A 115,343-nucleotide genomic window follows, 5' to 3' on the forward strand; every position below is an offset into this window, starting at 1 on the left:
TTCAATCCCCTTTTTCAGGCCTGTTAAATAGTCCATTTACCGTATTCGCCAGTAATAACAGTATTGTTGCGGGATGCAATACCCGCCTAAAAATATCGGTGTACGGCGCACTTCCTGTAAACGTATCCCATAAAACCGAACTCATTCTTCGTTTATCGTTTACCTTCTTCTGTTCGTTAACTACCATGCGAAATATTCCTTTCTTGAGTGCTGATGATCTTTGGATGATCGTAGTCACCCAGAAAATAAATTTCCCAATGGCATTGTCTCTGTTTAATCGGGTACATTCAGGTTGATAGTACTTTTTGAAATCGGATTCTGATACGCCATTGAACAAAGCTGTTTTTGCGGCCGCTTTGGCGGTTATATAAGCTGCTCCAATGCCGTCCTTGTATAACTTTGATGATGCCGAGTCGCCAATTAGCACCACCCGGTCAGAGTAGGCATAACGTGCATTTTTTATATTAATACCCGGAAAACATTGGCAGGGCGTTATTTTTTCGATATCCAATCTTTTCGGGAAACATCGTTGAACAGCCTTACTGTTTAGAAAGCTGTCAACTATTTCTCCGGTAATCTGCTTACCTAATAAAACCAGGGTTACGTATTGCCCTTTCGGAATGAGTGCCCCAAATTTTATGTTTTTCAGATTGAGAAGAAACACGTGCATCGAATTTCCAAAATACTGATTGATTAGTTCGTTGCCCAGTTTAAATTCGCATATAAAGGTTCTTGTTGTTTCTGGAGGAATAAAAGCCGGAGCAACTTTTTTAAAGAAAGAAAATGATCGTGGATTTAATCCCACCGACCCAACAACCAGGTCGTAATTCGCTGAATTTGTTTTCGTTTGAACATTAATCCCCGACTCATCGCGTTCCAAATCAATTACCTTTTCATAAATTGTATTAACTCCTTTCTTTTGGCATAGCTCCAATAAATAATTGTCGAAACTAACCGAGTCAATGTTATCACTTCCAAGCGGGCCAAAACCTCGGAACATGGAGGCAATACGCTGCTCTTTCAATGGCGTTTTAATTAACGTTGCCCCCTGCTCCATATGCAAGGTATACGATTCAATTCCACGACGGATAACATTGGAAGGAAGCTTGATTCCGTCAGCAGACAAAGCCTGAACCAATGATTCGGAAACGATTCCTCCGCAACGGTTACAACCTGCCGGGCCTGCCACCTGAAAATTCTTTGCTTCGTAAATATCAATTTGGATGTTAATTCCTTTTTGTTCTGCAAAACCGAGCGCGAAGTAGGCGAAAAAACTTCCGGCCGGACCACCGCCAATAACAGCAATTTTAGAGCCATTACCGATATTAAAGTTTTTGTTTTTATTCACTTTCGCCAGGTTTAATTTAATACACAAAACAAGTGCGAGGGAAAAGCTTTCTCAAAGGTATTGGGGAAAAACTTATAATTATTTGAACTGCCAATGGAATCTGAGTCCGGTATATTTACGTGTTATATACCTTTTTAATAACTTAAAGGTTACAATTTATCCGACTATGGCAGTAGCGTTTTGTGATTCGGCTGAATAATTTGGAATTCGTTTTAATCCATATAATGATTTGATAATTAAAAAAATCCATGTTCTTTTGTTGCATAGAATTTATAGGCACAGCACACTTAATATGAGACTTTCGGAAACACAAAAAGACCAAATAATAAATGAATTAAAGATTTCGGCCATCCGTAGTAGCGGTCCCGGCGGACAAAACGTTAACAAGGTAAACACTAAAATAGAACTACGTTTTGACCTGATTGAGTCCACTCTATTTACCGAAACTCAAAAACAAAAGCTTGCCACTAAATTAAATAACCGAATAAATTCTGAAGGAGTAATTGTGCTTTTCGAGAGCAACGAACGCAGTCAATTAAAAAACAAACAGCAAGCCATCGCCAAGCTTATAGAGCTGATAGAAAAGGCCTTAACTCCTGTTAAACGGAGAGTAAAAACAAAGCCTACTATTTCGTCGAAATTAAAACGACTGGAAAAGAAAAAACAACAAGCAACTAAAAAACAACTGCGTCATCGGCCTGATTTGTAATTGGGGAAATTGATAAAATGATAAATTGTAAAACTGTTAAATTGAGCGTAAGTTAAACTATATGAAGAAGCTGTGTACAGCCAATGACAAACACATCTGCAATCAAAAATCGTTAATCATCATTCTTAAATATTTCAGTAGTTTTGTACCAAATTTTACCACAGACTTTACACTATGTTCTTTGTATTCTGATTTGTAGTTTGCCGGTATCAAAGTATTTTTTGTTTCTTTACAACTCAAATCTTAAAGTAAAGCATGCGTAACATTCTGGAGAAAATAGGAAAAATGATCATCAACTTTGTTGACTGGTTTTATTTTCCATTCCTGCAATTTCTTCCGCGCGAAATCTTTCGCTATGCCGCCACCGGTGGAGTTAACACGCTGCTCGACATCAGTTTGTATTTTATCTTCTATCGTTTTGTAATCAAAATGCAGATCGTTGATCTGGGGTTTATTGCAATTAGTCCGCACATTGCCGCTTTTCTTATTGTTTTTCCGATAACCTTTATAAACGGTTTCTTTCTTGCGAAATATGTAACGTTTACTTCGTCGGAATTAAAAGGGCGCATTCAACTATTCAGGTATTTGCTTACCGTTGGCGGATCAATTCTGCTTAACTATATTTTTCTCAAATTCTTTGTTGAATATTGTGGCCTTTACGCCACGCTGTCGAAACTGTTAACTACCATTCTGGTAATTGTTTACAGCTATGTGGCTCAGCGTTATTTTACCTTCAAAACGGGTAAAAAGCTGCTTGCAGCCCGAAATCGTTCGTAAAAATTCACTCTGGTTAACATTTGTTTTGCGGATTGTACTATATTTATTAGCCGTATGGAAGAGTACCGTATTAAATATTATCCAACCATTTTACAGGGCATTCACCTTGTAATTCTTTACATTTTTATTCAAACCGTTGTTGATTTTCCGTTGGCCGTAATCGATTATTACAAAGGCACCGAATACCTTTATAATCCCGTCAAAAAAATTGCACTTGGCGTAGGTTCTGTAGTGTTTATTCTTCTTTACGGAATCCGAAAAGCAAAAGCTCCGGTTTTGGAAATCTTCCCCATTAAACTTTTTAATCCATTGGTGTTTATTCCAGTCGTAACATTTCTTTGGGGTGCGCATAATATTCTTGAAGATGTTAACATATGGGTTGAAAAGCTATTACCTGCCCCACCCTGGTTTTGGGAACTTTTCGATCGTATTTTTGAAGGCGACTATGGTTTTATGGGCGCTTTCCTGAAAGTAGCTGTTATTGCGCCTGTTATTGAAGAACTAATCTTCAGAGGCCTGATAATTAATGGTTTCCGGAAGAATTACAATGGTTTTGTTGCCGTATTTATGTCGGCACTTTTGTTTTCCCTTTTTCATTTAAATCCATGGCAAATGCCGGCTACGTTTCTGCTGGGGCTACTGCTGGGCTGGTTAATGTTGCGTACCAATAATATTTTTGTTGCTATTATCGGTCACTCCATAAATAATGCGATGGTGTTGCTAACCGTTACCTACTGGCAACAAATTCGCGAACATTCCATCTATCTTTTAGAGCGAAATAACCTGTTGCTTCTAAGTGCACTTGTTATGGCCCTTTCTGTAGTGCTGATGTATTTCACAAGTATTCCGTGGTTTGGCAAACGCCGACGATAAGCGCTTGTTCACCGAAAATTTTCAACCCGATAAAGAGGAAACACTATTTTTACGCCCGTAATTAATATTCTAAATATGGACATTCTATTAATCGTTTTAGGAGCAGTTTTTATTGTCAGCGGAGTTTTAGGTTGCGTTTTGCCAATCATTCCGGGGCCTCCATTAAGTTATATTGGTCTTTTGTTGCTGCATTTTACCGAACGTTATCAGTTCTCTTCAAAGTTTCTGATTATATGGGCTATAATTACGGTGGTAGTGTATGCACTCGATTACCTGATTCCTGCATGGGGAACCAAAAAATTCGGCGGAAGTAAACGTGGCGTATGGGGCAGCATTATCGGCCTGGTAATAGGAATGTTCTTCTTCCCTCCTTTTGGCATAATAATCGGCCTGTTTGTTGGTGCTGTAATTGGAGAACTTACCGTAGGGAAAGACTCGGGAGCAGCCTTAAAATCGGGTTTTGGATCGTTTATGGGATTTTTGGCAGGGACATTGCTAAAACTTATCGCATCGGGAATGATGACCTGGTATTTCGTAAAAGAAATGATTGTTTAACAATTAGAATATAAACAAAGCCCCGTTTATAATATTTTCAATTCATTTTAGTTTGATAACCAAGAACATTGTTTAAAATAATACTTTTGTCGCGTGGCAAAAAAGACAACAAATACAACTTCCCGGACCAAAAAGCCGGTGAACAGAAAAAAAGGTAAATCGAAGAAAACAGGTAAAAAATATCCGTTACTCAGGTTTATTTTTAAAGCCGGAGTGGTATTGTTCTTACTCGGATGTTTGTTCTTTATCATGGTTTTCCTGGGCGTATTGGGCCCGGTTCCTTCAAAGACGCAGTTACATCAGATAAACAATCCACTGGCTTCGGAAGTATATTCTGTCGACGGAAAAATACTTGGCCGGTATTACGTCGAGAATCGAAGTTATGTCTCATTCGACGAAATTTCACCGAATGTAATAAATGCCCTTGTTGCCACTGAAGATTCGCGTTTTTACGAGCATCGCGGTATTGACGAAATTGCCCTTGCACGGGTGCTTTTTAAATCGATTATTTTACGTAACGATGCTGCCGGCGGTGGAAGTACCATCAGTCAGCAAATTGCCAAGAACCTCTTTCCCCGCGTTGATTACGGGCCATTATCGATGCCGGTGAATAAACTGCGCGAAGCAATTATTGCTTATCGTTTGGAGCGCATTTATAACAAACAGGAAATTCTGGCTTTATACCTTAACACTGTTCCTTTTGCCGAAAACACTTTTGGAATTGAGGTAGCTGCTGAGCGTTTTTTCTCTAAATCGCCCAAAAGTTTGGATGTGCACGAAGCGGCAGTTTTGGTGGGCATGTTAAAAGCCAACAACTATTACAATCCGCGAACTCATCCCGAGCGTGCCTTAGGCCGCCGAAATGTGGTGATCGACCTGATGGTAAAGAATAATTACCTGAATGCCGCCGATGCTGCCAAATACAAAGAAAAGTCGCTTGGAATGCATTACCGCCTGATTTCATATAATCAGGGACCTGCTCCGTATTTTCTGGAGCGTTTAAAGCCCGAATTATTGGAATGGTGCGAGGACAATGTGAATGAAAACGGCCAGCCATACAACCTTTACACTGATGGTTTGAAGATTACCACTAGTATCGATTATAATCTTCAGCGCTACGCACAGCAGTCGGTTAAAGAGTACATGAAAAACCTGCAAACGGTATTCGACAACCACTGGAAATCGAGAGATATTTTCAGAGAGAAACCGGAAGTATTAAAAAGTGCTATTCAGAACCTGAATACCAGCGGAGACAGCTATGCTGATGAGTTGAAAAAATATTCGGCAAAAACGCATGCCTCGTTATTTACCTGGGATGGTGTTGAAAATATGGAGGTTTCGCGCCTCGATTCTTTAAAACACTACCTGAAAATGCTAAATGCCGGATTTATTGCTATCGATCCACACACTTCGCATTTAAAAGCCTGGGTTGGCGGAATCGATTACCGCTTTTTTAAATACGACCATGTTACTGCTCCGCGACAAACCGGATCAACATTTAAACCGTTTGTTTACCTGGCAGCGTTGGAAGAAGATATTTCGGCAGATACCTATTTTGTAAATCAATACAAGGTTTACGAAGAGTATAAAGACTGGGCACCGCGGAATTCGCACAACGAATATGGCGGCTACTACTCCATGAAAGGAGCTTTGGCAAAATCGTTAAACACCGTTTCGGTTGATGTATTGTTGGAAGCCGGAATTGATGAAACCATTGATATTGCCCGGGATCTTGGCATTTCGGCCGATCTCCCCGATTATCCTTCTCTGGCACTAGGAGTAGCTTCAGTTTCACTAAAAGAAATGGTGGAAGCTTTTGCCGGCATTGTAAACGATGGAAAACCGGTAAAAGCGAATTACCTGTTGCAAATTGCCGATAAGAACGGAAAAGTTCTAGAAACATTTAATTATGATTTGCCTTACGAGCCGGTGGTTTCACCTGAAAATTGCAGGGCGGTAATAAATATGATGGAAGCAGTTGTCGACGGCGGAACCGGACGGGGCATCCGTACCGTTTATAAAATTCCGGGCGATTTTGCCGGGAAAACCGGTACAACACAAAATAACTCGGATGGCTGGTTTATCGGTCTTACACCCGAACTGGTAACCGGTTGCTGGGTAGGCGCCGACGATCCGCGTGTACATTTCCGTACAACAACCTATGGGCAGGGTGCATACATGGCTTTGCCTATTGTTGGAAAGTTCTTTTATAAAACTTACCACGACAAAAAATTTGAACACCTGCAATACAGCACTTTCCCCGATCCTGAACCGGAATTACTGGCTATGTTAAATGAACCGGAATACAAGGAAGTACTGGACATTGAAAAACACGGCTTCGATTTTGCCGGTATTTTTGGGAAGAAAGAAAACGAAAACCTGAAAGACCGGCCTGACGTTAAAGCGGAAGAGAAAGAAAAAGGTCAGCTCTGGAAAAAAATCAAAGGTATATTTAGTAAAAAAGACAAGTAGAGCAATTAAGCAAAACGATCATCGGAACGGTGTTTAGCAGGTAAATCATCGTCTTTCGAGTCCAGCCAACCACTAATCGCATCGGGCCGGTTATCCACTTGCCTGAAAAAAGGTTTGATATCGATCAGTGGTGTTCCGTCCAGCATATCGGCACCTCGAAACCAGATTTTATTTCCTTCAATTTTAAGTAACTCAACGGTTGACAATCCAATTGGCGACGGGCGTTTGGGCGATCGTGTGGCAAAAACACCGTGCTCTTTGTCGTCCATAAAAGGTTTTACTTTTAGTTTATAGCCGTCAACACGATGAAGATGGTAAAGCAAAATCAAATTCGAAAAGCCTTCGAGCCCTTCCAGGGCAGCTGCTAATTGTGGTTCCAACTCAATGATGCCGGTGTACTCTTTTGCACCTACCGACTGAATCGGAATGTTTGCAATTGTTTTATGTGGTGTAGAAATCGTACCTATTATACTCAATTCAACTTTTTCTAATTCTTTCATAATCTGTCTTTTGAACTGATGATCAAAATAGTAAATAAAACAGAAATAGCTGTTGCTATTTTTTTCTTATTCGTGTGCTAAAATATTTTTTAATTTTTACTTAAATTAGCAGCCACAATTCGGGATGTAGCGCAGTCCGGTAGCGTACGTCGTTCGGGACGACGGGGTCGCAGGTTCAAATCCTGTCATCCCGACCAAATGGAACCTTTCCGCGTTTGCGGGAGGGTTTTATTTTTGGAATAAAACAGGATGACAATCGAAGTGAAACTCTAAAAAGAAAACGCTTTGAACGAAGTGAGAGAAAGGTTTTAGGTTGAGTATCCCTCCTTTTAGGATTCAATGTCAAATAAATCCTGTCGTCTCTCGGATAAGCAAGTAGCATAAAATACACCGTAAAAATACCACCCAAAAAGGTACCTATCCAGTGACCTTTGAATTTTTCCTACTTAGAGGTTACCTAGAAACCATAAAAAAAGAGGATTGACACTAAACAACCCTCTTCTATCTTATAATTCTTTTTCAACGTTATTGTCCGCCGCCACCACCGGCTCCACCTCTACGGTTGGCTCTTCTTTCTTCCATCAATTTCTCATACTTTAAAAACTGCTCATCAGTCAGGATTTTCTTAATCTCTTTCTGTTGATTTGTTCTCCATTCGGTCATCTTTTCCCGCATTTTTGTACGGTCTTCTTCCCCACTCATTTCCTGGCGCATCGCTCCCATCTCTTTGTAGGATGCCAGTAGAACCTTTTCCATCTTTTCTGCCTGAGTATCGTTTAATTCCAGATCCGTTTTAAATTGCGCTGTTTGCCTTTTCGCCATTTCTTCGGGGTTAAACTGACGTTGTCCTCCCCTGTCTTGGGCCATTGCCATTGTAGTTCCTATCAGAACTAATACCAATAAAAATTCTAATCTTTTCATAAAACCTGTTTTTAATTGTATAATCAACAGATTAGACTGCATATCAAACGTTTAGTTTAATGGTTGGGAAATATGCTTAAATTTCAAAACTCAAATTTAATCCAAGAATATCACCCGATACCCAATGATTCAGCACTTCTTGTTTTTGCAGCGCATAATAGATTTTTATTTCGATGTGCTCCTTTTCAAAGGCGGTTAATCCAGAATATAACCTAGCCAAATGGGTGCCCTTGCCATTTAGTTTTAAAAACGACTCTTCCTGCACATAAAATTGCAATCCCCACTCGGTAATTGCCGGAAATTTCATGCGTATCGACTGCCTGTATCTAAAGTAGTTACTTAGTGCTTTATAGGTTCGGTATTCAAAACGGTTATAAAAGTCGAACTCAAAATTCTTAAGGTCTTTTCCTAAATTTACAAATACCATAGGCCGATTCTCCTGCAACCATTCACCAATCTGAAGGTTAGCATAACTTATCCTGAAACCGGCACCATATTCAAGCCAGTTTAATACATGATGCTCAATTAATATTTCACCATATTTTAAATCGAGAGTTGTGCGTTTTGGCGAATAATGAATTTTTTCGGCAACTGTTATACTTATTTTATTCCAGGGTTCTATATCAACCTGATTTTTGTTCCAAAGTTCAAATGAGCGCTCTTGTGCAAAACTGTTAATGCCTGCAAGAATAAATAATAATATGTACAATTTTTGCATAGATGTAAAAATAGAAAACAATATATTTTCCTTAACAGAATTTTATAATTAAATATCATTCTCACTTCAAATGTTAAAATTGACAATTCAGGACTTAAATTTCTCAGATCAGGTAATACTATTTTAATAAGAACTACAATACTTGTACATTTGGAACAAAATCGTCGAATAAAACAAGTGATTATGAGCGCGAACTCGAGACAACAAATTATTGAAGCAGCCGGAATAATTTTTGAACGTTATGGTTTTAAAAAAACAACTATGGACGATATTGCTTATGCTGCAGGGAAAGGAAAAAGTTCGCTTTACTATTATTTCAAGAATAAAGAAGAGGTTTTTGAAGCCGTTGTTGCACATGAAGCAAAACAATTGGTAGCCGAAATAAATAGAGCAATAGATACATCACACTCGGCAGTCGATAAGTTAAGAAGCTATGTGAATATTAGGATGAAACGATTTGTAGAACGAGGCAACCTGGCAACCGCTTTAAACGACAATTTCCTGGCAACTTTTGCTTTCATTGAAAAAATACAGAATAACTACAGGGATTTTGAAATAGAAATGATTGCAGGTATTATAAACGAAGGTATTAACCGAAAGGAATTTAAACCGATTGATGCCAATTTTACCAGTGAGGCGATTCTTACTTGTATGATTGGTTTTGAGGTTCCCTTATTAACTAAATCGAAAACCAGCGAGGAATCGATAACAAAGATCAATAATGCAATTGATATGTTCTTTTACGGTATTTGTACCTAAAATTTTTTATAACACAATTCGAATATTTTAGATAATAGTTCAAATTATACAATAATAATAGTAAATAGAAAACAGAATTAAAATGAAACAGAAAACAAATTATTCAGGAAAAACACTCTACAGCCTAATGCTGGTTGGAGTTTTAACTTTGGGCCTTTCACTGGCATCAAAAGCCCAGATGAGTTATGGAATTAAAATTGGCGCTGGTGCTGCCTGCCAGTCTGATTTACTGGAACTGGCCAATAACTGCGATGTGCGTTTTAGCCCAACCATAGGTTTTGTAGGAAAATACCAGATTACCGAAGGTTTTGCCGTAAAGAGTGGTTTGGAGTACCAACAAAAAGGACGCAGCTTTACCGAAGAGAATGTGGATGTAACAAACAAACTTCAGTATTTATCGATGCCTGTAAAAGCTGAATTTTCGGCAGGAGAAAAAGCCGGGTTTAAAAAAGGACAACGTTTGTATTTTGCTATCGGCCCCTACTTAAGCTACATGCTTGATGCTGACGGTGAGTTGGATGGTGTAAAATTTGATATGAAAAGCGATACCAAAGATTTTGATGCAGGTTTGGGCCTGGAACTGGGAATGCAGTTTCCGGTATTCAATCAGAAAGCATTACAAGTAGGTTTAAACTACGATATGGGATTTGTAGAAGTCTATAAATCAGAACCCGACCTGCACAATAAAATGGCATCAATAAGCCTGGGATTACTGTTTTAATCGCAAACGATATACACTAACAATTGGACACAAAAAAGCCGGCTAAGAAATCTCTTAGCCGGCTTTTTACTATACTAATCGTTGATTATTTTCTTTTTGGTGCCTGAACTCCACGCTGTTTAGCCATATCTTCCATCCGTTTCTGGAAACTTGACTGCTTTTTAGCCGGTTTCTTTTTATTGGCTTGTAGCTGCGCTCTAATCTTATCATCATCAACAAACGAACGAATCAGGTAAGTCTGGCCAATGGTAATAAGGTTAGCAAGGAAATAGTAATAGCTTAAACCTGATGGATAGCTGTTCAGCAGGAAGAAGAACATTACCGGCATTATGTACATCATGGATTTCATTCCCGGCATTGCCTGACTTGAAGTAGCCGACTGGCTTAGCTTAGTAGAAATGATTGTTGTGATGGTCATTAATATTGTAAATAAACTAAGGTGGTTACCCATAAAGTTTCCGATCAGTGGAATGGTAAAATCCCAGCTCAGAATCGAATCATAGGTAGATAAGTCATTTGCCCACAAGAAACTTTGTCCTCTTAACTCAATTGATGTTGGGAAGAAAAAGAACATGGCAAACAGAATTGGCATCTGTAATACCATTGGTAAACAACCTCCCATCGGGTTTACTCCGGCCTTTCGATAAAGTGCCATAGTAGCCTGCTGTTTCTCCATGGCTTTTTCCTGCCCCGGAAACTTGGCATTTATTTCATCAACTTCAGGCTTTAATGCACGCATTTTTGCCTGCGACATGTATGACTTGTATGTAAATGGGAATAGTACCACTTTAATCATCAGCGTAAGCAGCAGGATGATGATACCAAAGTTATCGATAGAACGGCGTAACCAGTTAAATACCGGGATAATTACGTAACGGTTTACCGGACGTACAATGGCGTATCCCAAATCGATCTGGCGTTCCATATCAAGCCCGTATTGTTTTAGGGTTTGATAGTGGTTCGGTCCAAAATAAAACTGCATACCAACCTTTTCACTTTGTGTTCCGTTGAAAGGAATGGCAATATCAGCTTTGAAATTTCCCAAATAATTCTGGTTGTCTTCGTAATCGTACTTCTCCTGGCGTACCTGGGCATTCGGGAATGCCTCGTCGCCAATTATTGTAGAGTTAAAGAATAACTGCTTAAAACCGATCCATTTAACACTTGTTGAAAGGTTTTCTTCGTCCGATTTGTTTTTATCCAGGTTGTCGACCTCGTCTTCAAAAAACTTATAGGTCATATAAGTATAACGGTCTTCGCCAAAACGCGAATAGTGTTCCTGACGTGGCACATCAAAAGCCCAGCTAAAATTCAGGTACGATTGATTTCGTGAAATATAGCTGTCCATACCCTGCATATTCACGTCAAAATCAACCATAAACGAGTTGTATGCCAGGGTATAAACGTACTCGATGAATTTCCCGGTAGCAACTTCCAAACGGAAAGTTACCGATTCTGTTCCACCAGGATTTTCTTTGTTAAACTTAGTTCTTCCTTCATCTCCTTTCGGAACTTTAGGACCACTTACCACAACATCTTTTGCACCACCAACCTGATTAAAGTAAAGGTTATCAGTGGTTATACTTCTGTTTTGTGCAAAGAAATTCAGACCAAACAATGTTTTCGGACCATCAAAAAGAACTAATTGTGTTGAATCATATCTTTCGTAGTCTTTCAACTCCACCGAGTAAATACGCCCCCCTTTATTCGATAAGGTGATTTTTACCTGGTTGTTTTCGAGGGTGGTAAACTCCTCGGTACCAACCGATGCGGCTCCGAAAACACCAAGTTCCTCGGTTTTTTGCTGCATTATTTGATTCTGAACTGCAGTATCGGCTTCCATAGCCGCATTTTGCATTTCTTGCTGTTCCTGCATTTTCTGCAGCTCCAGCGCTTGCTGTGCTTCAACTTGTGCTATGGAATCGCGTCGTTGCCTCGCAGCTTCAACTTCTTCTTTCGATGGCTGGTTGATCAATGAAAATACAACCAAAATCACAAAGATTAAAACGATTCCAATAATCGACTTTCTATCCATTTTTTATTTTTCAGGTAATGAGTTCTTAATAAAATCAATAAACAACGGATGGGGATTTAATACCGTACTTCTGTATTCCGGATGGAATTGCACACCCACAAACCATTTGTGTTCTGGTATTTCAACAATTTCTACCAGGTCGGTTTCAGGATTAATTCCTGTTGGTATCATTCCGGCGTCGATGTATTGCTGACGGTATGTTTCGTTAAATTCGTAACGATGTCGGTGTCTTTCGTGAACCGTTAATTTATTGTATGCTTTGCTTACGTTTGAGTTCTCGTCGATAATACGACATTCGTAAGCTCCCAAACGCATTGTTCCACCATAATTGGTAATACCTTTTTGTTGTTCCATAAGGTCGATTACCGGATGTGGCGTTTTTGGATTCATTTCTGATGAGTCTGCATTCTCCAGATTAATTACATTTCGAGCAAACTCAATAACAGCAACCTGCATTCCTAAACAAATACCAAGGAAAGTTACGTTGTTTTCGCGGGCATATTGCGCTGCCAGGATTTTTCCTTTCATTCCACGATGTCCAAATCCCGGAGCAACGATAATTCCGTTCATTGGTTTCAAATGCTCGTCAATGTTCTCTGGATTCAACTCCTCTGAGTGAATCCAGTTAATATTTACTTTACATCTGTTTTCAGCTCCGGCGTGTACCAAAGCTTCAGCAATTGATTTGTAAGCGTCGTGTAATTCAACATATTTTCCAACCAAACCAATTTCAACAGTTTGTGTCGGGTTTTTATGACGTGCAAGGAAATCATTCCAGGCCGAAAGATCAATTTCTTCGTTAATAGTTAATCCCAGTTTATTCAGTACTGTGATATCCAGCTTTTCTTCCAACATTTTTAACGGCACATCGTAAATTGTTGGCACATTAACCGATTGGATTACAGACTCTAATCCAACATTACAGAACAGTGCAACCTTTTGGCGAACCGATAATTCAATATCATGCTCGGTACGAAGAACCAGGATATCAGGTTGAACTCCGGTTTCGAGCAACATTTTAACCGAGTGCTGTGTAGGCTTGGTTTTTAATTCGCCTGTTGCCGACAGGTAAGGAACCAGTGTTAAATGAATTACCATTGCCCGGCTTCCCAATTCCCATTTTAACTGACGAACTGCTTCAATATAAGGTAACGATTCAATGTCGCCTACCGTACCCCCAATCTCTGTGATAACAATATCGTATTTACCTTTTGATCCGAGAATTTTAATTCTCCGTTTAATTTCGTCAGTAATATGAGGAATAATCTGAACTGTTTTTCCCAGGTAATCACCCCGGCGTTCTTTATCGATAACCGATTGGTAAATTCTTCCGGTTGTTACGTTGTTAGCCTGCGATGTTGCAGTATTTAAGAAACGCTCGTAATGTCCCAGATCGAGGTCGGTTTCCGCTCCGTCTTCGGTAACAAAACACTCTCCGTGTTCATACGGATTCAGCGTTCCCGGATCAACGTTAATATACGGATCCAATTTTTGAATGGTAACATTATAACCACGAGATTGTAGCAACTTGGCTAGCGACGAGGCTAAAATACCTTTTCCCAACGACGAAGTAACTCCACCGGTAACAAATATGTATCTAGTTTCAGGCACGGTAAATTTATTTATAATTCGAAGCCACAAAATTAATCAATTAATACGAACCGTAAACTAATGAACCGGCAATTTAACCGATATAGTAAATAGTTAATAACAATGAGCTTTTAAAAACCTTATTTTATTTAACAATAATCAAATCGTTTTCCTTAGCGTATTTAAAATGAACTGATGAGTTACTCGAAATATCAAAAAATATTAATTAGCCAGAAATAGCGATCAACTTGTTTACAAAGGTAAATACATTTGTAAATTAACACGTCAACACATATGTAACAAGGAACTTTTCATTATTGCCCCATGCCTATAAAGGCTATATATAACAACAGTTCCATGAATTACACATTTGTATACAAAGCATAAAAAAGGCCATTGGTCAACACCAACGGCCTTTATGCAAATAGAAAAACCTTATATAGCAAGCGTTTTTCTCTAATCGATAACTATTAACTTTAAAACTCTTTCTTAAGTTGCGCTACCCAGTCTTCAACCCGTTGTTTTGTTTTACGGGCCTGGTTTTCCTGGTCAATCGGCAATCCTATAAATTTGTCGCCTCGTTGTGCACGCGATGCTTCGAAGGTATAACCTTCAACAGAGGTTTCCCCAACGATAGTTGCTCCACACTCTTCAAGTATTTCAGCCAGTAAACCAATTGCATCACAGAAGTTCTCTGTATATCCCTTCTGGTCGCCTAATCCAAAGATTGCAAACTTCTTCTTTTTAAGGTCCATTTCTTCCAGATCAGGCAAAAACTCATCCCAATAGTTGGGTAATTCACCATCGAACCAGGTTGGTGCACTAAGAATAAAATTGTCATATTTATTCAGCACATCTTTGCTCAGCTCTTCAGCATTAACTGCTTCAATTTCTTTCTCGCCAAAAGCAGCAATCACTTTTTCTGCTACCTTTTTCGATTTTTGAGTATTGTAACTGTATATAATTGCGGTTTTACTCATTTTTCCGATTTTTAGTATTCAATTAATTCTTTTGCTGCAGTGTAAATACGCTGTGTATTTGGTAAGATCGCCTGTTCCAGAATACGGTTGAAACCAACCGGCGTAAATGGCGAACCTACACGTTTAATAGGTGCATCAAGGTATTCAAAACCTTTTTCGTTGATGAGAGCGCTTAACTCGCCACCAAAACCACCAAACACTTTATCTTCGTGAACAACCAATACTTTGTTGGTTTTCTTAATCGAATTCAAAATGGTCTCTTCATCCAGCGGAATCAAAGATCGCAGATCGATAACTTCAACATCTGCAATTCCTTCTTCTGCCAGTTTTTTAGCAGCGTCAAGACTTAAGTGCGTTGTATTTCCGTAGGTAAGAATAGTCAGATCACTACCCTCACGGCGAATTCGGGCTTTTCCAAACGGAACCTCAAAATCATCCGGTACTACCGTAGCAGCTTTCGGATCCTGGTAAAGCGCTTTTGGCTCCATAAACATGGTTAATCCTTCTGAACGTATCGATGTACGCAACAATCCGGCTGCATCGTCGGCAAACGACGGATAAACAATACGTACTCCCGGAATGGCAGCCAGCGAACCTTCAATGTTTTGCGAGTGGTACATTCCACCACCGATATAACCGCCTGACGCCAGGCGAATAGTTACATTTGGCGAAAATTTACCGTTCGATCGCCACAGGTCGTGACTGGTATCAACATATTGTTCCATTGCCGGCCAGAAATAGTCAGCAAACTCAGCACCTTCAACTACAACACGGATTTTCTCGTGGTAGCGCGACATACCGTTGGCTGTTCCAAGAATAAAATCCTCAGCAATCGGGCCGTTAAAAACACGCTTCTCGCCAAACTCGGCCTGCATACCTTTCGATACGTTGAAAATACCGCCTTTATCTTTGTTGGCCATATCCTGTCCCCAGATAAACGTATCAGGGTTATTGCGGAATTCAGCCTTTAAAGTCTCGTTAAGCGCCGTAATAAATTTTGTCTTCTCTCCTTCTTCGTTATGCAATCCTTCCGGGTATTTCTCAGAAACATAAGGATCGGAAAATACATGATCGTAAATGGTTGCAGGATCAGGATCAGGAGCAGCCATTGCAGCTTTGTGAGAAGCCTTAATTTCAACTTTTACTTCTTCGTCAATTTTATTCAGTTCTTCTTCTGTGAATCGCTCGTAACGCAATAACAATCTTCTGTATTTTGCCAGCGGATCGTATTCTACCACGTAGTTTCTTTCCGCATCTGAACGATAAAGCAAATGATCATCAGAGTTGGAGTGCGATCCCATACGCACACAGTTGGCCTGCAGTAATACGGGTTTGCTTTCCTCGATGGCATAACGTTTGGCTTCTGCCATGGCGTTCATCGAGTCGAAAACATCTTTACCGTTACAGTGAATAATACGCAGGTTTTTATATCCAATAAAGTTATTGGCCACTTTTCGTTGTGCGGTTTGGTCTTTTTTAGGTACCGAAATACCATAACCGTTATCCTGAACCACAAAAATCACCGGCAATTCTTCTTTATCGGCACCGGTAATCGCTTCGTAAACGTAACCTTCACTTACCGATGATTCGCCCTGGCTACTTATAGAAACCGCTTTCTCACCATAATATTTAATAGCGCGGCCGGTTCCAACAGCATGTAAAGTGTGGTTTCCGGTTGCCGACGACACACTGTGCATATTCCACTCGGGTTTTGCCAGGTGATTAGACATGTGACGACCACCACTTGATGGGTCGGTTGCCTTTGAAATACCGTTTAATATTATCTCTTCTGATGTCATTCCGCCCGCAAGAGCAGTCAACATATCGCGATAATACATATATAAGTGGTCTTTTTTCTTCTCAAAACTTTGTCCGATAGCCAGCTGAATTCCATCGTGCCCGGCATAAGGAGCATGGTACGACCAGCCTATGGCCTGTTTCAGATAATTGGGTGCTTTTTCGTCGAGTGCACGGCCAATTTTCATTAACCGGTACCAATTCTCTAAAGTCTCCTTCGGAGTTTTCTTAATTGTATATTGCTTTGGTACTTTTAAATCCTTCATAATAAATTATATTGCGCGGTTTATATCAAATTGTTCCAGATGATCAGCAATGCGACGTAGGAAAGCGCCTCCCAGGGCACCATCGATAATACGGTGATCGTATGATAACGACAGGTACATTTTATGACGAATTGCAATTACATCGCCGCTTGGAGTTTCCAAAACAGCTGGTTTTTTCTCGATAATTCCTGTTGCCAGAATAGCAACTTGCGGTTGGTTAATAATTGGTGTTCCGATAATATTTCCGAACGAACCGAAATTGGTAATAGTAAATGTTCCACCCTGAATTTCGGCCGGATCGAGTTTATTGTTACGCGCTGCATTAGCCAGTCGGTTCAGTTCTTTTGTTAAACCAACAAGGTTGCGCTGTTCAGCATTTTTAATTACAGGAACAATAAGGTTTCCATCGGGTTTGGCAACGGCGATACCAACGTTTATATCTTTCTTCATAACGATTTTATCACCGCTAACAGAAGAGTTTAACATAGGGAATTCAGCCAGTGCAGCGGCCACTGCCTCTGTAAATATTGGCATGAAAGTGATTTTGTCGCCATATTTTTTCTGGAAAACGTCTTTGTTTTTATTTCTCCAGATTACAAGATCGGTAACATCGGCTTCAACCACTGAAGTTACGTGTGGTGATACTTGTTTCGACATCACCATGTGATCTGCGATCAGTTTGCGAACACGATCCATTTCAACAACAGTGTCGTTGGCTCCAATTGAAACCGGAGGTGCGGCCTTTTTCTCAACTACCGGTGCTGCTGATTTGCTTTCAGTCTTAGCTACCGGCTGAGCTGCAGAATTGTCTCTGCTTTCCAGGTATGCCATGATATCTTTCTTCTGAACGCGGCCTCCAACACCCGATCCTTCAATGCTTTCCAACTCATCAAGCGAAACGTTTTCTTCTTTAGCAATGGTTTTTACCAAAGGAGAATAGAAACGGTTTGAAAGTTTTCTACTGTCATCAACCGAAGCATCGGTTGTTTCTGCTTTCGCAGGTGCATCGCTGGTTGTAGCTTCTTTTTCGTCTTTGCTATCGGTCGCTTCCGGTTCAGTTTCTTCAACTTCACCATCAAGACTAACAACAGCCAGAACTTCGCCAACTGCAACCAGACTATCTTCCGGATAATTAATTTTTGTGATTACGCCATCTACCGGCGACGGGATCTCAGAGTCTACCTTGTCAGTAGCAACTTCGAAGAGCATATCGTCCTCTTCAATAGTGTCTCCCTCTTTTACGAACCATTTAGTAATGGTGCCTTCCTGGATACTTTCGCCCAGTTTAGGCATAACGATATTAAAACTTGCCATAATAAATACTTTAAATCTATGTTTTGCTATTTGCACTTATAACAACATAACTAAAATTGAAATGTTCAGATTGCAATTTTAAATTTGTGCAAAAATAGAGTTAAAAGAATTTTAACGATCAAAATCGGGCAAATTCGTACTAAATAGTATTTATCTCAGATAGATTTTATCGAATGACAAAAGTAATATACAGAAGTATACGAAAACAAATGTATACTACACTTGTAAAGCACCGATTAATTCACTGGCCGACTGCATATTGTGGCGTTTCAAGTAATCTTCAATGCCTTCAACAATCTTAACCGGAATCATCGGATCTTTAAAGATTGCTGTACCAACCTGAATAACTGAAGCTCCTGCCAGCATAAACTCAATCGCATCAGTAGCAGTCATTATTCCACCAATTCCAACAACAGGAATTTTAACGGCGTTGGCAACCTGCCAAACCATGCGTAATGCAATTGGTTTTATTGCCGGACCAGATAATCCCCCGGTTATAGTAGATAAAAGTGGTTCTCTTTTTTCGGCATCTATGGCCATTCCCAAAAAAGTATTTACCAACGACACAGCATCAGCCCCCTGTCCTTCTACAGCCCGGGCAATTTCAGAAATGTCGGTAACATTTGGCGACAACTTTACGATAAGGGTTTTATCGTATACTTTACGTACTTCGCGGGTTACCATCTCTGCTCCCGGACAGCTCACGCCAAAGGCCATTCCGCCTTCCTTTACATTTGGGCACGAGATATTGAGCTCAATGGCATTTATTTTATCCAGCTCATTAACTTTTTCGGTTAAAGCGATGTAATCTTCAACTGTAGACCCGTTTACATTTATAATCAATTGTGTATCATAGTCAACAATTTCAGGATAAATGTTTTCAATAAAGTAATCGATTCCTTTATTTTGTAAACCCACAGCATTTAACATGCCTGAAGGTGTTTCCGCCATTCGCGGGTAGTTATTACCATCGCGGTTTTTAAGCGTTGTACCTTTCAAAAAATAACCTCCAAGCAAGCCTGGTTCAAAGAATTCAGCTGTTTCGCGAGCAAAACCGCAGGTCCCCGATGCCAGTGTTACCGGATTCTTAAATTCTATATCGTGTAATTTTACTTTTAAATCTACCATTTCAAATCATTAATGTTAAACACCGGACCTTCAGTACAAACACAAAGGTTTCCTTTGGTGGTTGGCTCAATACAGCACAAACACACACCAAAACCGCAGGCCATAAGGTTTTCGAGGGATACCTCGCAAAATACATTAGCAGCTTTTGCCTCTTTTGCAATGGCCCGCATCATTCCATCCGGCCCACAGGCATATACTTTACTGTAAGATTTTAAGTTAGTGGTAAATACCGAATGTTGTGTTACAAATCCCTTTTCACCCAGCGAACCGTCTTCTGATGCATAATGTAAATTCGCATACTGTTTATAGCTATCTACATTTATATGGTCTTCTTTTGATCGTGCACCGAGTAAAATGTCAACATTCTCTACGGGCAAACCCGATTCTTTGGCTAAGAAAAGCATTGGCGCAACACCACTACCGCCCCCAATCAGCAGGATCTTATCGTTTGCCGACGGATAAGTAAACGTTTTTCCCAATGGATAAACCAAACTGAGTTTACTTCCCACTTTAATCTCCGTTAGTTTACGCGATCCTCTCCCCAGTATTTTAACGATCATAGAGATTACATTCTTCTCCTTATCCACTTCAAATACAGAGAAAGGCCTGCGAAGAAAGATCTCCTCAGCTTCCTTTATTTCAACATTCACAAATTGTCCTGGTTTTATCTCCGGAAGTTCCGTATCCGATTGAACTTTGATAAGAAAGTTTGTAGCGTTTAGCGCACTATTTTCAATTACGTTGAATTCTTTAACAAACTTTTTTGGCATGTATTATGATTTTGCCGCAAAGATAATAGAATAATCGTTGAATTTCGTGCCAAGAATTCATACAAAAAGAAAAGACCGTTGAATAACGGTCTTCTATGTTATATTTAAATTAGGTAAAAAATAAGGGTCTTTGTTTATTTGTATACAAATGTATTATAATTTTTCTAATTTACAAAACAATATTTTACTTTTTTAGTATAAAGTACATTTTGAAAAAATCATACTTCTATAAACCAGAATTGGCCACTATTTCTAGTGGCCAAGCGACTTCTGGATTTATCAACTAAATTGGGTTTGTAAATTGAATCTATATAATATTAATCATCCTGTCGTATTGTTGTTTACTTTTGTTGTTACAAATATGTAGACTTTAATTTACATATGCAAACTTTTCGAAGTTTATTTTTGTAACTATTTTTACATTATTGCTTATATTGTTGAAATCAAGTAGATTACGTATGTAAATTATTTAAAATATTTTTGTTTACAACTAATAAAACCCAATAAAACAATCATGATTCCTGTGAATCACCAACAATGATGAACGTGTTTCCTGTCGAAGCGCTTCATAAAAATAGTCAGATCACCAGGCGCATAAATCGATTGAACTTTGAATAACTTATTGTTTGTGCCTTTGATCCACGCTAACATTAAACCCGGTTTTCACACGAGGATAATCCTATTTTATCCCTGGGATATTGTTCAGAATTACAACGTTGAAGTGAGTTTACTGAACAGCTATGTCTTAACAAAAGCTCTTTGTGGCCCTGAAAGCGTCGAATCTGATTAATCCGGTGCATGGTATTGGCCTGAAATGCCTGAAGGGAAATCGTTCGGCACAGGCAACAGATCAAGAATTGACCGGGATTCCAGATGTAAAACAGCTGTCTTCTCTTAATCGACTTTCAGAAAAAACAAAAGAGGACCGTATTAATACAGCCCTCTTTGTTCCTCTGGTTTAACCACCGTTTGGGGTCAAATACCTTTTGTAATACGATTACAATTCTCTACAACATATAGTATACAAATGTTTTGTTCTATTGATTCTTGAAATTCTCTGCGTCTTTCATCTAATATAAAGCTGTCTACCATTAGGCACCTTTGCCTTTCATGTGATAATAAATAATGGTTTGCTAAAGTCTTCTTCTTATATATTACAAGTTATTTACTTAGCGTTGCTTATATATATTAAACGTACCGTCACGATATATAATTACCATTTTATCTATTTCGCTATTTGATGCAGACAATGGTCCCTCAATATTCTCCTCCGGGACCACACTCTTCATTATTGGTTTTTCAACCAAAGGCTGCTGTTTAACAGATTCTTCAACTATTGGTAGCTTTTGCTGTGGATTGTTTTTCACTGATACATGATCATTAAACATATCTCCCTCACCGGTAAGTAGCCAGCGAGCGTTTAAATCAGGGAATTCCAATAGTAGCCTCTCAATGAATGAAGCACCTGGTTTATTTCTACCATTAAGAATATGTGAGATATTAGATCGCTGCACATCCAGAACTGCAGCCAACTCACCGGCTGAAATTCCTTTTGCTTCGATAAAATTTTTAATTCGATCTTTCATTTATCTAGGTGTTTGTAAAGATACATTTGTCATGCGTCCAACAGACTTCTTGTATTCTTCGAAAACAAATGTAAATATTCTTTTCGAATTTAACAACTACTTTTTATAAAATGTAAATACCGAATAAACTTTAAAACCTAATAAATAATCGATATATAGCTTCATGTAAATATCTTATATCTCTAGTTAATAGCATTATATAACTCATAAGTATGATGTTTTGACATAAAATGGCCATCCGATAAGATTCTTTGCAAATATTACTTTATATAATACGTATAAAATACTGAAATAAAGTTAAATAAATATATTTACACACTTTGTATTTTTATTCATAATGATTGATTGTATCAATTCCATATTTTGTATAATGCGACTTTATTTATATAAACACCCTCCCCTTCCAAATTACATATATAAAACACAGAGGTTATTTAATTTTAAAAAGTCGAACCTTGATTCATTCTTCAGTATTACTAATGATACAGATGTAACTTTCCTCTAAAAATATGAGCACAACATATGTATACATATTGAATTGAAAAGAATTTTACATTCGTATCAGATTTAAAAAGTCATTTGTGAAATTCACAAGAGTATACTTTAGTTCTGTAACATTACACCCCCGATTCGATTCCCGATGATAGAACAGTAATACCTAAAACTACCCCTTAAATAATTTTTGGTTTTCGTTACTGATAGATTGAAATGACTACTGCCCTTATCAATTATGTAGTTTTGCTAAAAATGCCGTAAATATTTACGCATAATTACACGTAAACAGAAAACTGGCGGATTCTCAGAAGCTTAAAAACGGACTTTTTACAATATAAATCACATAAATTTAATTACTTAGCACAAAATCATAAGTATTAGCAGTGACATTCAAATAGAGAAAATACCCTTGAATTCTGAATTTTTCCGCACAATTACACAAAGAGCTGATTTCCGTTGACGTGTTTCTTCTTAAATTTGTCTATAACGAATTAAAATCAACAGACAGTAAGAAATCGAACCCAACTTCTTCCAGTTCTTTAAGATACGAAGCTCTGACTCCTATTTTTACCGGAGCATAAAATCTAAAGAAATTGACATCGCCCATTAACTCGACACCATACGACGATATGTCCACATTATATTTTGTAGGTATTTCACCGCCATGGTAACTACCTTGCAGATTAGCGTAATCAGCAAATAAGGTAGCACTAATCCTGCGGATATATGTAAGTCCGCCGATGCTTAAATCGGGATTCACAATTGGCAGCGCATAGTTTAGCGACAAAGAACTCATTTGCTCGGTTTCAATCTTTGTCCATCCCCGGGGAAAACGGATGGCATCAGAAAATCCAAAGAGATTTCCCGAACTTTTATCTTGTAATCCTCCATACAAACGAATGCCGTGATTTTTCAAAAGGCCGGGAAGATACATCGTGGCTGCGCCGGCAGTCAAACGCCCCATTTCGGTTGATTGCCATGGCGAGTGGCGAAAGTTCCCTTCTAATGCAAAGCCAAAATTCGGATAAATATCCTGATGGCTTCTTCGTAGAAGCTGGTAATAATATAAGCGGTACGAAAGCGATTGATAATCGCCAGTGCTAAACTCGTCGGGTGTCGACTCCTCTTTTCCGTAGCGAGTAAACTGGTATTCAACTTCAGGTTGAAAAAAGCGCGTAAATGCTCCCCTCGATAAATTTAACGGAATACGCATATTGGCACTAAAATTCGTTTCATTCCATTTATAATCCTGAAGCGTGGTATCTCTTTTTGTCACCTGTCCTTCCTGGTTTTGGTACTCCCGAATCAACCAATATTGCGAAGCGCGTTTACCACCTGTTACTTCAAAATCGAATACCGGAAACCAGCCTTTGTACGTATACCTTCCATAAAAATGGCCTGTTTTTTCGCTGGTATCCCACTTATATCCCAAAGTGGTAAATGCTGTACCCAATTTATTTTGCGACATCAAACTAACGCCGGGTAAAAACTCATAATTGTCGGGATCGACAAAAACAGGTGCCCAACTGTGAAAATTTAGCAGATGTTTCGGTTTGCTGTAAGTCTGCGAAGCGAACAGTTTTGTGGTATCAACACGCGAAAAGTCAACAATACCGGGCTCTTGCTTTTGCATGGAATTGGCTAGTGCCCAGCTTCCTGGTAAAACCTCTTTTAACGGCACTGTATTTTCCGGCTGGAATTCGATAATACGAAAACCATCTCCGGTGTAATCGCTAAGTGCAATTGTTCCATTTGTCTGAATGGCAGGATAAGCAACATCAAAACGAGGTTCGTAAACTTGTTCAATTTCATCAGTGGCTAAATCGTAAATGTAAAGGGCATTTTTACCCGAATAGCTGCTTATAAAATACAAGTTATTTCCGGAAACCTGTAATTGTTTAATCTCACCCAACGCTGTTCCCGGAAGCAAAGTTTGCTCCTTATTTTGCAGATTGACTTTTGCAATTTGTTTTCCTTTTTCGTCCAGCAGCACATAAATTAATTCGTGCTGGTTTAACCAAACCGGAGAAAATAAGTAATTGTTATTCTCAGTCTGGTAGCGGTATTTCATTTTTCCACTCGAGATATCATAAACCGTTAAATAATTTGCACTTGAAAAATCGGTTTCCACAACTGCTACCTCTTTTAAATCGGGTGAAAGTGCCGGAGCAAAAGCCTTAAATTCAGTAGCAACGGAATACATTTTTTTTGTAGCTGCATTTAAGATCCGAATTCGTGAAATTCCACTGTGCGACCAGCGAACATCAGGTACTTTTTCTGTCCATACGATCCATTCTCCCCTAAAATTTACAGACTCTTCAAAAATATATCCAGGTATTGTTAGGCGCTTTTCTCTATTTGTTTTTGTATCGATCTTTACAAATGAAGGAACTACATTCAATCCTGTTTTGTAGGCAATTAGTTCATCATTGTTAAGCCAGTGTTTGTGCAAATAATTCGTATATCTTTTATTTTCTTTCGAAAGTTGAGATGATGGATCGGCTACAAATTTTGTATCATTATTTTTCCATTCGGTTGCCAGACTGTCAAATATCGATTCGTAAAGCCGAACCTTTCCTAAACCGGTTTCAAGCTTTAAAGCTCTATTGAAAGGAGTGATCGAAAAAGGTTTCCTGCCCACTCTTTTTATGGTCTTTTCCCAGATATCACTTCCGTATCGTTCTCTTGAACCAGCTACCAGGTAATAACCCAGCTGATAGTGGTTGGGAACGTAATCTTTGAATGATCCGAGGTAAGCTTTATCGTACGAAAATATTTTGTTGTCGACCACCTGCGCCTGGTGTTCCATCAGAAATGAAGGAAAACGTCCGCGTCCGTAGTTTCCTAAGGCAGTTTCTGTTACCACAGCATCACCTTCAATAAACCACCACGGAAGATAGGCCCCGAACAACAAAGCAGTTCCCTGTTCACCCAAAATAATTTTTATGATTTTGGGTAACTCGGCATTTAATTTATCGATCTGCACCACATGTCGGAATTCGTGCAAAGCCAGCTGTTCCAACCAATCTTGCGAATAAATTGCCTGATGTGGTGTGGTGTAAAACTCGGATCGTTTTGGAGCATAAGCCACCAAACCATTCGACTGCACCGTTTGTGTATGAAGAATTACCGATATTTTTCCCGGCTTGTATTTTAACGAATAGCTTCCGAAATCGTAAACCATCTCCAGTTTTTGAGCCAAAACCTGTGCCTGGTCTTCATAATAATCGGGATATATCAGCTGAAAATTGGTGGTGTTAATTTGCCGCCATTTCAGAGATGCCGGATCCTGCCCCGTATCGAAATACTGAGCTTGTGCAACATATGTTGTAAATACAAGAAGTAATAAGAATAGTTTCTTCATTTTATCAGTGGAAATGAAATGCCAAAATACACAAACGAAATTATATAAAAACAAAAAGCCCGGAAAAATCCGGGCTCCTAAGCTTGAACATGTTTTGTTTTTTATTCTTCTACTTCTACTTCGTTAACTCCTAAAATAGGGATTGGATTGTCGTCTTCTTTTTCACCGTCAATAGATGCATAAAGTGTTGCAAATGCTGCATGAACCCAAATAAGTGAGAAAATTACTCCCACGAAACACACTATTAATCCGGCAATTATGATGAAGAACGATAAAATAGCCATTCCAAAAATGGTCCAACCGTAACCACGTGTCATTTGCCAGCTTTTTTCAACAGCTTTCATGGCATCCAGTTCTTTATCCATTACCAGGTAAGGCACAAAAACCAGTCGGCATGCCACAATAATACCGGGAATTACCAGCATAAATATTCCAACCGTTACCAATGCTGCTACAATTAAATTGGCTAAAACAATATTTAAATATTGTGTTTTAAAGCCTTCGAACATTACTTTCAGGTCGGTCTCTTCGTCTCTCATAGCGGCTAAAAACAGCTTTTTTTCGCCGTATTTAATTACAGGAACAAATAAAAAACCATATGCCAACGCAAATAATGCTATTGGAAAAAGCAATAGACCAATGTTATTAAAATCACCTCCATTCCATTCGCCTTTAAAACCATATCCGGGTCCATTTAGTAGCCCCGTAATTATAACGGCTACCAGAAGTGTCAGGAATGATTTATCAAACATTTTTCTCCATGCGTAACTAAAACTTCCACCCGCCGATGGTCCCAAATTAAAATACTTTAAGCTTTCCATTGTTTTTGTTTTTTAATGTTTTTGTTTTCTGTTTTCTGAGTGGCACCTTTCGGCGCCTGAACATTGTTTTTTGTAATTGTTATTCAAATCTACTGCATATCTCAAAAAAATCCTTCCTACTAAAGTTGGATTTAGTAATTTCACTACTTTCGTAGTTAGCGCCTCACGGGCAAAGTGCGTAAAATTGCAATGCACTACTAAAGTAGTTTCTAATGTGGATTAAAATTTTAGCATACACAATTACATTTATTATTTCGGCCGGAATTTCGGCTTTGGGAATTATGCTTGCCTACCAGCAATACCAGCAGAATAAGAAGCCAATTTTCACGACTTTGCTGTATCAGCAAATATTTCTTTTCTCCTTTCTGTTTTATGGAGTTTGGGGAAATATAAGCCTTCGGATGGTTATTGCCGATTTGAATATTAGTGATGCGTTATGTGCCAAGTTAGCCGTTTTTATACCCATTATTGGAATTCCGTTTATGGTGGTAAGCTGGTTTATGCTTTTAAAGTTTGCCAATAATTGCAACGGACGCCGACTAACAAAAACATTCATTTTTAGCTTCTTTCCTACTTTTGTAGTGTTGGCTTTTGCCCTGGTTTTTCTCATTCAGAAAGAATATATTCAGGTTCCTGAAAATGCAGACCTTTTTGTTGTGCGCATTTTAGTACTGTTGAACCTGGTCGTTTATATGTTTTTTCTGATGCCGTTTTTCATAAAAACTAAAGATGTAGGTTTGCTGAAAGAAACAGGGCTCAACAAAAACCGGGTGCTGATTATTTTTGGAGGCACCTTACTTTATTCCGGCGTGATGTTTTTTTTCAACCGGTTCGGATATATTTCTACCTGTATAGCCTTAGTTGTTTTGTTTGCGAGTAACCTGGTTCTTCCGGCAATTATTCGCTTTCAGAATCAAACAACGCCAGAAAATGGGAATATGGATTTTCAGTCGTTTTGTAACTTTTACGAAATATCGAAACGAGAAGCTGAGATCATTCAGGAGATTTGCAGTGGAAAATCAAACAAAGCAATTGCCGATAAACTCTTTATAACCTTACAAACTGTAAAAGACCATAACCATCGAATCTTCACAAAAACAGGAGTAAAAAGCAGGGTTCAACTAGCAAATCTGGTTCGCGAAAAAACTGGAGAAAATTAACAGGACCTCCCCGATTATTCATCAAAAAACAGATCCTCTTTTAATTTTTCAATGCGTTCAAGTGCATAAATGGCGTTCTTTGCACCTTCGCCCGATTCGGTTAAATAAATCCGGTAGTAATTCATTGCCAGTGTTTTGTTCGAGTTGTATTCTTCGTAAGTCGTTGCAATTTCAAACAATACTTCTGTCTTTCCCGGATTCAACTCGTAAGCTTTCTCCAAGGCTTCAATTGATTCTTTAAACTGTCGTTGCTGACCATACATTTGCCCCAAATGGTGATACATTTCCGACACATAATCAGGCACGGTTGCATCAATTGCAAAAGTCATTAGCTCAATAGCGTCCTCGAAATTATTTAATTTTCGGTTGCATAAACTTTGGTAGTACATCACCAGCGGGTCGTTCGGGCTGAGCAATTTTAGATCGCCAAATATGTCGAGTGCTTTTTCTTCGTGGTCGGCAAAGTAAGAGCTAATACCATAATTCATCAATATTTCAAAAGCCGGTTGTTTTTCCTGCTCCAGATATTTTTCAAACTGCAACATTGCAGGGCCATAACGTTTTGTTTTATAAAAAAACATCGCTTTTTCAAACAGTAACTCTTTATCAGCCGGAAACTGTACCAGGCCTGAATCGATAGTAGCCATTATTTCGTTGGCCTCTTTTTTCCAGTTATAGCAGTGTATCAGATTAATGTAAGTTCCATGATCGCGGGGATTCGCCTCAAGCACTTTTTCGTAAAGATCGCGTGCCTGTTCGCGCTGAAAAACACGGTATGAACAATAAGCCAACTGTTTGTTCCAGTAAACGTTGGACGAGTCTTTTTCATAAATACCGGAGAAAACATTGTAAGCAGTTTTATAGTCTTCAAGGTTAATATGAACGCGTCCGAGTTTTCCGGCCAATGCCAGGTTATTGGGTTCAACCTGAAGCGCTTTATCGTAAAAAGCAATGGCATCGCGGTTATTGCCTAAAATGGAAAAACATTCTGCCGTTTCTTCCAGCATTACAATATTATTGGCATCGTACTGAAGCCCGTTCATAAAAGCCTCCAATGCTTGTTGGTAATTTTGCAGGTTTTTATACACCACACCTTTTTTATAATACAATTCGGCCGAAGGATTTGCAACCAACTCTTTATCGATCTCCTGAAGTGCTTTATCGTAGCTCTTTTCAATTAAAAGTAAATCAATTTTACGCTGCGCCAATGTGGAGGTTGCAACACAAAACATAATAATCAACAGGGTTGAAATTTTTAATCGCATAAAAATTTATTTATTTATTCAATAGTGTTATCGGTTGAAGAGGTGTTTTAATTCATTAAAAGTTTATTGAAGAACAAAATTAATTGGCACGGTATAACTCACATTAACCGGTTCACCACGCTGATATCCGGGTTTCCATTTTGGTAAGGAATTAACTACACGAAGTGCCTCTTTATCAATTGATGGATCAACTCCCCGGGCAATTTTTGCATTTGCAATTGTGCCTTCTTTGGTAACCACAAAACTTACATAAACTTTACCCTGTATACCATTCTCAATAGAAATCTCCGGATATTTGATTGAGTTGGCAATGTATTTACGCAACGCGAGATCGCCACCCGGAAACTCCGGCATTTTCTCCACAATAAAAAATACCTGATCTTCTTCCTCCAGCTGAAGCGGCTCTTTTTCTTTGCTTTTTACAAGAAAAACAGCGCCCGTACTATCTGTATCAAATTCGTAATTATTTTTGTCATTTAGCAGGGCATGTAAAAATTCCAGATCTTCCTGACTGCCCTGCAGTTTCATGCCATCGTCGACCAGGCGAACAGTAATTTTCCGATCATTACTATCCTCAACTTTTGTTACTTGCTGAGTTTCTTTTTGTTCACATGCAAAAATTACAACCAAAGCCAGCAACGAAACAAATCCCAAAATATATTTCAGGTTCGCCAATTTTGAAGAACGGATTTTTGAAATCATGTGAATCCGTTTTTTAATCAGCGACGAATTGAAATTATTTGCAATATCAAACTGCATACCAACTGCCTGACTTAAAAGCAATTGTTTATACTGAGCAGAACTGATCCCTGAATTCAGCACTGCATGGTCGGCCAGGTATTCGTGATTTTCGCGGATGGCACGTTTTAGTAGCCACATAAACGGGTTAAACCACTGAAAAACAGTAAGTATTTCAAGTATCAGCACATCGAATGTATGTCCTTGTTTGATGTGTTCCATTTCGTGAGTTACCATTTTTTCGTAACCCAATTCCTTTCTCCTATTCGGATTGATGAAAATATAGCCTAAAAACGAAAAGGGACTAAACTCCTTGTCAACCATCACAAAACGATAATTATCAACGTGTTGAACCTCATTTTTCGAGATGATCAATAAAATCTGAATGATCCGAAAAATCATTCTTCCGAGAAAAAAAGTTAATCCTAGTAAATAAATAAGAATGATGATTTTGCTTGAACTGATTGATTTTACCATTGCACCGGAAAGATCCTGCCCGTAGATGGTAACTGCTTCTAAAACATTCCGGTAAGGTGTTACAGTAACTTCAGCCAGCATGTTTGACTGTGGTGCGTAAACCTGAAAATGCAGAAACGGCAGAATTACCGAAAACAAAATGGAAAAAAGCAGGAATAGCCTGTTTAAACGGAAGAATGTTTCTTTCCGTAGAAACAAAACGTAAATAAGTGACAGTAGCGACAGGCTTATTCCCGATTCGATAATAAAGTTCACTAAATTATTCATCGGTATCCCGGTTTTCGTTTTCTATATCGCGTTTCACATCCTCCATCAGCTCATCCAGTTCCGATAAACTCATATTATCTTCCTTGGCAAAAAACGAAACCATTTCCTGGAACGAACCACTAAAATAATTTCGCATAAAATTCTTCATAAACGAACGTGTATATTCCTTTCGCGAAATTAAAGGAAAATATTCATGAGTTTTTCCGTAGGCATTGTGGTCCACAAAACCTTTCTTTTCCAAAATGCGGATAATCGTAGAAACCGTATTATATGCGGGTTTAGGAATAGGCATTTCTTCAATAATGTCTTTTACAAATGCTTTATCAAGATTCCAGAGTAACTGCATCACCTGCTCTTCAGCTTTGGTAAGTTCCTTCATTTTGTTCGTTTATTTTTGATTTCTGCTAAACTACAAAAACTGTACCTAAAAATTTAGTTAAAAAACTATTCTTTTAGGTACAGTTTAAAAATAGTGCTTTAATTTAAGGCGAAATTAATTGGAACAGTATACTGAACACGAACAGGTTCGCCACGTTGTTTTCCAGGTTTCCACATGGGTAAAGCTTTTACCACCCGAAGTGCTTCTTTATCCAACGACGGATCAACTCCGCGCGCAACTTTAACATCTCCGACCGAGCCGTCTTTTTCAACAACAAAAGAGATGTATACTTTACCTGCAATTTCATTCTTTTTGGCATCCTCTGGATAGCTTAGCGCATTGGCAATGTATTTTCGTAAAGCTTCGTCGCCACCCGGAAATTCGGGCATGTCTTCTACTACAAAGAATACTTCGTTAGCGCCTTCTCCATAGGAGTTCTTTTTCTCTTTTGCTGCCTGTTTGTCAAGCGCAAAGTTAATGGGTACTGTGTAACTTACCTTTACAGCAACACCTTTTTGTTTACCGGGCTTCCAGGTTTTGTTTAGTGCATTCATAACCCGCAAAGCCTCTTTATCGAGCGAAGGATCAACACCCCTTGCTACTTTTGCCCCTTCTATTTTACCCAATTCACTAACTACAAAAGTAATGTATACTTTACCTTGTATACCATTCTCTTTAGCAGCAACGGGGTATTTTACCAATGATGCAATGTCATTGCGAAGAGCCTCCTCTCCTCCCGGATATTCGGGCATATCATCAACAACTTGAAATACGCCTTTTTCCTTATTGTCCTCCTGGGCAAAGACGCTCATTGTCAGCATCAAACCCAAGATAATTAAAACAAATTTTCTCATAATTCTTTTTATTAGTGGTTAATTTAATATTGCTTACTGCAGCTTAAATGTTATTTGTGCATTGTAGTATACTTTAACAGGTTTACCGCGTTGTTTACCAGGTTTAAAACGAGGCAGGCTGTTTATTACGCGCAGTGCTTCTTTATCCAGCGAGGCATCTACAGGTCGCAGCACTTCTGCATTATTTACTTTTCCGTTTTCGTCTACTACAAATTTTACATATACTTTTCCCTGTATTCCGTTTTCCTGTGCTATTACCGGATAATGTACATGCGAATTGATGTACTGGTACAAGGCTTTGGTACCGCCCGGAAATTCCGGAGACTCTTCCACAATCACAAATATTTCATCAACGGCCTCTTCTTCTTCATCCATACTTTCCACTATTGGTTGCACCTCAATAATGGTTTCGTCATCAGCCTCGGTGTCTTCAATCACCAATTCATCTTCAATTTCAATATCATCATCAACAATATTTAGCACCTCAATTACTTTTGGAGGTGGCGGTGGCGGCGGTGGTTTCACCTCGGGCTCTCGTGTTATGGGAATAATTTCTTCCTCTATCTCAAGCGATTGAATCATTCCCAGAGAATCGGCTTTTTTGGGGGACGTTGTCCATTCAAAAGCCAGTAACATGGTTCCCAGCGCAACTACTAAACCAACTAAAAAGAAGGTGTTTCGTTTTCCTTCCAGATCTGCTCTCTGTGTTTTTTTACATTCCATAATCATCAGATTTTTGTTATTACTCTAAAGTTTACCGTTCATTAATAGTAAAAACAACATCTTTTGTATGGCCATTTTTCAGTTATCCGTTACTTGAACAAACATATAACTAATATTTTAGTTTTCAAACTAAATATTTAGTTATTTAAAATACAAAATTCCATATAGCTGTATTGATGATAGTTATATAACTACTTTTTTAGTTATATAGTCAATGAGAGTTTTTCAACAAAATGTCTTTTACAGGATTTCAAAGTTATCCCGGTCAGAAAGTAATGGGAATTTTTGTCTGAAATTGTGTAATTCGGAGTAGGAAATTTCAAAAGTTTTAAGCGCTTCATTTTCTCCAATAAATTCTCCAATTCCTTTAGGAGAAATACAAGACGAATCGCCGAGATATTTTAAACCGGTACCATCCGTTCCAACACGGTTAACACCAAAACAATAGGCCTGATTTTCAATAGCTCTTGAAATGAGCAGGTTTTTCCAAACATGATGACGTGGCGATGGCCAATTAGCCATAAAAAATACAACATCGTAATCTTCCAGGTTTCGCGTAAATACCGGAAAACGGAGGTCGTAACAAATTTGTGGACAGAATTTCCAGCCTTTGTATTCGACGATTAATTTGTCTTTTCCGGGTGTATAATGCAAATGCTCCTGCCCCATGCTGTACAAATGGCGTTTATCGTACGTTTCAAATTTACCGTCAGGAAATACCCAAAACGCACGGTTATAAAACTTTCTATCATCTTCAATGATCAGACTTCCAACCACTGCCGCATTTTTATCCGCAGCTACTTGCTGCATCCATCTAGCTGACGGCCCATCCATCGGCTCCTTTAACTTTTTAGGCTGCATCGAAAAACCGGTGGTAAACATTTCAGGAAGTATGATCACGTCTGTCTCGTTAATCTTATCAAACCATCCCGAATATTTTTTCAGGTTTGTCTGTGGATCTTCCCAGATAATATCGGGTTGTATGACGGTAATTTTTAGGTTTTCCATTTTGTTTCTCGCAGATTACGCGGATAAGCGCAGATTAGAATTTATCAATCACAGTAACTCCCAGATTTTCAAATTTGTTCATATTCACCAGAGCCTCAGGTGCTTCTTCCAGCGAAATGGTTTTACCCAGCATGAGTTCAGGATGTACCTTGCCTGCTTTTATCATTTCGAAAACAGCATTGTAACGAAAGGCCTGCATACCGTGGCTTCCAAGAATTTCAATTTCGTGAGCCACTACTTTATCCATAGGCACTTTTGGGTGTCTATGATCGGCAGTTGTTAAACCAACCTGCACATGTTTTCCCCGTTTTCGCAAACAGGAAATCGAATTAAAACAGGTTTCCTGGCTGCCCAGCGCATCGATGGAAAGATGTGCACCTCGACCGGTAACTTTCATAATTTCGGCCGGAACAGCATGCGTTTCTTTTGCGTTGATCAGAATGTTTGCGCCTAACTTTTTAGCCAGTTGCAATTTTGTATCATCAATATCAACGGCAATTACATTGGCGCCTGCACCCGATGCAATATTTATGGCCGATAAACCGACTCCCCCACAACCATGCACGGCCACCCATTGTCCGGCTGTAACTTTCCCCTGGTCGATAACCGCACGAAACGAGGTGATAAACCGGCATCCCAGGCTGGCAGCTGTTACAAAATCAATCTCATCGGGCAAATGCACCAGGTTGATATCTGCATATTTTATTTCCACATACTCCGCAAACGATCCCCATGCAGTAAACCCCGGTTGAAACTGATTATCGCAAACTTGCTGATTACCTGTCTGGCATTCGGGACAACAGCCACAACCACTAACAAAGGGAACCGTAACGCGGTCGCCAACTTTATAGTTTTTGATTTCTGCTCCTATTTCGGCAACTGTTCCTGCTAACTCATGACCGGGAACATGTGGCAAAACAATATCCGGATCGTGCCCCATCCAACCGTGCCAGTCGCTGCGACAAAGCCCGGTGGCTTCCACTTTTATTATCACACTATCGGGAGAAACTGTTGGATTGGGAACTTCTCTGACATCAACTTTTCCCTGAAATTCTTCGTAATAAACAGCCTTCATTTTAATTAGCCGGAAGACCAAAGACAGAAGTCTGAAGAAAAGTCCCCAACTCCCAAATCAATCTTTCCTATTTTTTAAGTTTCACAATATCTTGACGAACTCAAATGTAGTTAGAAGTAATTTGAAATGGAAAGGATATCTATAAAAGTCTTTGTGATTTTGCACCGTACTTTAGTGCGGTGAATAGTAGATGCCATGAAAATGGCTTTAGCCGTTAATCATTTTAAAGGCTAAAGCCAATTTGTTCTGCTAATTATTTTCGCCAAGCTAAAGCATGGCGCAAAATTATTCGGACTCAATACAATTTATCAGTTTTTCAATTCAACAATTTGGAATCTTCGGCAACATGAGCCTGCAGCAACTTACTTTTATCCGGTGCCTTTAACCGTGTTGACGGTTCTTCCATATTTTCGTTGGGCAAACGGTAGATTTGGGTGGCTTCAATACTGAGAAAGCCAAATTCTTCCACCACTTTTCCTTTTATCAGGTAGCAGCCTCCACCCGAAAACGGGAAACGAACAGCAACATCCGGAAACTGCACCGTATCGATCCAGTGCCCTTTAAAATCGATGAACACACCAAAACTCATGGTTTTGCCATCGTTGGTGCGGGTACGTTTTACATGTACCAGGCTTCCTACAATTGCCACGTTCTGGTTAATCAGAAAGGCCAGATCGGCAGTAGTGGTTGGCGGTAACTGCATATTTTCCAGTAAATGAAAAGGCGAACAGGTAACCGGGAATCCCAGCAGTTCAATTTCATCGTAAGCATTTTCCAACGGATGATAGTACAACTCCGGGATTTTAAACTCCTTTACTTCCTGCTTGAATAAAGTACGCTCGGGCGCCGTTTTTTTCGATTTCGACAGAATAAAATGTGCATTCCACAGTAATTCCTTTTTCGATTTGCGGGTAAAATTAAAAGCGCCAATCCGGATCAAAATACTCAGCTGCTCCAGCGAAATGGGTACACGCTCCAGAAAATCCTGTAAACTGTGATAATAACCACCACGGTAACGCTCGTTCAAAACCGCATTTATCGTATTCGTTTCCATGCTTTTTAAAAATCCCAGGCCAAGATGAATCACTTTTCCATCAATCACGGTCTGCATTTCGCTGCGGTTAACACTGGGCGGAAAAATCGTTGCCCCGTGCATGCGTGCCTCGTGCACATACAATTCGGTGCGGTAAAAACCACCGCCGTTATTGATGGTTGCCACAATATATTCCAGCGGATAGTAGGCCTTTATAAACAGTGCCTGAAAACTCTCTACCGCATACGATGCCGAGTGCCCCTTGGAAAAAGCGTAATTGGCAAAACTCTCGATCTGCTCCCATACCCGTTTTACCAAATCGTGGGCATAACCGCGTTCTGCACAGTTGGAGAAGAATTTATCCTTGATCTTTCCAAACTCGTTGCGTTGTTTGAATTTCCACGACATGCCACGCCGCAAAATGTCCGATTCGGCCAGCGTGAGACCTGCAAACAAATGCGCCACTTTTATCACATCTTCCTGATAAACCATAACGCCGTAGGTTTCTTCCAGTAGTTGGTAAAGTTCCGGAGCCTCGGCTTTGGCAGCCACACAACGACTACGATCGCGGTAACGCAGAATGTACTCGCGCATCATTCCGCTTTGTGCCACACCCGGGCGAATAATCGAACTGGCTGCCACCAAACGCAGGTAATCGTCGGCCTCCAGTTTAGTCAACAACATGCGCATGGCCGGCGATTCCACATAAAAACACCCGATGGTATTTCCACGCTTCAGGAGCTCTTTTATTTGTGGATCTTCCTTAAACGTTTTTAGGTCGTGAATGTCAATTTCAGCACCTGCATTTTCCTGTACCAACTGAATGGCATCCTGAATTTTACTCAAACCACGCTGTCCCAGAATATCGAACTTGGCAAAACCAATGTCTTCGGCTTCAAGCATACTAAAATGTACTGTCGGAAAACCTTTGGGCGGCATAATAGTTGCTGAATATGCGCTAACGGACTCATCAGAGATCAGTATCCCGCTGGAGTGCACACTCAAATGACTCGGAAAACCATGAATGAGTTTGCTGTACTGCAACACCAGGCGACCAATATCATCTATACCATTAAGACTATTTAGCTTTTGCAGTTTTTCAATTTCGTGCGTTGGCAAACCAAAAACCTTTCCCAACTCGCGAACTACCGATTTGTACTGAAATGTAATGTAAGTTCCCACCAGCGCTGTGTGATCCCAGCCATGCCGGTCGAAAATGTAGCGCGTAATATGATCGCGGTCGCGCGAAGCAAAATCAATGTCAAAATCAGGCGGACTTTGCCGCGAAGGATTAATAAAACGCTCGAAATACAGGTCCAGTTCAATTGGATCGACATCGGTAATACGAAGCAGGTAAGCCACCATACTGTTGGCGCCACTTCCCCGCCCCACATAGTAACAACCTTCGCGGCGGGCGTACTCCACCAGGTCCCAATTGATAAGAAAATACGAGGCAAAATCCATCTGCCTTATCACGGCCAGTTCTTTCTCCATTCGTGCAACCACGGCATCCGAAGGATTGCTAAAACGATATCTCAACCCTTCGTTCGCCAGCTTTGTCAATAATTCGAAATCCTCTTCGGGCGAGTTGGTAAAACACTTTTTGTTTTTGGCTTTTTTGAAGGTAAAATGAATGGAACAACTGTTAATCAGACGCTGCGTATTCTCAATAATATCCGGAAAATCGCGAAATACGTCCCTGATTTTTTCCTGCGGAAACATAATCTCATCCGGACTCGCTTCTTCGCTTTTGGGTAGGCGACTTAGCAACATATTATTGTCCATCGTACGCAAAAGCCGGTGGATATTAAAATCACGTTTATTGCGAAAAGTTACCGGCTGTAACACAAGCAGTTTTTCCCGGTGGTTGCGCAGGTCGCCAAATATTTTGCTGATCTGCGTTGGTTTTACACCGATAAATTCATTCGCGCGCAACAGTTTTGGATGTACTTTTCCTACCGGATAAATAAAATACACGTCCTCCATTTCAGGAGCTCGTTCCGCAAAATCAGCCTCCTCGTGCAAATGCATCGTCAGGTGCTCGTTCAGCTTCTGAAAACCATTGTTGTTTTGGGCAATGCCAATGTATTGTTGCTGTGCTCCGTTCCTGAAATCGATGCCCGCAACCGGACGCAGATCTTTTCCTTCGCAACGACGGATAAAATCGATGATTGCCGAAGTATTATTGATATCGGTCAACACCAGCGAATTGTAACCTTTCCCGGTAGCTTCATCAATCAACTCATCGATAGAAAGCGTACCGAATTTGTAGCTGTAATAGGTATGGCAATTTAGTAGCATTTTTAGTTACGAGTTTTTAGCTATTAGTTTCAAGCCGCAAGCTTCAAGAATCAATCTAATCCCAAAAAAATAGGCAATTGGCAAAATAGCAGTATGCAAAATCAGCCAGTGCCACCCTGAGCGTAGTCGAAGGGTACTTGTTCCCAACATCAATCATTTCAATCTAATTCAATCTTCATCACTCCTACTCAATTTACATCCTCCTGCGTGCCGGAATTACCGGTGGCAGGCCGTTAAACGGGTTTGTCATTTGTCCGATACCACGTGTTCCCATGGTTGAGGCACGTTGCACGGCATTTTGCCCAAAACGATTCCGGATCTTATCCATGCGCTGGTACAGGTTTATCAGTTTGGTATCGTCTTCAAACAATTTCATCTGGTAACTTCCGCCCACCAAATGACTGAAACGCACGCCCACCAGCCGCACCAAAACCCGACGCGTGTACAACTGATCGAAAAGTTCCATGGTGGTTTGAATAAGCGTATGATCGAGCGAAGTGTACGGAATGCGCTTTTGCCGGGTGCGGGTATCAAAATCGGAATAACGCACGGTTACCGTAACACACGACGTAAGCTTGTTTCCGTTGCGCAGGTAAAAAGCCAGTTTTTCGGCCATGGCCAGCAGCAGGTTTTTCAGCGCCTGCACATCAATGGTATCTTTCTCAAAAGTAAGCGACGACGAAATGGATTTCCGCTCGTGATAAGGTTCTACCAACGAATTATCGATTCCCTGCGCCTTTTTCCACAGCACAATTCCGTTCTTTCCCATCACTTTGTCCATCAGTTCGATAGGCATCTTCTGGATGGTTTTCACATAACGGATTCCCATGCTCAGCAGCATTTTGTAAGTCTGATCGCCCACCATCGGGATTTTTTTCACCGGCAGCGGCGCCAGAAACTCTTTTTCATGCCCGTATTCAATTTGCTGGAAACCATTGGGTTTTATCTCGCCAGTAGCTACTTTCGACACCGTTTTATTGGTCGACAGTCCAAAAGAAATGGGTAAATGTGTTTGGTCGATAATGCGCTGGCGCAATTCCTGTGCCCACTTGTAGCAGCCGTAAAATTTATCCATTCCGCTTACATCGATATAAAACTCGTCGATGGATGATTTTTCGTAAAGCGGTGCTTCTTCTTTAATAATATCCGTTATCTCATCGGAGAATTTGCTGTAAATGGAGCTGTTTCCTTTTACCACAATGGCCTCGGGGCAAAGCCGGCGCGCCATTTGCATGGGCATGGCCGAATGTACACCGTATTGTCGCGCCTCGTAGCTGCAGGCCGCCACCACTCCCCGTCCACTGGTACCTCCAACCAACACCGGTTTGCCGATCAACTCGCGGTTCATCAGCCTTTCACACGACACAAAAAAGGTGTCCAGATCAATATGTACAATATTCCGATTCAAAATGTCGATATTTTCGTCAATTTTAGGACTATAATTTAGTCATTTTTTATTATATTTGGAAATAAAAGTCTGAAGACCGAAGTCGGGAGACGGAAGAAAGATTGCGTCACCTCCTGCGTCGGTTCGCAATGACGTAATTTATATATTACATAGGTAGTTTGGGCGCGGCTTACCGCGCCCAAACTACCCTCCGTTCTGATTTACAGAGTCATTGCGAAGGAGTCGACACGACGACTGAAGCAATCTTCAATCCATACTAAAAACAATAAACTATGCATTTCGCAAACAATCTAAAATTCCTACGTAAACGGCGCAAAAGATCGCAAATGGACCTGGCAACCGAGCTGGGATTAACGCGTACTACCCTTTCCGGATACGAAAAAAATGTGCAGCCGCCTTTTCCGGTGCTGATAAAAATATCGGAGTACTTTAATGTATCGCTCGATGCACTGATAAAATACCGGCTGGAAGTTTTGTCGGAAGAACAACTTTCGCAAATAGAAAAAGGATTCGATGTAGATGTTACCGGACGAAAGCTCCGGCTACTGACAATCTCTGTGGATAAAGAGGGAAAAGAAAACATTGAAATGGTTCCGGTAAAAGCACAGGCCGGTTATACCAACAGTTACGGCGATTTGGATTTTATTGCGTCGTTACCCAAATTCAGACTCCCGTTTCTACCGGAAGACAAAACTTACCGCACTTTCCAAATTCAGGGCGATTCGATGCTGCCCATAAAAGAAGGCTCGTGGGTAACCTGTTCGTTTACCGAAGACTGGACCAACATTAAAGATGGCAAAGCCTGCATTGTTGTAACTCAGGATGATGGTGTAGTTTTTAAGCTGGTTTACAAACGATTAAAAGACAAAAAATTCTTACTGGTTTCGTTAACCCGAAATTATTCGCCTTACGAAATTGCGGTTTCGCAGGTGATGGAAATCTGGCAATTTGAAACCGTAAACAGTTTTGAAGTAGAAAGCGATTAGGGTTTTAAACTAAAAAGTGTATTTTCAGTCAAAATCAAAATAAACCAAAAATTTTTACCATGAAATCTCAGTTCATTCTATTTTCTCTTCTTTTTCTTTTTGCTGTTTCAACAGGTAAGGCACAAAACCAGGCCGACGATAACTGGATGCAATGGCGCGGCCCGCTGGGCAACGGCGTGGCTGTAAAAGCAAATCCCCCGGTTGATTTCAGTGAAACCAAAAACCTGAAATGGAAAACCGCAATACATGGCAGAGGAAACGCTACACCAATTGTTTACGAGGACAAGATCATAATTTTAACAGCTGTTCCAACTGATTCGTCTGCCGATCCGCAAGTGTCACCCAATGTAGACCACAACTTTAACGTAATTCTGGTGAACCGAAACGATGGTAGCATCATCTGGGAAAAAACGGTTGCCACCGATCTTCCCCAAGGCAAAATTCATGAATTAAGCAGCTGGGCCTCGAATTCACCCTGTACCGATGGCGAAATGATTTATGCCTACTTCGGATCGTTTGGACTGTACTGCCTTGATTTCGAAGGGAATATTATCTGGAAACGCGATTTCGGAACAATGGAAAAGCGCATGAACTTTGGCGATGGTGCATCGCCATACCTTTACAAAGACAGGCTTTTTGTGCAATGGGACCACGAAGGTGACTCATGGATATATTGTGTTGATAAAAAAACCGGGAACGACATTTGGAAAATGGAACGCGACGAACCCACCAGCTGGTCGACACCTTTTGTTGTTGAGGCCAACGGAAAAACTCAGGTTATAACCAGTGCAACAACAGCAATTCGGAGCTACGATTATGAGAACGGAAACGTTTTATGGTCGTCAACCGGAATGACCGGCAATGTAATACCGGTACCAATGGTTGAAAATAACATGCTGTATGTAACAAGTGGCTTTAGAGGAGCAGCTTTGCAGGCAATTGATTTAACAAAAGCCAATGGCGATATCACCGGAACTGACGCAATAATATGGGAATATAACCAGGATACACCCTATACGCCATGTGCGCTGCTAATGGATGGAAAACTTTACTTTTTGCGTGCAAACAATGGAGTGATGACCTGCCTTGATGCAAAAGACGGAAGTGTTCTTTACTCCAAAGAAAGACTGGAAGGAATAAGCACAATTTTTTCATCTCCTTCGGGGGCCGATGGCAAAATTTACATTGCCGCAAAAGGAATCTGCTTAGTTGTAAAAGCCGGTGAGGATTTTGAAATCCTGGCTTCAAACGAACTGGATGACGACTTCCATGCATCGCCGGTATTTGTTGATAACCAACTTATATTAAGAGGATTTGAAAGTTTGTATTGTTTTGAGGAATAATTAGATAGACCATACTATAAAAAAATGGCGGAAACTTATCAATTCAAGTTCCCGCCATTTTTGTTTGATATTGCAAAAAGTAAAAGAACAACCGGTGAAACCTTATGACTAACAACATGGTAAACCGAAAATCAGCGGCATAAAAAAAAGCCTGCTTTCGTATTTCAACAAAAACAGGCTTCTGCGTTATAACCTTACTCTCTAAAACAATTATGAAACTTTAATTTCAACGGGCTCTTTTTCAAGCGCTTCTTCCTTTTTCGGAAGTTCAATGCTTAAAATTCCATTTTCAAATTTTGCGCTAATCTTTTCAGCATCAACCGATTTTGGCAAACGATATTTCTTTTCGAAATTTTTTGTACCAAACTCGCGGTGTGCATATTTATAACCCTCGTCGTTTTCCTTTTCTTCTTTCTCAACCTTAACGGTCAATACATTTTTGAGAACATTTAGCTGAAGATCCTCTTTTACGAAACCTGGCAACAATACTTCGATCTTAAATTCTTTTTCTGTTTCAAAAATGTTGGTTGCAGGCGATGCACCACATTTATTCACATAGTTTTCGTGGTAATCGTTTCTCAGGAAATTGTTGAATAATTCATCAACTAAAGTTCTGTTTACGTTGTAACGTGGGTTTTCAAATCTTACTAAATTCATGACTTTTCCTCCTAATATTTTAAATTCTTGTTTAAAATTTTGTTTTCAAATTACTGCATGCCATAAATCAATTCCTGTTCCAACAAACTTTTCCTACCTGTCTTGTCATTTTCGATCTCTGAAATAATGCCATAGTGACCGTTTTGATGATTTTATAATGCAAATATGGCAGAATATGTAGTTTTATGGATATATAACCAACCGCAATCAAAGCTGAAAATATTGTTACCTTTGCGCAAAATTTTTCCAGAAATGAGGATTGATATTATAACAGTTTTGCCGGAAATTATTGAAAGTCCGTTTAGTCATTCAATCATTAAGCGGGCACAGGATAAAGGGCTGGCAGAAATACATATTCATAATTTACGCGATTATTCGGAAGACAAACACCGACGAGTTGACGACTATTCGTTTGGCAAGGGCGCAGGCATGGTAATGGCCATTCAACCTATTGAAAAAGCGATTGAGACATTAAAAGCCGAACGCGATTATGATGAGATAATTTTCACAACACCTGATGGAGGAGTTTTCGATCAACAGGAAGCCAATAAACTCTCGCTAAAGCAAAATTTAATCATTCTTTGCGGACATTATAAAGGTATCGACCAGCGAATTCGGGACACCTATATTACAAAAGAAATATCGGTTGGAGATTTTGTACTAACCGGTGGCGAACTTGCCGCAGCAATAATAACCGATGCTGTTGTTCGCCTTTTACCAGGAGTACTTTCCGACGAAACATCTGCCCTTACCGACTCATTCCAGGATCACCTGTTAAGTCCGCCGGTTTATACACGTCCGGCTGAATATAAGGGAATGAAAGTACCGGAAGTTTTGCTTAGTGGAAACGACAAACTGGTTGATGACTGGAAACACGATCAGGCCATTGAACGTACTAAAAAGTTACGCCCCGATCTTTACAAAAAGTATCTTGGAGAAGAATAAACGATGAGCAATACAACAACCAACACAATCGAATTAATTAAGAAACCCTCGAAACAAACAACCGCTAAAACAATACTAATAATTGGTGTTTTTCATGGCGAAGAACCTCAGGGCGAATATGTGATCAGGAGATATCTCGAGAATGCTAACTTTGAAAATATCAATAACCACTTAAATTTTATTCCTTGTCTGAATCCATGGGGCAAAGAACGAGGTGTGCGCGGAAACCATAATGGAGTGGATTTAAACCGCAACTACCCAACAAAAAACTGGATTGAAACCGAGAAAGATGAGAACTACTCAGGAAAACAACCAGCTTCGGAAATCGTAACTCAGCAAATGATCGATTTACTTGAAGAAGTAAAACCGGAGATAATACTTACACTCCATGCACCATTAAAATGTGTGAATTACGATGGCCCGGCAAAAGAACTGGCGGAGAAAATTTCGGATTTTTGTGATTATCCGGTAATTGCAGACTTGGGATACCCTACTCCCGGATCGTTTGGCACTTACTGCGGTGTTGAACGCAACATACCTACCATCACTCTTGAATACGACGATGAAGAAGCTTACGAAAGCATCTATACTAAAACAGAAAAGATTTTTGACTGGCTGGCCGTTTATTAGTTTACAGTCTCAGTAAACAGTTTTCAGGACTTCTATCTCTTCAAGCTTCGTACTTCGGTCTTCAAACTTCTCAATACCTTCTGCAAATTCCGCGATAAGCACAATACTCGCACTTTTTATCGTGCTCAGTCTGCGCAAACTCATTGTCTTCTGAAAAGATTTCGGAAACCAAACCGGCCAATTCTTCTTCAAATTCTTCAGCTACTTCGTCAAAGAAAAAGTCTTTGTAATTCATTTGTACTGCCGCCGTAAAATTCTCGGCAAATAAACTGCGCAAAGGGTAAATAGCCGCCTGAATTTCTGCGCCATTGGTTTCGGTTGCTAATCCCCACGAATAAATCAGAGCCTGCAAAATCTCCTTTTTCGGCTCTTTTGCATCTCTTTCAAACAGCTCGTCAACCGCTTTAAAACGCGTTGTTTTTACATTTCCGGTTTTATAATCGAGCACCCGGGTCACGCCATCAGCACGGTCAACACGGTCGATCATTCCTCCAACACATATTTTATTATCGCCGGCTTGTATCCAACGTTTGTAGCGCTGCTCCAAACTAACAACAGTAAATGGAGCCATTTCCTTGTCAATTTTTAAGAGCTGACGTAAATAGGTTATGGCATTCTCGAAAATCAGCAAGGTTTTACCTTCCAGCTTAATTTCGCCTTTTAGCGGAAGTTTCTTTTTCAAATAGTGAATGGCAATCTGTTTGGTCACCTCGTTCTCCAGCCACACACGGTCTTTTTGAATTTTCTCGATATTACTTTTTTCAACAACCCTACCTATGTAAGGCTTATACAGCTCTTCCAGCGTATCGTGAAATATATTACCAAAAACAACGCCGTCAATTTCTTCTTTCACTTCCTCAGGCTCCGGTAAACGAACCACATACTGATAGTAAAATTTCAACTTACAATTCAGGTATGTATTTATCGCACTTGGGGAAAGCGGGTGATCCTCCGAATTATTGGCCAGCAATTTCGCCACAACTTCTTTCGAACTTTTTATGCGAATCTCCTCTACCGGATCATTCGAAAACGAAAAATCGAGGTTTAACATCTCAGGCTTATGCATCGAATCGTATTGCAACTGGTAACCGTAACGACTTAACTCTCCTGTGCCAATGCCCTCTTTCACAACACTGTAGGTAGCTGTTATATTTTTGGCACGCTGAACAAGACGATAAAAATAATAGGCATACATGGCATCCTGTTCATCGATACCCGGTAATCCAAATCCCAAACGAATATTAAAAGGAATAAACGACGGTGCTGTGAATTTTCGTGGCCATTTATTTTCGTTCAATCCAAGAATGATCAGGTTTTCAAAATCCAGACAGCGGGTTTCCAAAATTCCCATCACCTGCATCCCACTTAACGGTTCGCCTTCAAAAGCTACCGAAACCTGCCCGAGATACTGTGAAAACAATCGGAAATAAACGGCCTCACTAATTTCGCGCTGCTGTTCGCTCAATACGTCATCAACAACGGCTTTTAGCTTTTCAATGGACTGATAAATGGAATAAATCAACTCCAAAAGCATGGCATTGTCAATTTCAGTATCTTTTAAATGACCATAAAATGCGGCAAGCACATTTAAGAAATACGAACTGTAATCTGCGGTTTTTTCCGGAAGCGTAAATATTTGTTTGTGCAATGGAGAGAAATCAATCTCGGCAAGTGGCACCGTAATTCGGTTGTAATTTTTTAATTGGTTAATATATGCCTTTGCAGCCTCACTCGCGGTATCGCCCAACAACTGATGATTTAAAACATCGGTTACATAACGGTAATAGACCACAAAATTATCACCTTCTTTTCGTTTGTTTTTCAGCAGCGTTACCAGCAACATTAAAAAGCCGTAAACCACCGAATTTCGCACCGAATACCCCATCGTAACATTTACCTTATCGATATTCGCCGGCACGGCACCCAGCGCTGAAAACAGCAGACTTTCATCGGCAAGCACAATCGCGGTATTGTCAAACTCTTTTTTGTACGACTTTTTTGTTTCATCCAGAAAATTAGGAATCTGTTGCGCCTGCCCGTAAACCGACGAAACAGCAACCATTTTCATATTTTTCCGATGATTAAAACATGTTACGTCCAGCTTAAAATCTTCAGGCTGCGGAAATTCCACCAGGTTTGTTCTCAAGAAATGGCCGGCTTCATTTTGCTGATCGTTGAGATACGACACATCGTAATCCCATAAAAACTCAGCCTTTCCTAAACTTTGCAGATGTTTAAAGAATCGCTTTTCGCAGGCGTTCAGCGCATTCAAGCCTACGATATAATATTTTTTGTACGGGAAACTCTTTTTTTCATCATCAAGATTTTCAGCCACTTCCCGATCCTGCATTCCGGGGTAAGCCAATTGTTTATCGGCAAGTTGTTTTTTGAAATCCTGGTAAACAGGATACAATTTATTCCAAATTGATATGTATTTTTCCTTAAAACCTTTTTTGTCCACAACGGCCATACTTCCCCAAAACTGCTCAAGCGCTTTTTTCTGCTCGTCGGTGAGGTAATCAAACACCGATTCTATTTCTTTCAGATCAGAAACATTGGTAAACAGATCTTTGGCATTTACCAGGTAACGATCGATATCATTAAAATCTGCCAGCAGAATTTCTCCCCAAAAGTAGAACTCATCAAAGGTTTCAGTGGTTTTGGTGTGCTTAAGAAACACATCGTAGAGCAACGAAATCAACTGCAGCTTCTCGCCTTTTTGCACGGAAGAATACGATGCCATTAACTCATTTATCGTTGTTGTATTGGGGCCAATCACCGCTCCGTCAACAGTTTTCTGCAAATAATGAGTAAAAAAAACGCCAGCTCTTCGGTTAGGAAAAACCACACACAAATCTTTTAACTCGTTTTGATGTTTTTGATAAATAAATTTAGCGCATTGCGAGAGAAATCTTTCCATACTTCAGTTCATCGTTCAGGGCTTAAAGTTCATAGTTTAGCCTGAATAAACAAGAAATTGATGCAATAAAATTTTCTTAAATTAGAGCTTTCGTAATAACCTTTTTGTATAAATCATTCTTTCACAACATGAAAAAAATAGCACTATCACTCTTATCGTTTATTCTTACGGTTCAATTGTTTGCTCAAGACCGTATTACAGGCCTCAACTTTGCCACCCGAAGCGAGGTAATCGCACAAAACGGAATGGCTTGTACCAGCCAGCCTCTGGCCACACAAGCGGCACTTGATATTTTAAAAGCCGGCGGCAATGCCATCGATGCAGCCATTGCCGCCAATGCTGTTCTGGGATTGGTAGAACCCACCGGAAACGGCATGGGTGGCGACTTGTTCGCCATTGTCTGGGATGCAAAAACAAAAAAACTATACGGATTAAATGCCAGCGGACGCTCGCCTTACGAATTAACGCTTGATTATTTTAAGGAAAACGGTTACGAAAAAATACCATCGCACGGGCCACTTCCGGTTTCTGTTCCAGGTTGTGTTGATGGCTGGTTTGAGTTGCACAATAAATTTGGCAGCCTACCAATGAAAGAAGTGTTAAATCCGGCCATTTCCTATGCAGAGAACGGATTCCCGCTAACAGAACTTATTGCTTATTACTGGGGCCGCAGTGCCTTTCTAAGTCAATACCCGGGTTTTGAAGAGATTTTTATGCCCAATGGAAAAGCTCCCAAAAAAGGCGAAGTATTTAAAAATCCATTCCTGGCTAACACTTTCAAACTGATTGCAGAGCAAGGCCGAGATGTGTTTTACAAAGGTGAAATCGCCGAAAAGATTGTAAAATATGTGCGCGAACAGGGAGGGTTTTTAAGCATGAAAGACTTTGAAGACCATCATTCGGAATGGGTAGAACCTATTTCTACCAACTACCGCGGATACGACGTTTGGGAGCTTCCTCCAAACGGTCAGGGAACGGCGGTATTGCAGATGTTAAACATCCTGGAGAATTATGATATCGCAAGCATGGGATTTGGCTCACCTGAATACATGCATCATTTTATTGAAGCAAAAAAACTGGCCTACGAAGACCGCGCAAAATATTATTCCGACATGGATTTTAATGATCTTCCTATTGATGAATTGATCTCAAAAGAATACGGCAAAGAAAGAGCGGCACTGATTAATGAAAACCGTGCAGCCCGCTCCTATCCTGCCGGTGAGTTGGAACAGGGAAACACCATCTACCTGACAACTGCCGACAAAGACGGCAATATGGTTTCACTCATTCAAAGCAACTACCGCGGTATGGGTTCGGGAATGACACCAGGCAAACTGGGATTTATTCTGCAAGACCGGGGTGAATTATTTGCCTTGGAAGAAGGACACATGAATGCTTACGAACCACACAAACGTCCGTTCCACACCATTATTCCGGCTTTTATTACCAAGGATGGCGAACCCTATATTAGTTTTGGATTAATGGGCGGTGCCATGCAACCACAGGGACATGTACAAATCGTCTGCAACCTGATCGATTTTAGCATGAACCTGCAGGAAGCCGGCGATGCACCACGAATCAGCCACGACGGATCGAGCCAGCCAACAGGCGAAAAAATGAATGATGGTGGTCTTGTTTCATTGGAGAGTGGCTTTGAATACGAAACCATTCGCGAACTAATGAACAAAGGACACCGAATTGGATATGCTTTGGGCCCTTACGGTGGCTACCAGGCTATTATGTGGGACAAAGAAAATAAAGTATATTACGGAGCGTCTGAATCAAGAAAAGACGGGCAGGCAGCCGGATTTTAAAACATATATCAAAGAAAAACAGATTGCAGCACAAAAAAACAGTGCTTTAATTACATCAGAAAAAAATTAATTAATGTATTAATTAATTAGCTTTCCATATCTTATAGAAAATATGTAATACATATTCACTTTCAATATAAATTATTTATACAATTGAAAATAACCACCATAATATTCTTCTAATATTTCATTTATATTTCCCTGACATTGAAATCATACCCTTATGCATGCCTTTATTCATCTGCATTTTGAAGACGTATACAGTAAGCAAAGCATGTGCGGATTATTCTTCTGACGTCCTCATAGCATTGAAATTTATGTATTTAATCATCTTTATTATTCAATTATAATTAGTATTTTTATTAACAGTTATAATATATAATACAATATGATGTCATTTCTCAATATATTTCACAATATTGCATCATATTACCAATATTTCAATCACAGAGTTTAAATTTTAGAGCAATCTAAAACCAAAAGCTACCAAAACAACGAAACAATAATCAATTAGTTATTCACCAAGTTCTAAAAAATCGACAAAGACAAACAGAAATACACTTATTTAAAGAGTTAATCAATTTACTTTTTATAACACAAATAATTCTCTATGAAAAGATTCTTATTCACAATCTTCTTGATGAGCGCAGTTACACTATTTGCAACGGCGCAGAAACGCACCATTAATGGTGTCGTGCGAGAACAATCTACCAATGATTTACTCCCCGGAGTAACAGTACTGGAAAAAGGGACTTCAAATGGAACTGTGACGAATGTCGACGGTGAATTTTCCCTTTCTGTAGAACAGGGCGCAACACTTGTTGTTTCTTACATCGGACTTGAATCGAAAGAGGTTCTTGTGGGCACCTCTTCTACTCTTGAAGTTTTCCTGGCTCCATCTTCTGAACAAGTTGATGAAGTAGTGGTAACTGCAATGGGTATCCGCAAAGAAACCAAAGCCCTTGGTTATGCCGTTCAGGCAATTGCAGGCGACGAGCTGGTAAAAGTTAAGCAGCCTAACCTGGTAAACTCGTTAAACGGTAAAATTGCCGGTGTTAACGTTACCAACTCTGGTGGTGGCGCAGGTACATCGTCACAAATTATTATTCGTGGTAGCACCTCGCTTTCGGGTGACAACCAACCACTGTTTATTGTTGACGGTATTCCTATCGACAACAGTACGGTAAGTGCTGATTACGGTGCTGGTTTGAGTGCAACTTCAACCTACAGCGGTAACCGCGGTATGGATATCAACTCAGATGATATTGAGTCGATTTCAGTACTTAAAGGCCCTGCTGCTGCTGCGTTATACGGTCTAAAAGCAGCTGCCGGAGCAATTGTAATTACTACTAAAAAAGGTGAAGCCGGAGCAATGCAGGTAAATGTTAGCTCGAAATTTAAAGTTGACACGTACAACAAATTACCTGAGCAACAAGTCATGTATGGCCAAGGTAGCGACGGTGCTTTTGACGATGGAACAACTTCATCGTGGGGAGCCCCAATTTCCGGAACTATTTACAACAACCTGGAAGATTTTTTTGAACCGGCATTTTCGTACGATGTAACCGGAAGTATTTCGGGTGGTACTGAAAACGGAAGTTATTTTATGTCGGTTCACCGCCTGGATCAGAACGGCATTGTACCAACAACGGAATATGCAACCAATTCTATTCGTTTTAACGGCGAGCATAAAAAAGGCTGGTTTACTATTGGAATGAATACCAATTATATTTATTCGCAAACCACCAAAACACTTACCGGATCGGGTTTATACGGATCGGGAGGAACAGGTGCAATGCTTAGTTTGCTGAGATGGCCACGATCGAACGATATGAGCCATTGGATTGAAGGTGGGCAACGAGTTCCGCTTCTGCCAAATGTTGATCCGGAAGAAGATGTGGACAACCCTTACTGGACTGCACACAAAAATCCGGTTACCGACGACGTACACCGTTTTATCGGATCGGGTTATGTTACTATGCAGCCAACTGAATGGTTAAGCGCCACTTACCGTGCCGGTATCGACCATTACAATACATTCTCGCGAAACCTCGTAACTCCGGGATCGGCAGTAGCTCCTCCATACGACGAAGGTGCTGTAACCGAGTCGCAAAGAGAAAACAACATCCTTACATCGAACCTAACCGTTTCGGCCAATAAAAAAGTTGATGACTTTGATTTAGGTTTAATGTTGGGACACAACTACGAGCAGTCAACTTATTTCAGCCAACGGCAAAGTGCGATTGGTTTACTTTCTGATTTTATGAGCGTAAACAACGCCGACCGAGAAAATCAAACGTTTAGCAACTACCAATCGAAAAAGAGATTATATAGTGCTTTTGGAGAATTTAGTGCCAGCTACAAAAACATGGTATTCATGAGTGTAACAGGCCGTAACGACTGGTCATCAACACTGGCTGAAGAGAACCGTTCATTCTTCTACCCTTCTGTAAGCGGTAGTTTTGTTTTCTCTGAATTGTTTGGCGAAAACCTGAAAGAAACTTTCTCGTTTGGTAAAGTTCGTGCATCGTGGTCGCAGGTTGGTAAAGATGCTCCTGTATACCAAACAGCAACTTACATTGAAACAGTTAATACAATTGGTGGCGGTTACAACAACAGCTGGACTGGTGGTAACCCGTATTTGGCTCCTGAAACTACTGAGTCAACAGAACTTGGTTTAGATCTTCGTTTCTTTAACGGACGACTTGGTGCTGATTTAACGTATTACAATACCCGAAGTAAAGATCAAATCATCTCGCCAAGGGTAAGTATGGCAACCGGTTATATTTTCCAGTATACGAACTTCGGAACCGTTACCAACAAAGGTTTTGAGTTAACATTAACCGGAAAACCAATTCAGAATCGCAACTGGAACTGGGAAACAACTTTAAACATTTCGCATAACAACGGAACTGTATCCGATCTTCCCGAAGGTGTTCAGTTACTTTATGTAACCGACGTTCAGGTTGGACCGGCAACTCCGGCCTCTATTGGCGACGATATCTTCCTTGGTTTGATCGGCACACGTTGGGAAAGAACTGATGATGGTGAATTGATACTGGATTCAGACACCGGACGTCCGATTACTTCAACCGATGCAACCAATGTTGTTGGCGACCGCGAACCGGACATGCTTTTCGGATGGAACAACAGCATCACGCATAAAAACTGGAACCTGTCATTCCTGGTAGATGTAAGAGTTGGTGGCGATGTTTATAATGCTACTGAATATGCGATGACTTACTCAGGAATGAGTAAAATCACTGAAAACCGAGGTAATACTCAAACTTTTGAAGGAGTGATGATAAACAGCGAAACCGGCGAATACGAGCCGGCTACAAGTACGATCACGCTTGATCAGGATTATTACCAAAACTATTACACCAAAGAAGCCGAACCATTCATTACCAGCGTTAACTGGTTCCGTTTGCGTTCTGCATCGTTGAGCTACACCGTGCCTGCTGCATTTTGCAACCGCATTGGTTTTGTAAAAGGAATTGATCTTTCGTTAACAGGAACCAACTTACTCCTGTTTACCAATTACGATGGAATGGATCCTGAAGTTAGCGCCGGTGGTTCTGGTGTATTGGGAGCCGGATCATCGGGAATTGATTATGCTGGAGTTCCTGCTACCACAAGTGTTTCATTCGGCTTAAATGTTAAGTTTTAAAAAGAATTAGATATGAAGAAGATAACAATATTATTTCTGTTTTTCATAGGGGTGTTTTTCACCTCTTGCGAATACGACCTCGATATAAACAACTCTCCTAACGCGCCACAAGAGGCAGGTCCGGAACAACGTCTACCCTACATTTTAGCCGAAACGGTTGATTTTTACGGTAGCCACGGAACACGTACTGCTCACCTTACACAACAGTTAGGCTACGCTTATCGTCCCGGATTACGTTACTATATGTTTCAGAACTGGCAATTTGCAAATAATGCTGACGCATGGGTTTGGCAGTGCTGGTATGGTTATGCTTGGGTAAACATTGAAGAAATGCTGAACGATGCCGAAGATGTTGAAGCATGGCACTATACTGGTGTTGGTAAAATTCTTAAAGCATTTGGAAACGGTTCGTTGGTTGATGCTTATGGTTATATTGCCTACAAAGATGGTATTGCCGGAAATATTCAGCCCGATTACGACGATGCTGAATACGTTTACAGCCAAATTCTTCCGTTAATTGACGAAGGTATTGCTGATCTTCAGAAAACACAGGGAGAAAATGCTCCTGACCTGTCTGTTGGCGATGTAATGTATAACGGCGATATAAACAAGTGGACTAAGTTTGCCTACGGAGTGAAAGCCCGTTTTATGAGCCACCTGTCGAAAAAAGCTGAAGGAACTGATCTGTTGGCCTACAATACTGCAGGAATTCTTTCAAATATTGAGAAATCATTCCAGTCGAATAACGACGATGCTGAATACATTGGCGAAGATGGTGACATTTCGGCAAGATGGAGTATTCAACGCCAGAATGTAAGTAGTTCGAATAAACCTGGCAAATTATGGAAAGATTACCTGATGAATACCGTTGACACTATTAACGGTGGCGATGAGACCTGGAACAGCCGTGTAGTTGATCCCCGTACAGAGGTACTGCTTCCTAAAATTACGGATGGCGACAATGCCGGCGAATTCTCGTTTGCTGTTGATTTAAGCGAAACAGATCACGCGCCAACCACCGACGATGTAAATTATGTTGGAATGCGTTCTTCAGAGGACAATCCATTGTTTTACACGGAAAAGAATTCTCCTTATTTCCTGCTTTCTTATTCAGAGTTGAAATTTATTGAAGCAGAGGTTTATTTCCGCCAGGGAAGTTTGGAGAGCGCGCTGACTTCGTACCACGATGCGATTCAGGCAAACATGGACAAACTGGGAATTCCGGCAGATGAAAGTGCCGCTTTCATGGCCAGCGAAGCCGTTGTTCAGACCGCATCGGATTTGACATTGAGCCACATTATGATGCAAAAATACATTGCATGCACCTACAGTCCTGAAGTTTGGACAGATATGCGACGTTGCGATTATTGTATTGGTCCTGATGGTACATACGACTACGCAGCCGGCGTTTACAAAGGATTTGATCGTCCGACGTTTGTGTACGAAACGGCTTTCCCTCAGGATGACGACTATATACGTCGTTACCAGATGGCCTATTACGAGCGTTATTACAATGCTTCGAAAGTTGAGGCACTTGGCGTTTTCGAAAATGAATATATGACCACACCTGTTTGGTGGGATATTGAAGAATAGTTCTTTTAAGTCTAAAGTTAAGCTGTAACGGCTTGCCCGATCTTTTTTCGGGCAGGCCGTTTTTTTTTCGGCTGAGTTGAAGTGGTTATTTCTCAACCTCAACCTGTCATTTCTTCAGTTGAAGCACTCATTTCTCGACTTGAAGTGGTTATTTCTTGAGTCGAAGCGGTTATTTCTCGATCTTAAGCACTTGTTTCTTAAGTTGAAGTGCTCATTTCTTGAGTTAAAGCACCTATTTCCTGACATCGAGCAGACATTTCTTAACCTTGTATACCTGTTTCCGGAGTCAGAACAGTAATTTCAGAATAACTATTGCTCAATTTCCCTGACCAGAGCAAAAATCTTATCGCGCAAGGGTTTGTATTTGAAATACCAGATCACCAGGCCAATTATCACCCCAAACAGAATAGCTCCGAGAAAGAACAGCTGGGAATCGAGCACCGATTTGCCTTCACCCATCCATTCGAAAGTTAAACCCACATCCATTAGCAAAAGGCCCGGTACAATCCCCAATGCCCTTTTCTGAAAAGGCTGGTAACGGCAGACTGCTTTTTTCAACATTTCGAGCGTAGGCAACGAATAATCAACATACTGGTATTCATTATAAAGTTTTCGGAAAGAAAGTGCAATGAACAAAAATCCCAAAATAAGGGCAACTCCACTGATTATATCGCTAATTTCGTGCGAGTTGGTATACTCAACCGCAGTTTTCACAATAAACAACGGTATAAAAATCCAGTAAAAAATCTGTACCACTTTTACAATTGTGGCATAATGCCTGTCTTCTTTTTTTAGTTTCCCGGTTAATTTACTCAGGTTGGTATCAAATTCATGTGCGGTCATAATTGTTCTCCTTTCAGCTTTTCTTTTAATTGCGATTTAATACGATGGATTTTCACCTTTACATTTGGCTCGGTAATACCAATCACTTCGGCAATCTCTTTCATCGAAAGCCCTTCGAGCAGTAACGATATCAATGCTTTATCAATTACCGACAGTTGATTAAGCTCAAGTTGCATACGTTCGAGCAACTTTTCTTCGGCCAGTTTTTGTTTCAGGTTTTCATCATCCAGTATCGAGTTCAGGTTTGTGGTGTCGCTGTCAACCATCAACTTCATGTGTCTAAAAGCCTTTCCGGCAAAGGTTAACGACGTGTTTACAGCCACCCGGTAAACCCAGGTACTCATGGCCGAATCGCCCCTAAAACTGTCAAGACTTTTCCAGATATTTACCAGCACTTCCTGGTACATATCTTTCTGATCTTCGACATTAGAATTGTAGTACCTGCAGATGTTGCGGATCCGCTCGCCATTCTCAGATACAATCGTGTTAAATTTCTCTTCTTTCGTCACTTTTCAGTGTTTTTTCCTATTTAGTAAAGCTAAAAACGGATAGTTACATTTTTTTCTTAAAATATTAAAAAAGAATTGGTGAAACAGATTTCGGGGGCTTCGGTTCAGAAAGTTAACCTTATGAAGAAGTTGAAGGACAAATTGGCAAATGAGTAATTGAGTTAATGAGGAATGCTTGAATGGGAGGATCTTTGGATATTATTTTTTTTACCACAGAGGTCCACAAAGAATACACGGAGTTTCACCGAGAAAAGATAAATCACCAAGAATTACAATTTATCAATCTAATTCAATCTATATTCAATCTTTCTCAATCTCTTTCTCCTTTTACAAGCAACCAAACAGTAAAGGCCATTTCGCCCAAAATACTTGGCACAGCTACCATAGCAAGGAATATTCCGGCAAAATCGGCGTAGTTGGGCAACAAAAAATGTGCTGTTGTATCAACCATATACATTATTCCGGCAATGAAAAGAAATGCTGCAATCCACTTTGGCTTTTGTATGATATTGGAAAGTAGAATTAAGTGTGCGCCAAAAAAGAACAACCCAATAAGCCAGATAATTTCGAACACATCTACCTGAAATAAAATCTCATCTGCCGAATCAAGTTTTAAAGTAAGCACCAAGGCAAAAACAGCAACACCCATTATGGCTGCATGCATCAACCGAAAATAGGTACTTAAACGTGTAAATTTATTCTTGCGATACAAACCAAAAAGTCCCCACGCCACAACCACATCAAATAACACAGTAATTAAAAAGGCTAAAATGCCAAAGCGCACAGACATATGATTAAGCTTGATTGTTTCCAACGGATTTTGTTTGAGCGACTCAAGCATAACAAAATTGGCAAAAATGGCCGCAAAAAATATGATCAGGTAGCTAATTCCGGTAATGATCGAGAGTTTTCTTGAATTCATTTCTATTTAGTTAATGGAGTTTAATTACTGAATAGTAACCACAATAATCTGCCAAATGTTTACACGCAGGCACAAAAAAAGGTCCCGTTCGTATCAACAAACGGAACCTTAACTATTTTAATAAAAGAATCTATCTCTTACTTACAAAGCGGATCAACACCGATAGTGCCAACCAAATCTTTCAGGTACTGTTTCGATTCTACATTTTTCAGGCGCTCTTTTGCTTTTGCCAATCGACCATCAATATCCATTTCGGCAACCAGCGTAGCGTTATTTTCGTTGTTTTTAAAGTCCTCGAGGTAACCGATTTGCTCAACAAGGAAAGCAATATCCTTGTCCTGCTTTAGTTTCAGGCGGGCTTTATACCAGTCGCTTTTTAGTACCTCTTCCCTTTCGAATAGTTTACGCAGCTCCGGATCGCTGATATCTTTACCTTCATAATGGCCATAAGCCATAACATGCAGCAACACTTTCAGCGGCGGGATAGCAGACTCAACACTTCCATCCTCAAAGAATGGCAGCGCAGCTCGTTGCATGGCTTCGGTAATGTTATTAATACCGTCAACATAGTCGTCCATTCCTTGAAGTTCAGGCTTAAGCATGCGCTCGTTAAATACCGCCAGCGGCTCATCAAACAAACGGTTCATACAACGGAAAGCAAAGTTTTTGGTAATACGATAGCCTAAACGGCTGGCCAATACTTTTTGCCCATTGTATTCAAAGTCTTCCAGTTTTTCCAAACAACCATTTTCAATCAGCTTCTTCGGATCGCGATCTTCAGGAACCAAACGTGCCCAGATTTCAGGAACAAGGATACTGATATCATGATCGAAACGATTTTCCGATCCAATATAACCTGCTGCCGAACTAAATCCCTGGTATTCGGTAAGAATATACGATAACAAGGCGTTGTTCAGGTCGGTGGTTGGCACCAACATGTTAAAAGGCCCTTTGGTAAGCGCACCTTCCAGTCCGGCACCTGTTGTTGATGGCGACTTCCCGGTAATACTTGCAACAAAATCCATAAACAATTCAGGCAACTCCTGGTAATGAATTGGATTATAAACGGCCAGCGGACGAATTCCTGCTTTTTTGTCAACCGGATTATTTCTTCGTCCGGGCAATACGGCGTTTACTGGCCAAACCACCGGATCTTTATCTTTGATTTTACGGAATAAACGCACACCAATTTCACCGAGGTATGAATCCTGTGTTTCGTCCATAAATATATTACGTTGCAGGTAACGCGGGTTCTTTGTCGGTTCGCCGTCTACAATTCGTGGGTGCGAAGGTGTAACAAAGTATTTATTGCTATCGCTTTCAGCCACTTCTTTAATAAAGCTTTTTACCGGCTTGGTATATTTCTCAAAACTGATTGCATCTTCAATCAGTTCTAAAGCATCCTCGCGGGTTAGCGGTTCATAATTCGTCAGGAATGTGTTATTATCCACAATTTCCTTTTCAGCTTCTTTATCGTAGCCTCTGATTACTGCTTCATCCGGGCGCTGGAACAAGTAACTCTCGCAGTTGGCAACCAGTTTTACACTCGGATTATTATATTCCTTATTCAAATCCTTCAAACGGTTTGACGGCACAGTAATCGTTGCCGAAATATCATCCTCGGTTTGGATTTTCATCGACGGAACAAAATCCGACCGTAGTTTATGCAAATACCAACGTCCTTCTTCGTTAAATCCAATACGCACATAACTGGCGGCAATTGGGTTGTGTTTGTAACGTAACACATTTCCGGGGCGGCCATTTACAATTTCTACATTGAATAACTCGCGCCATTTTAATCCTTTTTCTTCGTTACCACGGTAGTGGCGTTTAACGAAAAAGGCCAGTGTGCGAACATTGTCAGGCAGGTCCTGTAAGAATTTATTGTATTCGTCGCTGTATTGATCAGACGGCGTTAATAATTTCACAGCCGAACCTAATGTGCGTTCTTTACTCAGGAACGAGCGCGACGGATCGGCATCGGGACGCACCTCTTTCCATCTGTTCGAATAATCTTTATTAATAATCTCATCCACCATATTTTCAACCTGCTCCAGGTTTTCGATATAGAACGACCCATATTTAATGGCGTTTTGCATCGATTTGGAGATCTCCGATTTTCCACCTCCGGAAACTGTACTTGGTTTATGGCAGAACATTCCTTCAGGTGCCGTATCAATAATACGCCACATAGCTTGTGTTGGATGTTTTACCAACTGAAATTTATGCCCCGTAGGATGAACGTATACTTTGTTTGGCGAAAGTTTCAGACTGTAATCTTTGTTTTTGTATTTCCAGCTTACCGAACTTTTTTCCACATCGAGATCGGCGTTTTCAGGAACATAAACTACATCCGGATATTTTTTATCGATGGCGTAGTTTCCTTCCTGCACCTCAATTCGGTTTCCGAGCAACTTTTTCGCTTCTTCGAACGAGTATGGCTGATCGAACTTTTTGGTAAAATTGGTTCCAAAAACACTGTCGCTCATGTTTCCACGCGGGAATGCAATGGCACCACCGGCATGCTCTTCTTCAACCAAACCATACAGGTTGGCCGAATAGCTGATTTGTGTTTTTATCTCCTTTTTTGAATAGCCGTAATAATTATCTGCAATAATCGTAACCACCACCCCGCGTTCATCGCGACAGGTAAGTTTAAATGCCGAACCATCGTTGTACAGCTCATTCTTGTCTTTCCAGCACATGCCGTCGCGTTTCTGACGCTCCGAAGCATCATCGTAATGTGGCAGACCAACATCTTTCTTCTTAAGCGCAGTTAGGTGTGGTGCTAAAATTATACATCCGGTGTGGCCGGTCCAGTGCTCCACATCCAATGCAGCATCGTTTACAGCCAGGTTCGGGTCGCCGGCATTACCAAAAATGGTTTCAACAAAGTCGAGGTTGCTCACCAAACTTCCCGGTGCAAAAAAGCGTACTTCCATGCTTTTTTCGCTAACAATACCGGGCACTTCAGGGCAAACCACAGGGCGCAACAACAACGACACCATTACTTTTGCTTTTTCATCCTGCGCCGATGTAAAAGGCAAAGTCAATAACTCATCAGTAGGTTTTAGTGCGTAATGCAGCAGGTGTGCAAAAGTAATTTTCGGCACTTCTTTTTTATCGGCAGGTACCGGAAGTCCACCACGCACAATATGGAAAGTTCCCTGTGTTGTTCGTTTATCCTTGGCAGGATTATTCAGAATACCCTGTTTTAAACGGTAAGAACTCAGTAAATCGCTTTTAAACTCATTGCCGTTTGGTGGCAAACTCAGCTCACGAGCCATTTTTTTCTGGTTTAACACCAGGGTATTATTCGGCAAACGATAAGGCTTATTAAATTCAAGCTCTTTTAGGTAATCATCGATAAAATGCTGAATTCGTTCATCAGCCGGAGACATGTGCTCACTAAGCAAGCGCGATTTTTCCTGGAAACTCTTTACCAGGCCTTCGGTTAATTCCTGAAATTTTGAATTGGCATATTTAGTGCCCGAGTCTGAATCATCATTAAACGTAGGCTGCCCCAAGGAAGCCAACTGCAAATTAATGTATTGGATCATATCGCGGCGATCTCTTCTCGTCTGTTTAGAAGAAGCGGATTTTTTATTCATAATATTATATTTCTAGTCCTTAAACAAAAATACAGAATTGAAGTTTTACCAATTGAATGAAATTTCCGAATTAACCTTAAAACAGCAATTCTTTATTGATTTGTTAACCCAAAGGTGACTTATTGTAACAAAATGTAAAAGGTTTGCTTTCATCCGATATACGTGACTCTCCCGTCAATGTTACCCTTATGATATGTATCATAAGCTCTAATTGATTGTAAAATAATTTCAGAAATATCTTTGGACTTTTATTGATTAAAATTAATAGGTAAACCGAATCAATCATAAACATATGATCGTCTGAATTATTACTAACAACCTGATTCTGTTCTACCGAAACCAAAAAATTATTACAATGATACACTTAAAGTTAAAGGCTTTGCTGGTCCTTATGGCTGGTCTTTTTATTTCTTCGCAAACATTTGCAACCGATGGTTATTTTAGTGTTGGCTATGGTACTGTCAATAAAGGATTAGCAGGTGCCGGTATTGCATTTTACCAGGGATCGCTAATTAACGGCAACCCTGCCGGAAATGTATTCCTTGGAACGGAATACCAGTTGGGAGTTAACTTCTTTAATCCGAACAGACAGTACACTGTAACCGGAGCTCCTTCGGGTATGCCAGGTACATTCGGTTTAATGCCGGGTACAGTTGAAAGCGACAGCAAGTTATTTCTAATGCCATCGGCAGGTGCCAACTGGATGCTTGGCGACAACTCCAGTATTTCTGCGGCCATATTCGGAAATGGTGGTATGAACACTGATTATCCTACTCAAACTTTCGGAGATCAAAGTGCAACAACAACAGGTGTTAACCTGGCTCAAATGTTTGGAAATGTTAGTTACTCGGTAAAATTGGGTGAACGCCACAGTATTGGTGTTACAGGTGTTTTGGCCTATCAATATTTTGAAGCTAAAGGTTTAAGTACTTTCGGTCAGTATGGTTTTTCTGCTGATGCTAATGCTTTATCTGGAAATGGAACTGACAGCGGTTTTGGATACGGGTTCAAAATTGGCTACATGGGACATATAACTGATAATTTTGCTATCGGTGCCATGTACCAGTCGAAAGTATTTATGAGCGAGTTTGACGACTACGCTGGTTTATTTGCCGAGCAAGGTGATTTTGATATCCCATCAAGCTGGACAGTAGGTTTTTCGTGGGAAGTAATCGAGGATCTTACCGTTATGGGAGATGTAAAGTCGATTATGTACAGCGATGTTAAGTCGATTGCCAATCCGATGAATCTTAGCGAACTGATGCCGGCTTTCCAAAATCCTGACGGAACTTACACACCTAATCCAAACCATGTTCCACTGGGTTCTGATAATGGCTCTGGTTTTGGATGGGAAGATGTTATGGTATACAAAGTTGGTGTTAACTACGCAGGAGTTGATACCTGGCAATTCCGTGCAGGTTACTCAATTGGTGATAATCCAATCCCTTCATCAGAAGTAATGTTTAATATTCTTGCGCCTGGTGTAATTGAAAAACAGTTAGCATTAGGACTTTCTAAAGAAGTTGGAAAAAGCGGAAATCAGCTTCATGTGGCCATAAATTATGCCATGAATGGAAGTACTAAAGGCTACAACCCAATGGATTTCGACCCAACAGAGGCAATGCAAGGCAACATGGTTCCTAATCAAATGATTGAACTTGAGATGAAACAGTTTGAATTGGAACTTGGATTCTCGTTCTAACGAATACAATTTAGCATACTCCAAAAATTTAGAAATAGTATATTTCTGACCCGGGCTTTCGTCCGGGTTTTTTATTGCTTTTTATTTTGAACTCTTCCTTGATTTAACTGTAATTATTATTTTAACCGCTAATATTAATTTGAAAGAAAAGAAATGAAGCTCATATCGTGGAATGTAAACGGAATACGTGCCGTTACCAAAAAGAACTTTTTTGAAGATTTTAAACAAATGGATGCCGACATACTTTGTTTGCAGGAAACCAAAGCGCAGGATGACCAGGTTGCTGAAACACTGGAGCCAATAAACGGTTATCATATTTATTCCAACTCGGCCGAAAAGAAAGGCTACTCGGGAACAGCAATCCTTTCAAAGATTGAACCTCTATGCGTTTCACGCGATATGGGAATTGATGCTCATGATGCCGAAGGCCGTGTTTTGTGTTTGGAATATGATAAGTTTTATATGGTTACTGTATATGTACCCAACTCGGGTAGCGAATTAAAACGTTTGGATTACCGGCAGGAATGGGACCTGGCATTTTTTAATTACCTGAAAGACCTGGAAAAAACAAAACCGGTTGTGGTGTGTGGCGATTTTAATGTGGCCCACCGCCCTATCGATTTGGCGCGACCTAAACCCAATTATAATAAATCGGCCGGCTACATGCAGGAAGAAATTGATGGAATGGACCGCTATTCACAAGGCGGGCTGGTTGATACTTTCCGCCATTTTTACCCCGATGTTACCGATAAATATTCGTGGTGGAGTTACCGGGCCGGAGCGCGAGGCAAAAACGTAGGCTGGAGAATCGATTATTTCCTCGTTTCCGAAAGTTTTATTCCGCATGTACAAAAAGCTTATATTTTAAACGAAGTTATGGGCTCCGACCATTGCCCTGTAGGCATTGAAATTGCCGGTTAATTCGCAAGAAATAAAATACTATTCAGCGGGTGAGTTTTTATTCATCCGCTGTTGTTTTATAAAAACGCCCTACTTTTGCAGTTTACAGTAAAAATCTGAGAAATTGAGTTTCGATCCACATACTACCAATTTGCCCATCGTTGAAGTTATCGGCGAGGTAAAACAACACCTGCAAAAGGAAAACACCTTAATTGTACATGCGCCTCCCGGAGCCGGAAAAAGTACTGTTCTTCCACTCGTACTTCTTGAAGAAAGCTGGCTGAACGGGCAAAAGATCATCATGCTTGAGCCGCGTCGCCTGGCAGCCAAAACTATAGCCACACGCCTTGCCGATCTCTTAGGCGAGCAGGTTGGTAAACGGGTTGGTTACCGCATTCGTTTTGACAATTGTGTAAGTGAATCCACGCAATTGGAAGTGGTTACAGAAGGAATCCTAACCCGCATGTTACAAAGCGACAATGCATTGGAAGGTATTGGTATGGTTATTTTCGATGAGTTTCACGAACGTAGTCTTTTTGCTGATGTGGCTTTGGCCCTGTCGTGCGAAGCACAGCAGATTTTACGTCCTGATCTGCGCATCATGATCATGTCGGCCACGCTAAATATGCCACAACTTACACAGCTACTTAAAGCACCGTCAGTAGTTAGCGAAGGTCGTCAGTACCCTGTCGATATTCATTATGAAGGCGATAATGACCTAAAACTTCTTCCTGAATTAACCAGTCGTGTAGTTACAAAAGCAGTTGAAAAACACGATGGCGACATATTGGTGTTTTTGCCCGGCGAAGCGGAAATTAAAAATACAGAAGCCATTTTACGAAACAAACACAAAGGAATTGCCATTCATCCGCTTTACGGGCAGTTAACGCCACAAAAGCAGTTTGCTGCCATAATGCCCAGCCGCGAAGGACGACGAAAAATCATTCTTGCCACCTCCATCGCCGAAACCAGTTTAACGATTGAAGGTGTTAAAGTTGTGGTCGACTGCGGTTTTAGCCGAACGCTTAAATTTAATCCCAACACCGGCTTATCGCGCCTTGAAACTGTAGAAATAACTTTAGATTCGGCCGACCAGAGAGCCGGACGCGCCGGCCGGCTTGGCCCCGGTGTTTGTTACCGCATGTGGACCAAAGCAACACATCATCGCCTGAATAAACACCGCACCCCGGAAATTGAGGAAGCTGATCTGGCTTCGCTTGCACTGGAAATGGCTAAATGGGGCGTTGACGATATCAATAAATTAACCTGGCTAACTCCCCCACCCAAAGGCCATGTTCTGCAAGCCAATGAACTGCTGGAGCAACTGGATGCCATTGATGATGGAAAAATTACAGCGCACGGAAAGGCAATCCATAGCCTGCCTTGTCATCCGCGGCTGGCACACATGTTACTTCTGGCGCAAAACGATGATTTAACGGCACTGGCATGCGATATTGCTGCCATTTTGGAAGAACGCGATCCTTTACAACGCGATGCCGGAATCGATATAAATCTGCGTATTGAGGCTTTGCGCCGCTATCGCAGTGGGACATTAAAAAACAAACGATTGAAACATATTGCCAAAATTTCGGCGCAATACCAGAAAATGCTCAATATTGATGAAGACAATTCATCAACAGATCCGTTTGAGACCGGTTTATTGCTGGCTTACGCCTACCCTGAACGAATCGCGCACGCAACTCCGGGTAACAATGCCCAATTTAAACTGGCTAATGGAAACATCGCTGCAGCAGGGCACGAAGACGACCTGGCTCATGAAGACTGGCTGTCGATCGCAAGTGTAAATGCCCGCGATGGTGTTGGCCGCATATTCTTGGCATCGCCACTAAACCCACGCGATCTTGCACCGATGGTTAAAACTGTTGAATCCATCAGTTGGGATACAAAAAGAGGTGGTTTTTCAGCTTTTACAGAATTACGAATTGGCAGTATTATTTTGCAACAAAAACCACTGCATGATTACGATATCGACCAGAAAATAAAGGCTATTTCTGATGCCGTAAAAAAAGAAGGTGCCTGGCTGCTCGATTTTAATCAGGAAGTGGAACAATGGCAAAACCGCATAATCAGTCTGAGGCATTGGGACACAGCGAATGATTGGCCTGATGTTAGTACCAGCCACTTGCTGACAACCAACTACGAATGGCTTTCGCCTTACCTTAATGCTGTAAAAAAGCCGGAAGACCTGAAAAAAATAGACCTGAAGAAAGTGCTGCAAAATCACCTGCCTTATGAACTACAGCAATTATTGGATAAACTTGCGCCGGAGAAACTACAAGTACCAAGCGGATCAAATGTCAAGCTAAAATATGGCTCAGGAGGTGAAGCACCGGTTCTGGCTGTTCGCCTGCAGGAAATATTCGGTTTGCTCGACACGCCAACCCTTAACAATGGAAGAGTAAAAGTGTTACTACATCTTTTGTCGCCGGGGTTTAAACCGGTTCAGGTAACCGATGATTTGAACAGCTTTTGGACCAACACCTATTTCGAAGTAAAAAAGGAGTTAAAAGCACGGTATCCGAAACACCACTGGCCGGACAATCCGTTGGAAGCAGAGCCATTACGTAGCGTAAAACGAAAAAAGAATTCATAAGCGTCTATTCTATATCCATTATGTTTTAGTTGACTTGTGCTATAACATTCAGAAATACAATGGCATCTTTCTTTCAATGAAAGCGATACCCCCATGCCCTTTATGCCCTGATTTACCGACAAGGTATAAAAATTCAGTCCTTTACATCAGGGAAAAATTCAACAGCAAACAGGCCTCTCAATTCTAAATAAAAGAAGAGAAAAGATCAATAAACCGGAATAAAACATTCTCCGGTTTCTTTTCAATATCTATTTTCAATACTGACCAAAAGGTCATGATTCAGGCACAAACACTGTTATACTTAGTTGTACAAAACTAAAAATCAAGAAGTTATTTTTTGCAAAATCGTTTATAATCCTTAAATTATATCAGATAAAAAATAAGTGGTCTAACTCTATATTCAGTTTAGTCCAATCGAAATTTATAAAAAGTTTTAACCCATAACTAAATCTTTGTGTATGGAAAGTTTCGTAAAAATATTCCAAAACAAGCCACCGTATTTAAGTAATTTCCTAATCATACTTGTATTACTCTTTCCGCTTTGGATGAAAGCACAACCACTATATACTTTCTCATATAGCACGGGAAATACATACGACACCCTGAGCACACCTCCTATTGAATTATTTGTCAATGATATTGAATATGACGCATGGGATGACGGCCTCTCCGAAGCTCTTCCCATTGGTTTTACCTTTATTTATAACTATAAACCCTACACAAAATTTAAGGTGTGCGCAAATGGTTTTATTTCCTTGGATGAAAATTTTGGATGGAATGAAGATTTATTCTGGAACTACTTTGAAAGTGCATATCGAAAGCTTGTTATTGCCCCGCTTTGGGATGATTTTATAATTAACGATGGCGGAAGTATCAGATACCAGTTAACCGGATCGGCAGGTAACAGAATCTTAAAAATCGAATTCAATGATCTGACGTTTTGGTTGGATGAAAATGAAAGATTTCACTTGAAATTCCAGGTATGGTTATACGAAGGAACAAATGTAATCGAATTCAGATATGGGGATGATGAATCGGTAAACAGTTGGTGGTCGTTTTCTGACGCTGGAATAAACATTGGGTTAAACGATGAACGCGATTATAGTTTTATGAGTATAACGCCCGGGCCAGAGCCAACATATAGTTTTACTGTTGATAAAGAAATTGGTTTTACCAATATGGAAGATTACATTAATGACGGATTACTATACAGATTCACTCCTACCACCCGTTGGATAGGTTTAACCGATGATGACTGGTTTACCACAACCAATTGGGAATTGGATACAATTCCGTCGGCTTTTGATAATGCACTGATTCCTGATTCTGCCATTAATCCTGTTATCAACACAAGTGGTGTAATTTGTAAAAATCTAACTGTTGAACCGGGTGGTAACTTAACAATAACCGGAGGAGGAGAATTAACGGTAAATGGCAACTTAGTTAATCAAGGTACTGTTACCGTAAGTTCCACGAGCGAATCAAGTTCCGGCTCAATGATAATTAAAGGTGAGTCTGATGCTACCATAAACTTCGAAAAATATATATCCGGCGATCCAAACTGGCACTTAATAAGCTCACCGGTTTCCGGGCAGGATATTTGGGGATGGGCTACTGCAACAGAAAATAATATTGCCACCAATTCATCAGAATACGCAATTACAAGTTATATCGAAGAAAATGACAATTGGAACAACTACCCGTTAATAGATCCGGGCACGAACTTTACGTTGGGCAAAGGCTACTCGACACTACGTGAAACTTCAGGTATTGTATCTTTTTCGGGACAAATAAATTTAAGTGACATTTCTAATATCTCCATTTCATATGTAAATAAAGGATGGAATTTATTGGGAAATCCTTTTACTTCATCCGTAGCTGCAACCAACGCTGCGTCGGGTACTGATCGTCTTTTATCAGCTGCCAATGTTGAAAATATGGATCCGAATTTTGCAGGCCTGTACTTATGGGATCCTTCGTCCGGACAGTATGTAATAATCAACAATTCAGGAGGAACACCAGACGGCACATTAAATCAGGATTACATACAAGCAGGTCAAGGTTTTTTTGTGCGCGCAAAAGACAATAGTTCCCGAAGTTTTAGCATTTCAAAAGCGATGCAAGCTCATCAAACCTCCATACCATTAAAATCGGAAGATAATGGGTGGCCAACAATAAAACTTACTGCAACCGGCGGCAATAGCGTTAGCAATACCCTGGTAACCTTTAATTCATCAATGACAACTGGTCTTGATGTAACTTACGATGCAGGTATGTTCAAAGCAAATCCTGATTTAGCGCTTTATACAAGACTGGTTGACGATAATGGGGTCGATTTTTCGGTTCAATGTCTGCCACCTGACTACGATAATTTAGTGATCCCATTGGGACTTGATGCTCAGGTAGGAGTTGAAGTCAATTTTACGTCAGCAGCATTTAATCTTCCGGAAGAATGCCATATTACCATTGAAGATAAAGTGAAGGGAACTTTTACTTCCTTAAAAGATGGAAATGAATATTCTTTTGTCTATACTGATGAATATAAAAATTCAGAGAAACTGTTTTTGCATACCAGCAGTAATGTAGCTACCAATGCCAATGTTATAGCACTTAACAATCCTTTTGAAATTAGAACAAACACCCGACAAGATTACATTCAAGTGATTTCCACGGAAGAGAAACCTGCTCGCGTAAATGTTATCGACATTTCAGGGCGCATCCTGATTTCGGAAGAGATTTACAAAGGAAATAACAATTTGATTCGCTTCTCTGGCAAACCGGGAGTTTATATCATCAATATAAAAAATGAAACTTATAACCATAGTAGGAAAATCATCTGGACAAAATAGCAGAAGATGATTTATGTATGCAGTATATCATTCAAGTTACATTAAACGACCAAAAAATGAAACACTTGTTACTATTATCTATCCTATTTGCCATTTGTAATATTCACGCTTTTGGTCAAAATATAACGTTAACATTTTTGGGAGAAAACAGTTTTAATAATGCACCATTAAATGTTGATAGCGTTCAAATAATTAACAATACCAATGGTACAGATACGTTGGTTAGTGGCAATATTTTTTCAATCTTAATAACGTCATTGGAAATTTTCGACGACCAGGAAAACAATAATATTGTTGTTTACCCAAATCCCTTCGACAATTCAGCTAACATTATCTTCAATTCGAATTTCTACGAACGGGCGCAAATAAACGTTTTTTCTGTAAATGGCAGGAAAATAGCGGAATGGAATGATTTTATTAGCGTTGGGGAGAATAAATTGCTTTTAGAATCAAGTGTAACCGGAGTGCTTTTTTTAACGATCTATTCACCAAATTTACGACTAAAAGCAAAGTTAATTTGTAACAAAAGCAGTGGAACAGCTGATTTAAAATTGATTGACAATTCCTACTCCCCAATAACGAATTATAAAATCAAATCTGGCAGTAATTTATACAACACTTTTGAATACAGAACCGGTGACAGCCTGACCTTTATCGGGTATTCAGGAGAAATTGTATCAGAAACCATTCATGACATACCTGATGGAGACAAAACTTATACCCTTATTTTTGATGTAACAAACTATCTTCCTGTAGCAAATTTCGATGTTTCAACACGAAATATAAATGAAGGTAGTAGCATTAACTTCTTCGATCAGTCTACCAACATCCCAACATCATGGGAATGGGATTTTGGAGATGGAAATTCCAGTACAGTTCAAAATCCAACTCATACTTATACAACAGCTGGAGTTTATACCGTAAAACTTATAACCACCAACAGTTTTGGAGCTGATACAATCACTAAAACTGATTTTATTACCGTTAACTCATTGGTGCCGGTTGCAGACTTCTCCGCAAATAATACAACGATTAACCAGGGAGATGCTGTTATCTTTTCGGACCAGTCTACCAATAATCCAACATCATGGTTGTGGGATTTTGGGGATGGAAATACCAGTGCTGTTCAAAATCCTAATCATACTTACTCAACAGTTGGAGTTTATACAGTTAAACTTATTGCTACCAGCAGTGTTGGAGCGGACACAATTGCTAAAACGGATTTTATTACCGTTAACTCATTGATCCCTGTCGCTGAATTCTCCGCAAATAAAACAACAATTAACCAGGGAGATGCTGTTATCTTCTCGGACCAGTCTGCAAACAACCCAACATCATGGGACTGGGATTTTGGGGATGGAAATACCAGTACTGTTCAAAATCCGACTCATACTTATACGTCTGCTGGTGTTTATACGGTGCAATTGATAGTCACCAATACTGTTGGAGCAGACACAATTACTAAAACTAATTATATCACTGTTAACTCATGGATTCCGGTTGCTGAATTCTCCGCAAATAATACAACGATTAACCAGGGAGATGCTGTTATCTTCTCAGATCAGTCTGCAAACAATCCAACATCATGGGAATGGGATTTTGGAGACGTAAATACCAGTGCTGTTCAAAATCCTAATCATACTTATTTAACTGCTGGTGTTTATTCCGTGAAATTGATAGTCACCAATACTGTTGGAGCAGACACAATCACTAAAACTGATTTTATTACCGTTAACTCATTGGTGCCGGTCGCTGAATTCAACACAAATAAAACAACGATTAACCAGGGAGATGCTGTTATCTTCTCGGACCAGTCAGTAAACAACCCAACATCATGGGAATGGGATTTTGGGGATGGAAACAGCAGTACTATTCAATATCCAACTCATACTTACTCATCTGCTGGTGTTTATACTGTGCAATTGATAGCCACCAATAGTGTTGGAGCGGACACAATTACTAAAATTGATTTTATTACCGTTAACTCATTGGTGCCGGTCGCTGAATTCTCCGCAAATAAAACAACGATTAACCAGGGAGATGCTGTTATCTTTTCGGACCAGTCTACCAACAATCCGACATCATGGGAATGGGATTATGGAGATGGAAACAGCAGTACTATTCAAAATCCTAATCATACCTATGCAACAGCCGGAGTTTATACGGTGCAACTGATAGTCGCCAATAGTGTCGCTGCAGATACAATTACTAAAACTAATTATATCACTGTTAACTCATTGGTGCCGGTTGCTGAGTTCTCTGCAAACAAAACAACCATTAACCAGGGAGATGCTGTTAGCTTCTCGGACCAGTCGGCAAACAATCCAACATCATTGGAATGGGATTTTGGAGATGGAAATGCCAGTGCTGTTCAAAATCCTAATCATACTTATTTAACTGCTGGTGTTTATTCCGTGAAATTGATAGTCACCAATACTGTTGGAGCAGACACAATCACTAAAACTGATTTTATTACCGTTAACTCATTGGTGCCGGTCGCTGAATTCAACACAAATAAAACAACGATTAACCAGGGAGATGCTGTTATCTTCTCGGACCAGTCAGTAAACAACCCAACATCATGGGAATGGGATTTTGGAGACGGAAATACCAGCTCTGTTCAGAGCCCTACTCATACCTACTCAACTGCTGGAATTTACACGGTGAAACTTATAGTCACCAATAGTGTTGCGACGGATACAATCACTAAAACTAATTATATCACTGTTAACTCATTGGTGCCGGTCGCTGAATTCTCCGCAAATAAAACAACGATTAACCAGGGAGATGCTGTTAGCTTCTCGGACCAGACTACCAATAATCCTACATCATGGTTATGGGATTTTGGAGATGGAAATACCAGCTCTGTTCAGAGCCCTACTCATACCTACTCAACTGCTGGAGTTTATACCGTAAAACTTATAGCCACCAACAGTTTTGGAACGGATACAATCACTAGAACTGATTATATCACTGTTAACTCATTGGTGCCGGTCGCTGAATTCTCCGCAAATAAAACAACGATTAACCAGGGAGATGCTGTTAGCTTCTCGGACCAGACTACCAATAATCCTACATCATGGTTATGGGATTTTGGAGATGGAAATACCAGCTCTGTTCAGAGCCCTGCTCATACTTACTCATCTGCTGGTGTTTATACTGTGCAATTGATAGCCACCAATAGTGTTGGAGTTGACACAATTACTAAAACTGATTTTATAACCGTTAACTCATTGGTGCCGGTCGCTGAATTCTCAGCAAACAAAACAACGATTAACCAGGGAGATGCTGTTAGCTTCTCGGACCAGACTACAAACAATCCAACATCATGGTTATGGGATTTTGGGGATGGAAATACCAGCTCTGTTCAGAGCCCTGCTCATACTTACTCAACAGCTGGAGTTTATACAGTTAAACTTATAGCTACCAGCACCATTGGAGCTGATACAATCACTAAAACTGATTTTATTACCATTAACTCATTGGTGCCGGTTGCTGAATTCTCAGCAAACAAAACAACGATCAACCAGGGAGATGCTGTTAGCTTCTCGGACCAGACTACAAACAATCCAACATCCTGGGAATGGGATTTTGGGGATGGAAATACCAGCTCTGTTAAGAGCCCTGCTCATACTTACTCAACAGCTGGAGTTTATGCAGTTAAACTTATAGCTACCAGCACCATTGGAGCTGATACAATCACTAAAACTGATTTTATTACCGTTAACTCATTGGCGCCGGTTGCTGAATTCTCTGCAAATAAAACAACGATCAACCAGGGAGATGCTGTTAGCTTCTCGGACCAGTCGGCAAACAATCCAACATCCTGGGAATGGGATTTTGGAGATGGAAATACCAGCACTGTTCAAAATCCTACTCATAATTACTTAACAACTGGCACATTTACCGTTAAACTTATCGTAAACAATAGCTTTGGTTCTGACACGACAATAAAAGAAGCATTAATTAAAGTCAATTCCGCCGTTCCTTCTGCCGCATTCTCTGCAAATACTGCAATTATTGATCAAGGAAATGAAATCATCTTTTCGGATCAGACGGCCAATTTTCCAACATCATGGCTGTGGGACTTTGGGGATGGAAATACCAGTACGGTTCAGAATCCTACTCATATTTACACTTCAGCAGGTTTATATACGGTCAAACTTATTGTCGTCAATAGTTTTGGAACGGATACAATTACCAAAACGGATTTTATTACCGTTAACTCATTGGTGCCGGTTGCTGAGTTCTCCGCAAATAAAACAACGATAAATCAGGGGGATGCTGTTAGCTTCTCAGATCAGTCTGCAAACAATCCAACCTCATGGAATTGGGATTTTGGGGATGGCAATACCAGTAATGTTCAGAACCCTACTCATACTTATCCAACAGCAGGAGTATACACAATCAAACTTATTGTTGGCAACAATTTTGGAGCAGATACAATTACTAAAACTGATTTTATTGCGGTATATTCCTCAAATGTCCCAATAGCGTCGTTCTCTGCAAATAAGACCAACGAAATTCAGGGAAATGAAATCATCTTTTCGGATCAGTCTACCAATTCGCCAACATCATGGCTTTGGGATTTTGGAGATGGAAATACCAGTACGGTTCAGAATCCAACTAATACATACTTATCCGCTGGCACCTATCCGGTCAAATTAACGGTCTCTAATAGTTTTGGGTCCGATTCTATTATAAATGAAAACTTTATTATTATATCAAGTCCTACACCTCCAGTGGTAGCGTTTTCTTCAAATACGACTACGATAGACCAAGGACATGACATTATTTTTTCGGATCAGTCAACCAATTCACCAACATCATGGTTATGGGATTTTGGAGATGGAAATACAAGTACGGTTCAGAACCCTACTCATACTTACTTAACGGCCGGTACGTTTACCGTTACGTTGACGGCAACAAATAGCTTTGGCTCTGACACAGTTACAAAACAAAACCTTATCACAGTTAATTCTATTGTCCCTGTCGCTGCATTTGCGGCAAATACGACAGTTATTGACCAGGGAAATCAAATCGTCTTTTCAGATCAGTCTACCAATTCACCAACATCATGGTTATGGGATTTTGGAGATGGAAATACAAGCACGGTTCAGAACCCAACTCATACATACTTAACGGCCGGTACGTTTATCGTTACGTTGACGGCAACAAATAGCTTTGGCTCTGACACAGTTACAAAACAAAACCTTATCACAGTTAATTCTATTGTCCCTGTCGCTGCATTTGCGGCAAATACGACAGTTATTGACCAGGGAAATCAAATCGTCTTTTCAGATCAGTCTACCAATTCACCAACATCATGGTTATGGGATTTTGGAGATGGAAATACCAGCACGGTTCAGAATCCAACTCATACATACTTAACGGCCGGTACGTTTATCGTTACGTTGACGGCAACAAATAGCTTTGGCTCTGACACAGTTACAAAACAAAACCTTATCACAGTTAATTCTATTGTCCCTGTCGCTGCATTTGCGGCAAATACGACAGTTATTGACCAGGGAAATCAAATCGTCTTTTCAGATCAGTCTACCAATTCACCAACATCTTGGTTATGGGATTTTGGAGATGGAAATACCAGCACGGTTCAGAATCCTACTCATACTTACTTAACGGCAGGTACGTTTACCGTTACGTTGACGGCAACAAATAGCTTTGGCTCTGACACAGTTACAAAACAAAACCTTATCACAGTTAATTCTATTGTCCCTGTCGCTGCATTTGCGGCAAATACGACAGTTATTGACCAGGGAAATCAAATCGTCTTTTCGGATCAGTCAACCAATTCACCAACATCATGGTTATGGGATTTTGGAGATGGAAATACAAGTACGGTTCAGAACCCTACTCATACTTACTTAACGGCCGGTACGTTTACCGTTACGTTAAAGGTGACCAATAGCTTTGGATTTGATACAATTATAAAACAAAACCTTATCACAGTTAATTCTATTGTCCCTGTCGCTGCATTTGCGGCAAATAAGACAGTTATTGACCAGGGAAATCAAATCGTCTTTTCAGATCAGTCTACCAATTCACCAACATCATGGGAATGGGATTTTGGAGACGGAAATACCAGCACGGTTCAGAATCCTACTCATACTTACTTAACGGCCGGTACGTTTACCGTTACGTTAAAGGTGACCAATAGCTTTGGATTTGATACAATTATAAAACAAAACCTTATCACAGTTAATTCTATTGTCCCTGTCGCTGCATTTGCGGCAAATAAGACAGTTATTGACCAGGGAAATCAAATCGTCTTTTCAGATCAGTCTACCAATTCACCAACATCATGGGAATGGGATTTTGGGGATGGAAATACAAGTACGGTTCAGAATCCAACCCATACATACTTAACTGCGGGTACATTTACCGTTACGTTAAAGGTGACCAATAGCTTTGGATTTGATACAATTATAAAACAAAACCTGATTACGGTTAATTCCGCTGTCCCTGTTGCTGCCTTCTCGACAAATACAACAATTATTGACCAGGGAGGTGAAATCATTTTCTCAGATCAGTCGACCAATTCTCCAACTTCATGGTTATGGAATTTTGGAGATGAAACTTCCAGTACTGCACAGAATCCTACTCATACTTACTTAACGGCCGGTACGTTTACCGTTACGTTAAAGGTGACCAATAGCTTTGGCTCTGACACAATGATAAAACAAAACCTGATAACAGTTAATTCTGCTGTTCCTGTTGCAGCATTCTCAGCAAATAAAACAATTATTGACCAGGGAAATCCAATCGTCTTTTCAGATCAGTCGACCAATTCTCCAACATCATGGTTATGGGATTTTGGAGATGGAAATACCAGCACGGTTCAGAATCCAACTCATACATACTTAACTTCGGGTACATTTACCGTTACGTTAAAGGTGACCAATAGCTTTGGATTTGATACAATTATAAAACAAAACCTGATTACAGTTAATTCCGCTGTCCCTGTTGCTGCCTTCTCGACAAATACAACAATTATTGACCAGGGAGGTGAAATCATTTTCTCGGATCAGTCGACCAATTCACCAACATCATGGGAATGGGATTTTGGAGATGGAACTTCCAGTACTGCACAGAATCCTACTCATACTTACTTAACGGCCGGTACGTTTACCGTTACACTAACGGTCACTAATGTTTTTGGCTCTGACACAATGATTAAACAAAACCTGATTACAGTTAATTCTGCTGTTCCTGTTGCTGCATTCTCTGCAAATAATACAGTTATTGACCAGGGAAATCAAGTCATTTTCTTGGATCAGTCTACTAACTCTCCAACATCATGGCTATGGGATTTTGGGGATGGAAATACAAGTACGGTTCAGAATCCTACTCATACTTACTTAACGGCCGGGACATTTACCCTTAAGTTGACGGTAACGAATAACTTTGGTTCTGACACAATGATCAAAAATAACTTCATTACAGTAAACTCATTAGCTCCTATCGCGCAGTTTTCGGTAGATGAGAGGACAATTATTCAGGGTAATACAGTCACCTTTTTGGATCAGTCCACCAATTCGCCCACATCATGGGAATGGGATTTTGGTGATGGTAATACCAGTGCGGTTCAGAATCCTACTCACTCCTATATTGCGGAGGGTTTATATACTGTCAAATTAATCGCAAGCAATAGTTTTGGACCAGGCACGATTGTTAAGGCTGATTACATTGAGGTTTTACCAATTCCAGACCCGGTACTTTCAGTGTCTCCAATATTCCATGATTTTGATACTATATCAACACAAAAATATATAAGTATCAATAATATTGGAGGGAATGTTTTAACATGGTCATTTGCCGAAAATTTAAGTTGGTTAACTGTAGACCTAGCATCAGGGGAAACTACAACCGAGACCGATAAGGTTGGAATCGTTGTAGATCGCACCAATTTGTCGGCCGGGGATTATTCAGGAATAATTACAATAACCAGTAATGGAGGCACCCAGGAAGTTAATATTATTATGAATGTACGAGCTAAGGAAGAACCGAAGCCCCCTGGCTGGACAAATTAACTTTTCTCAAATCGGTCATTAACAAATGAATTAGGCATAATATAGAAATACAAAAGAATTTAGATTTGGTTTTTTGAGAGAAGAAAGATACATACTATTTATCTGTCCGTTTTTAACGTATTTATTTTCCAGTCGTACATTAGCTATTCCCTATGGCTTACATCGAATCACAAATAATTCTATTTGTCCGATTTCAGGTGTATTTATACTAAATATAAATGCAGGATGTAAAAAACAAAGTAGTTAATAATGATCCTGCTTCTGAAATTCGCTTTTGTAGTTATTCATTCTTCTGGCTCTAATAAAAATCCCAAATGGTATCAATGAAACCGGAACAGCTATGTGATCAGTTTCGTTACTTTTTTTTGGTTGTTTTATCTACCCCTTGGCATTTTCTTTTTGTATATAAAGTGCGATGTTTGATCAAAAACACCCAATCATGTATTTTATTAATAAAAAGTATTTTAAACTTGACTTAAATACGATATTTATAATTTAAAACATTGTTGATATCAGCATTTAGACTCAGTAGAATTCTTTGAAATAAGTTCTACCCTCTTACGATCTTCTGATAATTATCTACGGAAATTTTTTCAAGGACTTATAATGATTTTTTAGTGGCTGTTATTTTGCTCTTTCATGGCCAGAGAATCTAATTCAAAAAAAACTTAACGCTGGGAGCATATAATTAATTGTTTGATATAAAATAATCTGGGCGATGTATAAATCAATTTTGCATCTAATATTGATATACAAGAAAGGGGTTTAAGAAAGCACATTCTAATTTAGACCAAAAGAAAAGAGGCTGCTCCTCTGAGCTAGCCTCTCATCTTACTTTTAGTAGAACCTCCCGAAATCAATTACTGTTTTCAGTAAGTTGTAATTTATTGATTCTGAAAAAGTATTTATTTGTTTCGGTAAATAATTTTTCCAATCCTGGTATCGCCATCGATATCCAGTCTGTAGAGATAGACTCCTGAAATTTCAGAATTAGGTCTGAACTCTACGCGTTGCAATTCACCTGCTTCAACCGGTTGATCCAGTATTCTGGCAACTCGTTGTCCAAGCATGTTGTGAATTTCAAGAACAGCATGACCACTAACTGCAGAAACAAATTCAAAGTTCACCACTTCATCAAATGGATTCGGGAACACTTTGAGTTCACTATCCTGAAGAATTGGATTTACATCTAATTGTATATCTGCTGATTTTTTCACTTTTTGGTCTTCAACTGATCCATTTGCTCGTTTAGAACCTTTAAAAGGAGGCAGATCTTCTGGATCCATTTCTTCCCACCATGGATAATCATCTGGACTTACGATGCTATCACTTCCACTAAGAACAAATACTCCGTCATTATTCACGTCAACTTCACCATAACATACACAGGTAAGTTCACATGCCACACCATGGGCAATGATCCAGAATTCGTCAACAACATTTGTTATAATAACATTCGCGTCTGTATAGTGGCCTTCGCCTTCAACAACAACGGTATACTGACCTGGAGCAACTGTTTGTTTCTGTTTTTTACCATTACCCATTACAGGATATTTTTCGTAACCAACATAAACATGTACTTCTTCCAGATAATTTCCAGGATCCATTATATAATCAACATATACACTGTCGTTTTGCCATCTGACTTCAACCTTACCAACAGGTGTTCTATCTGTTGTATCACAATGGGCAGCACCGGCATATAAATCAAGCACATATGTGGTATCACGCTTTGTGATTGGATTCGTCCAGCCCCATCTATTGAATATACCATCACTACAGAAGTCGACTACTTCATCATCGTTTGGTATTACTCCAAATACAGTTTCGCAGTTACCAACTTGTTCGGTCCACTTTTTAACATATACTGTTGTATCTGTTGGATTTCCACAGTCGTCTTCAATATGGAAAGTATAACTGTATATTGCCGGACACTCGCCTTCTACATATATTGCTGTTGCTGATACACTATCAGAACCGTCACAATTATCTGTCCAGTAAGCCCAAATCATATCTGCCGGCTCCATATTACAGATTGAATCCATGAAAGGTATTGAATCTATTTCTGGTGCTGTCAGATCTACTTTCCAGTCTACACGTACTTTCGCTGAATCGATGTTGCCACAAAGATCCTCTGCGTAGAACGTACGTACTGCCCACATTGCACAAGGCTCTCCGCCTGTCTCATCTCTCGATGTTATGGTGATGTCTCCAGGATCATCACAGTTGTCTGTAGCACTCGCACTTCCAAGAGCTGTTTCAATCTCTGCATCAGTTGGATTGCAGCCCAGATCATCATCACTGTTGGCTGTAATTTCTGGTGCTGTCAGATCTACTTTCCAGTCTACACGTACTTTCGCTGAATCGATGTTGCCACAAAGATCCTCTGCGTAGAACGTACGTACTGCCCACATTGCACAAGGCTCTCCGCCTGTCTCATCTCTCGATGTTATGGTGATGTCTCCAGGATCATCACAGTTGTCTGTAGCACTCGCACTTCCAAGAGCTGTTTCAATCTCTGCATCAGTTGGATTGCAGCCCAGATCATCATCACTGTTGGCTGTAATTTCTGGTGCTGTCAGATCTACTTTCATCGTCAATGTCGTAGTTTTTGTATCGGTATTACCACAGTCATCTGTGTATGTAAAAGTATATAGCCTACTCTGGACACAACCTTGAGGAGCTTGCAACACTCCTTCATCAGAATCTACTGTTGTATTTGTTGATCCATCGTTTCCACAATCCACCAAAACATCTGCAGTTAAAGAAGTTGGCCAGGTTCCATTACAACCAAGGTCATATCCGGCAGGAGGTGTAATCGTTACCGTACATTCTTCTGCCTGGAAAATGGTATCCCTACATTCACTAGGGTCTTCAAGCCCAACATTTTGTTCCTCATTCCAGGTATAAATGGTATATGGTCCGGCTGGCAATCCCCCAACACTGTAATTACCGCTTCCATCAGTTGCTCCTTCGTATACAGGAGTACCTGGATCAGAGTCTTCAAAAACATAAATCCAGTAAGGAGCTGTACCTTCTCCTCCAACAGCAATATCCAGGCTACCGGTAGAGTCTCCAAAACATTCAACATCAGTAGCAATAACCTCACATGTTGGTGCTGTATAGGCGATTACAGCAGTTGCAGATAGCTGAACTTCTTTACTACCGCATCCTGACAACATTTCACAATCTGCAATAAACATATGGTATGGACTACCATTAATGTCTGCAGCTGAGCTACCCGGTCCCCACAAGTCTTCACAGGCAATATGGCCACCCCAGGCTAAAAGCACAATAGTCTCTCCTGGATTCGGAGTAAAATCTACCCAGTAATAATCTGATGAAGTATTAGCAGAAGGATCTCCTCCAACAAACTGCATTGCGGTTACTGTACCATTGTAAATCTTCATTAGCCCATAACCATCTCCTACCACATCATTGAAACCATCAATTGGACCGCTTAATCCTATTGAAGTGGGAATTGAATTATTTGGAGGGGGAATTGGAAATGATCCAAAATCATTAAATGGATCCAATCCTGACAACTCCAGATCTGTATCAACCAGAACATCGCCGATAACATTTTCAGGAGTATGACCAAAAGTAGCAGAATGTAAATCCGGCCGTTCAAACGAAGTCATAAAATCAATAGCGTGTTTGAAATCCTTTGTGATATCAAACCCTATTTTGACACGATAGGTTACACCAGAAGTCAATCCACTAACCTGTAAACGATAAGGAATAGTCATTCCACAAGCATAGTGTGCCTTAGCTGCATTAACATTACCCGTTACCCAGCCGGTATTTGTGGTTGGACTAAAAGTAACGTCTTTTAGAGCACCGTTAGCATACTGTTCTAATTTGTCAATCGATTGTGCCTGTACATTACTAAATGAAAATAGTAATGCACAACACCATGCTAATAGGAGTAGTTTCCTAAAAAGTAAGTAATAATTTTTCATACATGTAATTTTGAAGAGTTAAAAAATAATCTTGAAAACCAAGTTTGTTTTAGTCTTTGTTTTACTCAATTATCTCCATCTTCAAAAAAGAGAAGTTCAAACTTCTACGCGTCCAAACGTACTTGTCATGATTTTTCGATATTACATCTGGGGCAAGATGTAATTTCTACCCTTATTTATCATTTCATTACAACTCTTTGAGAATTGCAAATACAAGTTACTATAAGATTAAATGGGATTCAATCGGGAATTTTACTGAAATTTATTACGAGTATTTCGTCAGAAATCGGCGAGTTATTGCAGATTATTTTGGTAGGCAAATTCGATCATTTCTGCAGTAGATCGAACACTTATTTTTGTTTGAATATTTTTTTTGTGGGTTTCTACGGTACGTGGACTGATATTTAATTTCACACCAATTTCTTTATAGGTATAACCTTTACAAAATAGTTTTAAAATGGCAAGTTCCCTGTTGGTTAATATCCGTTTATCCTCGTAGGTGGCCGATACCTTTTTGGTCCTTAAATACTTCTTAAGCAGCTGCCATACCCGTGGAGGGAAATGATCTTCCCCTTTTGTCATGGCTTTTAAAGCATCTATCAGAGCATCGCTTCCCGCATCGTTAAAAACAAAACCATTTACTCCCAGGCTAATATATTCCTCGAAATAATCGGAATAATCGGTACTCAGTATCAGTAGTACCGGTGTTCGTAATGTTTTGCGTCTGATCTTCTTTATAATGCTGATTCCATCATCCTGACAATGAATGATATCTATAATGATCACTTCCGGTTTTTCAACCTTCATTTTGTTCATAAAGTCATTAACGGTCTTGGCTTCAAATACTATCTTAAAATCCTCCGATTCTTCGATAACCGACCTTATTCCCGAACAAAAAAGAGAATAATTTTCCAATATGGCAATGTAGCACATAATACCCCTATTTTTTATCATTATACACCCTAAACTGGTTTACTACCAATTGCATTTTGGAATTCAATCATTGCCTGATTGTGGGGAGGAGTTTGTAACTACATGAAACAGAACCTCAATATACTACTTTTTACGTAATCAGTCAATCCGTAAATTCCCGTAAAAAATTTACGTAAAAACACGTAATAAAATACAAATTAATCTTTTATATATTCCTGATCAAAAAATTACTTTTAAATTAAAAGTAATTATTAATTGCAATAATATTTATGAATTGTAATAAGGAAAAGAATCTACACAGGAATGGATTATCCTATTTGTTTTGTATAAATATCGAATGACCTAAAGAGTTAAAATATTTTTCATAAATAAAATATTCAAGGGTGGTATGTCATTCGATTTGTTCATGAATTTATCTTTCATTCAAGTTCAGCATCTACTTCCGAAATATCAAATGGACAACTGCAATTCCAGCTCAATCAGACACCTTTCCAAACAATTTCTGTTTCATTCCTGCCCTTTTTTACATCTTTCCGGGCCATTTTTGCGTCTTTCCACCTTTTTCGGGAATCTTTCCGGCAAAAAAGTCAATCTTTCCAGCATTGGATTGCTTTTTTTGATTGGCTTTTTAATTTCAGTCGTTTGCGGATATTTATAACAGTTACCTGTGCATACGTCTATACTGGCTACCATATCCTTTTAATCGCTTAGAATCTTTTCGGAAAACATATTTTCCGGCTTCCCTGATTTCATCCACCAATACTTTGAGATACATGTAAGCTTTGTCGCGGATAATCTTCGCTTCGTTCGGATCGGCTTTGTCACCATTGGCTTCAGCCAGCAGATTTGCCAGTTCATCAGCACGTATGGCAGCCCGGTCAAGCAGAGTTAGTTCAAAACGAATAGCCGTTAAGGGCTCCGGATTTTCGCGGCCTAACACGGCAATGTCGTTCAGATCCTGAATCATATCGGCATGTCCGGTACCATCGGTAATTGCACGAACACGACTTAACAGTGCGTCGTTTTTGCGGTATGCAAAACGAAGTGAAGCCAACAAATCATTGCGAAAGTCGTAGGCCTCAGGAGCCTGTATAGTCCACTCTTTCTGAGCCTCCTGTTGCGAACGGTAATCTTTGTTCCAGATTGATTGAGCTTCTCTGCAAGCTCCTGCCCGTATAGGGATGTCTTCAATTTGGGTGCGTTCAATTCCAACTACACTAAGTTTATCCGCGTCGTCTAAACTACAGTGATACAAGTTCTCGGCTTCCTGTAATGCAATTGCAACAGGTATGCCTGGGTCTGTCACTTCTTCATTAGCGATAGCCTGGATTTCGGCTAATTTGGCATTGTAGTCATCTAAATTTGCCATTTTTATTACATTTAAAAAATTAATAATTAAAGGTTATTGATTTAAGGCCGTCTTAAAGCTTCCTAAGGCAAGGGCGGCCTTTTTATATCGCCGGCAGATGACTCTGCCGGTGTACATTCCATTTTGTGGAACGTGAGCATAGATCGAGTGTTAAAAATTACGGTATAACCTGTATTTTGAGGTATCTCGCGATATTGTTTTTTAACAGATGTCAAAATTATGGAAAATATACGATTCTGAAATGGTAAATATATAAGCGGTAGCTCCTGGTTGATAAACGGTCGTGTTTGGAGAATAAACGGTACGCAGTGTATTTTAAATTACCTCTTTGAATAAATAACAATGTAGCACTGAGTTATACAAAATCATTCTTTATAGCAAAAGCAATCAGCTCGTTAAGCGTTCCAAGACCTAGTTTAGCAAGGATATTATTTTTATGCGATTCAACTGTGCGGGGACTAATATGAAGCTCCTCTCCTATTTTTTTATAAGAATATCCATGAGCAAAGAGTTTTAGTACTGTTAACTCTCTTTTACTTAATTCGTCCAACAATGTTAGAGGCTGACTCACACTGCTCTCCTGCAGTTTAAGTTCGACCTCTGTATTTCCCAGATACTGTTCTCCATTTAACACTTTATTACACACAAAAATTAACTGTTCTATAGAATCCGTTTTCCATAAAATTCCTTTAACTCCATTCATCAGGTACAGTAATACATTATGGTCAGCCTGCGTAGTATTGAATAAGATTATCGGAATTCCGGGGTAATTGTCTTTTAAGAATTTAGTTACTGTTTTAATCATTTCAGATGGCAGCTCACAACTCAAAAATATCAAATCAAAAGCAATCAAACCTTTAAGGGCTTTCAATTCGATATCACTTGATATTTCTGTCAAAACATCGAAGTCTGCGGCCTCCTTTAGAAGAAGCTTTAATGCCTCACGACAAATAGCATTATCATCAAACAGTAATATTTTTCTTTTTTCAGACACATTCATCACACCCTTAAAACGATTATAACACATAAATGTTCTACATATCTGAGGTATAGATGGTTAATTCGGGAATAAATCGTAGAACTGATCTGATAAATGAACAGGATAAAAGCTTAGTAAAAATGTATAATTTGCTTATAGTCTTAGGCAAAAACACTTTACATAAGTATCGGAATGTTCACAATGTCAATCAGTTACACTAATCTCATTTACTTTTTTTTAAGTTTTTTTGTCATACTAACAAGATGCTGAAGATATAGAAAACACTGGGAGTTCGACATGATATTAACATCTAAGAATTTTTCTAAATAACGTTGTGTTAAGAAAATCTATTGCAAGTTAATAATCAGTGGTTTAGATTTACATCGCAAACCTTTTTAAATAGAACTGATTAAGTAGACGCTTTAATTTCCTATTCATGTAAATTTCATTTTAAGGAAAGAGTCTAAATGTGTGATTAAGTTGTGATGAAAATTCTAACCCAATTGAATTTTCAAAACTCTTTGAGAGATTTATCAATGCCAATCATTGATACAGGAGAAGTTATGGACCACTAGAGTAAAACAAAAATGAGAAAACCAGAGTTAGTGTTGCTAATGCTATTTATAGCATTAATCGGAAAAAGTACGTTCGCCCAAAACCCAGATTTCAAGTTAGAAAGTAAAGATCATCAGTTAATCTCAATTGATGAATCGTTCTCAGAATCCGGAGAAATCAAGCCCTTTAAAGAACAAGGTAAAAAGATCTACGGACTTGCGGCCAGTGCCGATATTGATTTTTCATCGGTCGATGGCTGTGTGCGTTTGGTATTGCTCGACCAGGATTTTAACGAACACCTGTTATTAGAGAGTTATCCAAACTTAAACGGAACAAATCATGTTTCATTTATTGATTATGCCGAAGAAACAGCCTTATTAAATGGTGTTGTTCCTTATGCTCTTAGCGTAGAGCTAAATAATGCAACAGTTGTAATTAAAAGCCTCTCTTATTCATCGAAAGGAGACGTAATTTCAGATTACAACAAACAAAAAAAGGAAAAACGTTCGGCTCAGAATAAAGAAAAAATTGAGAAGCTGAACAAAAACCTAAAAGCCAACGGACAGCACTGGGTAGCAGGAGAAACCAGCGTTTCGGCCATGAGTTACGGCGAACGTAAAAAACTGTATGGACAAAGTACCTTCCCTGCCGGATTTGAGTTTTATGCCGGAGGTGTAATTTCAACCAGCAGTTCAGAAGATGGAAGTTCAACATTTTTAAAATCAGCGACCATAACAACAAGCCCATATGTTGATGAATGGGATTGGCGTGATCGACATGGAAAAAATTGGATGTCTCCAGTTGTTAATCAAAGTACTTGTGGAGCATGTTGGGCTTTTGCCCCAACTGCCGCAACTGAGGCGATGGCTAACCTAAATTTTAACCAGTTATTAAATTTCGACCTCTCAGAACAAGATGTCTTATCTTGTAGTGGTGGAGGATCCTGCAGTGGTGGCTATCCTTCAACTGCGATGAATTACATCCAGAAAACCGGAATTGTTGATGAAATTACCTTCCCTTATGCAAAAGAAGATTTAGCCTGTAGCCAAAAAGGGAATAATCCAAATGAACTAGTAAAAATATCAGGTTTTGTTGCCTATGGATCATCTACATACCCAAAAACTGAGGATGACCTGAAACGCATGCTTATTGAAAAGGGACCTTTAAGCAGTGCATTATATGATTGGAAACATGCAATGGCATTAGCTGGATACCTCGTTGTCAAAGAAGGAGATGTTATATATTACCGAGATCCTGAAACTAAGTTCAGATATTGGATAACTGTTGCAGCAGGAGATCCACTTATTGGCAAAACTTTATGGATATTTAAAAATAGCTGGGGAAGCGGTTTTGGCGATGGAGGTTATGTTTATGTTGAGACCACCCTATCAAACATCACGCAGACCTTTGGAATAGAAACTCCTGTATTAAGTTTGGTAAACAATTACGAAGTAGTCTGCACCGATAACGACGGAGACGGCTACTACTGGTGGGGATTAGGAGAAAAACCTGCCAATTGTCCGCCATGTCCTGATTTGGCAGATGGGGATGACTCTGATCCAACAAAAGGGCCAAGGGATGAATACGGATACTGCATGCCAATAAATGGCACACCAATTCCGGTAGCCAACTTTACATCTACCAGCACTTCAATAAATAAAGGACAAAGTGTTAGTTTTACCGACCTTTCAACAAATACTCCAACATCGTGGAGCTGGGCTTTCAACGGAGCTACACCATCAACATCTACTGAGAAAAACCCAACAGTAAGCTATAATACAACGGGGACATTCAGCGTTAGCCTCACGGTTAGCAACCCTGATGGAACGGATACAAAAACAGAAACTGCTTACATTACTGTTACGGAGCCTGTTATGGCTCCTGTTGCCAGTTTTTCGGCTACCCCTGCTACTATCAACGAAGGTTCTCAAGTCTCTTTTACTGATTTAACCACTAACCAACCAACCTCATGGAGCTGGACTTTTGAAGGCGGTACTCCTTCAGCCTCTGAAGATCAAAATCCTAAGGTAGTTTACAGTACTCCCGGAACATATGATGTTACGCTAACAGTTACCAATTCAGGAGGTACTAATACTAAAACAATTACAAATTACATCCAGGTAATTGATACCGTTGAAGCTCCTGTGGCTGCATTTACAGCAAACAACACTATCATTGCTGAAGGACAATCAGTGACGTTTACCGACCAGTCTGCCAATACACCAACGTCTTGGAGCTGGACATTTGAAGGAGGCGCACCAGCTTCTTCTGCCAGTCAAAATCCAACGGTTGTTTATGCTACTCCGGGTGTATACAATGTGTCGCTTGTGGCAACTAACGAAGGAGGATCGAATACAACAACAAAAAGTGCTTTTATTACCGTTCAGGATACTCTCGAAGCTCCAATCGCGGATTTTACTGCAGATAACACGGCCATCACAGAAGGAGGAGAAATTTCTTTCACTGATAAGTCGAAAAATACACCGGCAACGTGGAAATGGGTATTCGATGGTGGTAATCCATCAACATCGACTGAAAGAAATCCGAGAGTAACTTATAGCTCGCCTAATAGTTATAAAGTTTCACTTACCGTCACCAATGCCGCAGGGAACCATACAAAAACGGTTGAAAATTACATCAAGGTTGAGGCAACACCTGATCCGGTCTATTGTATTCCAACTCCTGTTGCAACAGATGAATGGATAGCAGAAGTACACATTGAAGACAACAGCTACTCATCCGGCTCAGAAGGATACGCCGACAACACAGATGTGATCTTTAATTTTATCGCCGGAAGCAATAACAACTTTACGCTCGTACCAGGTTTTAGCGGAAGGAGCAGTTTTGAAAATTGGGGCATTTGGATTGATTTTAATTCAGATATGAATTTTACGGAAGATGAAAAGGTCTTTACATCATCAAAATCCAAGTCATCGGTTAGCGGAACAATTTATATCCCGCAAACAAATATAACTACACGTATGAGGGTTGCAATGGGCAGCAGCAGCCCAACGGCTTGCGATTTTGCAGGACCCGGAGAGGTAGAAGATTACACCATCGTAATTTCAGAACCGGTACCTCTACCTCCTGTTGCTGTATTTAGTGCCAGCTCAACAACTATAGTTGCCGGACAAACTGTTCAGTTCTCAAATTTATCTGAGAATGAGCCAACCAATTATCAATGGTATTTTCCGGGTGGTACACCATCAGCAAGTACAGAGCCAAATCCGACGGTTAACTATACCACCGCAGGAACATACGATGTTACGCTGATAGCCTACAAAACAGGTTTCGCGTCATCAGAACTAACATTCACAAATTACATTGGAGTTGCGGATAACGATGTTAATCCAACACCTACCCCATCAATTTATTGCGAACCTGCATTAATCAGCAGTTCCACTTACATTCAAAACGTGAATATAGGAAATGCCATGGCTGTTAACAGTTATGGTGATGGATACTCATTCGATACAAATCCATTTACGTTGAATGCAGGTGGTTCGTACGCCATTAATTTGGAGCCAAGTAATTCTTCAAGCCGTAATTTCTGGAGAATATGGATTGACTTTAACAACGACGGAGATTTTGATGATGCCGACGAGACATTGCTGGCCTTAAACAACAAAAAAGGCTCTGTTGCTGAAACGATTGCAATTCCGACCTACGTTTCGGGAACAGCACGAGTTCGTATTTCGATGAAAGTTGGTAAAGCCCCTGCAGCCTGCGATGATGATTTTGAAGGTGAGGTTGAGGATTACCTGGTTTCGGTTGATGCACCGATGCTACAATCGTCGATGCCTAAGGAGACAGCCGAATCAATCTATGAAATGGATTTGAGAGTATACCCGAATCCAACAACAGACCAGCTGAATTTGAGATTATCAGGCACAGCAGAACAGGCATCTTATGCAATTTATAATACCGTTGGTAAAAAAGTTGCAGAACAATCAATCGTTGCCTCACTAACAACTATCGATATGAGCGATATGTCACCCGGCATTTACCTTGTGGTTGTAAAAACCGATGCGCAAACATTTAATAAGAAGGTGATTAAAAAATAAGTACTAGCAACACGTACAACTCTGAGAAGGCAGGATACTATGGAGACAGAAGTTATCCTGCCTTTCTTTTTAACCGCCTTGCCAAAGCGTGTATCCGCCTGATTCCCTCCAGTACTTCTGATTCAAAACGATAAATTTCAATTCTATTTTCAGCAGTTACTGATAGTCTGTCGATTAGGTATAAACGAACATCCTGAAGGCCTTGCTTAAACTGGTCTTTTGCCAGCGTATCATCTGCTAAAATATCATCTTCACTGTAAAATTGAACAGCTGCGTCAAAAGCTTCCAGTGCCATATTGTGAACGACGGCTATCCGCTGCACTGTATCAGTACTTACGTAAAATCCCTTTTCAATTCGGTGTTCAGCGGCTTCAACTAACGATGTTGTTACCACGTCGGCTGCCGACTCCAATACATTTACAGCTTCGATCTGCCGCTCAAGAATATGGCTTTGCTTTTTACTAATCGACTGGCTTTGTATATTCTGTAAGAATGTCAAAATTTCGGCATGTCCCTTATCGATTAACGTATCTTTATTACGCAACGCAACCAATTCATTTTCTTTCCCGGTTAAAGCCATCGGAATTCCTGCTTTTAATATTTCAAGAACCTTTTCGCCCAGCTTGGCGATGGAATTTTGGGATAATTCCAATGCAAGACTAACATCTTGCAAATAAAAATCATGCAACTCCTGAAATAATCTTTCCTCTTTCTTTTTCTTTTCTGGAACCATCCAAACCACCAGTTTTGAGATCGGTTTTACCAACCAAATAAATAAGAAAGTATTGGCTAAATTAAAAATGGTATGAGCATTTGCCACTTGTCGGGATTCGCTTCCTGGCGAAATATCTTCCACCAGATGGGCCAATTGTGAAATAAAAGCATACCAAATCAATACACCAAAAACCTTAAAAAGTATATGTGAAACTGCTACTCTCATTGCAGCCTTTGGTTTACCCAATGCCGACAATAGCGCAGTAACACATGTTCCTACATTTGCCCCCATAATAATCGCAATGGCCGGTTCAATAGCTATTAATCCCTGCGATGCCATAATAATTACAATTCCGGTAGTTGCCGAAGAACTTTGTACCAATGCAGTAAATAACGCCCCGATTAATATCCCATAGATGTAATTATCAAGCCCCTTCATTAAATCTAAAAAAGGTTCATAGCTTTTTAACGGTGCTGTTGCTTCGCTCATCACCGTCATTCCAAGAAAAACCAAGCCAAGACCTAAAACAATTGTACCTGCATTTTTAACAAGCTTATTTTTAAATATAAACCCGGCCAGAAATCCTACAGCAATCATTATCCACGAGGCTTTGGTTATTTTAAAAGCAATAATTTGTGCTGTAATGGTGGTACCGACATTGGCGCCAAGAATAATTCCAAGTGTGCTTTGAAAGGAGATTAAACCTGCCGAAACAAATCCTACCGCCAAAACCGTAGTTACCGACGATGACTGTATAACAGCTGTAATTCCGGTTCCTGCCACTAGCGAAGTCCAACGATTACGCGTCATTCCTTGCAAGAATGCTTTCATCTTGTTTCCTGCTGCGGCTTTTAAGCCATCAGTCATTACATTCATCCCATGGAGGAACAATGCCAGGCCGCCTAATAAAAGTATTATTTGTGAAGTGAAATTCATTTCAAAAAGTTTCTACTAATTTAAAAAACTTAGCTAACTCTTCGAACTATCATTTTACGACTAACAGATAAATGCTATCTTTATGCGATACTAAAATTTTATACAATGAACTTACACCAACTTCTTTACCTAATCGTTTTGGCATTATTTCTAAACTCGTGTTCCAACAATTCTCAGGAAACCAAACAACCCAACGTCGTAATTATATTTCTCGACGATTCGGGTTATTCTGACTTCTCCCCTTTTGGACAATCCCGTATTGAAACGCCCAACGTAACAACACTGGCAGAAGAAGGTATAATGTTCAGGAATTTTTACGTACCTCAGGCAGTTTGTTCAGCATCGCGCTCAGCACTTATTTCGGGCTGCTATCCGGGGCGAACAAAGGTTTTTGGAGCACACGGCCCTGGCGGTCGCGGACTGGAAAAGACATTTCCAACCATAGGAGAAGTATTTAAGAATGCAGGATATAAAACCGCACTTTTTGGCAAATGGCATTGTGGTGATCAGCCGGAAACGCGTCCGCAAAGCCGCGGCTTTGATGAAACTTGTGGACTGATGTACTCCAACGATATGTGGAGTCACCATCCTGAAAGTCCGGAGTACTGGGGACAGTGGCCACTTCAATTTTGGGAAAACGGCGAAGTAACTATTGAAGACGTGGATTCAGCCGACCAAAAAATGCTGACCAAATGGTATACCGAACATGCCGTTAATTTTATTTCGAAACACAAAGACGAACCATTTTTACTGTACGTACCACATGCTATGTCGCATGTTCCGTTGTTTTGCAGCCCCGAGTTTGAAGGAATAACTGGCGAAGGATTGTATGCTGATGTTTTAACCGAGTTGGACTGGTCGGTTGGACAAATAAACCAGGCGTTAAAAGACAATGGTATTGAGGATAATACGATTGTAATTTTCTCATCGGACAACGGCCCGTGGATTGCTTATGGCAACCACGCCGGCACCACTCCGTTTCGTGAGGCAAAAGGGACAACCTTCGATGGCGGAACCCGCTCGGCAACTATCATTAAGTATCCGGCAAAATTAAAAGGTAATCAGCAATCGAGTAAGGCTTTAATGACTATTGACTTGCTACCTACACTTTGTGAGTTGGCTAATATTCCACTTCCTGAAACAGAAATAGATGGGAAAAACGTTTGGGATATTATCTCAGGAAAATCGGATGCCACAAACCCTCACGATTATTACGCTTTTACCAATGACAAAGAATTTCAGGCAGTGATGTCGGGCGATGGAAAATGGAAGTTACATCTTCCACATAATTACCGCACAATGACTGATATTAAAGGAAAAGACGGTATGCCCGGAAAATATGATTATTCGGCTAAAATTGAACTTTCGCTGTTTGATATGGAAAACGATCCGTACGAAACTACCAATGTAATTCTAGACTATCCTGAAATTGCTGAAGAACTAATGGGGTATGCTGAGATACATAAGAAAAAGTTCTTTAGCAAAAACTAAAGAACTATATAAATAGTGGTTGCAATCAACAATGCCCTGATTAGTGTTTAAAGCTTAAGAAACGATCCGGATTCGAGATATCAATTTGATTATTAAGGATTTCGGGGCTGATTTCGCCTTTAACGTAAATCAGGGCATTGTCGTCGCCACCAACCAGAATAACCATTTCTTTAATTACCGATTCATCCATCCGTCCGAAAATGGTCACATTCTGGTCTTCTTCGCGAACAACCATAAGCTCTTCATAATCCTTTTTCTCACTTATTTTCTTATAAAATTCTTCGTGCAGATCAATTCGGGCATTCAAATTATCGTCATCAACGGCAATTACTTTAACGCCATCGATACTATTCAGTAAATCCCTTTCACAATCTTCCAAATCACCTATTCCGGCTGCAAGGTGAATTACCCACCCCGGCACTGAAACCGTGGTTACACCATCTCTAGAACGATATTTGGAATAGGCTTCTGATACACCCGATTCGTAAACACACGAGGTCATTAAAAAAAGACCCACCGATAAGATTAAAGCTATACATTTCATCTGTTCAAAATTTTTTGTTTTCTGAATGATCAAAAAATTTAGATACATTCAGTAACTCGCATAAATTTTAATCATTCTTTGTTATGAGTTTAGAATGCTGAAAATTCATGTTCGTTTCATGTCTTTGTTTTCGAATAAGACGTTGGGCTTTAAATATCGTTACATCAAAAAAATATTATTTCGTTTTGTTTTGATGAAAACACAGGCTACCGCTAATAAAAGTTAAGCAACCGATCAAATTCTTCAGGAATTGGTGATTCAAAAGAAACCTTTTCTGCTGTTGCTGGATGTTTAAATTCCAGTTTCCCGGCGTACAGAAAAAGCCTTCGGATATCGGTATCGGCAAGAATTAATTTATTCAATGCAAAATCTCCGTGATGTGTGTCGCCAATAATATCAAATCTATTTTTGGCAAAATGTTGGCGCAACTGGTGCCAACGTCCTGTTTCCGGGTTAATCTCCACCAAACTCAGCTCAATATCAGTTTTGTCTTTCGAAGTCAATTTTGTTTGAATGGTGCGCAGTGTCTTATAATGCGTTACAGCCGGCTTTTTAAACTTCGATTTCTTTTTCACCAACACTTTCGAGTCGAAAGTTCCCTCTCCCGGATTTCCCTGTACAATGGCATAGTAGGTTTTCTGCACTTCCTTCTGCTCAAACTGTTTGGTTAAAACACTGGCCACTTCCGACGAAAATGCCAAAACCATCACTCCTGAAGTTTTCGAGTCTAAACGATGTACGTTATAAATCCACTTCCCCGTTTCATCGCCAATTAATTTGGTTAAATACGGAGCATCGTTGGGCATAAAATCATTTTTATGAACCGGAAGTTCTATGGGCTTCTCTACCACAATGATTGATTCGTCTCGATATAATATTGGAATATTCATAATCTAATTAAAAGTCCAAAGGTAATATTACCAGCGAAGTTTTAGATTTGTTCTTTACATTTCTTAACGGGTGGCGGTAAACCACCTCGATTCCCGGTTGTTATAAGTGGTATGAAAACAATTGTATTATTATTTATTCTCAGTTTAAGTTTTGGGAGTTATGCCCAAAATGATAAACAAGATAAAGACGCTAAAAAAATGGAATACAACAAATTAAATGAATTTGAGCGATATGTAATTTTAGAAAAAGGAACAGAGCGGCCGTATACCGGAAAGTACACTGATTATAAAGAAAATGGCACGTATGTGTGTAAACAGTGTGGGACTGCCCTGTATAAATCGACCGATAAATTTGATTCGCAATGTGGTTGGCCAAGTTTTGATGATGAGATTGACGGTGCTGTAAACCGAACAACAGATGCCGACGGGCGTCGTACCGAAATTACCTGCGCCAACTGTGGTGGCCACCTCGGACATGTATTTTTTGGCGAAGGGTTTACCGATAAAAATACCAGGCATTGCGTTAATTCTGTTTCGCTTGATTTTATTCCGGCTAATGAAGACACAAAAAAAGAAAAACAGTAATTGTTTTCCTTTTTTTGTAATGATCGTATAATTTGACTACTCTGTCATTTCTTTTACCTTTAGTCCTTCAATAAAAAACACGCGCTCTGACGCTGCCTGATTGTCAGCAAGAACTTCATGCGCAGCGGCTGTTTCGGCGTCTTCAACTTCGCCTTCTTCTTCACCGTGTTCTTTTCCGGGGTTGTGGGCATCTGCTTCGGTTAAAACTTCTTTCAGAATACCTGTAATTTCCAGTTCACTTCCCATTTGCTCCTGAGTAAAAGCTCCTAGCTTTTCGCCGGCTTCTACCCGAATTGAGATATCTTCAGTACTTCCCATTAAAAAGCAGCGCTCACCACCTTGCTGGCACACATGAAATACCGTACCTTTTACAACCACTTCGTTATTGGCTAATTCAGGTGCTTTTTCAAGAAGTTCGTCAACACTTAGAACAACTGCTGATTTCTCGGCTTCAACTTTAGCCTCCTGAGTTTTTGGTTGTTGACCACAGGCAAATAGAATTACCGCGAACAAACTAATTAATGCAATTTTCTTCATTTTTTTGATGTTTTGGTTTTTTTATGTTGCTTAAAGATATAAAATTACAAAGATTAAAGGAACAATAAAACCGGCAACCGTTAACCACCATCCCCAACGTTGCAATCCTCTTTTTCCTTTAAGAATAAAAAGGCCTGAAACGGCCACAAACAACAGAATAACAGCCATTGTATCGCTCACCCACTTCCATACCGTTCCCAGGGTGGCGCGGTGTAGTTTGTTCATGCTAAATACCAGTGGGCGACGCTGCAAATAACGCATTCTCCCTTCTCCCGCACCGGGGAAGATAATCACCTCTCCGTTGGCAATAAATACCTTTATATCTCCATCATTGTCAACATAATGTTTTTTATAAACTACATCGGGCTGAACGGATTCCACAATTTGTTGAATTTCATCATCGGTATACGATTGTTGAGGCTGTAAATCGTGAATAAAATCCGTGATTATTATTTTGTAATCAGGATTGAAATCGTGACGATGATTCAGATAGATTCCTGACACTACGTATACGATTGTCATGGCAACAATAAAGTATCCAAAATCGCGATGTAAAATGCGTAAAAGTTTCCGGATTTTCATGGATAAATTCTTTTGGAGGTAAATATATGATAAATGGCTTGATTAGGAGATTAACAAAAAATATTAAATATTAACATTATTGGAAAATGTTGATAATCAATCAAAACCGCATGAGGTTTACGATTTGGGCGATTAATTCGGGTAATTTTGTCTTTATAAGAGAAATCAAGTATTGACATGAAAAACATATAGTTGTATATTGCATTCATCCTAGTGTACTAGGGCTCTGGTTTTATCACAACTTAATTGGGTACCTCCGGCTATTGAGCCGGAGGTTTTTTCATGTTTTTTTATAATATTTTGCCGCTAAAACGCCTTTATTTATCCATGTAATAGTCGTTTAACGATACCAGGTCTTCGGAGTTACACACCGGGCATTTTTCATTATTTTCAGAGTAATCGCTAAAACTTGCTTTACAACTGTTGCATCTGAACCAGTTTTTATCAAAATAAACATCACCACCTCTGAAAATAAGGTCTCTTCCCTCAACAAATGCAGTAGCCACTTTATTTCGGGCTTCTTCGTAAATACGGGTTAATGTCGGGCGCGAAACATCCATAAAAACGGCTGCTTCCTCCTGTGTAAGATTTTGGTAATCCAGTAAACGGATTGCCTCGTATTCTTCGAGGTGTAAAATAACTTCATTTGTTTTACGTCCGCGAACACCATAAACCGACATACCTTTAATTACCGGAGGTACCTGGATCCTTCTGTTTCTTTTTCTTCTTGGCATATTAAATCGTGTTAAGTTTATTTAGTAAAAAGTGGTCAACTAAAACTAATGCAGCCATTGCCTCAACGATGGGCACAGCACGTGGAAGTACACAAGGATCGTGCCTTCCTTTCGGATTAATTTTTATGCTTTTTTCATCCTTGTCGAGTGTTTCTTGTTCTTTTAACAAGGTGGCGATGGGTTTAAACGCAACATTAAAATAAATGTCTTCGCCATTGGAGATACCTCCCTGTATACCACCTGAGTTATTCGTTTTTGTCCGAACGCCCTCGTCTGTTTTTATAAAAATATCGTTATGCTCCGAGCCACTTAGTTTTGTTCCTTCAAATCCGGAACCATACTCAAATCCCTTTACAGCGTTAATTCCAAGCATTGCAAAACCCATGTCGGCATGCAGTTTGTTAAAAACGGGTTCTCCCCAACCTGCGGGTACACCGGTAGCAACTCCGGTAATTACACCGCCAACCGTATCGTGTTCACGTCCGGCTTTTTCAATTCGGGCGATCATTTGCTCAGCTACTTCCTTATCGGGGCAACGTACAATATTATTCTCGGTAGCCGAAAGATCTAATTCTTTATAATCTTTCTGAAGTTTTATTTCTCCAACCTGTGATACAAAAGCCTGAATAGAAACACCTGCTTTTGCAAGTATCTGTTTGGCAATTGCTCCGGCAACAACACGTGCAATGGTTTCGCGCGCCGATGATCTGCCACCTCCGCGATGATCGCGAGTGCCGTATTTTTTAGTGTAAGTAAAATCGGCATGCGACGGACGGAATACGTCTTTAAGATCGTTGTAATCGTTCGAGTGTTGGTCTTTGTTCCAAATGGCGAATGCGATTGGAGTTCCCTGGGTTTTTCCTTCAAATACGCCTGAAAGAAACTCCACCTGATCCGGCTCTTTTCGTTGTGTTGTAATTTTCGACTGTCCTGGTTTTCTCCGCGCCAGGTCTTTTTGAATTAAATCTATATCGAGCTCAACCCCAGCCGGACAACCATCGATTATACCACCAATTCCTCGTCCATGAGATTCGCCAAATGAGGTTAAGCGAAATATCTTTCCAAAAGTATTCATCTGTATAATATTGTTTGCTACTCCTTGTAACAATTAGATCTCGCATGAATGGTAACTACGAATAAAGTAGTCTATTTTCATACAATCAGCTCTATAAAGTGAGAAACCCCGTTTCCATTATCAAATGAAAACAGGGTTAAAATAATTAAATTGAACTTATTATCAAAATTTATTAGCAGCCGCAACCACAGCCGCCACTGCTTTCAGTTCCACAAGAACCGTCACCACAGCTTTCGGTAGAGCATCCACCGCCGCTGCCACAGCCACAACCTCCTCCACCAGAGAGGATCTGTGCAACTTCTTCGTCTGATGCTTCGCGAACATCAACAACTTTACCCGCAAAGAATAAATCTTCGCCCGCCAGTGGGTGGTTGAAGTCCATCTTTACGATTTCGTCGTTAACCTCTAATACAAGTCCGTTTAAACGTTGGCCGTTACTGCTCATCATTGGTACAGTATTACCAACATTAATCAGTTCTGCGTCGAATTCACCATTCACCAAAAACACATTTTTTGGCAGCTCAACAATTGCTTCGTTGTTTACTGCACCATATGCTTCAGTGCTTTCAATTTTAATTGTGAAAGGATCGTCTTGTTTTAAACCGATCAATTCAGATTCGAACTTTGGTAGCATCATACCTGCTCCGTAAAGGAACTCCAAAGGTTGTTCAGTTGTTGCCTGCTCAACCAGTTCTCCCTGCTCGTTGTCGATACGAAGGTCGTACGTCAACTTCACCATTTTATATTTTCCAATCTCTAACATATTCTTTATTTCTCTTGATGATCTGCAAAATAAGTTATTTTCAATTCTCCAACAAAATACTTGCAGCTCCTTTATTCAGTTTTAACATTAATTTTTACTATTCTTAAAAACCACTTCCGGTTTCTTTATTGCTCTGTAAACCAATAGCGCACCAATTATAACAAAAGGAACACTTAACCACTGCCCCATGTTCAATGCCATACCAGCTTCGAACGCTTCCTGATCTTCTTTTATAAACTCAATAAAGAAACGAGCTAAAAAGATGAATACGAAAAACGCGCCTAACAATAAGCCCGGACGGTTTTTGGCACTCGTTTTCCAATATAAATACATTAGCACACCAAATGAAATTAGGTAAGCCAGGGCCTCGTATACCTGTGTAGGATGTTTTGCTACGGTTTCGCCATTTCTTTCAAAAATTATGCCCCATGGTAATGCTGTTTGAATTCCATAGATCTCTGAGTTCATCAGGTTTCCTGTGCGAATAAAAGCTGCTACCAAAGCTGTTGGAACCACAATCCGGTCCAATGTCCAAAGCATGGTACGTTTGGTTATCCATTTTGAATGCAGGTACATGGCAATTAAAATACCAAGCGCCCCGCCATGACTGGCCAGTCCACCGTGCCAAACCTTAATAATTTCTCCCGGATTTTGCGAGTAATAGTCCCATCCGTAAAAGAAAACGTGGCCGAGACGTGCACCAACAACAGTTGCTATTATAATGTAAAAGAACAGACTGTCTATCCATTTCTGGTTTACATTTTCCGACTTTAGCATTTTTTCGCCAATGTAATAGCCAATTAAAAAACCTGAGGCAAACAATAAACCATACCATCGAATCGACAGTGGCCCAAGGCTAAAAATTTCGGGATCGACATTCCAGTGAATGAAGTTCAGTAAACTGATCATATTCATCATCTAGTTTGATTATAAGTCACCACCTCTTCCGTGGCATTGTTTGTATTTCTTACCGCTTCCGCAAGGACAAGGATCGTTACGTCCAACACGTTTTTCAACTTTAACCGGTTGTGTTTTGGCCTTTTCAGCTGTATTCGTATTCGCACCCTCCATCGCATTTTCGGCCGATGGCAGTTCCGATTTTTGTGTTTTATAACGGCTCATATCGGTTCTGCGTCGAACTTCTGCCTCACGCACCTGTTCCGGGCTCTGAATAGGAATCTGGCCTTTCATTAAGGTTGAAACAACTTCCTTATTCACCTTGGCAACCATTATCTTAAACAGGTTAAACGACTCGAACTTGTAAATTAACAATGGGTCTTTTTGCTCGTAAGTAGCATTTTGTACCGATTGTTTTAATTCGTCCATTTCGCGAAGTTGTTCTTTCCACGACTCATCGATCGTGTTCAGCACAATTTGTTTCTGGTACGATTTTACCAATTCCTTACCTTTATTATTGTAGGCCTTTTCAAGGTTGCAAATAATCTGGAATACGCGTTTTCCATCGGTAATCGGAACAACAATATTTTTGTAAACCTCTTTTTTTGTTTCGTATACATTTCTAATAACCGGATAAGCTTGCTGCGCAATGGTTTCAACTTTACGGTTATAGTTGTTAATCATTTTTTCGTAAATGCGCTGGGTTACTTCTGCGGCATTCAAACTCTTAAACTCTTCCTGGTTAATCGGCGATTCCAAGGAAAGAAAACGCATCAGTTCCATATTGAAATCTTCGAACATATCGGAACCATGATATTCATTTACCAGCTCTTCAACCGAATCGTACATCATGTTCAGCACATCTACCTCCAAACGTTCGCCGTATAATGCGTGACGACGTTTTTTGTAGATCACTTCACGCTGCGAGTTCATTACATCATCGTATTCCAGCAAACGCTTACGAATACCGAAGTTATTCTCCTCAACCTTTTTCTGTGCACGTTCAATCGATTTCGAGATCATTGAGTGTTGAATCACCTCTCCGTCTTCCAAACCAAGCCTGTCCATTACTCCGGAAATACGATCGGAGCCAAACAAACGCATCAAATCATCTTCCAACGACACATAGAACTGCGAAGACCCCGGGTCTCCCTGACGTCCTGCACGTCCTCGCAACTGTCTGTCAACGCGTCTTGAGTCGTGACGCTCGGTACCAATAATTGCCAAACCTCCGGCTTTTTTCACCTCTTCAGACAACTTAATATCGGTACCACGACCCGCCATGTTGGTTGCAATTGTTACTGCTCCTGACTGACCGGCTTCGGCAACAATATCGGCCTCGCGTGCGTGCAGCTTCGCGTTCAATACGTTGTGCTTAATACCTTTAATTTTCAGCATTCGGCTGAGTAACTCCGATATTTCAACCGATGTTGTACCTACCAATACCGGGCGACCTTTTTTGTTCAGTTCAACAATCTCGTCGCTAACGGCATTGTATTTTTCGCGTTTGGTTTTGAAAACCAGGTCTTCCCTGTCGTCGCGAACAATCGGACGGTTGGTAGGAATTACCACAACTTCCAGTTCGTAGATATCCCAGAATTCGCCTGCTTCTGTTTCTGCAGTACCAGTCATACCAGCCAGTTTGTGGTACATCCTGAAATAGTTCTGAAGTGTGATAGTTGCAAAAGTTTGCGTTGCCGCTTCTACTTTTACCTGCTCCTTGGCTTCAATTGCCTGGTGTAAACCATCGGAATAACGACGACCTTCCATAATACGACCGGTCTGCTCGTCAACAATTTTCACCTTATTGTCCATCACCACATATTCCACATCTTTTTCAAACATGGCATATGCTTTTAACAACTGGTTGATGGTATGAACACGCTCTGATTTTATCGCGTAGTCCTGTAGTAACTTATCTTTTTCAAGCTGAATGTCTTCCGGCGCTTTCTCGCTGTTTTCCAGTTCGGCCATTTTTCCGCCCATATCCGGCAGTACGAAGAATTCAGCATCTTCAAAACCAGCCGAAATCAAGTCGATACCTTTATCGGTAAGCTCTACTGAATTTTGCTTCTCTTCGATAATAAAAAACAATGGATCGGTTACAATGTGCATGTTTTTGCTGTTCTCCTGCATGTACAGGTTTTCTGTTTTTTGCATAACAGCTTTCATGCCTTCCTCACTTAAAAACTTAATGATGGATTTGTTTTTAGGCATCCCTTTGTGGGCACGCAATAAAAGCAAACCACCTTCTTTTTTCTCGTCGGAAGTAGCATCGGGTTTGGTAAGCAGGCGTTTGGCATCAATAAATATTTTATTTACCAGCTCGCGCTGCACCCTGTATAATTTTTCTACGTAAACTTTCAGTTCTTCGAACTGCTGATTATCGCCTTTTGGCACCGGCCCCGAGATAATAAGTGGTGTACGTGCATCATCAACCAAAACCGAGTCAACCTCGTCGACAATGGCATATTGATGTTTGCGCTGCACCAAATCTTCCGGATTAATGGCCATGTTATCGCGCAGATAATCGAAACCAAATTCGTTGTTGGTTCCAAAAGTAATATCCGAGTTGTATGCTTTTCTTCGGGCTTCAGAGTTTGGCTGGTGTTTATCGATACAATCAACCGATAATCCGTGGAACTCGTACATCGGCCCCATCCACTCGGCATCACGTTTCGACAGGTAATCGTTAACGGTTACAATGTGCACCCCTTTTCCGGTAAGAGCATTCAAAAACACAGGCAATGTTGCGACCAGTGTTTTTCCTTCACCCGTTGCCATCTCGGCAATATTACCCTGGTGAAGTACCACTCCACCAATCAGCTGTACATCGTAGTGAACCATATTCCAGGTTACCCTGTTTCCTCCGGCCAGCCAACTGTTTTCCCAGATGGCTTTGTCGCCGCTAATTTTAATACTGTCGCGGGTTGTCGAAAGATCGCGGTCGAAATCGCTGGCTGAAACCTCAATCGTCTCATTTTCGGAGAAACGACGGGCGGTATCTTTTATTACTGCAAAAGCGGTTGGAAGAATTTCGTTGAGAACCTCTTCTATTTTCTCATCTATTTTTTCTTCCAGCTTATCAATACGTTCGTATATTTTTTCGCTTTCCTGAATTTCAACTTCTTCAACTTCTACTTTTAACGCAGCAATTTCATCCTCTTCAGGTTTAATCCGGTCGGCAATAATTTGCTTTAATTTCGCCGATTCGGCCCTTAAATCATCATGAGATAATTTGGAGATTCTTTCGTATTCCTCTTTAATTTTATTGATGATAGGAGTTATTTCTTTAATATCCCGCTCCGATTTGTTTCCCAGAAGTTTTCCCAGGATCTTATTTACAAATGCCATCTGTGCAACTTATATTTAAATTATATAAAACCTGTGCAAATGTAATTAATTGTACAGGCTAAAAAAACATTCGTTTTACTTATTACTAATAATTATGCCAAATAGTTTAGGTGTCAAATATCAGACACATTTACAGTTTCGGAACTATTATCTGCCAACACAACTGCCATATGCGCATAACTTTATTCAACTTTAAAAAGGTGCCGCTACAGCAATTGGCCAATTTTAATACTTTTGACGCAAATATTTAGGATGGGAGATTTAAAAAATACCTGTTTTGTTTGCAAGCAACCGGTCACTTCTGAAAATTCGGAATTGAATACAAACGTTAATCTGCCGGTTTGTAAGGATTGCAAGGCAACTGATGCCGAGAAGAAAGCAGAAAAAGAAGCGCTCGACAGTTTGTCCGACGGTTTTGTTTGCGGCTGTATATAAAAAAAACCGCGATTTCTCGCGGTTCCTTTAAAATTGCTTTCTATGAAATAAAATTTGCTGTTTAATTCAAAAGATGTGTGTAACCATCGTTAATCAGATCGGGCAAATAACTTGCAATTAAACCTAAGGCAGTTTCATCGTCAACTTTATTAGGAGTGATTATACGTTGGCGTTCCATTTCTTCCTGACTAATAACGGCTCTTGAGATTCTTTTTGGCACATCGCTCCAGGCTTTCCGGGTTTCTTTAGCACCAAATCCTTCGCTGGTTGCAGCGTAGCTTACCTGGAAATGTTTTGAATGTACAACGTACTCAACACCTTCAAGCGTGTTGCGTTTTACAACTGTAACAGGCTCTTCTTCTGAGCTGTAACTTACCGTCCAAAGTGCTTTCACCGATTTGCCCATGTAAAGATTATCGACTTCTTCAATTTCGAACGATTTAAACTGAGTTCGTACGCCAGTTGCTGATGCACTAACTGAAACGAACAAGAATGCTAAAACCAATACGGATAATAAATTTACTTTTTTCATGACTCTAAATTTTTGTTTTCTGACTGTAATTGTTTTCGTAATTATTTGTATTGGAGAGACGCACGAATTACATCTTGGTGACATCCAAAAGCCTTGCTGTAAAACAGATTCGGTTGGCAGAAAAAGATTGCTTTTTACATTTTGACATTTATTACCCCTTTTTGTTTTTAATTTGAAATAATAAGGCGCTGCTGTATTTTAATTTAAAACCACTTCCGGGTAAAAGCAATTTCCCCATTCTATTGGCTAAAATATTTCTATCGACCAACGACAGATTTTATCGACAAAAATTTTGTGCCTTCGCAGGCTCGCGGTGGCTAAAATGCAGCTTCATACGCTTTTCGCTGACATGCGACAGTAAGAACTCAAGCTCCGGCAAGGATTCGCGGTGCCGCGAAAGCCATAAAAACAGTTGGAAATAGCCGCCATCGTTTAATGAAAGGCGAAAATAACTTCCAGACTTCACGCCATCAGGCGATGAAAGGAAGAAATGGATTACGGACAATCCTCCATCGGGCGATGAAATACTGAAACCAGCATAAAACAGACTTTCATCAGGTGATGCCCGGTATAGTAGCCTCCCCGACATGTTTTCATCTTGTGATGAAAGGCGCAAATAAGTTTGTGGTAAGCTTTCATCAATCGATGGCAACAAAAAAGCCATCCGTCATTTGACGGATGGCTTCGAATTAAAATTACTTCTATTCTAATTATTGCGATTAATTGAGTAAGTGCGTATATCCATCATTTAATAAATCAGGCAGGTAGCTTGCAATCAATCCTAAAGCCATTTTATCATCCACTTTGTTAGGCGAAATAATCTCCTGATTTTTCAATTCGTTTTGATTAATAACAGCATGGTTAATTTTGTTATCTACGTTACACCATGATTTACGAACTTGTTTTGCTCCAAAACCTGCTGCAGAAGCTACATAACGAACAGAAAAGAACTCCGAGCTCACCACATATTCAGTTCCCTCGATAGTGTTTCTTTTAACTACTGTAACCGGTTTTTCCGAGTTGTCGTAGCTCAAGGTCCAAATTGCATCAACCTTTTTGCCCATATACAAATCATCAACCAGGGTAAATTCAAATTCATTAAATTCGGTACGTATTCCGGTGGCATTGGCTACAGAAGTGGCCATTGCAAAAAATGTAATAATTGCGATTATAAAATTTACTTTTCTCATGACATTAAAATTTAAGGTTCAACTCTAAACTCTGTTATTGTTTAATTTTCGTGCAAATGACGTATAAATTTTAATGCTGCAACAAGAAAAATCAATGCTCTAAAACACATTTCAAACACGAGTAAAACATTGAAAATAAAAGACTTTAAGCGCGAAACATTTTTCACTTACACTCTGTTCTTTAAAATTTGAAAAACGGAAGAAAAATTGACGGGAAACCATATTTTTGCTTACACTTTTAAAACTTGAAAAAGTTTATCTTTACGAATTAAAAGCGCATATTTTATAAGAAAATCCCGCGAAACAACCGCCAAACGGCAGAAATGATAAAATCCGCCAGCTGGCAAACAGTTAATAACAAACAATTAATGGCCTATGAATTTGTCAGATATTATAAAAAACCGTTATTCGGTTAGAAATTATAAAGATACCCAGGTAGAGAAGGAACTACTTTTAGAAATACTAGAGGCAGGCAGGCTGGCTCCGTCGGCGGTTAATTTTCAGCCCTGGCATTTTATTGTTGTGCAAAACAAAGAAATCCTGACTCAACTATATAATTGTTACGACCGCAGCTGGTTTCGCTCAGCGCCTGTAATTATTGTGGCTTGTGCCGACCATTCGCAGTCGTGGAGACGGGCTTCGGATGGAAAAGATTCGGCCGATATCGACCTGGCAATTGCTATCGACCATATTACATTAAAAGCTACCGAATTGGGTTTGGGAACCTGCTGGGTGTGTAATTTTGATGCAAAAGCTTGTTCGGGACTTTTACAACTTCCTGCCAACATTGAGCCTGTAGCCATGATTCCGGTGGGTTATCCGAACAACAAAAGGCCCGACAAAAAGCGCAAACCGATTGAAGAGATCGTTCACTTCGACCGCTTTAATCTCTAGGTAAATTGTGATATTTCGTCAAGTATTTCTGCAACCGATTCATGCCTTCTTCGATATTCTCGATGGAGTTAGCATACGAAAAACGCAGAAAGCCCTCGCCGTTCTCGCCAAAATCGATTCCGGGAGTAACACCAACATGCGCTTTTTCCAATATATTGAAGGCCAGCTTGTAACTGTCGTTTGACAGGTGTTTGGCATTTACCATTACATAAAAAGCTCCTGTGGGCTTCACTTTAATATCAAAACCCAGGCCTGTTAATCGTTCAATTAAATACCGGCGTCTTTTATCGTAGGTTAGGCGCATTTCTTCCACCTCGGCACCTGCATTTTTTAAGGCTTCAATTCCGGCACGCTGCGTGGTTGAGCCGGCACAGATAAATAAATTCTGTTGCATCTTCTGCATGCACCGTACATATTCTTGCGGGGCAATTACATACCCCAAACGCAAACCAGTCATTGCATAACGTTTCGAAAATCCGTTTAAAACAAAGGCTTTGTCTGTTACTTCCAAAATGGAATGGGCACGATCTTCATAAACCAAACCGTGGTAGATTTCATCGGAAATAATTGGAATATCAAATGTTACCAAATCTTTCATCAACTCGACCGACAAAAGGTTTCCGGTTGGATTCATTGGGCTGTTTATCATTATAGCACGGGTTCTGTTGGTAATGCGCTTTTTTATTTCCTCGTACCGATACTGAAAACCATCCTCCTCGAAAACAGGAACTTTTATTGCTTTTGCACCAATAAACCGGATAAAATTCTCGTAACAGGCGTACCCCGGGTCGGAAATGATCACTTCATCGCCGGCATCGCACAAAACACCAAGCGTTAGCAAAATGGCAGGCGAACTTCCCGATGTTACAATAATCTGCCCGGGCGAAACGGTAACATTGTATTCCTCTTTGTACTTTTCGGCAATTTGTTTGCGCAGCTCAGGGTCGCCAAGACTGTGTGTATAGTGCGTCCGGCCTTCGTCAAATGCTTTTTGTTCGGCCACCGCCACACATTTGGGAACATTAAAATCGGGTTCTCCTACTTCCAGGTGGATTACATTAATCCCCCGCTGCTCCATTTCGGCAGCTTTTTCAAGCACTTCCATAACAATAAACGGGGTAATTTCCTTGGCCTTTTGTGCGATCATTAAAATCGGAATTTGGTTTTGGGGCTAATTTAATCAATAAGCAAAGCGGCAACAATGGCTTTACTCATAATTTTTATCAATGATAACTTTGCTTACCACTTTATCGCCCACCCGGAAAAGTGTTTTTACCTTTAGTTTTTGCGACAAATATTCTGCCGCAAAATAAAACGGGATGGGCAAAGTTACCGGACTAAAAATACTCTCTACATATTTATTTGACAATTCGTAGGTTTCGGCACCAGCAATATTCACTTTTTTTAGCAGCCTTTTTGTGCGGTTATACTCCCGCCCTTCGTGGTTTATAGCAATAACCATCGAGTCTTTCGCTGTTTCAATAAATCCGTGCTCGTATTCCGAAACCGACATGCTTAAGACGGGCATCCGCGACACCTGACTAAGCACAAGTGCAGCCACATTTGCAGTCGCAATATTTGGCCCGTTACCAAGTATGTAAACACAACAGCGTTTTTTCCGTTGTGTTTTCATGTATATTCTCGAGCCAATTTCGGTGCCTAGTGTTTCAAAATCAATCTGATGTTTTTTTAGTGCTTCAACAGCTTCAACCGGATCAAAACCAAATCCCAGGTACAATACCAATAAGGTATTAATGTATGTTTTTGTGGCAATATGATCCTCCACTCCAGAATACAGCAACACTTTTTTCGTGCAGTTCGAATGATTTCCCAAAGGACTGTTTTCGTCGTTGACAATTGCTGTAAACGACTTAAAATAATCGGCACACCAAATTGTTTCGGAACTTTGCCCTGATTGCGATATAAGCACGCCTTTATCGGGCTCTTTATACTTTAACAGGTAATTAAAATATTCAGCTGCTTTCTCAGGGAAAAAGTTTATTCCCATAAAACGAAAAGCTTTTGTTGCAATATGCGAAGCCCCCATACCAATATAAGGCACCTCCTCCGGCAATATCAACCCCTTGTTTTTCATGTAACACAGCTCTGCCCTGTACGGTATCTCAAAAACTTCATCTTTCATCGCTGTAGCCTTTTGTATTATAACTATAAGTTACAAAAACAAAACGTACAAATACAAGTAATTGCCGGAAAGAAATTTATAAATATCGTTTCGCAATAGCTACTGCCTGTTGCAAATATCCACCTCCAAATAAATAATAATGGTTAAGCACATGATACAGCTGATAGATCTGATTTCTTTCGCGCCATTCTGAATCGAGTGGAAATTCTTCGTTGTAAGCATAAAAAAAACGCGAAGAGAAACCGCCGAACATGGTAACAATTCCGAATTCCATTTCGCGGTGCGAATAGCTGGCTGCCGGATCGATTAATGCCGGACCATTTGTCGTTAACATGTAATTTCCCGACCATAAATCGCCATGAACAAGAGAGGCCTTTTCTTCATTCGGAATCAACAACTCCAGGCGATCGAGTAACTTTTCAAACAAAAGTAGATAGGATTTGTCCAATCCCCTGCTTTCACGAATCATATTTATTAAAAACGATAATCTCCTTTCTCTGTAAAACGGCACCCAGCTTTTTTCCCAGTTATTATTCTGAGTGGTTGCACCACAATAGTTATCAGAATAAAATCCAAAATTATCTTGCTGATATTTATGAATGAGTGCCAAACCTCTTCCCAGGCGTTCTGACTGATCGGAACCTTCCGGTTCAAGGTATTCCATTAGCAGAAAAGCCGGTGTTTCGTCAATCTCTTTTGCATAAAATACTTTGGGTACACACACGGTGCCGTTTGAAGCTTTGCTGAGCTCACTTAAACTTTCTGCTTCGCGGGTAAAAATGTCGCTCTCGCAATCCGAATTCCATTTAAGAAAAAAACTGCCACAATTTGTGTCAATTTTCGAGGCATGATTTATACATCCACCAGACAAAGCTCTGGAAGAAGTAACTTTTACTGTTCCTCCAAATACATCCGACAATCTTTCTTCAACTTCTTGTAAAATACGCTTTTGATTGTTTATATCCATTTTGTTTGCCTAATTTTCTTAATCCAAGAATATGTTTAAATTTAGCAGGATTTTAATTTCAAAAAAAACTATTTAGATTTGTTTTAAAAGAACCTCGTATGCGAATTTTTTTAATTTGCGTAATAGTACTAACCAATTGCTATTACCTAAATGCTCAATATAAAATTAAAGCTAGTAATAATTATCCCCCGTTTAATTACACTGATCAGAGCGGCAATTTAGTTGGCTTTAATATCGACCTTGTAAAGGCCATAAACAGGCTTTATAACAACCAGATTGAAATTTTGGGAGCAAACTGGCAAATTGCAAACAGAATGCTGGACGATGGAGAGATTGACGGTATTATCGGAGCGCACTACCCCGGCTATCCAGAGAATCAACATCTTTATACCCGGTCGGTTATCAATACTTCGCATTGTTTTTTTTACAATAGTAATTATCATAAAAATATAACACCCGAATTGTTACGTACCATAAAAGAACCTGTTGTTGCTTTATGGAAAAACGATGTGCTGGTACGATACGTTTTAAGTATAAATCCTGCTACAAAATTTGTTTATGCTACTAACTACGATCAATTAATTGAATTTTTAGAAGACGAACAGGTTACATGTGCCATTGCTCAGCGAATTGGAGGAATGTACCATGTAGCAGAGCTGCAAAGAGAATACATAAAAACCACGAACCACCGCATCCTGGAACGAAACATGGGTTTTATGCTTTCGCCAAATTCGGCTGAGCTTGCAGAAATAATAAATAATGCAACCGAGGTTTTACTTTCGAACGGCGAATACCAACGCATTTATGACAAATGGCTGGCCGAGTACGATAAAGAATCGAATGGTTTGCGAGACTACTGGCGGTACATTATTTTAATTAGCGCAATTGTTGGCATTATAATTCTGTTGCTAATTATTATCAACCGAATACTTCAGGCCAGAGTTCGGACTAAAACACAGGATCTTCAGCATCAACTCGACCTGAATTCCGAGATTATGAAAGAACTGTCGCGTCAGAAAAACAAGGCTGAACAAAGTGATAAAATGAAGTCGGCTTTTTTAGCGAACATGAGTCACGAAATACGAACCCCGATGAATGGCATTTTGGGTTTTGCCGAACTTTTAAAAACGCAAGCTTATTCTAAAGAGGAAGAACTTCAGTTTATAAACATCATTCAGCAGAGTGGTGACAGAATGCTGAATACCATTAATAATATTATTGATATTTCGAAAATCGAATCGGAAAACGAAGAGGTGCAGATTAAAAAAGTTGACGTTGTAAAAATCGTATCCGAACTGAATGACTTTTTTATAGTTGAAGCAAATGAAAAAGGGATTGATCTGATTATTGAGTCTGAAGTCACAGCGCCATCGCCGAACTTTTACAGCGATACCTACAAGCTAACTTCCATTTTAACCAACCTTATTAAAAATGCCATTAAATTCACCAAAAAAGGTTATGTAAAAATTCATTACACGCTTAGTACTACTGAATTAAAAATTACGGTATGCGACACCGGAATTGGTATTGCTCCCGAAAAGCAAAAAGCAATATTCGATTACTTTGTCCAGGCCGACCATTCGCACTCAAGCGGATACGAAGGATCGGGACTGGGGCTTTCAATTACACGTGGCTATATAAAACTGTTGAATGGAGATATCAGCGTTTCGTCCGCACCGGGAAAAGGCACTTCATTTAGCTTTGTTTTGCCAAATTTAAAGGTCGCTGGCATAACAGAGGAACCAGTTGTTAAAGAAACACCAACAGAACATGTGGATTACATCAGGAATGGTCATTTAAATATCATTATTGCTGAAGATGATGAAATTTCTTACAACTTTTTAAGCCATATCCTTTCCGATGTACCGGGCAATCTAAAGCGAGTTAAAAACGGGGCGGAAGTGATTGACCTTGTTTGGAAATATCCGGATACCGACGTTGTTTTAATGGACATTAAACTGCCCAAGATAAATGGACTTGAAGCAACCAAACGAATAAGAGCATTTAACAAAGACGTGTACATTATTGCACAAACGGCATATGCACAGGAAAACTACAAACAGGAAGCAATTGCTGCGGGGTGTAATAATTTCATTGTGAAACCGATTGATAAAAACCAGTTAAAAAAGATTCTGTCGAACTTAAAACAACCGGCCTAACCTGAATTGCAGAATTAATGTGAACAATTTACGCAGTTACGCGCTTGCGGCATAATAAGAATCCGCCCCAGAGGAATTGGCTTTTTACACTTTATACAGTGGCCAAAATCATGGTCATCAACTTTCGATAAGGCAAATTTTAACTTCTCCAGTTTGTCTTTTGATTTACGTAAAGCAGCTTCGGTAACACTTTTGTTGTTAATGGCATCCATTCGGGATACTCGCCCAATGGCATTTTCCGGCTCAACAGGTTTTGTCAACTCTTTATATTCCTGAATAAGTTTTTCCGTTTTTTCAATTTCGGAAGTTATCTGAACTTTAATTTTAACCTTATTCAGTTCTGCCATATCAACAAAATAGTATTACGAAAAGAGCGAATCGACAAACTCGCGACGACGGAAAATTTGCAAATGCTCCATTTTCTCGCCAATACCAATGTATTTTACGGGAATTTTAAACTGGTCGGAAATACCAATTACAACACCACCTTTAGCAGTTCCGTCGAGTTTGGTTAATGCCAGTGCCGTTACTTCGGTGGCTTTTGTAAACTGTTTTGCCTGCTCAAATGCGTTTTGCCCTGTAGATCCATCCAGAACAAGTAAAACTTCATCCGGAGCGTCGGGAACGATCTTCTGCATAACTTTTTTAATCTTGCTCAGCTCGTTCATTAAACCAATTTTATTGTGCAGTCGACCGGCAGTATCAATAATCACCACATCGGCATTGCTGGCTTTAGCCGATGCCAAAGTATCGTAGGCAACTGATGCCGGGTCTGAACCCATTTTTTGTTTTATGATAGGAACATCTACCCTTTCGGCCCAAACCTCCAATTGCTCAATTGCAGCAGCCCTGAATGTATCGGCAGCTCCCAACACAACTGATTTTCCGGCTTGTTTAAAATTGTATGCTAATTTACCAATGGTAGTGGTTTTACCCACTCCGTTTACACCAACAACCATAATTACATAAGGCCCGTCTTTTTGCGGAAGATCAAAATCTGAAACATCTGTAGTGTTATTCTCCTCCAATAAATCAGATATCTCATCTTTAAGGATACTATTCAGCTCGCTAACGCCCATGTATTTATCGCGGGAAACACGCTCTTCTATACGTTCAATGATTTTAAGCGTTGTATCAACTCCTACGTCCGATGTAATAAGTACCTCTTCCAGATTGTCTAAAACTTCGTCGTCAACTTTCGATTTTCCAACTACCGCACGACTCAGTTTCTTAAAAACACTTTCTTTTGTTTTCGACAATCCCTCGTCAAGACTCTCTTTCTTCTTTCTGTTAAAACTTCCGAATATGGCCATATAAAAATGATTTGCAGGTCCTAAAATAGTACAAAATTTGGTTACAGTAAATTTGTGGTACAAAAATTACCAAATCGTTTATATAAACAAAAAAAGCTTTCATCTTACATGAAAGCTTTTTCTGTTATACATTATATTTTCTTATTTTTTAAAATAAGTTTTAACGTCATCGTTTGGCACCATTTCTTCTTTAAAAGCGTATGCTCCGGTTTTCTCCGATTTAGTCATTTTGATTACTTTCGCATAACCTTTACCGGCACCTTTCTGTAGTGATGCTACTGCTTTCTTTGCCATGTCTTAATTATTTAATTTCTTTATGTACTGTTACTTTCTTAAGAATAGGATTGTATTTTTTCAATTCCATACGATCCGGAGTATTCTTTCTGTTCTTTGTAGTAATATACCTTGAAGTACCTGGCACACCACTATCTTTATGCTCTGTGCATTCTAATATCACCTGCACTCTGTTACCTTTTTTTGCCATAGCTTAAGATCTTTTAAAATTTATCAATAAAACCTTTTTCCTGTGCCTCGGCTAAAGCAGACTTAATGCCTTTTTTATTAATGGTACGCATACCGGCAGCAGATACTGTTAGTTGCACCCAACGATCTTCGTGGGGCATATAAAATTTCTTTTTAAACAGGTTTATATCGAACTTTCTTTTAGTTCTTCTTTTCGAGTGAGAAACATTGTTACCCACCATTGCTTTTTTACCTGTTATTTGACAAACTCGTGACATTTCTTTATAATTTCTTGATGTTCAAAATAAACACATTACTAAAAACGGAGTGCAAAGAAAATACTTTTTTAGAAAATAATCAAGCAGTTATCCTAATTTTTGCAAAAACAATTAACAATACAGTGTTAATACTCAGGAAAAAACGAGTTTTCTACTCAATCGCCTGCAAATATATGCTAATTTTCGACAGCTTGAAAAGAATATTGAAGCAATATTAATTTTTCTGAAAATAGATGATTAACAGATTATTTTATGATTCATTAGCTTCGTTAGAGCATCCTCAATTGATATTATGAACAATAATCTTACGACTAAGAACCGCATATAAAAAACAAAAGGCCCGGAATAGCTCCCGAACCTTTTACTTTATAATTGCAAATCTCTTATAAACTTTGCTCACATGCAGCCAATACTTTTTTAGCATTTGCATTTGTAGGATCAAGCTCCAGGGCTTTTTTCAGCAACGGAATAGCTTGTTCAAAGCTTTTCTTACCCGCTGCTACTGCATTTTTATATTCGTCGTCTAAAGTTGTGATGCTACCAGAATTAACACTTTCGGTTGCACTTTTAATGGTGGCAGCTCCTTCCTGATACTTGTCGTATCCTTGAGAGAAATAAACCTTGGCAATGTTTTCAACCAATTCGGCTTTATTTTCCTCGCTAACAGCAACTCCTTCAACTGACGATTTTCCTTCAGCAACTAAAGCTTCAGCAGCCTTTTTCAACGAAGCACTTTTGTATTTTTCGGCCTTGTCGTTATTAAAATCGTTTTGTGAAATAGCAAAACAATTGGCGGCTTCAACAAAGTCTTCGCTTTTATAGCTTTTAATTCCTTCATTATAGAAAATTTTACCTGCTTGCTCTTCAATACCTTCCTCAGGATAATTTGCTATAGCAGCTTTATAAAGCTCAATTGCTTTATCGTACTCTTTGCTATCTACTGCATCCGATGCTTTACTCTTTGCTACAGCCGGGCGCAATTGACCAAGTACGGCATTAATATTATCCTCATTCTGTCCATGATCAGGGATAGCCAATACAGATTCGAATAATTCAATTGCTTTTTCAAAATCTTTGCTTTCAACAGCGGCATTTGCCTGAGTCATTACTTCACTGGCGTCCTGGGCAAATGACATTACTGAAATAAACACAATCACCATTAACAATACTACTCTTTTCATTTTTCAACTACTTTTTGATATTTTATAATTCAATTTAATTTTCCTGTAAATTTCGTCGATGAGCCCCAAAAATAGTAATTCTGAATTAAAAACCTAAAATACAGCAATTAAGATTCGCGACTCTTTTTACATATATTGCAAAAACAAAAACAATACCATTTAAAAATGGCGTTATTTTCTAGCTACTTACGGGTTAAGTAAATCCGGATTCCAAAAGTTCAATATATTTCTAATGAGGTGAAGATTGTTTGCCGCCTCAGTATTCCCGGAGTCAATATCCAACACATGGTTAAAAGCATTAATAGCCTCTCCCCAATTTTGGTATTTTTGTGCAATATTTCCTTTCAGTAAAAAATAACGTACAGTATTCTGCTCATCAAGTTTTTCAAAAAGGTTTCTGGCTTGTTCCGCCTTCTCGGTTCTCAACAAATCTTCAATTACTTTCAGGTTGTTTTCAATTTCCGTACTCTCCATTTCTATTTCTCTCCCCTGCTTACTGAAATAACACCATTTACCTTTTTTAGTTTATGAATTAGAAATTCGAGGTGATCAAGATTATAAACCGAAATCTGTAATATTCCTTCGAAATTGCCTTTATCGCTCGAAATATTTATCGATCGCATTTGTGTGCCAACATCTTTTGCAATTATGTGTGTAATCTCAGAAATGATACCAACTTCATCCGTCCCGGACACGTGCAATGAAGTTAAGAATGAGCTGTTACTGGTATTGTCTTTCCACACGGTTTTTATAATACGGTAAGGAAAACGCTCTTTCATTTGAGGCGCATTCGGGCAACTGGCACGATGAATTTTTATACCTTCATTTATGGTAACAAACCCAAAAATTTTATCGCCAAAAACCGGATTACAACATTTTGCCAACTTATAATTTACGTTTTTCAGGTTATTGTCGATGATCAGAAAGTCTTCGCCACCATCATACGTAAAATTTTTCGCCTCGCTTGTTGGCAAAAGCTCTTCAATGGTCTTTTTCGTTGTCTCCTCTTCTTCTTTTTCAACAAAAAGCGATTTAACTTCAAGCGTATCGATTTTACCAATTGCTATTTCATAGTATAAATCAACTGCCAGTTTAAAGCCAAAATGTTTCAGAATTTTACGTATTGCATCGTCGTTCAAATCCAGTTTCCAGTTTTTAAATTTGCGCAACAACATTTCTCGGCCATCATTTGCCTGGCGGTTACGGTCTTCGTTCAAACTCGTTTTTACCCGGTTTTTAGCTTTCGATGTAACCACAAAATCCAACCAGTCTAATTTTGGTTTCTGGTTATTCGACGTGTCAATCTCAATTTGATCGCCGTTTTTAAGTTTGTGTTTTAAAGTAACTTTCTTGCCATTTATTTTTCCGCCAACACAGGTATCGCCAATGCGCGAATGAATTTCGTAAGCAAAATCCAGCACTGTAGCACCCGATGGCATTTTCTTCAAATCGCCCTTTGGCGTAAAAACAAATATCTCGTCGCTGTATATATCAGTGTTAAAATGATCGATGAAATCAACCGCATTTAATCCCGGATTTTCAAGAATATCGCGAATTCCGGCCAGCCATGAGTCGAAACTGGATTCCTTACCACCTTTATACTTCCAGTGTGCAGCCAAACCTTTTTCAGCAACTTCGTCCATTCGTTTGGTACGGATTTGTATTTCAACCCATTTTTTATGCGGCCCCATTACCGTTGTGTGAAGCGACTCGTAGCCGTTTGATTTTGGAATGGTTATCCAATCACGCAAGCGATTCGGATTGGTTTGATACTCCTCGGTAACAAAGGAATAAGCAGTCCAGCAGTCGGCTTTTTCATTTTCCGGTTCCGAATCAAGAATCACACGAATGGCAAACAAATCCATTACCTCGTCGAACGATACATTCTTTTTGCGCATTTTGGTATTAATCGATGAAATAGACTTTGTACGTGCTTTCATCGAAAATTTCAATCCGCGTTGCTGTAGCTTTTTCTCAATGGGTTTAACAAATTCGGCTACAAAGCTGGCTCGCTCGCGTTCGGTTTCTTTTAAACGGTTTACTACGTAAAAATATTCATCAGGCTTTTGAATTTTCAGGCAAATATCCTGCATCTCGGAATTTATATTGTACAGACCAAGCCGGTGAGCCAAAGGAGCATATAAATATTGTGTTTCGTTGGCGAGTTTCTGACGGTTTGCTTCGTTGTAAACTTCAAGATTGCGCATTACCTGTAAACGGTCGGCAATTTTCACCAGAATTACACGTACATCGCCGGCCAACGCAAGCATCAGTTTTCGGTAATTTTCCGAATGCAGGTCAATGGTATCGGTTCCCAACGCATTGATTTTAGCCATGCCTTCCAGAATAGAACTGATATGCGTTCCAAATTTTTCACCAATTTCTTCCTGGGTTACTTTTTCCTTTAACCCGGCGTACATTACGTTGTGTAACAAACCTGTAATTACCGAGTCGGGCTCAAGACCGATCTCCATTGCAATTATGGAGGCCACTTCGAGTGAATGACTTAGAATTACTTCGCCGTGGGAAAAGCGGGTTTCACCAAGAACTTTTTGGGCGAATTCAAAAGCATTCTCAAGTTTCAGAAACGATGCATCGTCCCACGTTAACTGGCAAAACTCCTTTAAGTGGTCGTATCTGGTATATATTTGTTCTCTGGGTTCCATGGTGTAAAAATAAAAAAGGCTGCCAAAAGAGCAGCCTTTTAATTCTATATATTGATTTGAATTTTATTGTGCTGCAGCAGTAGTATCAACGAAGGTACGATTACGCATTTCACGATCCAGCATAAAAATACCGTTACCTTGGCCATTAATGAGCTTTAACGTATCAAGTATTTCTGTAACGTTAGCTTCTTCTTCTACTTGCTCATCAACAAACCAGCGCAAAAAACTTTGTGTTGCATGATCTCTTTCCTCAACGGCAACATCAACCAAATTATCGATCAAACTGGTAACCAACTGCTCATGTTCAAGTGTTTTCTCATAAACATCAATAACACCTTCCCATGTAGTTGGCATTTGGTCAATGGCTTTTAACTCAACTTTACCTCCACGTTCAACTACATAATTAAAAAAC

The 115,343-nt window shown here is 39.8% G+C and carries 85 protein-coding genes and 1 tRNA gene (1 of these 86 only partly in view); 28 read left to right on the top strand and 58 right to left on the bottom strand.

Annotated features, from left to right (window positions below; translation table 11 throughout):
* Nucleotide 1: 1 nt before the first annotated feature.
* The gene (locus G4420_RS16995; RefSeq protein ID WP_163325133.1) at nt 2-1,348 is read right to left on the bottom strand and encodes a geranylgeranyl reductase family protein; all 1,347 of its coding nucleotides are present in this window, start codon (nt 1,346-1,348) and stop codon (nt 2-4) included.
* Nucleotides 1,349-1,577: 229 nt separating this feature from the next.
* Here G4420_RS16995 and arfB point away from each other — a divergent pair, with 229 nt between their 5' ends.
* From arfB to G4420_RS17020, 5 genes are all read left to right on the top strand, one after another.
* Nucleotides 1,578-2,057: an alternative ribosome rescue aminoacyl-tRNA hydrolase ArfB gene (gene arfB / locus G4420_RS17000; RefSeq protein WP_204273725.1), complete on the top strand. Its 480-nt coding sequence runs from the start codon at nt 1,578-1,580 to the stop codon at nt 2,055-2,057.
* Between the two features lie 255 nt (nt 2,058-2,312).
* On the top strand, nt 2,313-2,834 hold the full coding sequence (locus G4420_RS17005) for a GtrA family protein (protein WP_163325134.1): 522 nt from the start codon (nt 2,313-2,315) through the stop codon (nt 2,832-2,834).
* Between the two features lie 54 nt (nt 2,835-2,888).
* Entirely contained in the window at nt 2,889-3,707 is an 819-nt protein-coding gene (locus tag G4420_RS17010; RefSeq protein WP_163325135.1) for a CPBP family intramembrane glutamic endopeptidase, read from the top strand.
* A gap of 75 nt (nt 3,708-3,782) precedes the next feature.
* Nucleotides 3,783-4,262 carry a DUF456 domain-containing protein gene (locus G4420_RS17015; RefSeq protein WP_163325136.1) on the top strand — a complete coding sequence of 160 codons (480 nt, stop codon included), beginning with the start codon at nt 3,783-3,785 and terminating at the stop codon, nt 4,260-4,262.
* A 138-nt stretch (nt 4,263-4,400) separates the two neighbouring features.
* Nucleotides 4,401-6,734, top strand: coding sequence for a penicillin-binding protein 1A (locus G4420_RS17020; RefSeq protein ID WP_163325137.1), 2,334 nt, complete (start codon nt 4,401-4,403; stop codon nt 6,732-6,734).
* A gap of 5 nt (nt 6,735-6,739) precedes the next feature.
* On the opposite strand, the gene tsaA is transcribed toward G4420_RS17020, so the two are convergent.
* Complete coding sequence (gene tsaA / locus G4420_RS17025; protein WP_163325138.1) at nt 6,740-7,234, bottom strand: tRNA (N6-threonylcarbamoyladenosine(37)-N6)-methyltransferase TrmO; 495 nt, start codon at nt 7,232-7,234, stop codon at nt 6,740-6,742.
* Nucleotides 7,235-7,354: 120 nt separating this feature from the next.
* Here tsaA and G4420_RS17030 point away from each other — a divergent pair.
* Nucleotides 7,355-7,431: transfer RNA gene (locus tag G4420_RS17030), tRNA-Pro, on the top strand.
* Nucleotides 7,432-7,759: 328 nt separating this feature from the next.
* Here G4420_RS17030 and G4420_RS17035 read toward each other — a convergent pair.
* Nucleotides 7,760-8,155, bottom strand: coding sequence for a hypothetical protein (locus tag G4420_RS17035; protein WP_163325139.1), 396 nt, complete (start codon nt 8,153-8,155; stop codon nt 7,760-7,762).
* Nucleotides 8,156-8,231: 76 nt separating this feature from the next.
* Nucleotides 8,232-8,873 (bottom strand): DUF2490 domain-containing protein, encoded by a 642-nt coding sequence (locus tag G4420_RS17040; protein WP_163325140.1) that lies wholly within the window; start codon nt 8,871-8,873, stop codon nt 8,232-8,234.
* Between the two features lie 183 nt (nt 8,874-9,056).
* Here G4420_RS17040 and G4420_RS17045 point away from each other — a divergent pair, with 183 nt between their 5' ends.
* Both G4420_RS17045 and G4420_RS17050 read left to right on the top strand, forming a co-directional pair.
* Entirely contained in the window at nt 9,057-9,632 is a 576-nt protein-coding gene (locus tag G4420_RS17045) for a TetR/AcrR family transcriptional regulator (RefSeq protein WP_163325141.1), read from the top strand.
* Between the two features lie 82 nt (nt 9,633-9,714).
* Nucleotides 9,715-10,353, top strand: coding sequence for a porin family protein (locus tag G4420_RS17050; protein ID WP_163325142.1), 639 nt, complete (start codon nt 9,715-9,717; stop codon nt 10,351-10,353).
* Between the two features lie 85 nt (nt 10,354-10,438).
* On the opposite strand, the gene yidC is transcribed toward G4420_RS17050, so the two are convergent.
* The 7 genes from yidC to G4420_RS17085 all read right to left on the bottom strand — a co-directional run bounded on the left by yidC (nt 10,439) and on the right by G4420_RS17085 (nt 20,233).
* Nucleotides 10,439-12,388 carry a membrane protein insertase YidC gene (gene yidC, locus G4420_RS17055; protein ID WP_163325143.1) on the bottom strand — a complete coding sequence of 650 codons (1,950 nt, stop codon included), beginning with the start codon at nt 12,386-12,388 and terminating at the stop codon, nt 10,439-10,441.
* A 3-nt stretch (nt 12,389-12,391) separates the two neighbouring features.
* A complete protein-coding gene (locus G4420_RS17060; protein WP_163325144.1) occupies nt 12,392-13,999 on the bottom strand; it encodes a CTP synthase in 1,608 nt (535 codons plus the stop codon).
* Nucleotides 14,000-14,454: 455 nt separating this feature from the next.
* Nucleotides 14,455-14,958 carry a flavodoxin gene (locus tag G4420_RS17065; protein WP_163325145.1) on the bottom strand — a complete coding sequence of 168 codons (504 nt, stop codon included), beginning with the start codon at nt 14,956-14,958 and terminating at the stop codon, nt 14,455-14,457.
* A gap of 11 nt (nt 14,959-14,969) precedes the next feature.
* Complete coding sequence (locus G4420_RS17070) at nt 14,970-17,021, bottom strand: alpha-ketoacid dehydrogenase subunit alpha/beta (protein WP_163325146.1); 2,052 nt, start codon at nt 17,019-17,021, stop codon at nt 14,970-14,972.
* A gap of 6 nt (nt 17,022-17,027) precedes the next feature.
* A complete protein-coding gene (locus G4420_RS17075; RefSeq protein WP_163325147.1) occupies nt 17,028-18,335 on the bottom strand; it encodes a dihydrolipoamide acetyltransferase family protein in 1,308 nt (435 codons plus the stop codon).
* A 216-nt stretch (nt 18,336-18,551) separates the two neighbouring features.
* A complete protein-coding gene (locus G4420_RS17080) occupies nt 18,552-19,463 on the bottom strand; it encodes a dihydroorotate dehydrogenase (protein WP_163325148.1) in 912 nt (303 codons plus the stop codon).
* Nucleotides 19,457-20,233: a dihydroorotate dehydrogenase electron transfer subunit gene (locus G4420_RS17085; protein WP_163325149.1), complete on the bottom strand. Its 777-nt coding sequence runs from the start codon at nt 20,231-20,233 to the stop codon at nt 19,457-19,459. Before G4420_RS17085 ends, G4420_RS17080 begins: the two co-directional genes overlap by 7 nt.
* A 761-nt stretch (nt 20,234-20,994) precedes the next feature.
* Here G4420_RS17085 and G4420_RS17090 point away from each other — a divergent pair.
* Nucleotides 20,995-21,195 (top strand): hypothetical protein, encoded by a 201-nt coding sequence (locus G4420_RS17090; protein WP_163325150.1) that lies wholly within the window; start codon nt 20,995-20,997, stop codon nt 21,193-21,195.
* 207 nt (nt 21,196-21,402) lie between these two features.
* Here the strand turns inward: G4420_RS17090 and G4420_RS17095 are convergent, their stop codons facing one another.
* The 3 genes from G4420_RS17095 to G4420_RS17105 form a co-directional block, all read right to left on the bottom strand.
* On the bottom strand, nt 21,403-21,819 hold the full coding sequence (locus tag G4420_RS17095; RefSeq protein ID WP_163325151.1) for a helix-turn-helix domain-containing protein: 417 nt from the start codon (nt 21,817-21,819) through the stop codon (nt 21,403-21,405).
* 976 nt (nt 21,820-22,795) lie between these two features.
* Nucleotides 22,796-25,678 carry a TolB family protein gene (locus tag G4420_RS17100; protein ID WP_163325152.1) on the bottom strand — a complete coding sequence of 961 codons (2,883 nt, stop codon included), beginning with the start codon at nt 25,676-25,678 and terminating at the stop codon, nt 22,796-22,798.
* A gap of 101 nt (nt 25,679-25,779) precedes the next feature.
* A complete protein-coding gene (locus G4420_RS17105; protein ID WP_163325153.1) occupies nt 25,780-26,499 on the bottom strand; it encodes a hypothetical protein in 720 nt (239 codons plus the stop codon).
* Nucleotides 26,500-26,711: 212 nt separating this feature from the next.
* On the opposite strand from G4420_RS17105, the gene G4420_RS17110 reads away from it, so the two are divergent.
* The gene (locus G4420_RS17110) at nt 26,712-27,659 is read left to right on the top strand and encodes a helix-turn-helix transcriptional regulator (protein ID WP_163325154.1); all 948 of its coding nucleotides are present in this window, start codon (nt 26,712-26,714) and stop codon (nt 27,657-27,659) included.
* A gap of 14 nt (nt 27,660-27,673) precedes the next feature.
* Here G4420_RS17110 and G4420_RS17115 read toward each other — a convergent pair whose 3' ends face one another.
* The 9 genes from G4420_RS17115 to dinB form a co-directional block, all read right to left on the bottom strand.
* Complete coding sequence (locus G4420_RS17115; RefSeq protein ID WP_163325155.1) at nt 27,674-28,924, bottom strand: tetratricopeptide repeat protein; 1,251 nt, start codon at nt 28,922-28,924, stop codon at nt 27,674-27,676.
* 63 nt (nt 28,925-28,987) lie between these two features.
* Nucleotides 28,988-30,406 (bottom strand): M56 family metallopeptidase, encoded by a 1,419-nt coding sequence (locus G4420_RS17120; protein ID WP_163325156.1) that lies wholly within the window; start codon nt 30,404-30,406, stop codon nt 28,988-28,990.
* Nucleotides 30,399-30,785, bottom strand: a complete 387-nt coding sequence (locus tag G4420_RS17125; RefSeq protein WP_163325157.1) for a BlaI/MecI/CopY family transcriptional regulator — start codon at nt 30,783-30,785, stop codon at nt 30,399-30,401. The genes G4420_RS17120 and G4420_RS17125 overlap by 8 nt, the downstream gene beginning before the upstream one ends.
* 98 nt (nt 30,786-30,883) lie before the next feature.
* Nucleotides 30,884-31,639 (bottom strand): energy transducer TonB, encoded by a 756-nt coding sequence (locus G4420_RS23410; RefSeq protein WP_163325158.1) that lies wholly within the window; start codon nt 31,637-31,639, stop codon nt 30,884-30,886.
* Between the two features lie 33 nt (nt 31,640-31,672).
* Nucleotides 31,673-32,362 carry an energy transducer TonB gene (locus G4420_RS17135; RefSeq protein WP_163325159.1) on the bottom strand — a complete coding sequence of 230 codons (690 nt, stop codon included), beginning with the start codon at nt 32,360-32,362 and terminating at the stop codon, nt 31,673-31,675.
* Between the two features lie 240 nt (nt 32,363-32,602).
* Entirely contained in the window at nt 32,603-33,370 is a 768-nt protein-coding gene (locus G4420_RS17140; RefSeq protein ID WP_163325160.1) for an amidohydrolase, read from the bottom strand.
* Nucleotides 33,371-33,404: 34 nt separating this feature from the next.
* Nucleotides 33,405-34,445, bottom strand: a complete 1,041-nt coding sequence (locus G4420_RS17145; RefSeq protein ID WP_163325161.1) for a zinc-dependent alcohol dehydrogenase family protein — start codon at nt 34,443-34,445, stop codon at nt 33,405-33,407.
* Between the two features lie 316 nt (nt 34,446-34,761).
* Nucleotides 34,762-37,779: a DNA polymerase III subunit alpha gene (locus tag G4420_RS17150; RefSeq protein ID WP_163325162.1), complete on the bottom strand. Its 3,018-nt coding sequence runs from the start codon at nt 37,777-37,779 to the stop codon at nt 34,762-34,764.
* 193 nt (nt 37,780-37,972) lie between these two features.
* On the bottom strand, nt 37,973-39,187 hold the full coding sequence (gene dinB / locus G4420_RS17155; RefSeq protein WP_163325163.1) for a DNA polymerase IV: 1,215 nt from the start codon (nt 39,185-39,187) through the stop codon (nt 37,973-37,975).
* A gap of 272 nt (nt 39,188-39,459) precedes the next feature.
* Between dinB and G4420_RS17160 the strand changes: the two genes are divergently transcribed.
* Both G4420_RS17160 and G4420_RS17165 read left to right on the top strand, forming a co-directional pair.
* Nucleotides 39,460-40,173 carry an XRE family transcriptional regulator gene (locus tag G4420_RS17160; protein WP_163325164.1) on the top strand — a complete coding sequence of 238 codons (714 nt, stop codon included), beginning with the start codon at nt 39,460-39,462 and terminating at the stop codon, nt 40,171-40,173.
* 59 nt (nt 40,174-40,232) lie between these two features.
* Nucleotides 40,233-41,516, top strand: coding sequence for an outer membrane protein assembly factor BamB family protein (locus G4420_RS17165; protein ID WP_163325165.1), 1,284 nt, complete (start codon nt 40,233-40,235; stop codon nt 41,514-41,516).
* Nucleotides 41,517-41,726: 210 nt separating this feature from the next.
* Here the strand turns inward: G4420_RS17165 and G4420_RS17170 are convergent, their stop codons facing one another.
* The gene (locus G4420_RS17170) at nt 41,727-42,173 is read right to left on the bottom strand and encodes an Hsp20/alpha crystallin family protein (RefSeq protein WP_163325166.1); all 447 of its coding nucleotides are present in this window, start codon (nt 42,171-42,173) and stop codon (nt 41,727-41,729) included.
* Nucleotides 42,174-42,425: 252 nt separating this feature from the next.
* On the opposite strand from G4420_RS17170, the gene trmD reads away from it, so the two are divergent.
* Both trmD and G4420_RS17180 read left to right on the top strand, forming a co-directional pair.
* Nucleotides 42,426-43,118 (top strand): tRNA (guanosine(37)-N1)-methyltransferase TrmD, encoded by a 693-nt coding sequence (trmD, locus tag G4420_RS17175; protein WP_163325167.1) that lies wholly within the window; start codon nt 42,426-42,428, stop codon nt 43,116-43,118.
* A 3-nt stretch (nt 43,119-43,121) separates the two neighbouring features.
* Nucleotides 43,122-43,748: a DUF2817 domain-containing protein gene (locus G4420_RS17180; protein WP_163325168.1), complete on the top strand. Its 627-nt coding sequence runs from the start codon at nt 43,122-43,124 to the stop codon at nt 43,746-43,748.
* Between the two features lie 70 nt (nt 43,749-43,818).
* Here the strand turns inward: G4420_RS17180 and G4420_RS17185 are convergent, their stop codons facing one another.
* The gene (locus G4420_RS17185; RefSeq protein WP_163325169.1) at nt 43,819-46,668 is read right to left on the bottom strand and encodes a PD-(D/E)XK nuclease family protein; all 2,850 of its coding nucleotides are present in this window, start codon (nt 46,666-46,668) and stop codon (nt 43,819-43,821) included.
* Nucleotides 46,669-46,796: 128 nt separating this feature from the next.
* On the opposite strand from G4420_RS17185, the gene ggt reads away from it, so the two are divergent.
* The 3 genes from ggt to G4420_RS17200 all read left to right on the top strand — a co-directional run bounded on the left by ggt (nt 46,797) and on the right by G4420_RS17200 (nt 53,745).
* A complete protein-coding gene (gene ggt / locus G4420_RS17190) occupies nt 46,797-48,482 on the top strand; it encodes a gamma-glutamyltransferase (RefSeq protein ID WP_163325170.1) in 1,686 nt (561 codons plus the stop codon).
* A 610-nt stretch (nt 48,483-49,092) separates the two neighbouring features.
* Nucleotides 49,093-52,152 carry a SusC/RagA family TonB-linked outer membrane protein gene (locus G4420_RS17195; RefSeq protein ID WP_163325171.1) on the top strand — a complete coding sequence of 1,020 codons (3,060 nt, stop codon included), beginning with the start codon at nt 49,093-49,095 and terminating at the stop codon, nt 52,150-52,152.
* A 12-nt stretch (nt 52,153-52,164) separates the two neighbouring features.
* Nucleotides 52,165-53,745 carry a SusD/RagB family nutrient-binding outer membrane lipoprotein gene (locus G4420_RS17200; RefSeq protein WP_163325172.1) on the top strand — a complete coding sequence of 527 codons (1,581 nt, stop codon included), beginning with the start codon at nt 52,165-52,167 and terminating at the stop codon, nt 53,743-53,745.
* A 309-nt stretch (nt 53,746-54,054) separates the two neighbouring features.
* Here G4420_RS17200 and G4420_RS17205 read toward each other — a convergent pair whose 3' ends face one another.
* The 4 genes from G4420_RS17205 to G4420_RS17220 all read right to left on the bottom strand — a co-directional run bounded on the left by G4420_RS17205 (nt 54,055) and on the right by G4420_RS17220 (nt 59,630).
* Nucleotides 54,055-54,588, bottom strand: coding sequence for a hypothetical protein (locus G4420_RS17205; protein ID WP_163325173.1), 534 nt, complete (start codon nt 54,586-54,588; stop codon nt 54,055-54,057).
* On the bottom strand, nt 54,585-55,097 hold the full coding sequence (locus tag G4420_RS17210) for an RNA polymerase sigma factor (RefSeq protein WP_163325174.1): 513 nt from the start codon (nt 55,095-55,097) through the stop codon (nt 54,585-54,587). The genes G4420_RS17205 and G4420_RS17210 overlap by 4 nt, the downstream gene beginning before the upstream one ends.
* Nucleotides 55,098-55,407: 310 nt before the next feature.
* Entirely contained in the window at nt 55,408-56,019 is a 612-nt protein-coding gene (locus G4420_RS17215; RefSeq protein ID WP_163325175.1) for a DUF4386 domain-containing protein, read from the bottom strand.
* Nucleotides 56,020-56,156: 137 nt separating this feature from the next.
* Nucleotides 56,157-59,630: a hypothetical protein gene (locus G4420_RS17220; protein ID WP_163325176.1), complete on the bottom strand. Its 3,474-nt coding sequence runs from the start codon at nt 59,628-59,630 to the stop codon at nt 56,157-56,159.
* 355 nt (nt 59,631-59,985) lie between these two features.
* Between G4420_RS17220 and G4420_RS17225 the strand changes: the two genes are divergently transcribed.
* The 5 genes from G4420_RS17225 to G4420_RS17245 all read left to right on the top strand — a co-directional run bounded on the left by G4420_RS17225 (nt 59,986) and on the right by G4420_RS17245 (nt 75,746).
* Nucleotides 59,986-61,332 (top strand): OmpP1/FadL family transporter, encoded by a 1,347-nt coding sequence (locus G4420_RS17225; RefSeq protein WP_163325177.1) that lies wholly within the window; start codon nt 59,986-59,988, stop codon nt 61,330-61,332.
* A 153-nt stretch (nt 61,333-61,485) separates the two neighbouring features.
* Nucleotides 61,486-62,253: an exodeoxyribonuclease III gene (locus tag G4420_RS17230; RefSeq protein WP_163325178.1), complete on the top strand. Its 768-nt coding sequence runs from the start codon at nt 61,486-61,488 to the stop codon at nt 62,251-62,253.
* A 103-nt stretch (nt 62,254-62,356) separates the two neighbouring features.
* On the top strand, nt 62,357-64,846 hold the full coding sequence (hrpB, locus tag G4420_RS17235; RefSeq protein WP_163325179.1) for an ATP-dependent helicase HrpB: 2,490 nt from the start codon (nt 62,357-62,359) through the stop codon (nt 64,844-64,846).
* A gap of 458 nt (nt 64,847-65,304) precedes the next feature.
* Nucleotides 65,305-67,695 carry a T9SS type A sorting domain-containing protein gene (locus G4420_RS17240; protein WP_163325180.1) on the top strand — a complete coding sequence of 797 codons (2,391 nt, stop codon included), beginning with the start codon at nt 65,305-65,307 and terminating at the stop codon, nt 67,693-67,695.
* A gap of 56 nt (nt 67,696-67,751) precedes the next feature.
* The gene (locus G4420_RS17245; RefSeq protein ID WP_163325181.1) at nt 67,752-75,746 is read left to right on the top strand and encodes a PKD domain-containing protein; all 7,995 of its coding nucleotides are present in this window, start codon (nt 67,752-67,754) and stop codon (nt 75,744-75,746) included.
* 905 nt (nt 75,747-76,651) lie between these two features.
* Here the strand turns inward: G4420_RS17245 and G4420_RS17250 are convergent.
* The 4 genes from G4420_RS17250 to G4420_RS17265 form a co-directional block, all read right to left on the bottom strand.
* Nucleotides 76,652-79,708, bottom strand: coding sequence for a T9SS type A sorting domain-containing protein (locus tag G4420_RS17250; protein WP_163325182.1), 3,057 nt, complete (start codon nt 79,706-79,708; stop codon nt 76,652-76,654).
* Nucleotides 79,709-80,002: 294 nt separating this feature from the next.
* A complete protein-coding gene (locus G4420_RS17255) occupies nt 80,003-80,641 on the bottom strand; it encodes a response regulator transcription factor (RefSeq protein WP_163325183.1) in 639 nt (212 codons plus the stop codon).
* A 661-nt stretch (nt 80,642-81,302) separates the two neighbouring features.
* On the bottom strand, nt 81,303-82,010 hold the full coding sequence (locus G4420_RS17260; protein ID WP_163325184.1) for a hypothetical protein: 708 nt from the start codon (nt 82,008-82,010) through the stop codon (nt 81,303-81,305).
* Nucleotides 82,011-82,365: 355 nt separating this feature from the next.
* Entirely contained in the window at nt 82,366-83,037 is a 672-nt protein-coding gene (locus G4420_RS17265) for a response regulator transcription factor (RefSeq protein WP_163325185.1), read from the bottom strand.
* A 539-nt stretch (nt 83,038-83,576) separates the two neighbouring features.
* Here G4420_RS17265 and G4420_RS17270 point away from each other — a divergent pair.
* Entirely contained in the window at nt 83,577-87,608 is a 4,032-nt protein-coding gene (locus G4420_RS17270) for a PKD domain-containing protein (RefSeq protein ID WP_163325186.1), read from the top strand.
* Between the two features lie 52 nt (nt 87,609-87,660).
* Here the strand turns inward: G4420_RS17270 and G4420_RS17275 are convergent, their stop codons facing one another.
* The gene (locus tag G4420_RS17275; RefSeq protein ID WP_163325187.1) at nt 87,661-89,259 is read right to left on the bottom strand and encodes a Na/Pi cotransporter family protein; all 1,599 of its coding nucleotides are present in this window, start codon (nt 89,257-89,259) and stop codon (nt 87,661-87,663) included.
* Between the two features lie 105 nt (nt 89,260-89,364).
* On the opposite strand from G4420_RS17275, the gene G4420_RS17280 reads away from it, so the two are divergent.
* The gene (locus tag G4420_RS17280) at nt 89,365-90,750 is read left to right on the top strand and encodes a sulfatase family protein (protein WP_163325188.1); all 1,386 of its coding nucleotides are present in this window, start codon (nt 89,365-89,367) and stop codon (nt 90,748-90,750) included.
* Between the two features lie 40 nt (nt 90,751-90,790).
* Here the strand turns inward: G4420_RS17280 and G4420_RS17285 are convergent, their stop codons facing one another.
* Entirely contained in the window at nt 90,791-91,294 is a 504-nt protein-coding gene (locus tag G4420_RS17285; RefSeq protein ID WP_163325189.1) for a DUF4252 domain-containing protein, read from the bottom strand.
* A gap of 212 nt (nt 91,295-91,506) precedes the next feature.
* The gene (locus tag G4420_RS17290) at nt 91,507-92,184 is read right to left on the bottom strand and encodes an RluA family pseudouridine synthase (protein ID WP_163325190.1); all 678 of its coding nucleotides are present in this window, start codon (nt 92,182-92,184) and stop codon (nt 91,507-91,509) included.
* Between the two features lie 111 nt (nt 92,185-92,295).
* On the opposite strand from G4420_RS17290, the gene G4420_RS17295 reads away from it, so the two are divergent.
* A complete protein-coding gene (locus G4420_RS17295) occupies nt 92,296-92,769 on the top strand; it encodes a methionine-R-sulfoxide reductase (protein WP_163325191.1) in 474 nt (157 codons plus the stop codon).
* Nucleotides 92,770-92,805: 36 nt separating this feature from the next.
* Here the strand turns inward: G4420_RS17295 and G4420_RS17300 are convergent, their stop codons facing one another.
* From G4420_RS17300 to secA, 7 genes are all read right to left on the bottom strand, one after another.
* Nucleotides 92,806-93,306 (bottom strand): hypothetical protein, encoded by a 501-nt coding sequence (locus G4420_RS17300; RefSeq protein ID WP_163325192.1) that lies wholly within the window; start codon nt 93,304-93,306, stop codon nt 92,806-92,808.
* Between the two features lie 30 nt (nt 93,307-93,336).
* Complete coding sequence (locus tag G4420_RS17305; protein WP_163325193.1) at nt 93,337-93,888, bottom strand: PepSY-associated TM helix domain-containing protein; 552 nt, start codon at nt 93,886-93,888, stop codon at nt 93,337-93,339.
* Between the two features lie 317 nt (nt 93,889-94,205).
* On the bottom strand, nt 94,206-94,622 hold the full coding sequence (locus tag G4420_RS17310; RefSeq protein ID WP_045033753.1) for a DUF134 domain-containing protein: 417 nt from the start codon (nt 94,620-94,622) through the stop codon (nt 94,206-94,208).
* A gap of 1 nt (nt 94,623) precedes the next feature.
* Nucleotides 94,624-95,697, bottom strand: coding sequence for a chorismate synthase (gene aroC, locus G4420_RS17315; protein WP_163325194.1), 1,074 nt, complete (start codon nt 95,695-95,697; stop codon nt 94,624-94,626).
* Nucleotides 95,698-95,869: 172 nt separating this feature from the next.
* On the bottom strand, nt 95,870-96,460 hold the full coding sequence (locus G4420_RS17320) for an FKBP-type peptidyl-prolyl cis-trans isomerase (protein WP_163325195.1): 591 nt from the start codon (nt 96,458-96,460) through the stop codon (nt 95,870-95,872).
* An 87-nt stretch (nt 96,461-96,547) separates the two neighbouring features.
* On the bottom strand, nt 96,548-97,378 hold the full coding sequence (lgt, locus tag G4420_RS17325; protein WP_246241678.1) for a prolipoprotein diacylglyceryl transferase: 831 nt from the start codon (nt 97,376-97,378) through the stop codon (nt 96,548-96,550).
* 9 nt (nt 97,379-97,387) lie between these two features.
* The gene (gene secA, locus G4420_RS17330) at nt 97,388-100,711 is read right to left on the bottom strand and encodes a preprotein translocase subunit SecA (protein WP_163325196.1); all 3,324 of its coding nucleotides are present in this window, start codon (nt 100,709-100,711) and stop codon (nt 97,388-97,390) included.
* Between the two features lie 252 nt (nt 100,712-100,963).
* On the opposite strand from secA, the gene G4420_RS17335 reads away from it, so the two are divergent.
* Nucleotides 100,964-101,146: a hypothetical protein gene (locus G4420_RS17335; protein WP_163325197.1), complete on the top strand. Its 183-nt coding sequence runs from the start codon at nt 100,964-100,966 to the stop codon at nt 101,144-101,146.
* 61 nt (nt 101,147-101,207) lie between these two features.
* Here the strand turns inward: G4420_RS17335 and G4420_RS17340 are convergent, their stop codons facing one another.
* The 3 genes from G4420_RS17340 to G4420_RS17350 all read right to left on the bottom strand — a co-directional run bounded on the left by G4420_RS17340 (nt 101,208) and on the right by G4420_RS17350 (nt 102,868).
* Nucleotides 101,208-101,678, bottom strand: coding sequence for a hypothetical protein (locus G4420_RS17340; protein ID WP_163325198.1), 471 nt, complete (start codon nt 101,676-101,678; stop codon nt 101,208-101,210).
* Nucleotides 101,679-101,955: 277 nt separating this feature from the next.
* Nucleotides 101,956-102,342, bottom strand: a complete 387-nt coding sequence (locus G4420_RS17345; protein ID WP_163325199.1) for a hypothetical protein — start codon at nt 102,340-102,342, stop codon at nt 101,956-101,958.
* Between the two features lie 55 nt (nt 102,343-102,397).
* Nucleotides 102,398-102,868 carry a hypothetical protein gene (locus G4420_RS17350; protein WP_163325200.1) on the bottom strand — a complete coding sequence of 157 codons (471 nt, stop codon included), beginning with the start codon at nt 102,866-102,868 and terminating at the stop codon, nt 102,398-102,400.
* 375 nt (nt 102,869-103,243) lie between these two features.
* On the opposite strand from G4420_RS17350, the gene G4420_RS17355 reads away from it, so the two are divergent.
* Nucleotides 103,244-103,762 carry a nitroreductase family protein gene (locus G4420_RS17355; RefSeq protein ID WP_163325201.1) on the top strand — a complete coding sequence of 173 codons (519 nt, stop codon included), beginning with the start codon at nt 103,244-103,246 and terminating at the stop codon, nt 103,760-103,762.
* On the opposite strand, the gene G4420_RS17360 is transcribed toward G4420_RS17355, so the two are convergent.
* From G4420_RS17360 to G4420_RS17370, 3 genes are all read right to left on the bottom strand, one after another.
* Nucleotides 103,752-104,909: a pyridoxal phosphate-dependent aminotransferase gene (locus tag G4420_RS17360; RefSeq protein ID WP_163325202.1), complete on the bottom strand. Its 1,158-nt coding sequence runs from the start codon at nt 104,907-104,909 to the stop codon at nt 103,752-103,754. The genes G4420_RS17355 and G4420_RS17360 overlap by 11 nt on opposite strands.
* Nucleotides 104,910-104,969: 60 nt before the next feature.
* On the bottom strand, nt 104,970-105,905 hold the full coding sequence (locus tag G4420_RS17365; protein ID WP_163325203.1) for an SIS domain-containing protein: 936 nt from the start codon (nt 105,903-105,905) through the stop codon (nt 104,970-104,972).
* Between the two features lie 76 nt (nt 105,906-105,981).
* Entirely contained in the window at nt 105,982-106,872 is an 891-nt protein-coding gene (locus tag G4420_RS17370) for a fructosamine kinase family protein (RefSeq protein ID WP_163325204.1), read from the bottom strand.
* A 98-nt stretch (nt 106,873-106,970) separates the two neighbouring features.
* On the opposite strand from G4420_RS17370, the gene G4420_RS17375 reads away from it, so the two are divergent.
* Complete coding sequence (locus G4420_RS17375) at nt 106,971-109,031, top strand: ATP-binding protein (protein WP_163325205.1); 2,061 nt, start codon at nt 106,971-106,973, stop codon at nt 109,029-109,031.
* Nucleotides 109,032-109,045: 14 nt separating this feature from the next.
* On the opposite strand, the gene G4420_RS17380 is transcribed toward G4420_RS17375, so the two are convergent.
* From G4420_RS17380 to G4420_RS17420, 9 genes are all read right to left on the bottom strand, one after another.
* Nucleotides 109,046-109,378: a TraR/DksA family transcriptional regulator gene (locus tag G4420_RS17380; RefSeq protein ID WP_204273726.1), complete on the bottom strand. Its 333-nt coding sequence runs from the start codon at nt 109,376-109,378 to the stop codon at nt 109,046-109,048.
* A 15-nt stretch (nt 109,379-109,393) separates the two neighbouring features.
* Nucleotides 109,394-110,344, bottom strand: coding sequence for a signal recognition particle-docking protein FtsY (gene ftsY, locus G4420_RS17385; RefSeq protein WP_163325206.1), 951 nt, complete (start codon nt 110,342-110,344; stop codon nt 109,394-109,396).
* Nucleotides 110,345-110,485: 141 nt separating this feature from the next.
* Nucleotides 110,486-110,638, bottom strand: coding sequence for a DUF4295 domain-containing protein (locus G4420_RS17390; protein WP_163325207.1), 153 nt, complete (start codon nt 110,636-110,638; stop codon nt 110,486-110,488).
* 7 nt (nt 110,639-110,645) lie between these two features.
* Nucleotides 110,646-110,828 carry a 50S ribosomal protein L33 gene (rpmG, locus tag G4420_RS17395; protein ID WP_045033733.1) on the bottom strand — a complete coding sequence of 61 codons (183 nt, stop codon included), beginning with the start codon at nt 110,826-110,828 and terminating at the stop codon, nt 110,646-110,648.
* Between the two features lie 13 nt (nt 110,829-110,841).
* Nucleotides 110,842-111,084: a 50S ribosomal protein L28 gene (gene rpmB, locus G4420_RS17400; RefSeq protein ID WP_163325208.1), complete on the bottom strand. Its 243-nt coding sequence runs from the start codon at nt 111,082-111,084 to the stop codon at nt 110,842-110,844.
* A 383-nt stretch (nt 111,085-111,467) separates the two neighbouring features.
* Nucleotides 111,468-112,265 carry a tetratricopeptide repeat protein gene (locus G4420_RS17405; RefSeq protein ID WP_163325209.1) on the bottom strand — a complete coding sequence of 266 codons (798 nt, stop codon included), beginning with the start codon at nt 112,263-112,265 and terminating at the stop codon, nt 111,468-111,470.
* A gap of 186 nt (nt 112,266-112,451) precedes the next feature.
* The gene (locus G4420_RS17410) at nt 112,452-112,739 is read right to left on the bottom strand and encodes a hypothetical protein (RefSeq protein ID WP_163325210.1); all 288 of its coding nucleotides are present in this window, start codon (nt 112,737-112,739) and stop codon (nt 112,452-112,454) included.
* A 2-nt stretch (nt 112,740-112,741) separates the two neighbouring features.
* Nucleotides 112,742-114,931, bottom strand: coding sequence for a RelA/SpoT family protein (locus G4420_RS17415; protein WP_163325211.1), 2,190 nt, complete (start codon nt 114,929-114,931; stop codon nt 112,742-112,744).
* 63 nt (nt 114,932-114,994) lie between these two features.
* On the bottom strand, nt 114,995-115,343 hold the 3' portion of the coding sequence (locus G4420_RS17420; RefSeq protein ID WP_163325212.1) for a ferritin. The gene runs 167 nt beyond the window's last position; only the last 349 of its 516 coding nucleotides appear in the window; its start codon lies beyond the right edge, outside the window; it ends in the stop codon at nt 114,995-114,997.

It is taken from the genome of Draconibacterium mangrovi (genome assembly GCF_010586825.1).
Taxonomy (GTDB): Bacteria; Bacteroidota; Bacteroidia; order Bacteroidales; family Prolixibacteraceae; genus Draconibacterium; species Draconibacterium mangrovi.

Bases quoted from the DNA above. Each gene is read 5' to 3' on its own strand.
- G4420_RS17005 (WP_163325134.1), top strand. From the start codon at position 2,313: ATGCGTAACATTCTGGAGAAAATAGGAAAAATGATCATCAACTTTGTT.
- G4420_RS17010 (WP_163325135.1), top strand. From the start codon at position 2,889: ATGGAAGAGTACCGTATTAAATATTATCCAACCATTTTACAGGGCATT.
- G4420_RS17015 (WP_163325136.1), top strand. From the start codon at position 3,783: ATGGACATTCTATTAATCGTTTTAGGAGCAGTTTTTATTGTCAGCGGA.
- tsaA (WP_163325138.1), bottom strand. From the start codon at position 7,234: ATGAAAGAATTAGAAAAAGTTGAATTGAGTATAATAGGTACGATTTCT.
- G4420_RS17035 (WP_163325139.1), bottom strand. From the start codon at position 8,155: ATGAAAAGATTAGAATTTTTATTGGTATTAGTTCTGATAGGAACTACA.
- G4420_RS17040 (WP_163325140.1), bottom strand. From the start codon at position 8,873: ATGCAAAAATTGTACATATTATTATTTATTCTTGCAGGCATTAACAGT.
- G4420_RS17045 (WP_163325141.1), top strand. From the start codon at position 9,057: ATGAGCGCGAACTCGAGACAACAAATTATTGAAGCAGCCGGAATAATT.
- G4420_RS17050 (WP_163325142.1), top strand. From the start codon at position 9,715: ATGAAACAGAAAACAAATTATTCAGGAAAAACACTCTACAGCCTAATG.
- yidC (WP_163325143.1), bottom strand. From the start codon at position 12,388: ATGGATAGAAAGTCGATTATTGGAATCGTTTTAATCTTTGTGATTTTG.
- G4420_RS17065 (WP_163325145.1), bottom strand. From the start codon at position 14,958: ATGAGTAAAACCGCAATTATATACAGTTACAATACTCAAAAATCGAAA.
- G4420_RS17070 (WP_163325146.1), bottom strand. From the start codon at position 17,021: ATGAAGGATTTAAAAGTACCAAAGCAATATACAATTAAGAAAACTCCG.
- G4420_RS17075 (WP_163325147.1), bottom strand. From the start codon at position 18,335: ATGGCAAGTTTTAATATCGTTATGCCTAAACTGGGCGAAAGTATCCAG.
- G4420_RS17080 (WP_163325148.1), bottom strand. From the start codon at position 19,463: ATGGTAGATTTAAAAGTAAAATTACACGATATAGAATTTAAGAATCCG.
- G4420_RS17085 (WP_163325149.1), bottom strand. From the start codon at position 20,233: ATGCCAAAAAAGTTTGTTAAAGAATTCAACGTAATTGAAAATAGTGCG.
- G4420_RS17095 (WP_163325151.1), bottom strand. From the start codon at position 21,819: ATGAAAGATCGAATTAAAAATTTTATCGAAGCAAAAGGAATTTCAGCC.
- G4420_RS17100 (WP_163325152.1), bottom strand. From the start codon at position 25,678: ATGAAGAAACTATTCTTATTACTTCTTGTATTTACAACATATGTTGCA.
- G4420_RS17105 (WP_163325153.1), bottom strand. From the start codon at position 26,499: ATGGAAAGCTTAAAGTATTTTAATTTGGGACCATCGGCGGGTGGAAGT.
- G4420_RS17110 (WP_163325154.1), top strand. From the start codon at position 26,712: ATGTGGATTAAAATTTTAGCATACACAATTACATTTATTATTTCGGCC.
- G4420_RS17115 (WP_163325155.1), bottom strand. From the start codon at position 28,924: ATGCGATTAAAAATTTCAACCCTGTTGATTATTATGTTTTGTGTTGCA.
- G4420_RS17120 (WP_163325156.1), bottom strand. From the start codon at position 30,406: ATGAATAATTTAGTGAACTTTATTATCGAATCGGGAATAAGCCTGTCG.
- G4420_RS17125 (WP_163325157.1), bottom strand. From the start codon at position 30,785: ATGAAGGAACTTACCAAAGCTGAAGAGCAGGTGATGCAGTTACTCTGG.
- G4420_RS23410 (WP_163325158.1), bottom strand. From the start codon at position 31,639: ATGAGAAAATTTGTTTTAATTATCTTGGGTTTGATGCTGACAATGAGC.
- G4420_RS17135 (WP_163325159.1), bottom strand. From the start codon at position 32,362: ATGGAATGTAAAAAAACACAGAGAGCAGATCTGGAAGGAAAACGAAAC.
- G4420_RS17140 (WP_163325160.1), bottom strand. From the start codon at position 33,370: ATGGAAAACCTAAAAATTACCGTCATACAACCCGATATTATCTGGGAA.
- G4420_RS17145 (WP_163325161.1), bottom strand. From the start codon at position 34,445: ATGAAGGCTGTTTATTACGAAGAATTTCAGGGAAAAGTTGATGTCAGA.
- G4420_RS17150 (WP_163325162.1), bottom strand. From the start codon at position 37,779: ATGCTACTAAATTGCCATACCTATTACAGCTACAAATTCGGTACGCTT.
- G4420_RS17160 (WP_163325164.1), top strand. From the start codon at position 39,460: ATGCATTTCGCAAACAATCTAAAATTCCTACGTAAACGGCGCAAAAGA.
- G4420_RS17165 (WP_163325165.1), top strand. From the start codon at position 40,233: ATGAAATCTCAGTTCATTCTATTTTCTCTTCTTTTTCTTTTTGCTGTT.
- G4420_RS17170 (WP_163325166.1), bottom strand. From the start codon at position 42,173: ATGAATTTAGTAAGATTTGAAAACCCACGTTACAACGTAAACAGAACT.
- trmD (WP_163325167.1), top strand. From the start codon at position 42,426: ATGAGGATTGATATTATAACAGTTTTGCCGGAAATTATTGAAAGTCCG.
- G4420_RS17180 (WP_163325168.1), top strand. From the start codon at position 43,122: ATGAGCAATACAACAACCAACACAATCGAATTAATTAAGAAACCCTCG.
- G4420_RS17185 (WP_163325169.1), bottom strand. From the start codon at position 46,668: ATGGAAAGATTTCTCTCGCAATGCGCTAAATTTATTTATCAAAAACAT.
- ggt (WP_163325170.1), top strand. From the start codon at position 46,797: ATGAAAAAAATAGCACTATCACTCTTATCGTTTATTCTTACGGTTCAA.
- G4420_RS17195 (WP_163325171.1), top strand. From the start codon at position 49,093: ATGAAAAGATTCTTATTCACAATCTTCTTGATGAGCGCAGTTACACTA.
- G4420_RS17200 (WP_163325172.1), top strand. From the start codon at position 52,165: ATGAAGAAGATAACAATATTATTTCTGTTTTTCATAGGGGTGTTTTTC.
- G4420_RS17205 (WP_163325173.1), bottom strand. From the start codon at position 54,588: ATGACCGCACATGAATTTGATACCAACCTGAGTAAATTAACCGGGAAA.
- G4420_RS17215 (WP_163325175.1), bottom strand. From the start codon at position 56,019: ATGAATTCAAGAAAACTCTCGATCATTACCGGAATTAGCTACCTGATC.
- G4420_RS17220 (WP_163325176.1), bottom strand. From the start codon at position 59,630: ATGAATAAAAAATCCGCTTCTTCTAAACAGACGAGAAGAGATCGCCGC.
- G4420_RS17225 (WP_163325177.1), top strand. From the start codon at position 59,986: ATGATACACTTAAAGTTAAAGGCTTTGCTGGTCCTTATGGCTGGTCTT.
- G4420_RS17230 (WP_163325178.1), top strand. From the start codon at position 61,486: ATGAAGCTCATATCGTGGAATGTAAACGGAATACGTGCCGTTACCAAA.
- G4420_RS17240 (WP_163325180.1), top strand. From the start codon at position 65,305: ATGGAAAGTTTCGTAAAAATATTCCAAAACAAGCCACCGTATTTAAGT.
- G4420_RS17245 (WP_163325181.1), top strand. From the start codon at position 67,752: ATGAAACACTTGTTACTATTATCTATCCTATTTGCCATTTGTAATATT.
- G4420_RS17250 (WP_163325182.1), bottom strand. From the start codon at position 79,708: ATGAAAAATTATTACTTACTTTTTAGGAAACTACTCCTATTAGCATGG.
- G4420_RS17255 (WP_163325183.1), bottom strand. From the start codon at position 80,641: ATGTGCTACATTGCCATATTGGAAAATTATTCTCTTTTTTGTTCGGGA.
- G4420_RS17260 (WP_163325184.1), bottom strand. From the start codon at position 82,010: ATGGCAAATTTAGATGACTACAATGCCAAATTAGCCGAAATCCAGGCT.
- G4420_RS17265 (WP_163325185.1), bottom strand. From the start codon at position 83,037: ATGTGTTATAATCGTTTTAAGGGTGTGATGAATGTGTCTGAAAAAAGA.
- G4420_RS17270 (WP_163325186.1), top strand. From the start codon at position 83,577: ATGAGAAAACCAGAGTTAGTGTTGCTAATGCTATTTATAGCATTAATC.
- G4420_RS17275 (WP_163325187.1), bottom strand. From the start codon at position 89,259: ATGAATTTCACTTCACAAATAATACTTTTATTAGGCGGCCTGGCATTG.
- G4420_RS17280 (WP_163325188.1), top strand. From the start codon at position 89,365: ATGAACTTACACCAACTTCTTTACCTAATCGTTTTGGCATTATTTCTA.
- G4420_RS17285 (WP_163325189.1), bottom strand. From the start codon at position 91,294: ATGAAATGTATAGCTTTAATCTTATCGGTGGGTCTTTTTTTAATGACC.
- G4420_RS17290 (WP_163325190.1), bottom strand. From the start codon at position 92,184: ATGAATATTCCAATATTATATCGAGACGAATCAATCATTGTGGTAGAG.
- G4420_RS17295 (WP_163325191.1), top strand. From the start codon at position 92,296: ATGAAAACAATTGTATTATTATTTATTCTCAGTTTAAGTTTTGGGAGT.
- G4420_RS17300 (WP_163325192.1), bottom strand. From the start codon at position 93,306: ATGAAGAAAATTGCATTAATTAGTTTGTTCGCGGTAATTCTATTTGCC.
- G4420_RS17305 (WP_163325193.1), bottom strand. From the start codon at position 93,888: ATGAAAATCCGGAAACTTTTACGCATTTTACATCGCGATTTTGGATAC.
- G4420_RS17310 (WP_045033753.1), bottom strand. From the start codon at position 94,622: ATGCCAAGAAGAAAAAGAAACAGAAGGATCCAGGTACCTCCGGTAATT.
- aroC (WP_163325194.1), bottom strand. From the start codon at position 95,697: ATGAATACTTTTGGAAAGATATTTCGCTTAACCTCATTTGGCGAATCT.
- G4420_RS17320 (WP_163325195.1), bottom strand. From the start codon at position 96,460: ATGTTAGAGATTGGAAAATATAAAATGGTGAAGTTGACGTACGACCTT.
- lgt (WP_246241678.1), bottom strand. From the start codon at position 97,378: ATGATGAATATGATCAGTTTACTGAACTTCATTCACTGGAATGTCGAT.
- secA (WP_163325196.1), bottom strand. From the start codon at position 100,711: ATGGCATTTGTAAATAAGATCCTGGGAAAACTTCTGGGAAACAAATCG.
- G4420_RS17335 (WP_163325197.1), top strand. From the start codon at position 100,964: ATGGGAGATTTAAAAAATACCTGTTTTGTTTGCAAGCAACCGGTCACT.
- G4420_RS17340 (WP_163325198.1), bottom strand. From the start codon at position 101,678: ATGAAAAAAGTAAATTTATTATCCGTATTGGTTTTAGCATTCTTGTTC.
- G4420_RS17345 (WP_163325199.1), bottom strand. From the start codon at position 102,342: ATGGCTTTTTTGTTGCCATCGATTGATGAAAGCTTACCACAAACTTAT.
- G4420_RS17350 (WP_163325200.1), bottom strand. From the start codon at position 102,868: ATGAGAAAAGTAAATTTTATAATCGCAATTATTACATTTTTTGCAATG.
- G4420_RS17355 (WP_163325201.1), top strand. From the start codon at position 103,244: ATGAATTTGTCAGATATTATAAAAAACCGTTATTCGGTTAGAAATTAT.
- G4420_RS17360 (WP_163325202.1), bottom strand. From the start codon at position 104,909: ATGATCGCACAAAAGGCCAAGGAAATTACCCCGTTTATTGTTATGGAA.
- G4420_RS17365 (WP_163325203.1), bottom strand. From the start codon at position 105,905: ATGAAAGATGAAGTTTTTGAGATACCGTACAGGGCAGAGCTGTGTTAC.
- G4420_RS17370 (WP_163325204.1), bottom strand. From the start codon at position 106,872: ATGGATATAAACAATCAAAAGCGTATTTTACAAGAAGTTGAAGAAAGA.
- G4420_RS17375 (WP_163325205.1), top strand. From the start codon at position 106,971: ATGCGAATTTTTTTAATTTGCGTAATAGTACTAACCAATTGCTATTAC.
- G4420_RS17380 (WP_204273726.1), bottom strand. From the start codon at position 109,378: ATGGCAGAACTGAATAAGGTTAAAATTAAAGTTCAGATAACTTCCGAA.
- ftsY (WP_163325206.1), bottom strand. From the start codon at position 110,344: ATGGCCATATTCGGAAGTTTTAACAGAAAGAAGAAAGAGAGTCTTGAC.
- G4420_RS17390 (WP_163325207.1), bottom strand. From the start codon at position 110,638: ATGGCAAAGAAAGCAGTAGCATCACTACAGAAAGGTGCCGGTAAAGGT.
- rpmG (WP_045033733.1), bottom strand. From the start codon at position 110,828: ATGGCAAAAAAAGGTAACAGAGTGCAGGTGATATTAGAATGCACAGAG.
- rpmB (WP_163325208.1), bottom strand. From the start codon at position 111,084: ATGTCACGAGTTTGTCAAATAACAGGTAAAAAAGCAATGGTGGGTAAC.
- G4420_RS17405 (WP_163325209.1), bottom strand. From the start codon at position 112,265: ATGAAAAGAGTAGTATTGTTAATGGTGATTGTGTTTATTTCAGTAATG.
- G4420_RS17410 (WP_163325210.1), bottom strand. From the start codon at position 112,739: ATGGAGAGTACGGAAATTGAAAACAACCTGAAAGTAATTGAAGATTTG.
- G4420_RS17415 (WP_163325211.1), bottom strand. From the start codon at position 114,931: ATGGAACCCAGAGAACAAATATATACCAGATACGACCACTTAAAGGAG.